Source organism: Caulobacter sp. BE264, from assembly GCF_031457805.1.
GTDB lineage: Bacteria > Pseudomonadota > Alphaproteobacteria > Caulobacterales > Caulobacteraceae > Caulobacter.
In genome coordinates, this window is the sequence record NZ_JAVDXI010000003.1 from 1 (window position 1) to 115343 (window position 115343).

Here is a 115343-nt window from a genome sequence, read left to right on the forward strand (position 1 = left end):
CTCCCGGCGGCCCCATCGTTTAGCGCCCGATGTCGGCGGAGGCGGCTATCTATCCAACCTCGTTTTCCCTGTCAAATCGTTTTTTTCAAAACTTTTCGAACTGGGCGGCGAAACCAGAAAATCCGGATCCGCCACAGCGGCCAGCTTCTAGAGAAGCTAACCAATCCAGTCAACCGATTATTTTGAAGAAACTTCAAAGTATCGAGTAACTAGACCTTACATCGCGCCGCTGAATTCTTGCGAAGTCTTGGCGGCGATGTTCGGAGCGGCGCTTCTAAAGAGGCGACATTCCGAAGTCAACCAACTCTTTTCGGCTTTTTCGACAACCCGGAAGACCCGGTATCGAAGAGACAAAAAGAGGATCCCGGGGCTGCCGAAGCCGCCCTTGCGGATCCATCACTGAGTCGATTGGAGCGCGGTTTCTAGCGAAGCGTCTGAACCGATGCAACTCCCTTTCGGGGGCCGCGTCGTCCGGTCGCGATGCCGTTCCGAGCGAGGCGGTGATCTAGTCGGCCAGCCGGCGGCTGGCAACCCCCTCGCGACAATATAACGACGCTCTTTTGACGGCGTCGTTAACAGAGGCTTTCGGAGCCCGACCGGGCGGGCTCCAGCCTTACGCCTTAGTGCTGGCTCTCCGGGAGACGCACGATCAAGCCGTCCAGCGCGTCGCTCACCTTGATCTGGCAGGACAGGCGGCTGTTGGGCTCGACGTTCTCGGCGAAGTCGAGCATCGACTCCTCCATGGCCGACTTGTCGCCGGTCTTATCGAGCCAGGCCTCGTCGACATAGACGTGGCACGTCGCGCAGGCGCAAGCGCCGCCGCAGTCGGCGTCGATGCCCGGCACGTTGTTCTTCACGGCGCCTTCCATGACGGTCAGGCCTGGCTTCACGTCGATGACTTGCTCGGCGCCGTCGTGCTGGATGTAGGTGATCTTGGCCATTTGTTTCCCGTTACCCCTGGAAGGCTCTCTCTATGGGGCGACCTTAGGCCGCCACCTCTTTCATGGACACCGACGGATCGGCGAGCTTGTTGGCGTCGACGGGCGTGCGCTTGGCGATCAGTTGCTTGCCCGCCATGAATTCCGGCGGCGCGTTCACCGCCTCTACAGCTTGGACCAGGTCGCCCTTCAGATGGAAGACGGCGAACTTCGCCGCCGCCACGTCGCCGCGCACGACCTGCCGGTCGGCGTCGAACGGCAACCCGGCGATCTGCAGCTTGAGATCATACTGGTCCGACCAGAACCACGGCGTCTCAGCGGGCGGCGCCGGACGGCCCAGAATCGCCGAAGCCGCCTGCTTGGCCTGTTCAAGGGCGTTCGGCACGCTCTCAAGACGGAACTGGCGGTCATAGAGCGGCAGCGGACGGTGGGTGACATCACCAATGGCGAAAATGGACGGATCCTCGGTGCGCGCCTCGAGGTCGACCACCACGCCATTGACGGTAGACAGGCCGGCGTCCTTGGCCAGCTCGTCGTTCGGGACCGCCCCCACGCCGACAAGAACGACGTCACACGCCACGACCCTGCCATCGGCGAAGCGCACGCCCGTCACGTGCCCGTCCTGGCCTTCAAAGGCGGCGACGCCCGCGTTGAGCTCGAACGCGACGCCATGCTTGCCGTGATAGTCCTGGAAGAAATGCGACAGCGTCTCACAGGCGACGCGGGCCAGGACGCGGCTCTCGCGCTCGATGACCATGGCGTGGCTGCCTAGGGCGCGGGCTGAAGCGGCGGCCTCGAGGCCGACATAACCACCGCCAACGACGGCGAGGCGCTTGTCCGGGCCCAAGGCGTTCTTCAGCAGCTCAGCATCCGCCGCCGTGCGCAGCGCCAGGACACCCGCGAGATCCGCCCCCGGGATCGGCAGCTCGCGGGCGCGGGCGCCCGTGGCCAAAACCAGGAAATCGTAGGGGATCACCTCGCCGGAGGCCAAGGTCAGGGTCTTGTCGGACCGGTTGATCCGCTCCGCCACGCCGCCAAGCCGCAGCATCACGTTGTTGTCCGCGTACCAGTCGGCGGGCTTCAGAGAGAGTGAGTCGGCGTCAGCCTCACCTTTCAGCCAAGCCTTCGACAGCGGCGGGCGCTGATAGGGCAGCAGCGGCTCGTCCCCGATCAGGACAATCCGACCCTCGTGACCATACTGACGCAGGAACGCGGCGACAGAGCCACCCGCATGACCCGCGCCGACGATGACGACGCATGCGTTCTGATTGACGTTAGCGCTCAATGACGCCCTCCCTTTCGTCAAAAATGACGCCGGCGTCACCTATTGGCAAGCGCCTTCGACAGAGGCGGATACGGAATGGGGCGGCTCGTCTCCGAAGCCGCCCCATTTTTGTCGTTCTGGAAGATGCGTTAGACGACCCGCTCGACCATCATCTTCTTGATTTCGGCGATCGCCTTGGCCGGGTTCAGCCCCTTGGGGCAGACCTGGGCGCAGTTCATGATCGTGTGGCAGCGATAGAGCTTGAAGGGATCCTCAAGCGCGTCGAGGCGGTCGCCGGTGGCCTCGTCGCGGCTGTCGATCAGCCAGCGATAGGCGTGCAGCAGGGCCGCCGGGCCCAGATACTTGTCGCCGTTCCACCAGTAGCTGGGGCACGAGGTCGAACAGCAGGCGCAGAGGATGCACTCATAGAGGCCGTCGAGCTTCTCGCGGTCCTCGGGGCTTTGCTTCCACTCGGTCTGCGGTTCGGGCGTGTCAGTATGCAGCCAGGGCTCGATCGAGGCGTACTGCGCGTAGAACAGCGTCAGGTCCGGAATCAGGTCCTTGACCACCGGCATGTGCGGCAGCGGACTGATCTGCACGGCCTTTCCGGGAACCTCGGCCCAGCCATGGGTGCAGGCCAGGGTGTTGCGGCCGCCGATGTTCATCGAGCACGAGCCGCAGACGCCTTCCCGGCACGACCGGCGGAAGGCCAGGGTCGGGTCGATGTTGTTCTTGATGTACAGCAGGGCGTCCAGGACCATCGGGCCGACGGCGTCGACATCGACGTCGTAGGTGTCCCAGCGCGGGTTGCCGCCCGACTCCGGATCGTAGCGGTAGATCTTGAAGGTCTTGACCTTCTTGGCGCCCGCAGGAGCCGGCCAGTGCTTGCCCGACTTGACCTGCGAGTTCTTGGGGAGTGCGAGTTCGACCATCGTACCCTCAGTAGACCCGTTGCTTCGGCGGGATGTAAGCGATGTCGTCCGACATGGTGTAGCTGTGGACCGGGCGGTAATCGATCTTCACCTTGCCAGTGTCGAGGTCGAGCCACGCCAGGGTGTGCTTCATCCATTCGGTGTCGTTGCGATCCGAGAAGTCTTCGCGCGCGTGGGCGCCGCGGCTCTCGGTGCGGTTGGCCGCGCCGTTCACCGTCACCACGGCCTGACCGATCAGGTTGTCGAACTCCAGGGTCTCCATCAGGTCGGTGTTCCACACCAGACCCCGATCGCTGACCTTGAGATCGGCCTTCTTGTCCCAGACGGCCTGCAGGCGCTTCACGCCGCTGTCCAGGCTCTCGCCCGTACGGAACACGGCGGCGTCTTCCTGCATCGCCTTCTGCATCTCAAGACGCAGTTCGGCGGTGCCGGTCGAGCCCGAGGCGTTGCGGAATCGGTCGAAACGCGCCAGGTGCGCGTCGGTCTGGGCGTCCTTCAGCTCGGGCTGCTTAGCGCCCGGCTTGAGGATCTCGGCGCAACGCAGGGCCGCGGCGCGCCCGAACACGACAAGGTCGATCAGCGAGTTGGAGCCCAGGCGGTTGGCGCCGTGCACCGACACGCAGGCGGCCTCGCCCACGGCCATCAGACCGGGGATCACCTGGTCGGGGTTGTCGCCCGACTTGGTGACGACTTCGCCGTGATAGTTCGTCGGGATGCCGCCCATGTTGTAGTGGACGGTCGGCAGCACCGGGATCGGCGCCTTGGTGACGTCGACGCCGGCGAAGACCTTGGCGGTTTCCGAGATGCCGGGCAGACGCTCGGCCAGGATCTTCGGATCGAGGTGGTCGAGGTGCAGGAAGATGTGGTCCTTGTTGGGACCCACGCCGCGACCTTCGCGGATCTCGATGGTCATCGCGCGGCTGACCATGTCACGCGGCGCCAGGTCCTTCACGGTCGGCGCATAGCGCTCCATGAAGCGCTCGCCTTCCGAGTTGGTCAGGTAGCCGCCTTCGCCGCGGGCGCCCTCGGTGATCAGGCAGCCCGCGCCGTAGATCCCCGTGGGGTGGAACTGCACGAACTCCATGTCCTGCAGCGGCAGGCCGGCGCGCAGGGCCATGGCGTTGCCATCGCCCGTGCAGGTATGCGCCGAGGTCGCCGAGAAGTAGGCGCGGCCGTAGCCGCCGGTGGCCAGGACCACCATCTGCGCCTGGAAGCGGTGCAGCGTGCCGTCGTCGAGCTTCCACGCGGTCACGCCGCGGCAGACGCCGTCATCCATGATCAGGTCGAGGGCGAAGTACTCGATGAAGAACTCGGTGTCGTGGGCCAGCGACTGGCCATACATCGTGTGCAGCATGGCGTGACCGGTCCGGTCGGCCGCCGCGCAGGTACGCTGGATCGGGCCTTCGCCGAAGTTCTTGGTCATGCCGCCGAAGGCGCGCTGATAGATCTTGCCGTCAGGCGTGCGCGAGAAGGGCACGCCCCAGTGCTCGAGTTCATAGACCGCAGCAGGCGCGTTGCGGGTGAGGTACTCGATGGCGTCCTGATCGCCCAGCCAGTCCGAACCCTTGACGGTGTCGAACATGTGCCAGCGCCAGTCGTCCTGGCCCATGTTGCCCAGCGAGGCCGAGATGCCGCCCTGCGCCGCAACGGTGTGGCTGCGGGTCGGGAACACCTTGGTGATGCAGGCGGTCTTGAGGCCGGCCTGGGCGGCGCCCAGCGCAGCGCGGAGGCCAGAGCCGCCGGCGCCGACGACGACGACGTCGAACTTGTGATCGATGAACTTGTAGGCCGACATCAATAGGCTCCGGTCACGGTCAGGGCGACCTTGAGGATCGAGAAGACCCCCAGGGCGCCGGCCAGCACGCAGACGAACAGGTTGCCGATCACCAGGGCGGTCTTGGTCGTGAAGCGCTCGATATAGTCTTCGATCACCACCTGCACCGCGCTCTGCAGATGCACGAGAGCGGCGATCAGCAGCAGGCTCAGAAGGACCGCGTTCAAGGGCTGGGCCATCCATTGCACGACGACGTCATGCGGCGCGCGCACCTGCTTGAGCGCTGAATAGACGCCCCAGATCGTCAGCGGCGCGAGCGCCAGACCCGAGACCCGCTCGGTGATGAAGTGGCTGACGCCGTGGCGCGAGGCGCCCATGCCGCGTGCGCGCGACAGCGGCGTGCGGAACTGCTGCGGCTGGAAGAGATCTTTCTTGCTCATGATCAGAACGCTCCGATGCCGCCGGCGATGACCCAGGTGACGATCGTCGCCACCACCGCGAAAGCAATCGCCATGGCGCCAGTCATGTCAGCTGTGCGCGGGGCGAAGCCCTTGCCGGCGTCCCAGAAGGTCTGGCGAAGCGTGTAGGCGACGTTGAAGAACACCGCGAAGGTCTCGCCCAGCAGCACCAGCTTGCCAATCGGCGAACCGAGCAGGCCGACGTAGCCAGCGTAGGCGTCAGGCCCGGCGGCCAGCGCGGCGGCCCAGCCCGCCAGGATCACGGCGCCGACCCAAAGGCCGATGACACAGCCGCGGTGGAGGATCGAGCAGGCCATCGTGATATGCCAACGCCACACCTGCAGGTGCGGCGACATCGGGCGCTCAGGCAGCCCCCGGCTCGTGTCGGTCATGAGAGGTCCAACCCCAGTAGCCTTTGTGCGTTGCGGGATGCTTTTAAGCGCGAGGACGGGGGTGTCAATTAAACGCCCCCCTATTGAGAAACGTTCGCAACGACATTGTCCGCAGAAAATGGAACCCCTTTCATCGCCCTGGCGTTAGGCTGGGTTGCTTCGGGGGAACAGCATGACCAACGCGATCGACTTCCACGCGATTTTCGATCGCATCCCCTCGCCCTACATGTTGCTGGACCGCGACCTTCGTTATGTCGCCGCCAACGCCGCCTATCTTCGGACGACCGCGCGTAGTTGGGCGGATCTTGAGGGGCGTAACCTCTTCGACGCCTTCCCGGCCGAAGGGGCCAGCCGTCGCGACCTGGAAGCGTCCATCGTACGCGCCCGCGACAGTGGCGAGGTCGATGAACTCCCCCTGATCCACTATGCGATTGAGCGCCCGGCGCATCTGGGCGGCGGGTTCGAGGATCGCATCTGGAGCGCGACCCACACGCCGATCCCCGACGAGACCGGCGCCACCCGGTTCATTCTCCAGCACACGCAGGACGTCACCGCGATCCAGAGGTTGAAGGACGCCGCCCTGGGCCAACGGTCGTCCGCGGCGCGGCTTGGCGAGGACGTGTTGCGGCGCGCCGAGACCGTTCAGGCCCAGGTCCGGCAGCTCCGGAATCTCTTCATGCAGGCCCCGAGCTTCATGGCCGTGCTGCGCGGCCCCCACCACGTCTTCGATCTCGCCAACAACGCCTATGCCCAGTTGATCGGGCACCGCGAGGTGATCGGCCTGCCGCTCGGAGCCGCTCTGCCGGAGGTCGTTGATCAAGGCTTCATCGAACTCCTCGATCGCGTCCTGGAGACGCGCGAGGCGTTCGTCGGGCGGCGCGTCAAGGTCGCCCTGCAGCGTGAGGTCGGCGCGCCGCTCGAAGAGCGCTATCTCGACTTCATCTATCAGCCAATTGTCGATCCGGAGGGAACCGCTTCCGGCGTCTTCGTCGAAGGCGTCGACATCACCGAGCAAGTGCAGGCCGATGAACGCCAGCGCCTGTTGCTCGACGAGTTGAACCACCGCGTAAAAAACACCCTGGCGACGGTCCAGGCCATCGCCCAGCAGACCCTGCGCGGCGCGAGCGATCCAGAGACCTTCGCGGCCGCCTTCGAATCACGGCTTCTGGCGTTGTCTCAAACGCACAACGCCCTGACCGATAGCCACTGGGCGGGCGCGGGATTACGCCAGATCCTGTTGCAGGAGCTCGGCCCCTATGGAGCCGAACGGGTCGTGATTAACGGCCCAGACGTGCATCTGCCAGCGCGCGTGGCCCTATCGCTCGGGATGGTCTTTCATGAGCTGGCCACCAATGCAGCCAAGTATGGAGCGCTGGCGCAGGCGGGGAAGCTCGTCCTGACATGGTCTGTCCAGAACGACGCGCTGCGGTTCGAATGGCGCGAAACCGGCGGCCCGCCCGTCGTCGCTCCAGAGCGGCGCGGGTTTGGATCGCGGCTTATTGAACGCAGCATCACCGGCGAACTGAGAGGCCGGGTCGAGGCCGACTACGCGCCGGACGGCCTGATCATGCGGTTCGAGACCCCGCTGATACGCGACCCGGTCTAAGCGCTTCGCCGAAGAAATCGGAAACGCCCTAGTCCCGCAGCACGCACAGAGCCAGATGCTGCAAGAGCATGATGGTCTTGGCGTCCTTGATCCGACCGTCGGCGATCATGGCCAAAGCCTGGTCGATCGGCAGTTCAAGCACCTCAATATCCTCGCCCTCGTCGGGATGGCCGCCGCCTGCGCCGATACGCATCGTCGCGTCATACTCCGCGATGAAGAAGTGCAGAATCTCGGTGACCGAGCCTGGGCTCATGAAGGCTTCAAAGACCTTGCGGACCGCGCCCAGGCGATAGCCGAGCTCTTCCTCAACCTCGGCGCGGATACGGACCTCAGGCTCGGCGTCGTCCAGCAGGCCGGCGGCGGCTTCGATCAGCAGGTCGTCATGACCGTTGACGAACGCCGGGTAGCGGAACTGCTTGACCAGCAGCACGGTGCGGTTGGCGAGATTGTAGGGCAGCAGGACCGCACCATTGCCGCGATCGTAGTGCTCGCGCGACTGGGTCTGCCACGTCCCGTCCCGGCGTTTCCAGTCGAAAGTGGTCGTGCGCAGAACGTACCAGTTATCGGAGAGGAGCATGGTTTCGCGGACTCGAATGCGATCCTTCACCGACATCAGCGTCTCCTAGTCCCGGACCCGGCCGACGTAGTCGGCGGATCGCATTTCCTGCAGGCGCGAGACGGTCCGCTCGAACTCGAACGCGCCGTCCCCCTCCGGATAGAGCTGCTCTGGCTCAGCATCGGCCAGGGCCACCAGCTTGACGTCGACTTCGTAGAGCGCGTCGACCAGGGTGTTGAACCGCCGGGCGGCGTCGCGACGCGCGGGGGTCAGGCAGGGCACGTCTTCCAGGAAGACCGTGTGAAAGCGCTCCGCAAGGGCCAGGTAATCCTGCGGCCCCAGGGCTTGCTGGCAGAGGCTCGCGAACGAAGACCGCACCAGACCGCCGGCCGCACGCGGCAAACGCATCTTCCGCCCGAGCACCTCTAGCGTCACGCCTGTCTCCGGCGCGCCATCCAACATGTCGCCCCAGAGGCGGTCGAACTCGGCCTGACTGGCCTTGTCGTTTGGCGCGAGCCAGGTGCGGGCCGCGCGCAGGCGATCCAGACGGAAGTCGACGGGCCCGCGAACCGCCACGATATCCATCGCCGACTTCAGCATGTCGATGAATGGCAGGAAGAGCTGGCGGTTCAGACCGTCCTTGTAGAGATCCTCCGGCGGCCGGTTGGAGGTCGCCACCAGGGTGACGCCCCGCGCGAACAGGGCCTCAAACAAACGCCCCAGAATCATGGCGTCTGCGATGTCGGTGACTTGCAGTTCGTCGAAGCACAACAGGCGCGCTTCGCCGGCGATCCGCTCGGCTGTGGGGGCGACGGGATCATCGCCCTTGGACTGGCCAAAGCGCGCCTTGCGGGCGGCGGTGTCGCCCTTGCGCCAGGCGTCGATGTCGGCGTGAACCTCGGCCATGAAGGCGTGGAAGTGGATCCGCCGCTTCCTGGCCACCGGCGCGCTGTCGAAGAACAGGTCCATGACCATGGACTTGCCGCGACCGACAGGGCCCCAGAGATAGACGCCGCGCTGGCTCTTGGGCTTGCGGCCAAAGAGCGAGAACCCCGGCTCGCCGGCGGCGTCGAGATCGGCTTCCAGGCGCGACAGGGCCTCGACCGCGGCGGCCTGTGCGACGTCGGGCCTGATCTCGCCCTGGGCCAGGCGCTCGCGATAGGCGGTGCGAAGGGATGTCGGCATCAAGGATTGCGGTTAGCGCGTTCGCCGCGCCTGGAGCAAGAGGGCGCTGACAGAACCGATCACCACGCCTAAGCTCAGCGCATGGTTCATGTTCCGGCCGCCGGGGCGGTCCAAGCGGGCCAAGCCGCCGATCCCCACATTATCGACACGCTGATCGCCGAACGCGCCCCACGCCTGACGGGCTCGCCGGCCTGGCCGCTGCTGAAGCCCGCCCTCTATCGCCTGCTCGACTATCGCAAGGCGCGGACCATGGCCGAAACGATCGAGACGATGGGCGGCCAGGCGGCGCTGGATCATGTTTCGGCGCTTCTCTCGCTGAAGGTCGCCGTTCGCGGCCTTGACCATATGCCGGCGAAGGGTCGCGTCGTGATCGTCGCCAACCATCCGACCGGCATAGGCGACGGCGTCGCCGTCTACGACGCGCTGAAAGCCCATCGTCCGGATATCGTCTTCTACGCCAATGCGGACGCGCACCGCGTTTGTCCCCGCTTCGACGATGTCCTGATCCCCGTGGAGTGGGTCGAAGAGAAGCGTAGCCGCGAGCGCATGCGCCTGACCTTGTCCATGACCCGCGAGGCGATGGAGGCCGAAAGGGCGCTGATGATCTTCCCCGCCGGGCGCCTGGCGGTGGTGGACGCGGAAGGCCGGCTGAGCGACCCACCATGGATGGCCTCGGCGGTCTCGATCGCCCGCAAGTATGGCGCGCCGATCACGCCGATCCATCTTGAGGGACCCTGGTCGACCCTTTTCCACCTGTTTGGCCGCCTGTCGCGTGAACTGCGGGACATCACCCTGTTCCACGAACTGCTGAACAAGACGGGACGTCGCTTTTCGCTGACCGTCGGCCCGCCCGTTGATCCGGAGTGCTTGCCGCGCGACGCCGAGGAAGCCACCGAGGTGCTGAAACGCTATGTGGAGCGCCAATTGCCGAACAAGCTGACGAGCGCCCTGACGTGAAGACCCTTTTCCTTGCCGACGAGGCCGCGACCCAGGCGCTGGGTCGGACGCTGGCCCTCGCCCTTCGCGCGGGAGACGCCCTCTGTCTGACCGGCCCGCTGGGCGCCGGCAAGTCGACCCTGGCCCGCGCCCTGATCCGCGCCCTGACGACGCCGGACGAGGAGGTGCCCAGCCCGACCTTCACGCTGGTTCAGTTCTATGAGGCGGCCAAGTTTCCACTGGCGCATTTCGATCTCTACCGGCTCTCGGACCCCGATGAGGCCTATGAGATCGGATTGGACGAGGCGCTCGATGGCGGCGTCGCCCTGATCGAATGGCCCCAGCGGTTGGAAGGCCGTTTGCCGAGGACTCGGCTCGATATAGACATCGCCCTCGACGGCGACGCGCGGCGCGCCGTCATCGTAGCGCACGGCGATTTCGAAGGACGTGATCTTGAGCTCTGAACGCGAGGCGGCCAAGGCCGCGTTCCTGTCGACCCACGGCTTCGGCGATGTGCGTCGCCAGTCGCTGGGCGGCGACGCCTCGACGCGCGCCTATGAGCGGCTGCATCGGGGCGAGCAGAGCTTCATCTTCATGGACCAGCCGCCCTCGGTCGAGACCGCGCCCTGTCCGCCCGACGCCTCGCCGTCCGAGCGCGCGGCGCTGGGCTACAACGCCCTGGCGCGCTTGGCGGCGGGCCGCGTCGACGCCTTCGTCGCCTGCGCGGGATGGCTGAACGCCCAGGGCCTGTCGGCCCCCAAGGTGCTCGCGGCCGATCCGGGGGCGGGCCTGGCCGTGCTGGAAGACTTGGGCGACGACCTCTACGCGCGCCTGATTGAAGGCGGTACCGACGAGGCGCCGCTCTACGAGGCCGCCATCGACGGCCTGCTCGCGATCCATGCGGCGCCGACGTCCGAGACGCTCAGCTATGACGGTTCGACCTGGCCGCTGCTGACCTATGATGATCTGGCCCTGAAGACCGCCCACGACATCTTCGTCGAGTGGCAGCCCAAGTTTCGCGACATCGCCTTCGACGAAGCGGCCCTGGCCGAGTGGGAAGCGATCTGGGCGCCGATCCGCGCCAAGGGCGAGGCCGGCGCGACGGTCTTCTGCCACCGCGACTATCACGCCGAGAACCTGATCTGGCTGCCGCAGCGCGACGGCGCAGCGCGGGTCGGCATGCTGGACTTCCAGGACGCGGTCCTGGCCCATCCGGCCTGGGACCTGTCGATGCTGCTGCACGACGCCCGCCGCACCGTCTCGCCCGAGCGCGAAGCCGCGTGCCTGGACCGCTATCTGGCGGCCCGCCCCGACCTGGACCGTACCGCCTTCCTGGCTGACTATCATGCGCTGGGGGCGCTCAACATCATCCGGATCCTGGGCATTTTCGCCCGCCTGGTGACCCGCGACGGCAAGCCCCGCTACGCCGATTTCATTCCGCGCCTTTGGGTCTATCTGGACGTCTGCTTCGCCGACCCCGCCCTGACGGAGCTGAAGGCGTGGTTTGATCGCTACGTGCCGGTGGAGACTCGCCGATGAGCGGTCCGAAAGTCGCCATGGTGTTGGCCGCAGGGCTCGGCACCCGCATGCGCCCCCTGACCAACGACCGGCCCAAGGCTCTGGTCGAGGTCGCCGGCAAGGCGCTGATCGATCATATGCTGGATCGCCTGGTCGCGGCGGGCGTCGAGACCGCCGTGGTCAACGTCCATTACTTCGCCGACCTCGTGGAGGCCCACCTGCGGGTCCGTGAAGCCAAGGGTCTCGCCCCCCGGATCGTCATCTCCGACGAGCGCGCCCAGGCGCTGGAGACCGGCGGCGGGATCAAGCACGCCCTGTCGTTGCTGGGCGAAGGGCCGGTGTTTGTCGCCAACATCGACTCGCTCTGGATCGAACACGCCGGCGCCGCCGTCGACGCCGTGGCCGCCGCCTGGGATCCAGACCGGATGGACGTGTGCCTGATGCTGGCCTCGACGACGGGTTCGCTCGGCTTTCACGATACGGGCGACGTGTTCCTCGGCGCCGACGGCGTCGTGCGCTTCAAGGACGCCGGCGAGACCGCGCCGCTCGTCTATGTGGGCGTGCACATCTGCAAGCCGGCGATCACCGCCGATGGTCCCGAAGGGCCGTTCTCGCTGCTGCCGCTGTGGAAACGCCTGGCGGCCGACGGCCGGGTCCACGGCGTCGCGCCCGAGGGCCTCTGGATGCATGTCGGCGATCCGCAAGCCAAGCTGGCCGCCGAAGCCCGGCTCGCCGAGGCATGAGCGGGTCCGCGCCGTTCTTCGAGCGAGAAGGGCCGCGCTGGTATTCGATCCCGGCGCACCGCCCGTTCGTCGACGACCTGGCGCGGGGCCTTCTGAACACGCTGGAGCCCCTGGGCCCCGAGGCCCTGCCGCGCGCCACCGTACTGACCCCGACTCGCCGGGGCGCGCGGGCTCTGGCGGACGCCTTCCTATCGGTCGGCGGCGGTCGGGCGCTGCTGCTGCCGCAGATCCGGCCGCTGGGCGATCTGGACGAGGGCGAGCCGCCGTTTGAGCCCGGGGAGCTGTCGCTGATTCTGCCGCCCGCGATCTCGTCACGGCGCCGACGGTTCGAACTGGCGAGGCTGGTGACCGATCACGGCGACAAGCTGTCGTTCAAGCCCGGACCCGTCCAGGCGCTGGAGCTGGCCAAGGCGCTCAGCGAGTTTCTCGACAGCTGCCAGATCGAGGAAGTGAACTTCGACGACAGGCTGGACGGGCTGGCCGAAGGCGATCTGGCGCAGCACTGGCAGGTCTCGGCCCGGTTCCTGCGGTCGGTGCTGCGGGCCTGGTCCGCACGCCTGAATGATCTTGGCCTGATCGATGTCTCCGAACGCCGGGTCCGGCTGCTGCGCGCTCTTGAGGCGCAGTGGCGCGACAACCCGCCGACCGAGGTGCTGGTCGCCGCTGGTTCGACCGGCACCGCGCCCGCGACCGCTGACTTGCTGCGCGTGGTCGCCGCCGCTCCCAAGGGAGCCGTGGTGTTGCCAGGTCTGGATGAGGATCTCGCGGACACCGCCTGGGCCAAGATCGAGCGCTCGCAGGGCGAGCAGCATCCGCAGGGGGCGATGAAGCGCCTGCTGGACCGCGCCGGGGTCTCTCGCGCCGAGGTCCGCGCCTGGGTTCCCGAGGTCGACAGCCGGGGCCGCTGGCGTCGCCGCATCGTCAACGAAGCGCTGCGCCCCGCCGAGGCCACCGCCGACTGGCTGAGCCAGATCGCCGCCCTGCGCGCCGAGGCGCCGGAGCTTGATCCCGTCGCCGAAGGACTGAAGGGGTTCTCGGTCATCGCCGCCCGGGCCGAGGAAGAAGCCGCCGGCGCCTGCGCCCTTCTGCTGCGCGAAGCGCTTGAGGATCCCGCCCGGACCGCCGCCCTGGTGACGCCGGACCAGACCCTGGCGCGCCGGGTCATGACTCGCCTGCAGCGGTGGGGCGTCATTCCCGACAGCTCGGCCGGCGCGCCTCTGGCCGCCGCCGGATCGGCGATTCTGGCCCTGCACTTGGCCCGACTCGTCGAGGAGCCACTCAACCCCGTCCGCCTGCTGGCCTTCGCCAAGCACCCGCTGGTGCTGGGCGAGGACGAAGCCCTGGCCGCCGTTCTGCTTGAGCGCAAGGGCCTGCGCGGCGCCGCGCCCAGCTCGGCCGAGGTCCTTCGCGCCCGCCTCCGCGACGCGCCGGAGGCCCTGGCCTTGGCCGACCGCGTGCTGGCCGCCGTGCGCCACGCCGCCTCGCCCTATGGCGGCGGCGCCCTCGCCACCCCGGCCCGCGCAGCCCAGGCCCTGGTCGAGGCGCTGGAGTCGCTGATCGCGCCCCATCGCCTTTGGGCCGGGAACGCCGGGGAGTGCCTGGGGACGCTGATGGCCTCCCTGATCCAGGACGGCGAGCCCTTGCCCGACGCCTCGCCCCAGGCCTTCGCCGATATTCTCGACCGCCTCGTCAACGAGGAGACCGTCCGGGTCGGCGGCGCGACCCATCCGCGCCTGCGCATCCTCGGCGCCATCGAGGCGCGCTTGGTGCGCGCCGACCGCCTGGTGCTGGCGGGGCTGGAGGAAGGCGTCTGGCCGCAGGGCGCGCCGATCGATCCGTTCCTGTCGCGGCCGATGCGCCAGCGCCTGGGCCTGCCGCCGCCCGAGCGCCGGATCGGCCTGACCGCCCACGACTTCGCCCAGGCCGCCAGCGCGCCGGACGTGGTTCTGGTCCATTGCGAGCGGCGTGGCGGCGCGCCCGCCGTCGAGTCGCGCTGGCTCTGGCGCCTGAAGACCCTGGCCGCCGGCGCGGGCCTGACGCTGCCGCGTCGCGATGATGTGACCGACTGGGTTCGCGCCCTGGACGCGCCGGGCCCCTACGCGCCCATAGGCCGCCCCGCGCCCAAGCCGCCCGTCGAGGACCGTCCGCGCAAGATGGCGGTGACACGCGTCGAAGCCCTGACCCGCGATCCCTATGCCGTCTGGGCGCGTGACATTCTGAAACTTTACCCGCTGGAGCGTCCCGACGAGCCGGTGGAGGCCCGGGCGCGCGGCACGGCCATCCATGCCGCCTTCGAAAAGTTCGCCGAGCTCTATCCCGACGCCGTCCCCGCTGAAGCGGCCTCGGCTTTCGAGAGACTCTATATCGACGCTCTGGTCAGCGCCGGCATGCCGCCCACGGCCCTGGCGCGCGAAAGGGCCCTGGCCCGCGAGGCCGCCGCATGGGTCGCCGATTGGGAACGCCAGCGCCGCACCAATGTCCGACGCATAATCGTCGAGGCCGAGGGCAAGCTGGACCTCGTCATCAACGGTCGTCCGTTCACCCTGACCGCCAAGGCCGACCGTATTGAGCCGACGCCGGACGGAACGGCTCATATTCTCGACTACAAGACCGGCGCGGCGCCGTCCCAGAAGCAGGTCGACACCGGCTTCTCGCCGCAGTTGACCCTGACGGCGGCGATCCTGATGAACGGCGGCTTCCCGGACCTCGGCAGTCCCGCGCCCGGCGACCTGACCTATGTCCGCGTCACGGGCCGACGCCCCGCCGGCGAGGAGCAGGTCCGCGCCCTCGCCGGTGACGAGGCCAGCGCTGCGGCGACCAAGGCGCTGGAGGGTCTGTCGGACCTGATCGCGCGCTACGATGACCCCGACGAGCCCTACCGCTCGCGGGTCGCGCCACAGTTCGTCAAGGAGCACCCCGGCGACTACGCCCATCTGGCCCGGGTGTTCGAATGGTCGACCAGCGGCGACGACGGAGAGGGCGAATGAGGCCGCTCGTCCAAATCCTCCCCCCAGCGGGGGAGGTGGTCGCGCAGCGGCCGGAGGGGGAAGTGCGATCGGCGGGGTCATTCCCCCCTCCGGTCCTTCGGACCGCCTCCCCCACGGGGGGAGGATTGTGATGCACGACCCCCAGCGTATCGCCGCCGACCCCACGATCTCGGCCTTCGTCACCGCCAATGCCGGTTCGGGCAAGACCAAGACCCTGATCGACCGCGTCGCGCGCCTTTTGCTGGCCGGGGTCGAGCCGCAGGCGATCCTGTGCGTGACCTACACCAAGGCCGCCGCCGCCGAGATGCAGCGGCGCCTGTTCGACCGGCTGGGCAAGTGGTCGGTGACCAGCGACGCTGATCTGCGCGCCGAACTGGTCAAGCTGGTCGGCGAGGCCGACGCGCACTACGACGCCAAGAGCCTGTCCGACGCCCGCGCCCTGTTCGCCAAGGCGCTTGAGACGCCGGGCGGCCTGAAGATCCAGACCATTCACGCGTTCTGCGAGAAGCTGTTGCGGCGCTTCCCGCTGGAGGCCGGGGTCTCGCCAGGCTTCACGGTGATGGACGATCAGGCTGGCGCCGCCATCGCCCGCGCCGCCCGCCGCGCCGTCGCCGCCTGGGTCGACGGCCACGACGACGCGTTCTCCGAGGCCTACGCCCGTTTTTCGGTGGCCCTCGATTTCCAGAACTTCGAGGCGATGTTCGCCGGTTTCGAGACCCGGCGCGGCCAGATCATGGCCTATGTCCAGCGCTGCGGCGGCCTGGCCGGAGCGATCGCCGACGCCTGGGCGCGTTGCGGCTTTGACGCCCCGACCTCGGCCGAGGACCTCGCCGTCAGGGCCATGGCCCGCCTCGACCTGCCGGCCTGGCGCGCCGCTGCGACGGTGCTGTTCGACGGCGGCGGCAAGCAGGACGCCAAGTCCGCCGAGGCCCTGGCCGCCGTCGCCCGCGATCCCGACGCCACCCTGGACCTGGCCCTGCGCGCCCTCTTCACCGAAGGCGGCGAGGGCACGCCCGCGACCTGGCCGGCCAAGACCTCGGGTCTCAAGAGCCGCGAGGACCTGCGCGAGGCCCTGCTGCTGGAGCAGGCCAAGCTGGAGGCCGCCCGCGAGCAGGTCCGCGCCGCCAGGGTGGCGGAGGACACGCAGAACGCCCTGCTGCTGGCCGGCCTCTATATCGAGCGCCACATGGCCGAGAAGGAGGCGCGCGGCGCGCTCGACTTCACCGACCTGATCGACAAGACGCGACTGCTGCTGACCGAGAAGGTCGAGGCCGCCTGGGTGCTCTACAAGCTGGACGGCGGCATCGACCACATCCTGCTGGACGAGGCCCAGGACACCGCCCCCGAGCAGTGGGAAATCCTACGCGCCCTGACCGCCGACTTCTTCGTCGGCGAGACGTCCGAGGGCTGGAGCGGCCGCCGCGCCGAACGGACCCTGTTCGTGGTCGGCGATGAGAAGCAGTCGATCTACTCGTTCCAGGGCGCCGACCCGACGCGTCTGCTGGAAGAGACCCAGGGCTATATTTCGCGGATCGAGGCGGTCGGCGCGGTCGGCAAGGGCGTGCCGCTGACGGTCTCGTATCGCTCGACCCACCAGGTCCTGAGCTTCGTCGACGCCCTGTTCTCCGATCCGGACACCCGCGAAGGGGTGCCGCCCCCCGTCGGCCAGGACCTGGTCCGGCACGAACTCTTCCGCCACGGCCACCCCGGCTGTGTCGACCTCTGGCCGCTGACCCGCGAACTGCCCGGCGAGGAGCGCGAGGCCTGGGAGAAGCCGCTCGACGAGGAGGGCGAACGCAGCGCCAATCGCCGTCTGGCCGAAACGATCGCCGCCGAGACAAAGGCGATCCTGGAACGCGGCGATGCGGTGTTCGACAAGGATCTGGGCCGGCATCGCGCCGCCCACGCCGGCGACATTCTGGTGCTCGTCCGCCGCCGCAAGGTCTTGTTCGAGGAGATCATCCGCGCCCTGAAGCGGCGCGGCGTGCCGGTGGCGGGGGCTGACCGCCTGGCGCTCTCGAGCCATATCGCCTTCGAAGACCTTCTGGCCTTGGGCCGGTTCATCCTGTTCCCCGAGGACGACCTGACCCTGGCGGCCCTGCTGAAGACCCCGTTCTGCGGGCTTGCCGACGATGACGTCTATGCGCTGGCCAAGGGTCGCCGGGCGACGCTTTGGGCCGAACTTGTTCGACGGTCGGAGGAGCGTCCCGAATGGACCGCCGCCCGCACGGTGCTCGACTGGGCGCTGACCGAAGGACGCCGCCGCCAGCCGTTCGAGTTCTACGCCGGCTGGCTGGGCCTGACGGACGCCGACGGCCGTTCGCACCGCGCCAAGGTCCTGACCCGGCTGGGCGCGGAAGCCGAAGAGGCGCTGGACGAGTTCCTGGCCCAGGTGATGGAGGCCGAGCAACGCGGCGTTCGCGACCTGGAGGCCCTGGTCGCCGACTTCGCGGCGCTGGACATCGTGGTCAAGCGCGAGATGGAAGGCGCGCGCCGTGAGGTGCGGGTGATGACCGCCCACGGCTCGAAGGGCCTGGAGGCGCCGATCGTCTTCCTGCCCGAGACGACGGTCAGACGCGGCGCCGGCGGCTCGCCGCTGCTGGTCACCGAGGACGGGGCCCTGCTGTGGTGCGCGTCCGGCAAGGGCGACTGCGCCGCCTCGGCCAAGGCCCGCAAGCTGCGCGAGGACAAGGAGGCGCAAGAGGCCCTGCGCCTGCTGTATGTGGCCCTGACCCGGGCCCGCGAACGGCTTATTCTGTGCGGCCGTATCGACGCCCGGACCAAGGATGACAAGGTCGGCGGCTGGTACGCGGCGGCGCGCGCCGCCTTCGCCCATCCCGATATCGCGCCGGGCGTCCGGACCATCGGCGACGGCGACACGGCGTTCCTGCGTTACGGCCCCGATCCGCTGAGCGCGCCGAGGCTTGACCTCGCCGCCGCCGCCGTCGCCGATACGCCGAGCTGGATCACGGCCCAGGCGACGCCCGAGCCTGCCGCCGCCCGCTACGCCGCGCCGTCGCGGCTGGAAGACTCCGCCCGGGTTCCCGCCCCCTCGCCCTTGGCTCGGATCGCTGGCCTTGGCCGCTATCGGCGCGGCGAGCTCATCCATAAGCTTCTCCAGTTGCTGCCCGACCTGCCGCCCGCTCAGCGCCCCGACGCGGCACGGCGCATCCTGGCGGCCGAGCGCGACCTGACCGACGCTCAGCGGGAAGAGATGGCCAGCGCGGCGTTCGGGGTGCTCGACGACGCGAAGTTCGCGGCGGTGTTCGGGCCCAATTCGCGCGCCGAAGTCGCCCTGGCCGGCACCAGCGTCTATCTGCCCCAGGGCCTGGCCGTCTCCGGACGGGTCGACCGGCTGGTGGTGGACGACGAGCGCGTGCTAGTGGTCGACTACAAGACCAACCGCCCCTCGCCCGACCGGATCGAGGACGCCGATACGGCCTATCTGGCCCAGATGGCGGTCTATGCGGCCGTGCTGCGCGAGGTGTTCCCAGGCCGCGCGGTCGAGGCGGCGCTGGTGTGGACGGACGGCCCCAAACTGATGCCCGTTCCAGAAAAGGTGATGGGCAAGGCGCTGGCGCGGCTGACCTAGCCCGTTGCCGGGGGTCTCGCGTGCTCCTACATCTTGATGCAAGTCTCCGGAACGATTCCGGATTTGACCCTTATCGCGTCCGCCGCGCCGGAAAACGGCGGCGCGACGCCAGACTGGAGCAGACCATGAGCACCGTTGCGGTGACCGACGCCACCTTCGAAGCCGACGTCCTGAAGTCGAGCAAGCCCGTCCTCGTCGATTTCTGGGCCGAATGGTGCGGTCCGTGCAAGCAGATCGCCCCGGCGCTGGAGCAGCTCTCCGAGGAACTGGCCGACGTGGTGACCATCGCCAAGGTCAATATCGAGGACAGCCCGACGACGCCGTCGCGCTACGGCGTTCGCGGCATCCCGACCATGATGCTGTTCCGCGATGGCCAGATGACCTCGATGAAGGTCGGTGCCATGCCCAAGCAGAAGATCCTGGAATGGCTGAACGAAGCCGGCGTCCAGCAACCGGCCTGATCGGCCCTGCCGCGCTGAATTGAAAACGCCCGCTCCGGTTCGCCGGGGCGGGCGTTTTGCGTTGTGAGATCCCGACCTTCGCGGCGAATGCCGGGGCCCGGATCGAACCCCGTGACACGTCACCTGCGGTACGGACGGTCGGCGCGAACCCGCTCAAGGCTCAGGACGAATCGGGACCCCGGCGTTCTCCGGGGAATTCGGATGAAGAAGGGACCTACTTTTTCCCCGTCGCGATGAACGGCGAGACGGGCGCCGGCGGCGGCTTCTTCTCGGCCTTCGGTTTGCGGATTTCCTTGTTCGACTTTTTCTGACCCTTGGCCATCGGTGGTTCCTGCCAGGACGGGCGCGCCCACCGAGAATGTCCGCCGGGCCGTGCCGCCCTATCGGCGTGGGACCCTCTTACGCCCTTAGGTCGGCCACGTTTCGGGACTCATCGCCAGCACCTCGCCGGCCAGGTAGAGCGATCCGCAGATCAGCACGTGCGGAACCGGCTCAAGCTGGAGCGCGCGATCAAGCGCCTCTTCCACCGAATCGCAGGCGCAAGCCCGCAGGCCGGCCAGCTCGGCGGCGGCGGCCGTGTCGGCGGCGCTGGCGGCGGCGTGGCCCTCGAAGGTCACGGTGAAGGCCTTGCTCGCCACGCCCCGGAAAGCGCCGAAGAAGCCGGCGGCGTCCTTGTTGGCCAGGAGGCCCGAGATCAGCGCCACGGGTCGACCGTCCCGGGCCGCCAGGTCGGCGACGGCGCGGGCGACGGCCAGGCCGGCGTGCGGATTATGGCCGCCGTCCAGCCAGAGATCCGCCCCCGCCGCCTTGGCGCGCTCGGCCAAAGGGCCGGCGGTCAGGCGCTGAAAACGGGCAGGCCAGACGGTCGATTCCAGGCCCCGAGCCATGGACGCCTCGTCGATTCGCGGGTCGTCCAGGGCCAGCAGGGCGGCGACGGCGAGACCGGCGTTGGCGAACTGATGTTCCCCCGGCAGCGAAGGCGCAGGCAGGTCCAGCAGACGGTCCTCCATCTGGACAAGCAGGCGGCTACGCTCACGCCAGGCGTCGAAGTCGCGGCCCATCAGGGTGAGTGACACCCCGGCGCGATCAGCGGCGGTCTCGATGACGGGCTCGGCCTCCTCGTGCTGGCGGGCCGAGACGGCGGGCGCGCCCGGCTTGATGATTCCCGCTTTTTCGCCGGCGATCTGGCCGATCGTGTCACCGAGGAATTCGCGGTGATCCAGATCGACCGGGGCGATCACGCTGACCTTGGGCGTCACGACATTGGTGGCGTCAAGGATCCCGCCAAGGCCCACCTCGACGATGCAGAGATCAGCCGGGACCTCGGCGAAGGCGAACAGGGCGGCGGCTGTGGTGATCTCGAAGAAGGTGATCGGCAGGCCGGCGTTGGCCTGCTCGACGCGGTCCAGCACCTCGGCCAGATGGTCGTCGGTGATCAGTTTCCCCGCCAGGCGGATGCGTTCGGAAAAGCGCACCAGATGCGGCGAGGTGAAGACGTGGACCTTCAGCCCCGCGGCCTCGGCCATGGCCCGCAGGAAGGCGACCGTCGAGCCCTTGCCGTTGGTGCCGGCCACGTGGATCACCGGCGGCAGGCGATCCTGCGGGTCGCCCAGCGCGGCGCAGAGACGCCGCATCCGGTCCAGCGACAGGTCGATCAGCTTGGGATGCAGCGCCTGAAGCCGCGCGAGGGCGGCGTCGTGAGCGCGGAGGTGATCGGTCACGCCGAAGCTTACGCCGCCCTGCGCTTGCGGCCCATCATCAGGGTGCCCAGCAGCGAGCCCAGGACCTCCGGCAGCTCCTTGCGGTGCGTGACGCGGTCGACCATGCCCTTTTCGACGAGGTACTCCGAGCGCTGGAAGCCCGGCGGCAGGGTCTCGCGGATGGTCTGCTCGATGACGCGCGGGCCGGCGAAGCCGATCAGGGCGCCCGGCTCAGCCAGGTGGATGTCGCCCAGCATGGCGTAGGAGGCGGTGACACCGCCGGTGGTGGGGTCGGTGAGGACCACGACGTACGGCAGGGCCGCGTCCTTCAGCTCGTTGATGGCCAGCGTCGTGCGGGCCATCTGCATCAGCGACAGCGCGCCTTCCTGCATGCGGGCGCCGCCGGCCGCCGTGAACGCGATCAGCGGGACCTGACGTTCCAGCGCGGCCTTGGCGGCGGCGATGAAGCCCTCACCTGCGGCCATGCCCAGCGAGCCGCCCATGAAGGCGAAGTCCTGCACCAGCACCACGGCGTCGACGCCGGCGATCTTGCCAAAGCCAATGGCCATGGCGTCCGGCTCGCCGGTCGCCTTGCGGGCGGCGGCCAGACGGTCCTTGTAGGGTTTGCCGTCCGAGAACTTCAGCGGGTCCTCGACGACCGGCGGGGTCGGCAGGGCCTCGTACTGGCCTTCGTCGAAGGTGAACTTGAAGCGGGCTTCCGGCCCGATCCGCATGTGGCGACCGGCCGGCGTGACCCACAGGGCCGCCTCCAGGTCGGAGCGGAAGATCATCTCGCCCGTATCGGGGCACTTGACCCAGAGGTTCTCGGGCGTCTCACGCTTGGCGAACGCGCCGCGCACGCCGGGGGCGATCCGCGACAGCCAACCGCCGCCTCGGCGGTCGCCCGCTTGTTTCTTGTCGCCCTTCTTCGGGTCCTGGGGTTCAGCCATAGCCATAGCCTTAAAGCCTCACTTCGTCCCGACTCGCGCCGAACGCACAGCCTTAGCCAGCTCCGACGCTTTTAGAAGAACCTTCTCGGTCACGTTTTCGTTCAACTGCGCTGCGGACTCGATTTCATCCACAAGCGCGGAGCCCACGACGGCCGCGTCGGCCACCTTGGCGACGGCGGCGGCCTGGTCCGGGGTACGGATGCCAAAGCCCACGGCGACCGGCAGGCCCGAGGCCTTGCGCAGGCGCTCGACGGCGGGAGCCACATCGGCGGCGTCCGCCGACTTCACGCCGGTCACGCCGGCGACCGAGACGTAATAGACGAAGCCCGAGGTCCGGCGCACCACCATCGGCAGGCGCGCGTCGTCGGTGGTCGGGGCCGCCAGGCGGATCAGGGCGATCCCTTCGGCTTCCAGGGCGTCCGACAGCGGGTCGGCCTCTTCGGGCGGGCAGTCGACGATGATCAGGCCGTCGACCCCGGCCTTGGCGGCCAGGCCAGCGAAGGTCTCGAAGCCCTTGTTCAGCACCGGGTTCAGATAGCCCATCAGGATGACCGGCGTGTCCTGATCGCCTTCGCGGAAGGCGGCCACGAGATCCAGCGTCCCCTGCAGGGTCATGCCCGACTTCAGGCCCCGCTGGGCGGCGCGCTGGATGGTCGGCCCTTCAGCCATGGGGTCCGAGAAGGGAAAGCCCAGCTCGATCAGGTCGGCGCCGGCGGCCGGCAGGCCCTTGAGCACCTCAAGGGTGGTGGCGGCGTCGGGATCTCCGGCCATGACATAAGTCACGAAGCCGGCGCGGCCTTCGGCCTTCAGCGCCGCAAAGCGGCGGTCGATACGGTCTTTGGTCACGCGAGGTCGGTCCTAGATCTTGCGCCCGAGGGCTTCGGCCACCGTGAAGATGTCCTTGTCGCCGCGACCGCAGAGATTCATCACCACGATCTTGCCCTTGCCCAGCTCCTGGGCGATCTCGCCGACCCGGGCCAGGGCGTGGGCCGGCTCCAGCGCCGGGATGATGCCTTCGAGGGTCGAGCACAGCTGGAAGGCCGCCAGGGCCTCCTCATCCGTGGTCGAGACATATTCGGCGCGGCCGATCTCGTGCAGGAACGAGTGCTCTGGGCCGATGCCCGGATAGTCGAGACCCGCCGAGATCGAGTGGGCGTCGATGATCTGGCCGTCGTCGTCCTGCAAGAGATAGGTGCGGTTGCCGTGCAGCACGCCCGGACGCCCGCCGGTCAGCGAGGCGGCGTGCTTGTCGGTCGACACGCCATGGCCGGCCGCCTCGACGCCGATCAGGCGCACGCCCTCGTCGCCCAGGAACGGGTGGAACAGGCCGATGGCGTTGGAGCCGCCGCCGATGCAGGCGACCACCGCGTCGGGCAGGCGGCCTTCCATCTCCAGGATCTGTTCGCGGGCTTCGGCGCCGATCACGCTCTGGAAGTCGCGGACCATCACCGGATAGGGGTGCGGGCCGGCGGCGGTGCCGATCAGGTAGTAGGTGTCATGCACGTTGGTCACCCAGTCGCGCATCGCCTCGTTCATGGCGTCCTTCAGGGTGCCCGTCCCGGAGCTCACCGGGCGGACTTCCGCGCCCAAGAGGTTCATGCGGAAGACGTTCGGCTTCTGACGCTCGACGTCGGTGGCGCCCATATAGACGACGCAGGGCAGGCCAAAGCGGGCGCAGACGGTGGCGGTGGCCACCCCGTGCTGGCCGGCGCCCGTCTCGGCGATGATCCGGGTCTTGCCCATGCGCATGGCCAGGAGGATCTGGCCCAGGGCGTTGTTGATCTTGTGCGAGCCGGTGTGGTTCAGCTCGTCGCGCTTGAAATAGATCTTGGCCCCGCCGAAGTGCTCGGTCAGGCGCTCGGCGAAATAGAGCGGGCTCGGCCGGCCGGCGTAGTGGGTGTTGTAGCTCTTCAGCTGCGCCTGGAATTCCGGGTCGGCCTTGGCGTCGGCATAGGCCTTGCCCAGGTCCAGGACCAGCGGCATCAGGGTCTCGGCGACATAGCGGCCGCCGAACCCGCCAAAGCGGCCCTCCGCATCGGGATAGGCCGAGTAGTCATTGGGTTTCGCAGGAGCGTTCACGAGGGCTTCCAAGCTGGGCTTTTCAGTCTTTGGCGCGTTTGACGGCGTCGAGAAACGCCGTGATCAGAGCCGGGTCCTTTAGGCCGGGACCACGCTCCACGCCAGAAGAAACGTCCACGAGCGGCGTTCCGGAGGTCTTGATGGCCTCGCCGACGTTCCAGGGATCGAGGCCGCCGGCCAGGAAATGCGGCCGCGAAAAGCGCCGTCCGGCCAGCAGGCCCCAATCGAAGCGGGCGCCCGTGCCGCCGGGCAGGGCCGAGCCTTCCACCGGCTTGGCGTCGAACATCAGGTGCTCGGTCACACCATCGAAAGCGGCCGCCTGGTCGACATCCGCCTGCGACGACACCGAGAACGCCTTGATCACCCCAACGCCGGCCCGGGCGGCGATCTCGCGAACCCGCGAGGGCGTCTCCTTGCCGTGGACCTGGATGAGGTCCGGCCGCATCGTGGCCATCAGGCGGTCGATCAGCGCATCGTCCGGATCGACCGTGACGGCCACGGTGCGCACGCCCCGGCCGCGAACCGGCTCGACCAGCCGCGCGGCGGCCTCGGGCGCGATGTTGCGCGGGCTCTTGTCGAAGAAGACGAACCCTAAGAACAGGGTGCCGCCGTCGAGGGCGGCCTTCACCGTCTCGGGCGTCGACAGTCCGCAGATCTTGGCCCCATGGGCGGAAATGCTCATCGCCGGGGAGTTACGGGCGGGGAAGCCGCCGCGCAACCCCAGCAGTGCTCATTGCAGCGTGAAGACCCCGTTCACCGCCCGCCATTCGCGAGGGCTGATCAGACGGTTATGCGCGATCCGCACCGAATGCAGCACCCCGTCCAGCTCCTTGGCCCAGAAGTCCAGGAACCCTTTCAGGGTCGGGAATTTCGGCGCCAGATCATACTCCTGCCAGACATAGAGCTGCAGCAGGGCGGGGTGATCGGGCAGGTGGTAGTGAATTTCGGCCGTGGTCAGGCCATAGCCCATCATCTGCAGCTCGAACGCCTTACTCGCCATCCAAGAGCCTCCGACAAACGTTCCGACGCAAGAAGATTTGGCCGACTTGGCGAGTCGCTCAAGAGGCGCGTTGTCGCGGCGGCGGGCGCGAACTGGGCGAGCGCTGCTCCCTGAAAATCTCCCTTCCCCTTGATGGGGAAGGGCGGGGGTGAAAAATCCTCCCCCCAGCGGGGGAGGTGTCCGCGCAGCGGACGGAGGGGGGGAAGTGCTGCTGAACCGGCCTCTTCCCCCTCCGTCGTCTCTTCGAGCCGACACCTCCCCCGCTGGGGGGAGGATTTTGGGAACATGCGTCCGCCGCTTCACGCGGCGTGACCGCTGAAGGTGCTGGGGAGGCGACGGAGCGGCCGGGCGAACCCGGAGACCGTGAGTGTGTTTTGCGTTTCGGCTCGACAGTCCGCTCCGCCAGGTTGTTCTTGCCCGTGAGGATGGGGGGCGTGAGCGTCTTTCAGCTCGGGACCCCAGGAGCCCCCGGACGGGCGCGGACCAACTGGAGCGGCTACATCCGTGTCCAGCCCGACGATCCACGATAGGCGGCTTGTACGATCACCGCCCTGTCGCTCCGCGCTCGGCTAACGCCCCGGCCTTCGTGTGGTCCCGGATCTATCCACGAACAGACCACCACCCGAACCGAGCGCGCGCCCACGCGGCCCCGCTCAACCTAGCCCCGCCGCCGTATTGGGCCGGATCCATACGCCCTCCCCCGCGACGGGGATGGCTATGATTATGGGCTGACATTTTTGGCCGGGGATAAGTTTGGACGCAAAAGTGAGAAGGCATTGATTTCATTGGGATCAGCTTCGCCAATTCCGAGCGTTCACGGCGCCCAATCCCCTCTCCCAGAGGGAGAGGGTGGCCGCGAAGCGGTCGGGAGAGGGGTTTCAAAGCCGCCGCCCTGCCGGCGCTCCGGCCGAGGCCTTACCCCCTCTCCCCGGCCCTCTCCCCATGGGAGAGGGGGCGCGTGGTGTTTCCTTCCCTGCAGGGACAGGACTCAATCCCTCACCCCTCGCCGTCGTCCACCGGCTGATCGTAGGCGGCCATCATGGCCATGTTCAGGATCTTGGACACCGAGGCCGACAGCGGCGCGATCTGCACCGACTTTGAAAGGCCCAGCAGCACCGGACCGATCACCGTGGCGCCGCCCAGCGACTGCACCAGCTTGGTCGAGATCGAGGCGGCGTGGATGGCCGGCATGATCAGGATATTGGCGCTGTCGGTCAGGCGCATGAACGGATAGTTGGCGCGCTTTTCCGGATCCAGGGCCAGCTCGGGCGGCATCTCGCCTTCGTATTCGAAGTCGACCTCCATCTCGTCCAGCATGGCGACGGCCTCGCGCACCTTCTCCGAGCGCAGCCCCATCGGATTGCCGAAGGTCGAGTAGCTCATGAACGCCACGCGCGGCTTGAAGCCCAGACGCTTGACGGCGCGCGCGGCCTCGCAGGCGATCTCGACCAGCTCCTCGGCCTCGGGCAGTTCGGTGACGTTGGTGTCGGCCACAAACAGGGTGTGCCCCTTGGCCAGCACCACCGACATGCCCATGATCCGGCCGCCCGGCGCCGGGTCGACGACGCGCAGCACCTCTTCCAGCGCCTGGTCGAAGCTGCGGGTGACGCCGGTGACCATGCCGTCGGCCTCGCCCAGGGTGACCATCGAGGCGGCGAAGCTGTTGCGGTCCTGGTTGATCAGGCGCTGGACGTCGCGCTTCAGATAGCCCTGGCGCTGCAGGCGGGCGTACAGGGCGTCGACGTAATCTGGATTACGTTCGGAAAGACGCGCGTTGATGATCTCAAGGCCTGCGGTGTCAGGGTCCAGGCCCACCAGGCGCATGTTCTCGTGCACCAGGTTTTCGCGGCCGCAGAGGATGGCCTTGCCGAAGCCGCCGCTCTGATAGGCGTAGGCGGCGCGGATGACGCTGGGGTCCTCGCCCTCGGCGAAGACGATCCGCTTGGGATTGGCCAGCACCGAGCCGGAGATCTTCTGCAGGAAGCCGGCGGTGGGATCCAGGCGCTGGGCGAGGCTCGCGCGATAGGCGTCCATGTCGGCGATCGGCTTGCGGGCCACGCCCGTGTCCATCGCCGCCTGGGCGACGAACGGCGGCACGTACCAGATCAGGCGCGGGTCGAAGGCCGAGGGAATGATATAGTCCGGCCCGAACTTCAGCTGGCGACCGTGATAGGCGGCGGCGACCTCGTCCGGCACGTCCTCGCGCGCCAGCATGGCCAGGGCCTGGGCGCAGGCGATCTTCATCTCGTGGTTCACACGGCGGGCCCGCACGTCCAGCGCGCCGCGGAAGATGTAGGGGAAGCCCAGGACGTTGTTGACCTGGTTGGGATAGTCGCTGCGGCCCGTGCCCATGATCGCGTCCTTGCGGACCCGCTTGACCTCTTCAGGCGTGATCTCCGGATCAGGATTGGCCATGGCGAAGATGACCGGGTTGGGGGCCATCGAGGCGATCATCTCGGGCGTGAAGGCGCCCTTGGCCGACAGGCCCAAGAGCACGTCGGCGCCGACCACGGCCTCGGCCAGCGTGCGCTTGTCGGTCTCGACCGCGTGGGCGCTCTTCCACTGGTTCATGCCCTCGGTGCGGCCGCGATAGAGCACGCCCTTGGAGTCGACGGCGATGCAGTTCTCGGCCCGCACACCCATGGCCTTGATCAGCTCCAGCGAGGCGATGCCGGCCGCGCCGGGGCCGTTCAGCACGACCTTCACGTCCTCGATCTTCTTGCCGGTGATGTGGCAGGCGTTGATCAGGCCGGCGGCGCAGATGATCGCTGTGCCGTGCTGGTCGTCATGGAACACCGGGATGTCGAGCAGTTCCTGCAGCTCGGTCTCGATGCGGAAGCACTCGGGGCTCTTGATGTCCTCCAGATTGATGCCGCCGAAGGTGACGCCGATGTTCTTGACCACCGTGATGATCTCGTCGGGGTCCTTGGTGGTCACCTCGATGTCGATCGAGTCGACGTCGCCGAAGCGCTTGAAGAGAACGCTCTTGCCTTCCATCACCGGCTTGGAGGCCAGGGCCCCCAGGTCCCCCAGGCCCAGGATCGCGGTGCCGTTCGAGATCACCGCCACCAGGTTGCCCTTGGAGGTGTACTCGTAGGCCATGTCCGGATCGGCGGCGATCGCATGGACGGGCACGGCGACGCCGGGCGAATAGGCCAGGCTCAGGTCACGCTGGGTGGCCATCGGCTTGGTCGGCACGATGGCGATCTTGCCGGGCGTCGGGTGACGATGGAAGGCCAGCGCCTCCGCGTCCGTGAAGGTCTTGCGTTCCGCGTCGCTCATCCGGCGTTCCCCATTCCTGCTGCGCAAGTCGATGAAGGGGCGCGCCGATCAATGCGGACACGCCCTTATATGTCCTCACCGTAACGAGGGGGGACGGACCTCACAACCGGGTGAGCGTGCGAAAATCCCAGCAAACGCTTGTTGGACTTGGCGTTGCGTCAAGCCCGGCGCCGCTGCGGAAGGCCGCGCGAGGTTGACCTGAAGGGGCGGAACGGGTGATTTGCCGACGGTCTGTTTTCTCCTGGAGTCCGCCTTGTCCCAGCCCGTGAAGATCGCGATCGCCGGCGCCAACGGCCGTATGGGCCGGGCGGTGGCCCAGGCCCTAGAGGGCCGGGCCGACGCCGTGGTGGCCGCGCGCTTCGAGCGTCCCGGTGTCGAGGGCGACGGCTTGGTCGCGCGCGAGGCCGCCCTGGCCGCCGCCGAGGCGGTGATCGACTTCACCCTGCCCGAGGCCTCGGTCGCCCTGGCCGAGGAGGCTGCGGCCAAGGGCGGACCGGCGCTGGTGATCGGCTCGACCGGGTTCTCGGACGAGCAACTGGCCCGCATCGACGCGGCCGCGCGTCAGATCGTCATCGTCCGCTCAGGCAACTATTCGCTGGGCGTCAACATGCTGATGGGCCTGGTGCGCCAGGCCGCCGCCGCCCTGCCGGCGCAGGACTGGGACATCGAGGTCTTCGAGGCCCATCACAAGCGCAAGATTGACGCGCCCTCGGGCACGGCGCTGATGCTGGGCGAGGCCGCCGCCGACGGGCGGGGCGTGGCCCTCTCCGAGGTCGCCGACCGGGGCCGCGACGGCGTCACCGGCCCGCGCAAGGAAGGCGACATCGGCTTTTCGGTCGTGCGCGGCGGCGGGATCATCGGCGAGCACAGCGTGATCTTCGCCGGCGAGAGCGAGAGCCTGACCCTGTCCCACTCGGCCATCGACCGAGGCCTTTTTGCGCGCGGGGCCATCGCCGCGGCCGTCTGGGTCAAGGGCCAGCCGCCGGGCCTCTACGACATGCAGGACGTGCTGGGCTTCAGGAAATAGGGATCCAAAGCTTGGCCGGGGGGCTTTGTTAGGACACCAGACGCCAGGACGTGATGGCACGACCCTCGACCGATCCGACTCCAGACAACGCGGCCAGACCCACGGCCAGCACGCGCGCGCGCCTGGTTGATCTGGGCCTGGAGGCGGTATCGCTGTCGATGATGGCGTGCATCGCCTCCGGACTCTTCGTCTGGTCGGGCCGGCGCGAGATCAGTCGCGAGCTGGCCGAGTCCTGGCTGAGCGAGCGTGGAATCGAGGCGGCCGTCCAGCTGGAGGACGTCGACGCCACCGGGTTCGTCGGCAAGGTGCGCCTGGGTCCGCGCAGCGCGCCGATCTTCGCCGCCGAGCGCCTGGAGGTCGCCTACGACCTGTCGACGCCCTGGAGCGGGGGGGCGTTCGGGATCCAGACCAAGGCCGTGCGCCTGGTGCGGCCGCGGATCGCCGCCACCCTGGACGACAAGGGCCTGCGGCTGGGCGCCTTGCAGCCGCTGATCGACGAGGCGCTGAAGGCCCCGCGCCGGCCCGAGGTTCCGGGACCTGCGGTGCTGATCGAAGGCGCGCGGCTGGACCTGACCACGCCCGGCGGTCGCGCGCGGATCACCGGCGACGCCAGCCTGGACGACGGCCAATTGCGGCGCCTGGACGCGCGCCTTGCGCCGCTGCGCTATGCGGTCAAGGACCTGGCGATCGACGCCAAGGGTGCGACGGTCAGCGCCCGCAAGCGCGGCGACCGGCTGACGATCGACATCACCCTGGCGCTGAACAGCCTGGAGGCCGAGGCGGCCGATTTGGCCGGAACCACCGCCCGGCTCAGCGCGGACCTGCCCTATCCGAATCTCGCCCGCACGACCGCGCGGGGCCCGCTGGCGGCCCAACTGGCTCTGCGCGCCGACGGCGCCCGGCTGAACGACAGCCAGGCCGAAGGGCTTGACGCCGACCTCTCCTGGAGCGGACGCCTGGACGGCGGGCCGCAGGACTTCGCCTTCATGGGCAAGGGCCGCGCGGCTCTGCGTGGCGAGCGGCTTTCAGCCCCGTCGCTACAGGCGCGGGACATCTCCCTGGCGCTGGACCTCGCTCGCGTCGTGGGCGGGCGTCGTGATGGCCGGTTCAACCTGTCCGGCGCGACCACCGCCGACCTCCGCGCCGGACAGGCGATCGCGGGCGGCGTTGCGGTGCGGAACCTGCGTGGCCAAGGCGCGTCGGAAAGCCTGGCCCTGGTGACGGACGCGGAAGGGACGCGTCTCGACGGACCCCTGAAGATCGAGACCAACGCCGATCGGCTGGCCATGGGCGCCCTGGCCCTCGCGTCAGCGCGTCTCGCCGCCAGGGGTCGGATCGGCCACAACGCTCAAGGCCTGACGCTCAGTCTTGCGGGCGGAGCCTCTGGCGCGAGCGGGATCGCCGGGCCCGACGCGGACCGGTTCGCGGCCCTGATCCCCAATCCCGCCTACAGCGCGCCGCTGAGCCGGGCGCTTCGCACGTTCGAGCTGGCCGCGCCTGGCCTTGGCCTGGAGATCGCCGACGGACGTACGCGCGTCGCCCTGTCGCGCGAGGCACGCCTGAGCGCCCCGAATGGCGTCGCCCTGACCGCCGCCGCGCCCGGGGGGCTGCTCTTGGACGCCGGGCCAAACGGCGCGCGCGGCGGCCTGCGGGCGACCCTCTCTGGCGGCGACCTGCCGACGGTGCGGTTGGCGGCGAGCGACTGGCGTGCGACCGGCGGCGTCGTGACGTCCCCGCTGTCCATCGCCACGGAGGGCTTCGACCTGCCCCCGATCCAGGGCGTGACCGGTCAGATCGACGGCCGGGCGCGGATCGCGGGCGGGCGCTTCACCCTGGCCACGCGTCAGTGCGCGCCGATCACGGCCAAGGGCTACGCTCTGGGTGAAAGCCCGGTGACCGACCTTAAGGCCCTTATTTGCCCAACCGCCGCGCCGCTGCTGGCCGCCGGACCGGACGGCTGGAGCGCGGCGCTGCGCTTCCAGGACGGCGAGGGCGAGCTGGCCAGCGCCCAGGCGCGCCTGCAGACGATCCAGGGCGAGGCGACGCTGGGCGGCTCGGGCGGCTTCGAGCGCGCCCAGGTGCAGGTCGACAGCGCCGCCGCCGCCGACGCCGCGCCAGAGCGCCGCTTCAATCCCATCCTCGCCAAGGGACGCCTGGGCCTGTCGAACGGCCTGTGGACGGGCGGCTTCCAGGCCACGACGCCCGTCGGCGCGCCGCTCGGCGAAATCCGCCTGCGTCACGTCGTGGCCACCGGCAAGGGACAGGCCGACATCGACGCCTCTCGGCTGGCTTTTGCGCCCGGCGGACTTCAGCCGTCGGAGCTGTCGCCGATGGCCGCCTTCGCGCGCGAGGCCAAGGGCGCCGCGAGCTTCACCGGCGTCTTCGCCTGGAATCCGGACGGCGCGACCAGCCGGGGACGCCTGGTCGCCGACAAGATCGACTTCACCAGCCCGATCGGCTTCGTCGCCACCCTGGACGGCGCGATCGACTTCACCAGCCTGGCGCCGCTGGCCAGCGCCCCGCGCCAGACGATGCAGGTCGTGAAGATCGATTCGCTGGTGCCGCTCACCGGCGTCGAGTCGGTGTTCCAGCTGGGCGCGGAGATGCTGCACATCTCCAAGGCGACGTTCGAGGCCGCCAAGGGCCGCGTGTCGATCGAGCCTATCGATGTGCCTTTGGCCGCGGACAAGACGATCAAAGGCGCCGTGGTGATCGAACATCTGGACCTTGGCGAACTGATCGCCGCCTCGTCCCTGGCCGATCGCATCAAGATCGACGCCGTGGTCGACGGCCGCCTGCCCTTCACCTTCGGGCCGGAAGGTCTTCGGTTCCAGGACGGAAAGGTCCGCGCCATCCAACCCGGAAGGCTGGAGATCGCCCGGACGGCGCTCTCGAACGTCGCCGCCAGTCCGGCCGACGCGCCGGGCGCGCCGCCGACCCAGGCCTCCGGCCAGATCAACGCCATCCAGGACTTCGCCTATCAGGCCATGGAGAACCTGGCGTTCGACCAGCTGGAGGCCGGGGTCAACAGCACCGACAACGGCCGTCTGGGCATCCTCTTCCATGTGAAGGGCCAGCACGCGCCGAAGGTGGCCGAAAAGGCCAAGGTCGGGATTCTCGACCTTCTGCGCGGCCGCGCGTTCGACAAGCGCATCGCCCTGCCGGCCAAGACGCCCGTGGACCTGACCCTCGACACGTCGCTGAACTTCGACGAGCTTCTGGACGCTTGGCGGCGTTCGTTCGCCGGCGAGGATCCCGACCCGCCCCGTTCAGGTCCGGTTCAACCGTGACCCGTCACCCTGCATCCGAACTGGAGACCAGACGCATGAGAAAGCGCGCCCTCTTGATGGCCCTGATCGCGACGGGAGCGCTCGGCGCGGCCGCGTGCACACCGACCGTCCGCGTGAAGGTCGACCCGATCAACATCTACGCCAAGCTGGACGCCGACGTGCGCGTGCGACTGGACAAGGAAGTCCAGTCGCTGATCCAGCAAAACCCCAACCTGTTCTAAGCAAGGAGGACCGACATGATCCGCAAGACGATGACGGTTCTGGCTCTGGGCCTGGCGATGACCGCCGCTGGCGCTGGCCTGGCCATGGCCCAATCGGCCGCCGCCAAGGCGACGGTCGACGCCGCCAAGACGGCGGGCACGGTCGGCGAACAGGCCGACGGCTATCTGGGCATCGTGTCCGGGGGCGACGGGGCTCTGCGCGCCGCCGTGGCCGAAATCAACACCGGCCGCGCCGCCGCCTACAAGGACATCGCCGCCAAGACCGGCGTGACCCCCGAGGCCGCCGGCCAGGCCACCGCCAAGCAGCTCTATGCTCGCCTCGCGCCCGGCCAGTACTGGAAGCCTCTCGACGGCGGCTGGATCAAGAAATAGTCCGCTGGCGTTCCGACCAAAAAGAAGGGCGGCCTCCGTGAGGAGACCGCCCTTTCGTTGTTACGCACCGTCTTGCGTTTACGGGGTCTGCCGCGCGGGCGAGGGCTGGGTGTCATAGCGCTGCGCTTCGGCCGGCGTCTGAACGCCGTTGTTGACCTCCACCGACGCCAGATCGTCAGCGCGGTAGCTCCAGGCGCCGAACAAGGCCAGCGCCGCCAGAACGGTAGAGACGATCAGGACCCAGAAGACATGCTTGCCCCAACGGCCCTGGCGCGCGCGGGTAGCGTTCAGGCGCGGCACCGGCTCACGAGGCGCGGTGTGATGGTGAATATCGGCTGGCATGACTGCGACCTCCTAGGGTGTCCACATTTGCATGGCGTCCGCGCGTTGGTGGTCGTGGAAGGCCTGCACCGTCCCAGCGGAGGCTCCCATCACGACGATCACAGCAACGGCCATGATCCGCGAACGGGTTCTTTTTTGACGCTGGCTTAGCGTCGAAACGAAAACTGTACCGCCATGCTCGGCCACATAATTGCGGATCACGACGTTGCTCCCCTGCCCGGCGGACCCAATGTCCGGCCCTGCAATTTCAACGTCTTGCGTCTGAGCCCGTTCCGTCGAAACGGCTGCGAACGCGCCGGCCAAAAAATTTAATCGCACCTGGGAACCACCCCCACGCGGAATCGTTTTATGATTGCGAAGGCGGCGACGCCCCCCCGACTTGAGATCAGCGAAAGCTGATCGGCCGCCTTCGCACCCCCCTTTGTTGATGCGAACTCAAGGCGGACCGGCTTGTCGGGCCGCCTTTCTTCGTCGCGTTCTGCGTAGCGATGCGTTCACTCTCTGGCGCTGCCGCCCGCGCCCGTCAGCCGGGCGCGAGCTCGAACAGCACGTCAGCGCGTCGACGCAGGGGCGCGGCGGCTCCAGACGCGGAAACCGAGCCTGCATCGCCGACCGCGCCCATATCGACCTGCACATCCTGGAAGCCAACGCGGGCCAGGGCCTGGGACACGGCTTCAGCCCGGCGACGAGACAGCGCAAGGTTGGCGGCCGGCGCGCCCAAGGCGTCAGCGAGGCCCACGACGCGGACCGAACGCACGACGCAGCCTTGCGCCTGCGTCCTGGCGTTCCTCAGAACCATGCGCGCCTCGCGGGTGAGGACGGCGCTGTCACGGTCGAAATAGATCGACGACTGGAAACTCATGCAAACCGGCGGGGCCGCCATCACCGGCTTTCGGAGCACACGGAACGGTCCATCCGACTGCGCGCATCCCGCCAACGCCAGGAGCATGCCGCTGAAGATCATGGTTCTTAGGGTCTTCATGCCAAATCCCCTTGGCGATCCCAGTATGAGAAAGGCGACCGGCCGGGCCGATCGCCTTCGCGCAGAACTTTCGCGTCACGCTCAGGAGCGGGGCGCGCCGTTCTCCCAGTAGTACCGGCCGCTACCGGCGTCGTAGTAGTAGTAACGGCCCGCGCGCTCATCGTAGTACTGTCGACGATTGACGTTGGTCGCGCCGCAGCCGCCATCCTCGCGGCAGCCCTTCACGGCGCCCGCAGTACCGCCGATCGCCGCGCCAACCGCCGCGCCGGTGCTGGCGCTGCCGCTACCCACATTGTTGCCGATCACCGCGCCGGCGATCGCGCCCAGCGCCGCGCCACCAGCGGCGTTCCGTTCCACGTTACCGGTCGAGGTGCACGCTGCGGCGAGCACACCCACGCCCATCAGGGCGATCATGGTCGTCTTCATCTTGGCTCTCCGTTTCGAGCTGTCCCAGGCCAGCTAACGGCCCCGCCGGATGAGGGTTCCACCCCGCAAGCGGAACCATGGGCGGATCGGGCCGTTGCGTCGCGGAAGTTTTCATGAGGGGGTGTGCGCATGAAGCGCATCGACGTCGTCGCCAACATCGCCTCGGGCTCGGTCGGGCCAGCGGCGCCGGAGATCGCCGAACGCCTGTTGGCCGAGCACGGCGTCAACGGCGCCGTTCACGCCCCTGAACCCGCTGATCTGGTCGACTGCCTCCGCGCCGTGATCGACGCCGCGCCGGATGCGGTTCTGGTGCTGGCGGGCGACGGAACCGCACGCGCCGCTGCGGAGATGGCGGGGGCCAACGGCCCCCTGATCGCGCCCTTGCCCGGCGGGACCATGAACATGCTGCCGCACGCGCTCTATGGCGAGCGTCCCTGGCAGGACGTGATGCGCGATTGCCTGGGCGAGGGTCAGGCGCGAGCGATCTCCGGCGGCGAGGTGGGCGGACGCCTGTTCTTCGTGGCGGCCATCCTCGGCAGCCCCGCCCTTTGGGCGACGGCGCGTGAAGCCGCTCGCGAGGGGCGAATCGACCTCGCCCTCGCCCGCGCCCGGCGCGCCTTTCGACGCGCCTTTTCCGGTCGCCTGCGCTATGCGCTCGACGGTCGTCCCAAGGGCAAGGCCGAGGCCCTGACCTTTCTGTGCCCGCTGGTGTCCAGCGCGCTCGACGCCGAGGAGCAGGCGCTGGAGGCCGCCGCCCTGGACCCCAAGGGTGCGGTTGAGGTGTTCCGCCTGGGTATGAACGCCGCGCTGGGCCAGTGGCGCGAAGATCCTTCGGTGTCGGTCGGTCGTTGTCGGTCGGGCCGCATCTGGGCCAACGGGCGAATCCCGGCCATTCTGGACGGCGAGCCTGCGCGCCTTGATCCGGAGACCTCGATCCGCTTCCGGCCCGAAGCCTTTCGCGCTCTGGTTCCGGCCAGCCAATGAAGCTGATCCAGCTTTCGGATATCCATTTTGGCGGCGAGAACGGCGAGGCGGTGACCGCCGCCGGCTCTTGGATTCGTGCGGCCGCTCCGGATCTCGTCGTGGTGGCGGGCGATATCACCCTGGACGGCAAGGCGAGCGAGTTCGATGCTGCGGCCGCGTGGCTGGGCGCCTTGCCTCGGCCGATGATCCTGACGCCGGGCAATCACGATACGCCGTTCGTTGGCCCCGGCGAGCTCTGGGAAAGGTTCACCCATCCCTGGCGACGCTTCTCCGACCGCTTCGGCCCGGAGGACGGGGCGCGCTGGCGCGGCGCCGGGGTGACCCTGTCGACGCTGAACACCGCCCGCGCCGCCCAGCTGCGCTGGAACTGGTCAAAGGGCGCCGTGGCAAACCATCAGATCCGACGGGTGGTGCGTGAGCTCCAAGCCGCCCCGGCCGGCGATCTGCGCGTTGTGGTCTGCCACCATCCGCTGATGGAGGTTCTGGGCGGACCCATGACGGCCCGCGTGCGCGGCGGTGTGGATGCGGCCAACCGGTTCGTCGGCGCTGGTGCGGATGTGATCCTCTCGGGACACATCCACCTGCCGTTCGTCACAGCGCTGCCGTTCGGGGATGGGCGAACCCACGCGATTGGCTCAGGCACTCTGTCCCATCGCGAGCGCGGCGCGGCGCCGGGATTCAACGTGATCGAAGTTGAGCCTGGCTGCGTGCGTGTGACCGCCATGGCCTATGCGGGCGGCGATTTCGAGGCTTGGCGGACTTGGGCGATCGATCGACGCGCGTGAAGGCTGCGGCGGCGCGAACACGCTCGCGCCGCCATCATCCGATCAGGTCGGCGCCGGATAGGCCCAACCCTGGGCGCCCGCCTTGGCGGCCGCGTACTGGCTGTCGGCCAGGGTCCAGTTGATCAGGTTGTCGAAGACCGCTTCCAGGAAGCCCTTCCGCAGGTTCTGGTAGTCCAGATAGTAGGCGTGCTCCCAGACGTCGGCGACGACCAGGGCCGTCAGACCTTCCGTGACCGGGCTCTCGGCGTCGTGAGTCGAGATCACCTTCAGGGCGCCCGAGGCGTCCGCGACCAGCCATACCCAGCCCGAGCCAAAGTGGCCGATGCCCTCGGCGACGAACTTTTCCTTCAGCGCGTCCAGGCCGCCAAAGGTGGCGTCGATGGCGGCGGCGAGCTCGGCGCCCGGCGCGGTCTTGGTCGGCGACAGGCCGTCCCAGAAGAAGGCGTGGTTCCAGGCCTGGGCGGCGTTGTTGAACACCTTGCCGGGGCCGGCGCTCTTGATCACCGCCTCCAGCGAGCCCTTGTCGTCGCCGTTGAGCAGGCCGTTCAGGGCGGTGACATAGGCGGCGTGGTGCTTGTCGTGATGGAAGCGCAGCGTGTTGGCCGAAATGGTCGGCTCCAACGCGTCATAGGCGTAGGGCAGGTCGGGAAGCGTGTACGGCATTTTCACTCCATGGGAAGGCGTTCCCATGAAGGGAGGAGCGGGAACGCGCGGGAAGGCATCTAGTGCGCGCAGGCGCGTAGCGTAAGCGGCTCCGCTGTCCCGAACGCTCAACTTTAGTTGAGAAATACCCTTTGAAGCCTGGGGTTTCGGTGGCCTGGAGGGTCAGCACCGCACCGCCGGGCAAGCCCGGGGCGCGGCGTTTGACGGTGTCTCAGCTCAGCGTTGCGGCGGCTTCGGATCGAGGAAGGCCTTGGCCACGGTCGCCGTCAGGCCGGGGTTCTTCAGGGCGAAGATCCCCGCAGCCAAGCCTAGGCCGATCGACATGATCGGCCGCTCGCGGACGATCTCGACGATCCTGCCGGTCATGTCGAAGCCGGCGGGCGGCGGGGCCTGGTGGCTGGCCGCGCGATGGCTCTCGACCTTGCGCGCGGCGATCATGCCCGCGATGGCGACGATCAGCGCTGCGACGGCGGCGACGATGGCCGCAGCGCCCGCCGGGGTCACCAGCGGAACCAGCAACGCATACAACGCGAAGGCCGCGGAGACGACGCTGACTGCGGCGGCGGCGGCGATCGCCGCAGCCGCCGCCAGCGTCATCAGGGTTTTTTCGAACATCAGCGGTTGTGACGGCTGCCGCCGGCGATCAGCAGGCCGATCAGAACGCCCACGCCCAGACCCGCCAGGGTGGCGGTGATCGGACGCTCACGGATGCGCTCGGCGGCGTAGGCTTGCGCCTCTTCCAGGGTCTGGCCGGCGGTGTCGGTGTAGGCGCGGCTCTGGGCGCGCAGGGTTTCAAACCCTTCCGACACGGACTTCTCGACCCGCTTGGCCGCCTCGGTCAGCGAGACGCGGGCCGCGTCGGCGGCGTGCGTGAAGCTGCGCTCGGCGTGCTCGACCGCCTCAAGAGTCGCGGTCTTGGCCTTGGCGGCTTCCTTGGCGGCGGGGGAACTGGCGGGCATGGGTCTTCTCTCCTGTTCGCGACGCGACCGACCGGGCGCTGATGACGCGCCCCGTCAACGCCGAGCTTGGCGCTAGGGTTCCAAGTTAGCGCAACGCCCCAAGCTTCACCACTGAGGAATCTCAAAGGCGCTCGCGCTAAACGCGAAGCGAGGCTAAGGTCGAATCATGGACGACGCCCCGACACCCAGCGACGATCGCCTGGAAGCCGAGCGCCTTGAGGCTGTGCGGGGTCTGGGCGTCATGGACGGCGCGGTCAACGGTCCGAAGCTATCGCGCTTGGTCCGGCTCGCGGCGCGGCTGTTCGACGCCCCCAAGGCCGCGATCGTGCTTGTGGACAAGGCGCGCATCTGGCGCGCGGCCTATGTCGGCTACGCCGGACCCGAAGGTCCCCGCCAGAACGACCTGGCCCACAAGGTGGTCACCGCCAACGCCCCTGTCGACCTGGGGGTCCCTATCCGCGATCCAGACGGGCGGCCGCTCGGCGCCCTGGTCGTGGAAGGTCCGGGCATGGGCGGCCCCGCTTCAGAAGATGATCTGCAGGCCCTGAGCGACCTCGCCGCCCTTGCGACCGAAGCCCTCTGCGGCCCCTGCGCCAAGCCGACGCTGGAGAGCGAACGCCTGGACCTGGCCATCGCCGCCGCCAGCCTGGGCGAGTTCGAGTGGTGTATCCCCACCAACACCTTCAGGATCAGCTCCCGCCTGGCCAAGCTGTCGGGCATTCCCGCAGGCGAGCTGGCCAGCCAGGACGGCGACGCCCTCTACCAGTACATCCATCCCGAGGATCGCCAGGCGGCGCGCGCCAGCGTCGATCGGCAACTGGCCGAGAGCGGCCGCTTCACCGTTGAGTACCGCCGCGCGCCGCACGAAGGCGCGGGCGAGACCTGGAACAGCGCCGCCGGCGTCATGCTGATGGGCCCCGACGGACAGCCCACGCGATTGATCGGCGTCGTCCAGGACATCACCCCTCGCAAACTGCAGGAAGAGCAGCGGGAGAGCCTGGTCGCGGAGCTGGATCACCGCATCAAGAACCTGCTGGCCGTGGTCCAGTCGGTGGCCGCCCAGTCGGCCCGCAAGTCCGCCTCGCTGGACGTGTTCCTGAAGACCTTCGCGGCGCGTCTCAAATCCATGAGCTCCGCGCATGACCTGCTCAGCGCTGCGCGGTGGCGGGGGGCGACCCTGGCGCGGATCGCCGCCGCCGAACTGGGGGGGCTGGCGCCCACCCAGACACGGTGGGATGGGCCGGAGCTGTTCCTGACGCCGCGCGCTGCGGCCGCCCTGTCGCTGGCGTTGCACGAACTGGCGGTGAACGCGGTGCGCTACGGCTCGCTGTCGACCGAGAGCGGCAAGGTCGAGGTGGTCTGGCGACGCGCGCCCGACGGCGGCTTTGCTCTGGAATGGCTGGAGACCGGCGGTCCGCCCGCCAACGCCCCCGCCACTAAGGGCTTCGGCGCCACCCTGATCGAGGACGTCGCCGGCCGCGAACTGGGCGGCTCGGCGAAGATCAACTATCGCCCGGGCGGCGTCACCGCGATGATCCAGGGCGCCGCCGAAGCTTTGGCCGACGCGCCGCCGATCGAGCCGGTCAGCGTCGCGCCTGAGCGCATCGTGGAGACCGTCGTCGCCGCCGACGAGACCGTTCGCCCCGGCGCGATCGCGGGCCTCAAGGTGCTGATCGTCGAAGACTCACTGCTTCTGGCCCTGGAGCTCGAGGCGGGGCTGGAGGACGCCGGCGTCGAGGTGATCGGGTGCGCGGCCGAGCTGGGCGAAGCGCTGGCGATGGTCGAACAGGACTTTGACGTGGCGGTGCTGGACGCCGATCTGAATGGTCAGTCCGTCGCCCCGGTGGCTGAGATCCTGCGCTCGATGGGCCGTCCGTTCGTCTTCGCCACCGGCTATGCGGACAAGGCCGCGCCGATGGGCTTCGACGCGCCGATCGTGCGCAAACCTTATAACGTGCACCAGATCGCCCGGGCCGTGGCGGGGGTCACCGGACGGGCGTAGCCACGTGTCCCCCGACCTAGGAAGGCCATCACCCCAGCACGCCCTTCTTGCGTAAGGCCTCAACCGCTTCGGCGCTCAGGCCGGCGACATCGGCCAGCACCGCGTCGGTATGTTCCCCCAGGGCCGGTCCCGGCCAGCGCACCCCACCGGGCGTTTCGGTCAACTTCGGGAAGGCGTTCTGCATCTTGATCTCGCCGAACACGGGATGCGGCACCGTCACGATCGACTCTCGCGCCACGTATTGAGGGTCCGTCAGCATGTCGGGCGCGCGGTAGATGCGGCCGGTGGCCAGGCCCGCGGCCTCGAGCTTCGGCAGCAGATCGTCGATCTCCTGATCCGCGGTCCAGGCGGCGATGCGGGCGTCGAGCTCGGCCTGATGGGCGCCGCGCGCGGCGTGGTCGCGGTAGCGCGGATCATCGGCGAGGTCCGGCCGCCCCATCAGCTCGCAAAGACGCCGGAACAGGGTGTCCTGGTTGGCGCCGATCAGAACAAGCTCGCCGCTCCTGGTCGGATAGACGTTGGACGGGGCGATCCCGGGCAGCACCGCGCCCGACCGCTCGCGGACATAGCCGGTCAGGTCATATTCGGTGACCAGGTTCTCCATCACCGTCAGCACGCTTTCATAGATGGCCGTGTCAACCACCTGTCCCCGGCCCGTTCGCTGGCGTGCGTGCAAGGCCATCATCACCCCCAGCGCCGTGTTCAGGCCCGACAGGCTGTCGCCGATCGAAATGCCGGCCCGCGCGGGCGGCCGGTCGGGCTCGCCGGTGATATGCCGCAGACCGCCCATCGCCTCGCCCACCAGGGCGTAGCCGGCGCGGCTGGAATAGGGACCGGTCTGGCCAAAGCCTGACACCCGCGCCATCACCAGCCCCGGATTGGTCTTGGCCAGGGCCTCATAGCCCATGCCCCACTTTTCCAGAGTGCCTGGCCGGAAGTTCTCGACCACCACATCAGCCTTGGCGATCAGGGCGCGGGCGATGTCCCGCCCTTCGTCCGTACGCAGATCGACGGTGACGGACTTTTTGTTACGACCGATCACCGGCCACCAGGGCGAAAGGCCTTTCGGTTTGGAGCGCCCCCATTGGCGCATCGGATCGCCAACCTTGGGGTCTTCCAGCTTGATGACCTCGGCGCCGAAATCGCCCAACACCTGACCGCAGAAGGGTCCGGCGATCAGCGACCCCATCTCGATCACCCGCAAGCCGGTCAACGGACCCTGGCCCATGCGAATTTCCCCCAAGCTTGAGGAACCGATCACGGCCCCGTGATGTTCTTTATGGCACGACGGCGAACCGCGGCGCCGGCCCCGATCTCTCATCGAAGAGACCCTCACTACATAATGAACCCCAGGGAAAGACAGCCATGACCCGTCATTTTCTCGTCGTCGGCGCCGCCGTCGCCGCGCTGAGTCTCGCCGCCTGCGGCCAAAAGGCCGATGAAACCAAGGGCGCTGCGACGCCGGCCGAACAGGCTGCGACGCCTGACGCCAACCCCGCCGCCACGGTGCCGACGCTGGCCGACGAAACCAAGGCCGGCGTGTTCGCCACCAAGATGGCCGACAACGACATGTTCGAGATCGAAGCCGCCAAGCTGGCCGCCTCGCGCTCGACCAATCCGTCGGTCAAGAAGTTCGCGATGATGATGGAGACCGCCCATAAGAAGACCAGCGATGGTCTGAAGTCGGCGATCTCGGCCTCGGGCGCCACCATCACCCTGCCGACCATGCTGTCGAAGGACATGCAGGACGAGCTGGACGATCTGTCGAAGGCTGATCCCAAGGACTTCGACAAGGAATACGCCGACGCCATGGTCGACGCGCATCAGTCGGCCCTGAACCTCCTGCAGCGCTACGCCCAGGACGGCGACACGCCGACGCTGAAGACCTTCGCCGCCGAAACCGCGCCGAAGGTTCAGGAGCACCTGAACATGGCCGAGGGCCTTAAGAAGGGCTTCGAAACCGGCGAGAACGTGGCCAAGGCCCGTCAATAGTCAGGGAATGGCGTAGGCGACCGTCGCCTTGGCGGCGGCCCGCTCGCGCCCTTCGGTCCACATCAGAACGTCGACCGTCGCGATGCGGCGGCCGAGCTTGAGCAGGGTGGCCTCGGCATAGAGGTCGCCCGGCTTGCAACCCCTGAGAAAATGGATGTTGAGCGAGGTGGTCACAGACAGCGCCACCTCGCCGATCCGCGCCAGGATCATGGCGTAGGCGGCGGTGTCCGCCAGACTCATCATCGTCGGGCCAGAGATCACGCCGCCCGGCCGCAGTTGCCGGGACGCATAGGGCAGCTTCAGCAGAGCCCGCCCCGCCTCGACCTCCAGAACCTGTGGCATCTGGGCCGGATCAACCTCCGGGAAGGCGCGATGCAGGAACGCGTTCAGCGCCCCCGCATCCATCCGGATCTCGCCCCCGTCGCTCACCCGCCGACCTTGACCGTATTGTCGTCGCCATTGCGGTCGATGACCGTGTTGTACGGGTCAATCCCCGCGAAGGTCGGCGCCTTGTCGACGGTGAAGGTGAAGCGGTTCTCGCCCGAGCGGATCGGCCGGCGCTGATAGAGCACGACGTTCTTGGCGGCGAAGCCCTTGTCGCCCGGCTTGGCGGTGAAGAGGCCGATCTCCATCGTCTCGTTCAGGGCGGCGCCCGTCTCCTTGCCCTTGCCGTCGGCGTACTTCTTCTGGGCGTCGACCACGACCGTAACGTCGAACTTGCCATCCGCCCGCTTCTTCACCGAAGCGGTCTTGGTCTTCAGGTCATACAGCGTGATCTTCTCGAACAGATCGGTGATCAGCGCCTGCTTGTCGGCGGGCGCCTCGGCCCGCAGCGCCGCCAGGAAGTCCAGCGTCGTCGGATACGGCGCGCCCTTGAAGGCGAAATCGGCGATCAGCTTGCGCAGGGCGCGGTTGACCGCCTCTTCGCCGATCTGGTCCTGCAGCCGGTACATGACCAGCGAACCCTTGCGATAATAGACGTAGGGCTGGTTCTCGACCTTGTAGAGCGGCTGCTCGTCGATCACGTCGCCGCCCCGCGCGCGCAGATAGCTGTCCAGTTCGAACTTCAGGAACTTGCGGATCTGGTCCTCGCCATAGGTGTGCTTCATCACCATCAGGGCCGAGTACTGGGCGAAGGTCTCGGTCAGCATGGCCGCGCCCTGCTGGTCGGCGCCGACCACCTGGTGGGCCCACCACTGGTGGCCGATCTCGTGCGCGCCGACATAGGTGACCATGTCGATCTTGGTCGGGTCGCGGTAATCGGAGATGAAGAACATCCCTTCCGACCACGGAATGGTGTTGGCGAACGACTGCGCGAACTGGGCGTAGTCCGGGAACTCCTGGTAGCGCAGCTGGCGGAACTGATAGGGGCTGAAGTTGGTCCCCATATAGTCCAGCGACCGTTTCATCGACGTCTTCATCCGGTCGATGTTCCAGGCGTGCTGGGGATCGTAATAGACCGCCAGCTGGACGCCCTTGTAGGTCTCCTCAGCCACCTTGTAGCGCGCCGACTGGATCGAGACGAACGGCATGATCGGCGCCTCGGTGACGAAGCGGGCGGTGCGGCGGCCGTTCTTGACCGTGTCGGACACCTTGTAGCCGGGCGCAATCGGCGTCTGGTCGGCGACGGTGGTCACCGTGATGTCGGAGCGGATGAAATCGGCGTCCTTGCGCAGCTGGTGGAACTGCCGGGTGGGGACATCGCCCAGCTTGGCCATGCGCTGCTCGGGCGGCAGGCCGTACTTGCGGCGCTTGGCGCGGTCGGCCAGCAGGCCGTCGCGCGACATGCCCAGGATCGGCGCGATCTCCAGGTTATTGACGAAGGTCCCATTGTCGACGACCCGCGTCTCGGCGCCGCTGTTGGGGAAGCCGCGCTGGGCGCGCAGGGTGATGAAGCTCATCTTGCGCTGCTCGCCGGGCGCCATGGGCGTGTCGAAGGCGAAGATGCGGTAGTTGAACTTCTCGAAGGTCTTCTTGGGTCGCGCGCCCTCGATCGACAGGCCCTTGACCTGTAGGTCGCGATCGAAGCGGACGTGGATTTCCTTCAGCGCCGCGCCCGTCTTGTTCTCGAGGACATACGAGCCCTTGGTCTCCAGGCTCGGCGCATGAGGCTGGATGTCGACCTGCAGAGTCTGGGCGATGATCTTGGGCTGAGGAACGTTTTCGAACGGCAGCAGGGTCTTTTCGTAGTCAGCCTGCCACTTCTCGCCGTCGATATTGGTGCGGTACTCGTTCCAGACGTTGGTGTTGACGTAGATGAACCCGCCCAGGGCCGCGAAGGCGACCAGCGACACGCCCATCAGCGCCCCGCCCCCCCCGTTCAGGCGCAGCGGCAGTCGGCGAAGACGCGGCAGCAGGCGGCTTTCCGTCCCACGCCGCCACAGGCCATAGGCCAGCACCAGCAACACCAGCGCGAAGGCCGTCCAATAGGCCCGCAGCCACCAGGCGCCGATCCAGAACTTGCCCAGGCCGTTCATGTCGGAGAAGGGCGTGTCGGTGGTGGCGCCGTAGTTGTAGAGCTTGTGCTCGAAACCGAGGTTCGTGAACGTGATGGTGCTGACGATGTAGATCACCATCAGCGCCCAGCCGATGAACTTGTGCGGGCTGATCGTCTGCAGGAACACGGCCAGCACGGCGAGCAGGATGAAATCCAGCGCCTGCGGCAGCACATACCAGAGAAGGTACTTCTCAAGCTCGAAGTTGAAATAGCTGTGGAACACCTGGCTGAGCACGGCGGCGAGCACGCTGATCAGCAGGGTTGAGATCAGCACAAGGCTGATCGCCAGGGTCTTTGGGACGACGAACGCCCAGTCGGGAACCGGGGTGGCGTCGATGATCTCGTGAGTCTTGCGCTCCCGCTCGCGCCAGACCAGTTCGCCCGAATAGTAGATGGCGATGATGATTGGGATCAGGCCGAACGAACCCAGCAGCGGAAAGAGCAGGATCCGAGTCACCGGATAGACGACCCCGCCATAACGGCCGGCCTCGGTGGCGAACCACAGCGAGCCCATGGCGTTGGCCAGACCCAGGAACAGCAGCACGAAATAGGCTGGACTCTTGAACACCTGGCCCATGTCGAGGCGCGTGCGGACGATCAGCTGGGCCCAGGCCGTCCGGCGGTCGAACACCGGGGTCGGCAACGGGCCGGAGGCGACGGGCGCGCTTTCGGCCGCTGCGACCTTGGCCTTCTTGGCTCCCTTGCGCTGACCTGACAGCTCCGCCGACTGGAAGCGGAACAGGCTGTAGGCGAGCGCCAGGAAGCCGGCCGCCAGAGCCAGAACGAACACGCGGTTGAACAGCAGCGCGCCGGCCAGCGGCGGCGTCAGAGTGTTGCGCTCGCTGGCGGTCCAGTACTTGGTCGCCAGGCCAAAGGCGGCGGTGCCCAGCGGCTCCCACAGCGCCGCGCCCTTCTCGTATTCAGGTCGATCCAGCGCGATGCCGGCGACGATATACAGAACCAGGAAGGCGATGACGCCGACATAGGTCCACATCATCGAGCGGGTGACGGTGGCCAGGGCGAAGAAGATCGCCGAGGTCAGAAGGATCGCCGGCAAGGCCAGCGCAAAATAGGAAAAGAGGTAGGCGTTCAGATCGTTGGGGCCCAGCCGCTCGGGGTCGACCCAGGGCATGAACGAGCCCACGAAAATGGCCAGCGGCACGACCAGGAACGAGATCGCCGCCGCCAGGAACGCGCCGGTGAAGCGGCCATACAGATAGTCGAACTTGCGGATCCGCGTGGACCGCAGGATCGGCCCAAAGCCCGTCTCGTCGTCGCGCACGACCACATTGGCCACGAAGGCCGTGGTCACGAACATGTAGAAGATCGCCAGGATCAGGTGCGTCTGGGCGATCGCATAGGGGGCGTTCTTGTGGATATTGCCGCCGCCGCCGATCCGGATCTGATCGATCGTCGCCGCGCCGAACGTCATCAGGAAGAAGATGACCGCCACCACCCAGAACACGGGCGACTTCAGCTGGTAGCGGAGCTCAAAGCCCGCGATCTTGCCAAACATCGGCTCGTCCTCCTTACGCTGCTTGGCGCGAGCGGGTGGACGACAGGGTGGAGAAGTAGACGTCCTCCAGCCCGCCCTCGACGGGGGTGAAGCCCGCGCCCGGATCGGTGTCGGACTCGATGTGGATCACGGTGCGACCGGCCAGCAGGCGCGTGGAGATGACCTTGTACTGCGCCTTGGCGGCCTCCAGCTCGGCCTTGTCGATGATCTTCTTCCAGATGCGGCCCTTCAGCTGGGCCACCAGGTCGGCCGGGGCGCCTTCGCGCACGATGCGACCGTTGCAGATGATCGCCATGGCCGGGCAGAGGTCGGAGACGTCCTCGACGATGTGGGTCGACAGGATCACGACCACGTTCTCGCCGATCTCGGCCAGGAGGTTGAGGAAGCGGTTGCGCTCCTCGGGGTCGAGGCCCGCCGTCGGCTCATCGACGATGATCAGGCGCGGATCGCCGATCAGGGCCTGGGCGATGCCGAAGCGCTGGCGCATGCCACCCGAGAAGCCGGCGATCGCCTTCTTGCGCACGTCCCACAGGTTGACCTGGTTGAGCAGGTTCTCGACGGTTTCCTTGCGTTCCTTGCCGCCGGCGATCCCCTTAAGCACGGCCATGTGGTCGAGCATGTCGTAGGCGGACACGCGCGGATAGACGCCGAAATCCTGCGGCAGGTAGCCCAGCGTCTTGCGCAGCTCTTCGGGGTGCTTGAGCACGTCGATGTCGCCGAAGCGGATGTGGCCCGCGGTCGGCGCCTGCAGGGTGGCGATGGTGCGCATCAAGGTCGACTTGCCGGCGCCGTTGGGCCCCAGCAGGCCGTACATGCCGCGGGGGATCGTCAGGCTGACCTCGTCCAGGGCGCGGGTGCCGTTGCCGTAGACGTGGGTCAGATTCTCGATGATCAGCATGGTCTTCCTAATGCCCCCGATGGAAGCCGGACCGCCGCCGACCAACACGGCGCGGCGGAGCCAGACTCCAAAGTTTCCAATTTGGCGTCCGTCGGCCCGGGTGTCGCCACCCGCCCGACGGGCCTAAGCCCTAGTCCCCGGCGGTGAGATGACTCGACGGCGAGCGCGGCGGCAAGTGAAAGAACGTTTAGACCGGCTGTTCAACCATCTCTTTGCGGAACGGCGGCCATTTTGAGTCCAGACTTTCACGGTTGCGCGACCGGGGTTTTGGCACGCTGCTTTTGGGTCTACAGGAAGCGCCATGACGACCTACGCTTTTCCCCCGCACGCCATCCCGACGGTCCCTGTGGAGGGATCGGACGCTGTGTTTCCGGTGCGTCGCATCCTCTGCGTCGGCCGCAACTACGCCGCCCACCGCCGCGAGATGGGCGGCGACGACCGCGATCCGCCGTTCTTCTTCGCCAAACCCGCCGATGCGGTCGCGCCGCTGGCTGCGGAGATCGCCTATCCGTCAGCGACCAACGACCTGCATCACGAAATCGAGCTGGTGGTGGCCCTGAAGGCCGGCGGCGCGAACCTGTCGATCGAACAGGCCCTGGCCTGCGTCTTCGGCTACGCCGTCGGCGTCGACCTGACCCGCCGCGACCTGCAAGCTGCGGCCAAGGCCAAGGGCCAGCCCTGGGAGGCGGCCAAGGGCTTCGACCAGAGCGCGCCGATCAGCGCCATCCGCGTGATGGAGGCTCCTGCGGCCGAGGCTGCAGTGACGCTGTCAGTCAACGGCCAAGCCCGCCAGCACGGCCTGGTCGGCGATATGATCTGGAACATCGGCGAGGTGATCGCCAAGGCCAGCGAGCTCTGGACCCTCGCCGCCGGCGACCTGATCTTCACCGGCACCCCCGAAGGCGTCGCCGCCATCGTGCGCGGCGACAAGATCGTGGGCGAGATCGAGGGCGTCGGCCGCCTGGAGTTCACCCTGGCCTGACCCCGCCAGTACGATCCCGCCGTCTTTGAAGAGAGGCTTCGATGAAGCTCGTCCTGCACAGCGCCAAGCGCGCCAGCGCGCCCTATCGGGTGCGGATCGGCCTGAACCTGAAGGGCCTGGCGTTCGAACTCCGCCCCGTGGATCTGGTGGCCAACGCCCATCAGGATGACGCCTATCGCGCCCTGAACGCTCAAGCCCTGGTGCCAACGCTCGAGGTGGACGGCCGCCCCCTGACCCAGAGTCTCGCCATCCTCGAATGGCTGGACGAGACCTTTCCAGACCACCCCTTGCTGCCGACGAGCGCCTTCGACCGCGCGACGGTGCGGGCGATGGCCGAGATCATCGCCTGCGATATCCACCCGCTGAACAATCTCCGCATCCTCCGTCAGCTGACCGCGCTTGAGATCGACGAACCGGCCCGCAACGCCTGGGTGGCCCGCTGGATCCGGGACGGCTTCGCGGCGTTAGAGCCGATGATCGCCCAGCATGGCCGAGGCTACGCCTTCGGTGACGCGCCTGGGTTGGTCGACTGCCTTCTGGTGCCGCAAGTGTTCAACGCCAATCGCTTCAACGTCGACCTGTCACCGTTCCCGGCCATCGAAGCCGCCGCCGCCCACGCTCGGGCGCATCCGGCCATCGCCGCCGCCCACCCTGATCACCACCCGGAGCGCTAGATGCTTGAGGACCTGAAAGCCAACAACGCCGCCTGGTCGAAGAGCAAGACTGCGGTCGATCCCGAGTTCTTCAAGCGCCTCGCCAATCAGCAGAGCCCCGAATATCTGTGGATCGGCTGCAGCGACAGCCGCGTGCCGGCCAATGAGATCGTCGGCCTGGATCCGGGCGAGCTGTTCGTGCACCGCAACGTCGCCAACCTCGCCCCGCCCCAGGACGCCAACTATCTGAGCGTCCTGCAATTCGCGGTCGACGTCCTGAAGGTCAAGCACATCATGGTCGTGGGCCACTACGGCTGCGGCGGCGTGGCGGCGGCTATCGACGGCAAGCGCCGGGGCCTTGTCGACCACTGGCTGCACCCGATCCGCGAGGTCCACGCCGAGCATCGCCACGAACTGGAAGCCATCCCCGAGGAGCGCGCCCGGCTCGATCGCCTGACCGAGCTGAACGTCACGCGCCAGGTCCGCAACGTCGCCTCGGACGTCTTCGTGCAGGACGCCTGGGCGCGCGGCCAGTCCCTGGCCGTGCACGGCTGGGTCTATTCGCTGGCTGACGGCCTCGTAAACGACCTCAATGTCGGGATCGCCGGGCTGGAAGACTATCAGCGGGCCGTCGGCCAGCCCGGCTAGAGCGTGAGGCCGAAAGTGGGAACCGGTTTCGGCTATTCTCACGCTCTAAGTATCTGATTTAGAGCCTTTTTAACGCCTGAAATCGATTCCGATTTCAGGCTAAAGGCTCTGGGGTCTATCCCCCGCGAATTCTCACGCGGGCGGCGGCCTTGCGCCCCTCCGCGTCCACCACGGTGAGCCTGTAGAAGCCCGGCGCGGCAGGCTTCCAGATCGCGCGGCCGCTGACAGGGTCCAGGTCCAGCGGCGCGCCCTCCACGTACCAGGTCAGCCCCTCGCCCTCGGCGGCGAGGACGAGGCCTCGCGCCTTGGAGCCTAGAGCCTCGACCTGCACCGCCGCTCCGTCAGGCGGGAAGATCAGGCGCGGGCCTTCATCGGCGGCGCGCAACTTCTGCAACGCCAACGGCGCGGACTTGGGCGCGATGGGCCGGGGCGCGGAGCTCTGGGCGCCGATCGCATCGGCCACGTCGAACAACAGCGGCAACGCCGCGTCGCGTCCGGTGAGCCCGCCACGCGCGCCGCCATCGGCGCGGCCGGTCCAGACCAGGATCGCATAGCCCCCGACCACCCCGGCCGCCACCGCGTCACGGAACCCGTAAGACGTGCCGGTCTTGAACGCCATCGACGGCCCGCCCCGGGTCAGGGCCGAGGGCGCGCGGCCCTTCGGCGACGGGGCCTCGCGCAGGATGTCCAGCACCTGCCGGGCCGCCTCGGGCCGGACGAGCCGGGTTCCACCAGCCTTCTCGCGAGCCTTGGCGTCCGCCTGCGTCCAGGCCAGGGGCTTGGCGATCCCGTTGTCGCCCAGCGCGGCGTACAGCATGACGAGGTCACGCCAGGTTATGCCCTCGCCGCCCAAGGCCAGGGCCAGGCCCGCCTCCTTCAGCTGCGCCTTGGGCCGCGCCAGATGCGCGCCGGCCGCCTCGATCCGACCTGCAAAGGCCTCAGGCCCCAGCTTCTCCAAGGTGGCGACGGCCGGGACGTTGAGGGAATGGGTGAGCGCCTCGCGCACCGTGACCTTGTCGTGGAACACCCGGTCGAAGTTCTCGGGCTGATAGTCGGCGAAGCGCGTGGCGCTGTCGGTCAGCTGGGTGTCGGCGGCCACGAGGCCATCGTCCATGGCCATCGCGTAGATGAACGGCTTCAGCGCCGAGCCTGGCGACCGCAAAGCGCGGGTCATGTCGACCCAGCCGCCCGCCCGGTCCCTGCCCGCCGAGCCCACCGAAGCCCGCACCGCCCGATTACGGATCTCGACCACGATGATCGCGGCGGTGGCGTCCGGCCCCTGGGCGGCGGCGACGGCCGCGGCCATCGGCTCCAGGCGCGACTGCAGGTCGGCGTCCAGGGTCGAGACCACGCTGGCCTGGCCCTTGGGCGCAGCCCGCGCCAGCTCGCCGGCCGCATGCCAGGCCAGGGTCGGGAAGGCGGCCCGACGCGGCAGGGGCTCGTTCTCGGCTTCGTAGGCGGCGGCCTCGCTGATAGTTCCGCCCCGCACCATCTTGTCCAGCACCACACGCCGCGCCGCCTTGGCCGCTTCAGGCCGACGGTCCGGGCGGCGGGCTTCGGGCGACTGCGGCAGGGCGATCAGCAGGGCCTGCTCGCCATCGGTCAGGCTGGACGGCTCATGGCCGAAATAGCTGAGGCTGGCGGCCCGCGCGCCCTCCAGATTGCCGCCATAGGGCGCGAGCGTCAGGTAGAGGGCCAGGATCTCGCGCTTGGACAGGCGCGACTCCAGCTGCACGGCGCGGACCATCTCGATCAGCTTGGCGCCCAGGGTGCGAGGACGCGGCTCCAAGAGGCGCGCGGTCTGCATGGTCAGGGTCGAGGCGCCGGAGGTCACCCGGCCATGCACCACCGCCGAGCCCACGGCCCGGATCAGCGACAGCGGATCCACGCCCAGGTGGAGATAGAAGCGGGCGTCCTCGACCTTGATCAGGCGCTTCTGGAACGTCGCGTCGGTGCGCTCCAGATCGGCGCGGATCCGCCAGCGGCCATCCTCGACCGGCAGGGCCCGCAGCCAGGCGCCACGATGGTCCAGCACCACCGCCGAGGACTGTTTGGCCCGGGTCATGTCGGGTGGGAAGGCGGCGCTGAGCGTGAACAACACGACCTCGGCGGCGAGGACGGCGATCAGAACCTTGGTCAGCCGGGGGACGCCATCGCTCGTCTTCCCCCTCCGGGGGAGGAGGATGCGCAGCATCCGGAGGGGGCGATCCAGGGAAACCCCGCCGGAAACGTCCAGACCCCTCACTGACTCGCCCCCTCCGGGCCCGCGGCCCTCCTCCCCCAGAGGGGGAAGAAGGCCGATAGGCCGTCACGCATCATTGCCCCGGCGCGATGGTCGCGCGCGCGGCGTCCGAGCGGGCCACGACCGCCGGGCGGTACATGTCCTTGGCCACCGCGCCGGGCAGGAAGAACGAGCCCGGCGTCACCGCCCGCGCCACATAGGACAGGGCGAAGGGCTTGTTCCCCTCCAGGTCCAGGGCCGCGATGAAGCGGTCGTCGCGGCTCTCCTGCACGTCGGCGGCGGTCAGCTCGCCCAGGAACTTGAAGGGACCGTTCTGGGCGTCGTCGGCGCCCAGGGTGGTCTCGATCTCGAAGCCGGCCGGCAGGGCGTCGTCGACGACCAGGGCCACCGAGCGTTCCTGCAGCGAGCGGCCCGAGACCAGCACGATGATCCGGTCGCCCTGGCGGATGCTCGCCGGGTCGATCGCCGCGCCGCCCATCGACAGTAGGCGCTTGCCTACCGAAAGGCCGCTGGCGGTGGCCGGCGGGGCGGCGACCGGCGTGCCGCGCACGCTGACCGTCCGCCACAGCACGCCCTTGCCGGTGTTGACGAAGCGGGCGTCGGTGAGCTTACCCACCGCCCAGCGGGGCGCCCCCCCGGCGGGCGGCAGCGGATTGGCCCCGGTCGCCTGGATCGAGATCGGACCCGAGGCCTTGATCAGGGCGTTGGCCGCGTGCAGCAGCGCCGCCTGCTCCTGGGTGTTGAGGGCGTCGGGATCCTTGACCGAGTTCTCGAGGCGCCCCTGCATCTGGCGCGCCACGTCCATCATGCCGGACTCGGCGGCCAAGGCGGTCAGCACGGCGGTGTCGCGCAGGGTCGACTGGTACCAGTCCAGCTCGTCGCGATAGCCCAGAGACTTCACCGCCTGGCGCATGGCCGAGCGGGCGCGGGCGTTGTCGCCCATGCGGGCCAGACCCGCGGCGACATAGGCCTTGGCGATCGGCTGGTCCTCGTCCTTCATCTGCACGTCGTGCCACCAGCGCAGGCGGGCCAGATCCCCCTTGCCGGCCTTGGCCATCACATACAGGGCGTAGGCGCTGGCGCGGCGGCGCATCCGTTCGGTGGCCTTCTTGGAGGCGTCCTCGTTGCTGGCCCACCAGCCCGGATACTCCATGCGGTAGGCGACCGAGGCCCAGCCGTCGGGGCGGCTGACCTGGCGCATGGCGCTGACGGCCTTGTCGATGGCCGCGTCCGGCACCGCCACGCCTTGAGCCTTCGCCTCCAGCAGGAAGTCGACGACATAGGCGCCCAGCCACGGATCAGCCTCGCCGTCGCCCACGCGCCAGAGACCGAAGGCCCCGTCCAGGGTCTGACGGTCCAGCAGCTTGCCCACCGCCCCCGCGAGCGCGGCCGGCGTGCGCTTGAGCTTGGGGTCATTGGAGAAGGTCTGGGCGTAAAGTAGCGGGTAGGCCGTCGAGACCAGCTGCTCGGTGCAGCCGTAAGGATAGCGCTGCAGCGCCACGGCGATCGCCGACGGGTCAAAGCCCCGGATCGGCGAATAGCTGACCTGCATCGTCACATCGCCCGCCGCCAGGCCCGCCAGCAGCGGGTAAGAGGGCGTGAAGGCCTCGCCCGGCTTCTGCGGCTCGGTAGTGGTGCGCACGATGTCGCCCCAGCCCAGACGGGTCTGGATCGGGTAGTCCTTCTGGGTCGCAAAGCCCGGGCCCGCGACCTTGAAGCCGATCTTGCCCACGCCCGTGACATCCGGCGCCAGGAACGGGATCTTCTCGGCGACGCGCTGACCCAGCACCAGCTGGAACACCTTCTTGAAGGCGACCTTCAGCCCGCCCACCGAGAAGGCCTCGGCGGTGTAGGCGCCCGGCCTGCCCTCGACATTGTGCAGCTCCAGCGTGGCGTAGGCCTGGTCGCCCGGCGCCAGGAAGCGCGGCAGGTTGAGGTCCGCCACCACCGGCTGGCGCACGGTCAGCGGCTTGGAGGCCGAGCCGACGGCGGCGTCGGTCCAGGCCACGGCCTGGATGCGCAGTTCGCCGTTGAAGTCGGCGGCCGGCAGTTTGACCACCGCCTTGCCGTCGAAGCCGGTCTCCACGACGCCCGACCACAGGGCCACGGTCTTGATCGGGGTGGTCGTCAGGCCCTCGCCGCCGATCTCGTCGCCGCCGAAATTGACATTGGCCGGCGCGCCCATGTTCGGGTCGAGCAGACGCCCGTAGTCGTCACGGTAGTTGAGGGTCAGGGCCCGCTTGCCGAAGTACCACTTTACCGGATCCGGGCTTTCCTGGTGGGTCAGGCGCAGGATGCCCTCGTCGACCGCCGCGATGGTGATGCGCGCCTTCTGGCCTAGGCCCATGCCCGACACCTTCACCGGGATCTCGACCGGCGCCTTGGAGTCGATCTTGGTCGGCGTCCCCAGGTCCACGGTCAGCTTGCGGCCCTTGGGGTCGATCGGGACATAGACGAGACCCAGCGCCCGACGCGGCTTGGGCGAAGCCACCGGATCGCGCGGCTGGATCACGCTGACCATCACATAGGCTCCGCCGCCCCAGGCGGCCGAGGTCTTCAGGCGCACGGTCGTCCCGTTCTCCCCGACGCTGACGGTCTTCAGGTCAATCAGGCGATCGGTGGCGACCGCGATCTGGGCCTCACCCGCATAGGGCGGCTTCAGGGTGATCTCGACCGTGTCGCCCTGCGCGTAGGCCTTGGTCCCGGCGGTGACGCGGACGACATCCGGCGCCTCGCCCTCGCGGGCCGGCGCGCCCCAGCCCGCCGAGAAGCGGGTGACGCTGCGCGCGCCGTCGGCGCCCTCGACCTCGAGGCGATAGTCGCCCCAGCCCAGGCGGCGGGTGATTTTGGCCGGCTGGCCCGCGCCGATATTGACCTGCGCCTTGGCCACGATGGCGTCGCGGCTGCTGCGCCGCCATTGCCAGCGGCCGTTCTGCTGGAACCAGTCATAGTCCCAGCGCTCAGCCACCAGGGTGTAGGTCGCGGTGGCGCCGATGCGCTGGCCGGCGGCGTTGACCGCAATCAGGTCCAGGCTGACAGGCGGATCGCCCTGGCCCGCCTCGCCCTGCTCGACCTTGACGCCGTAATAGACGGCCTTGGGTCGGATTTTCAGGTCCAGCCCCTCGCGGACCGGGCGACCGCCCGGTTCGAAGACGGACGCAGTGACCGAGGCCACCAGCGGCTGGGCGGTGTCGCCGACATCCCCGGTTCCCACAGACAGGATCGCGCGGCCTTCGCCGTCGGTCACCGTCGCGCCGAGGTCGAGATACTTCTCCTCGAACGGCTTGCCCTGGTCGCCCCATTCAAAGCCCTTGAAGGCCGGGAACGGATCGGTGTCGGCGCGCAGGCGCGCCTCGCCCTGGGTCTGCAGGCCCGCGCCTGGCGCGCCATAGAGGAAGCGAGCCGAAACGTCGACCTTGCGCGTGTCGCCCAGGGCCAGCGGCACGGACTCCTGGCCCGTCGCGGTGACGGCCAGGCGCTGCGGCGCGAAGTCTTCGACCGAGAAGCTCAGCGAGCCCGTCGCCTCCTCGATCCCTTCGATACGCAGCTCGGCCATCCAGCGCCCGCGCGGCGCCGAGCGCGGCAGGGCGATGTCGGCCAGGGCCACGCCGGCATTGGCCTGGCTGAACGGATAGCGGCGGAACTCGACGCCCGAGGGCCGCTTGACGATGATCTCGCCCTTGCGGTCGTTGACGGCCTTGGCCATCCGGTCACGGATCATCGCGGTTAGATGGACCGTCTCGCCCGGACGATAGATGCCCCGGTCGGCGTAGAGGTAGCCGTCGATATCGGCGGCCACGCTGCGACCATCGACCCCGCCCTCGGTGCGACCGCCCACGCCCTGCTTGGACAGGTCCACGGGCGAGCGGTCCAGATCCAGCACCGCCAGATCGCCTTGCGCGCCATAGGCCATGACCATCTTGGCCCGCTCGGCGCCCTGGCCCTTCAGCAGTGGGCGCAGGAACCGCACGCGGCCGTCGGCGTCGCTCTGGGCCTCGGCCAGCGACTCGCCGTCGGCGGCCACCAGGGTCACGCGCACGCCGGACATCGTCTTGGCGCTCTTCAGCGAGCGGACCACGACGTCCAGGCTCTCGGAGCCGTCATAGGCCAGCATGGCCATGTCGGTGAACACGATCCAGCGCCGGGCCTGGGCCGGATTGTTGTCGCCGTCCTCGGGATCGCGGCCGCCCGAGGCGTCGCGCGCCTTGATGACGAAGGCGCCGGCCTTCATGTCCTTCAGCACCGCGCCCAGCGGGAAGACGGTGGTCGCCTTCTGGCCGGTCGCGCCGCCGGTGACCTGCACCGTCCCTTTCCAGACCTGGCGGCCGTCGTCGCCGACGGAATCCTCTCCGTAGTCGCCGGCCCAGTCGCCTTCTCCCGTGGGTTCCGGCGCGCTGATCGATTTGCGAACGAGGTTGCGGTCCGGCACGCGCCAGACCTCGATCGCCAGGGTCTGGACGTTGATCGTCTCGATGGCGACGCCGTCGGACTCCTCGCGCGGCAGGATCACGCCGTCGCCGGCGAAGCCGACATAGGGTGGCTTTTCACCAAACGTGAAGTCGACGTCGGCATTGGCGCCCAGGGTCTCGCCGCCCTTGGCGGGCAGGCCCTTGAGCAGGGTGATGCGATGGTCGGTGAAGCCGATCCCGCCCAGGCACAGCTCGTCGCCCTTCACCCGGACCGAGGGCTGGCGGCCGATGTCGGGCGACACCAGCACGAAGTCGGCATAGGCCTTGGACGGATCCAGATCCCGGCTCATGCGGATGCAGGCCAGCGGATCGGGACCGCTGCTGTCGACGCGCGTCTGCCAGACGGCGAAGCCTTCGGGCTTGGGAACGCCGCGACGCGGCGCGTTGGCCGAGCGCGGCTTGCCGAACAGCGACCAGGCCTCGCCCTTGACCGACTCCGCGCCGGCCGGCTTGCCGCCGCCGAAGAAATGTCCGCCCTTGCCGACCGCGAAGCCGCCGCCGAAGCCGACCACCAGCGCCCCGGCCAGGGCCAGGGCGACAGGGCCTTTCAGGGAGTCGGGCCAACGCTGGGAGATCGCTTCGCGCGCACCGTTCCAGCGAGCCTGTAGCGCCGCGCGGAAGTCGCGGCCACCTTCCGGCGGCGTCTCGTCCGTCGACATCGTCATTCCCCTTCGGCTTAGCCCCTCGGGGACTTGAGCCTAAGCGGCGACGGGGGTCAACGGCGCCAGGATGACGATGTTACGCGTCGAAGGCCACGAGGCCACTGGCCAGATCGTAGCAGGCTGAGACCACCTTCAAGCGCCCCTCCCCCAGCTTCTCGGCCAACACGCCGTCGGCCACCTTCAGCCGGCCGGCGACGTCGCGGACGTTCTGGCGGATGGCGGCGTCTTGCAGATCAGCCGGATGCTTGGCCTCGGCCGCCGTGACGGCCGGCAGGATCGGCAGAACCATCTCGTGCAGCGCGCCGTGCAGGTGGGCCGACTTGGTGGCGACATCGACGGCCGCGCCGACCGCGCCGCACTTGGTGTGGCCCAGAACCACGATCAGCGGCGCGCCAAGATGCTCGACGGCGTAGATGATCGATCCCAGGCCTTCGCGGCTGACGGTGGAGCCGGCGACGCGGACCACGAACAGCTCGCCGAGATTGCAGTTGAAGACCAGTTCGGGCGGCACGCGGCTGTCGGAGCAGCCGACGATGATCGCGAACGGTTTCTGGCCCTTCGATAGCTCGTTGATCCGCGTCAGGCTGGGCAGCATCAGGTTGGCCCCGCCGCGCGCGAAGATGCCGTTGCCGTGCTTGAGGCGGCCCAGGGCTTCGTCAGGCGAAACTTCCTGCGGCGGCGCATGGGTTTCCGGCGCGTGGGCCGGATCGGCCTCCAGCGGCTTGACGCTGGCCATCGCCTTGTCGAGCGCGGCCTTGTCCCCGGCCTGATGCTTGAGGGCGCTGGCGGTGCGCCGGCCCTTCTTGGTCAGCACGCTCGGCGCATGTCCGTCGCCCTCGGCGAAGGCCAGAGCCGGCGCGGCCATGCCAGCCAGCGCCCCCAGGAGCAGCCGTCTCGAAACCATCTCGTCCCCCGACGCGGTTAGAAGTCCGCGGGACGATAGGCGACGACGGCTCAAGACAAGGTTAACCGATCGCTACAGCGGCAATTCGACACGTTTGACCACGGTCCGCATCGCGATGCTGGAGCTGACCCGCACCACGCCGGGGATCCGCGTCAGTTCCTGAGCGTGGACGCGCTCCAGGTCATCCACGTCGCGGACGACCAGCCGCAGCAGATAGTCCGAGCCGCCGGTCATCAGATAGCACTCGGCCACTTCGCGGACGCTGGCGATGGCCTTCTCGAACGCGCTGAGCGCGCTCTCGGCCTGGGACGACAGGGTCACCGTCACAAACACGCTGAGCGGCAGGCCCACGGCGCGCTCATCGATCACGGCCGCGTAGCGGCTGATGACGCCCTGCTCCTCGAGAGCCCGCACGCGACGCAGGCAGGCCGACTCCGACAGACTGACCGCCTCGCCCAGCTCGACATAGCTGGCGCGCCCCCGCCTTTGCAGGGCGGTGAGGAGTTTCCGGTCGAAACCATCCAGTTCTACGGCGGCTTTCTTCATGTATGGACCATAGCACGCAGGATTCCTGCATCAAGATGTCCGCAGGGATCGAAATTACCAAGAAAGTTGCGAAGAAAGAGGCGCATGATCGCAGCCAAGGCGCTTTTGGAGGAAGCATCATGCGCGTTGGCGTCCCTTCCGAGATCAAACCGGGCGAACACCGGGTCGGACTTACCCCCACGGCCGTCCGTGAATATGTCGGCCACGGCCATACCGTCATCGTCCAGTCGGGCGCGGGCCTCGGCGCCGGCTATGCCGACGACGTCTACGTCAAGGCTGGCGCGAGCATCGTCGCCGACGCCGCTGCAGTCTTCGCCGGCGCGGACATGATCGTGAAGGTCAAGGAGCCGCAGAAGGTCGAGTGGGAAAAGCTAGAGCCGCGCCATATCCTCTTCACCTACCTGCACCTGGCTCCCGATCCGGCCCAGACCGAGGGCCTGCTCAAGAGCGGCTGCGCGGCGATCGCCTATGAAACCGTGACCGACGCCAAGGGCGGCCTGCCGCTGCTGGCCCCGATGTCGGAAGTCGCCGGCCGTATCGCCGTCTTCTCGGCGGCCGAAACCCTGCTCAAGCACAATGGCGGCATGGGCCTGCTGCTGAGCGGCGTGCCCGGCGTGCCACCGGCGCGCGTGGCCGTGTTGGGCGGCGGCGTGGTCGGCAGCAACGCCGCGCGCATGGCCGCAGGGCTCGGCGCCGAGGTGGTGGTGCTCGAGCGCTCGATCCCGCGCATGCGCGAACTGGACGACCTCTATCAGGGCCGTATCCTGACCCGCTACTCGACCTTCGGGGCCGTGGAAGAAGAGATCCTCAAGGCCGACGTGGTCATCGGCGCGGTGCTGACCGCCGGCGCGGCCGCGCCCAAGCTGGTGCGCCGTGAGCACCTCAAGCAGATGAAGCCGGGCTCGGTGCTGGTCGACGTCTCGATCGACCAGGGCGGCTGCTTCGAAACCAGCAAGCCGACCACCCACGCCGAACCGACCTACACCGTCGACGGCGTCGTCCACTACTGCGTGGCCAATATGCCGGGCGCGGCGCCGCGCACGTCGTCGGAAGCCCTCGGCAACGCGACCCTGCCGTTCGGTCTGGCTTTGGCCGACAAGGGCCTGGACGCGCTGAAGACCAACGTCCACCTGGCCCGCGGCCTGAACGTGCTGAAGGGCGAACTGACCCATCCGGCCGTGGCCGAGGCGCTCGGCAAGACCTCGGTCGATCCCTACGGCGCCTGGAAGTAAGGGCGTCCGCTCACCGGACAGAAGAAGGGCGCCGCGCGGGTCTCGCACGGCGCCCTTTTTAGTTTTTGGGAGAGGAACTGACGCGTACTGAAATCAGGCGGCGAAGCGGGCGATGTCCTGACGGTTTTCGACCAGGTCGAGAACGTCGCCCATGCGGAAATCCGGATCGCTGGGATAAAGCGCGTCGTAGACCGAGCGCGCGAAGGCGAGGTCGGCGGCCGTCTTGACCCGCCAGTCCAGCCGCGAGCAGTCGCGCGCGGCGCGCAGGTGGGCCTGGCTCCAGCGCTCCGGCTGGGACCGAATGGCGGCGGTGGGTGAAATGCGCGCGGTCGGATCGCGTTCTTCGGCGGCGGCCTGACGCAGGGCGCGCGCCTTGATGACCTCGACCTCAAGCCCTGCCGGATAGGTGCGGTGGACGCGGTTGGAGGTGTAGTCCGCGCCGCTGGCCAGGGCCATGCGCACCGCGTCGTCGACCACGCCCGGATCCATGAACGGCGCGTCGCCCTTCAGGCGAACCACATGGCTGACAGCGCTGATCGCGTCGGCGCAGCGCGCGATGCGGGCCAGGATGTCGGCGCCGGCGCCCCGATGCACGGTGTAGCCGCGCGAGACCAGGAAACCCGCCAAGGCGTCGTCGGCCGTATCCTGGCTGGTGGCGACAATGATCTTCGAAAGGCAACGCGCGCTCCGGAGACGCTCGAGTTGCCGGACGATCATCGGCTCGCCCTGCAGCGTGGCCATCGACTTGCCGGGCAGGCGGGACGAGCCCATGCGGGCTTGCAGGACGGCGAGGATCATGACGCGTCTCCGTGGCTTGAAACCACCCTAGGCGATAAGAATAAAACCTCGATGAATCAGAAACTTACGCAAGATTAACAGGCACGCTTAACGCGTGCTGAACAACGCGTCGACAAGGCGCGCGCCGTCCTATTGGCCTATTGTCGGAGATGATTCCGGACGGGTGTTAGGCGACCCAACGTCGCGGGTCGAGCGCCACCGGATCGTCGATGGCCATGTCGTCCCAGTCGAGATCCGGCGGCGGGCTCGAAGCGGCGGCCACCACCGCCGAGAGCTCGGCGGCCGAGTTGACGCCGACCAGCACGGCCGAGCCTTCCGGACGCGACAAGGCAAAGCCAAGCGCGGCCTGCAACGGGTCCGAGCGACCCTCGGCGATCATCCGGCGCACGCGCGACAGGCGGCCCGACGCGCCCTTGAGCTGGGCGGGCACACGATCGGGCGGCAGGAACAGCAGGCCGTTCAGGAAAATCGAGCGCAGATGGACCTCGACGCCCATGCCGGCGATGCGCTGCAGCGAGCCATCGGCCAGCAGGCGCTGATCGAGCAGCGACGCCGGGGCTTGCAGGATGTCTGGCTTGAAGCGCTTGGCCACGCCGACCGGATCGTCGGACGCATGGGCCGAGACGCCGATCTTGGCGAACAGCCCCTGGTCCTTCAGGCGCTGCAGGCGTTCCCACAGGGCCGCGCCATGCGGGCCGAAGAGCTCGGCGGGCGAGTGGACCACGATGGCTTCGGCGCGTTCGACGCCGATTCGACGCAGGGCGGCGCGCGCTTCGGCCTCGACATAATCCGGGCCGCGATCGGCGCGGGCGGTCGAGATCGTCACGCGGAAGGGAACGGGGCGTGGAATGAGGTCGCCCAGCACGGTTTCGGCGCGCGCGAACAGGCCCGAAGCGTCCAGCACCGACAGCTTGGCCCGCGCGGCGATATTCAGGATGTCGCGAGCTTCGGCTTCAGGCGAGCGACCGCGCGGCGCGGACGAACTCCCGCCGTCGAGGCCGAATTGAGCGGCCGCCAGACCCAGTTTTGAGACCGAAATGGACATCGCCATCCGTGCGCGAAACTCACCAACAGATGGGGAGGCTACGCGCCAAGGTTTGAACATCCGGTTTCTGGAACCTTGACGAGGGGTTAAAGTCGCGCCGATGAGCTTCGATGTAAAAGACCCCGCCTGGCCGATGTACGGCCTGGTCGATGACGCCCGCCCGGCCTTGGCCCAGGCGCTGTCGAGAGGCCCCGCAACCCTGGCGACCATCGTCGCCCTGGGCGGCGGCGGTCCCCGTCCTGTGGGCGCGCAGATGGTGTTCGGCGACGGACTCATCTCGGGTTTCCTGTCCGGCGGCTGCATCGAGGCTGATGTTGAGCTTCATGCCCGCGCCTGCCTGGAAGACGGCGTTGCGCGGCGGCTGGTCTATGGCGAGGGCAGTCCCTGGCCAGACATCCGTCTTCTGTGCGGCGCCCGCATCGAAATCCTGGTCGAGCGAATCGCTCCCGATGACCTGGCGGCCCGAACGCTGCTGGACCTCGCCGCCGCGCGCCTGCCCGCCTTCTGGGTCAGCGACGGCGCGCGCCGAATCTGCGCCGAGGAGCCGCAAGTCCCGTGGCCTGGCGCATTCGAGCGCGCCTACGATCCCGTTCCCCGCCTGGTGGTAATCGGCGGCGATCCGACCGCGCTGGCCATCGCCGGCCTCGCGGCGCAGTCGGGCCATGAGACCTTCCTGCTGCGCCCCAAGGGCCCGGCCGCGCCGCCGCCTCTGCCGGGGGTCGCCTATCGCCGTGAACCGCTGGAAGAGGCGCTGACAGCCATAGGACTGGACGCCTGGACGGCGGTCGCGGTGTGCGGCCACGACCCGGAGCACGATCACACAGCCCTCATGACGGCCCTGCCCTCCCCCGCGCCCTATGTCGGTCTGCTGGGCGCGCGGAGACGCCTGCCCGAGCGCCTCGCGCGGCTGAAGGCGGCGGGGCTGAGCGAGCGGGACCTGGCCAAGTTGCGCGCCCCGATCGGCCTAGACCTGGGCGGCAAGGCCCCGTTCGAGGTGGCCGTCGCGGTGATCGGCGAGGTGATGGCCGCCCGCCACGGCCAGCCGGCGCTGGCGCGGCGGTCGGTGGAGGCTTGAGGAACCGCCCCCTTCCTTCGACAAGCTCAGGATGAGGGCTAATGATCGGTCGGGGCGTTGAGAAGCCTCACCCTGAGCCTGTCGAAGGGCGAGGCTTCGGTCCCACGACTATTGCGGAACGGTCTCCGCCGCGAACGCCGCCAGGTCCTCGATCAGGGCGTTGGCCGCCATGCTCACGAGTTCGCCGCCCTTCTCGGGCGTCGCCTGAGCGGGATCGGAGCCCATGCGACCGTCGGCGTAGCGGGCGCGGAAGTCCAGCGCTTCGCGGATCGGACCGGTCGGCGCGATCTGGGGCGAATAGGACGCGGTCTTGATCGTCTCTGGGTAGGCCCACTGGGTCACCGCGATCTCGGACGGGGTGGCGTGGCTGCCGTGCCCCGTCGGGAATTGCCGGTTGGCCAGGGCGTTGACGCCGGCCAAGTCCCACCAGTTCTTCAGCTTCAGGGCGAACGGCGCGCGCTGCTGGCGGAAACTGTAGTCGGCGTAGATTTCCGAGAAGGCGGCCTCGATCGAGGCGACATTGCCGCCGTGGCCGTTCAGGAAATAGATCCGCGTAAAGCCATGCGCCGACAGCGACCGCACCCAGTCGCCGATCGCCGCGATAAACGTCGACGGGCGCAGGAAGATGGTGCCCGGAAAGGCCAGGTGATGCTGGGCCATGCCGATGTTGAAGGTCGGGGCGACCAGCACCTTGTCGTCAGCGCGCTTGCTGGCCTCGTGGGCGATGATCTCCGGACACAGCCAGTCGGTGCCCAGCAGGCCCGTCGGTCCGTGCTGCTCGTTGGAGCCGATCGGCACCACCACCGTCTGGCTGGTCTTCAGGCGCGTTTCGATCTCGGGCCAGGTGGATAGGGCGAGCAGCATGAAAAACTCCGGACAAGGGCGACGCCTTAGCTTTACGCCGCCTGCACAAGGTCGTCATCTTGCCCAGATCAGAAAGCCGATTGGTCTTCTTGCGCCGAGGAAGGCGCATCGCCTATGCCAGCGGCCAACAAGATAAGGGAGTGCGGTGGTGAGCGACGGACAGGTTTTCCCGGTTCCTGAGGAGCTGGCGCAAGACGCCCATATCGACGCCACCGCCTATGAGGCGGCGCTGGCCTGCGTCGAGGCCGATCCGGAAGGCTACTGGCGCGACCTCGCCGCCCGCCTCGACTGGATCAAGGCGCCCACCAAGATCAAGGACGTCTCCTACGCCAAGGAGGACTTCCGTATCCGCTGGTACGAGGACGGCGTTCTCAACGTCTCGGCCAACTGCATCGACCGCCACCTGCCGGCCAAGACAGATGACGTGGCCCTGGTGTTCGAGGGCGACGAGCCTGGAACCTCCAGCACGCTGACCTATGGCCAGCTGCACGAGGAGGTTTGCCGCATGGCCAACGTCCTCAAGGCGCAGGGCGTCACCAAGGGCGACCGCGTCACCATCTATCTGCCGATGGTTCCCCTGGCGGCCGTCGCCATGCTGGCCTGCGCCCGTATCGGCGCGGTGCACTCGGTCGTGTTCGGCGGCTTCTCGCCCGAGAGCATCGCCGGCCGGATCCAGGACTGCGCCTCGCACTTCGTGATCACCGCCGACGAGGGCCGCCGCGGCGGCCGTCGCGTGCCGCTGAAGGCCAATATCGACGAGGCGCTGAAGCACTGTCCGTGGGTGGGCAAGGTGCTGATGATCCGCTGGACCGGCGCGGACGTGCCCCTGAAGTCGGGCCGCGACATCGTCTGGCAGGACGTGCGCGACACCGTCTCGGCCGACTGCCCGCCTGAGCCGATGAACGCCGAGGACCCGCTGTTCATCCTCTACACCTCGGGCTCGACGGGTAAGCCCAAGGGCGTGCTGCACACCACCGGCGGCTATCTGGCCTGGGCCTCTTGGACCTTCTGGGCGGTGTTCGACTACAAGCCGGGCGAGGTCTTCTGGTGCACGGCCGACGTGGGCTGGGTCACGGGTCACAGCTACGTCGTCTACGGCCCGCTGGCCAATGGCGGGACCAGCCTGATCTTCGAAGGCGTGCCGAACTATCCGACCCCCAGCCGCTTCTGGGAGGTGATCGACAAGCACAAGGTCGAGATCTTCTACACCGCTCCCACGGCCCTGCGCGCCCTGATGCGCGAGGGCGACGACCATGTCACCAAGAACGACCTGTCGTCCCTGCGTATCCTTGGCAGCGTCGGCGAGCCGATCAATCCTGAGGCCTGGCTCTGGTACCACCGCGTGGTCGGCAAGGGGAAACTGCCGATCGTCGACACCTGGTGGCAGACCGAGACCGGCGGCATGCTGATCACGCCGCTGCCCGGCGCCACCGCCCTGAAGCCGGGCTCGGCCTCCAAACCCTTGCCGGGCGTCAAGCCGCAGCTGGTGGACGCCGAGGGTCAGGTCCTGGACGGCGCCACCGAAGGCAACCTTGTGATCACCGACAGCTGGCCGGGCCAGATGCGGACCGTCTATGGCGATCACCAGCGATTCTTCGAGACCTATTTCTCGACCTATCCCGGCAAGTACTTCACCGGCGACGGCTGCCGCCGCGACGCGGACGGCTACTACTGGATCACCGGCCGGGTCGACGACGTGATCAACGTCTCGGGCCACCGCCTGGGCACGGCCGAGATCGAGAGCGCCCTCGTGGCCCACGAGACCGTCGCCGAGGCGGCCGTTGTTGGCTATCCGCACGACATCAAGGGCCAGGGCGTCTACGCCTATGTGACGCTCAAGGCGGGGATCGAGGCCACGGACGCGCTGCGCAAGGACCTGATCCTGTGGGTCCGGCACGAGATCGGTCCGTTCGCCGCGCCCGACGTCCTGCAATGGGCCCCGGGCCTGCCCAAAACCCGGTCGGGCAAGATCATGCGCCGCATCCTGCGCAAGATCGCCGAGAACGAGCTGGGCAGCCTCGGCGACACCTCGACTCTGGCCGATCCGTCGGTCGTCGACGATCTGGTCAAGAACCGCGCGGGGGCCTGACGAAAGTCACATCGGCGCGTTAGCTTCGGCGCATGCGCCGTTTCGCTCCGCTCGCCTTGTTGCTGCTCACGATCGCCGCGCCCGCGCGCGGGGCCTCCGAATGGGCCGTCAAGAACGACGGCGTTCAGGTCGAGGCGCACGCCGACGACCGGGGGCGAGGCGCGGTCCGGGCCAGCATCGAGATCGCTGCGCCGCCGTCGGTGGTGTACCGCGTCATCCTGGACTGCGATCGCGCCGCGCGGATGAGCCCCGGGGTCAAGCGCTGCAAGGTGATCGCCCGCGAGCCCGACGGATCGGAGATCCGCGAACACACGGTCAAGTGGGGCTTCTTTCTACCGGCGATGCAGTCACGGGCGCGTCTGGCGCTCCGGCCTGACCGGGAAATCCGCTTCACCTGCATCGACGGCGACATTCGCGCCTGTGACGGTTTCTGGCGTCTGGAGCCTCTGGATGGCGGCGCGCGCACGCGGGTCACTTACGACCTGTGGGCCACGGCCCCCTTCGCCGTGCCCGCGGGCCTTGTCTCCGGCCTGATGCGCCGGACGGTCCCCCAATCCTTGGCGGCGCTCCGGCGGGAGTGCGAGGGCGGATGACCGACACTGACGCGCCCCCTGACGCCCTGATGCTGTTCGACGGCGTCTGCCATCTGTGTGACGGCGTGGTCAGGACGGTGATGCGGCTCGATCGTCACGGCGTCATTCGCTTCACGCCGATACAGTCGCCCTTCGGCCGGCGGCTGGCGACACGTCATGGCCTGGACCCCGATGCGCCGGAAAGCTTCCTGTTCCTGGATCGCGGCCGACCGCTGCGCAAGACAGCCGCCTTGGCCGCGCTGCTGCGCCGCCTTCCCGCTCCGTGGCGCTGGTTCGCCTCAGTCGAGCGCCTGCCGCGCGGCGTGACCGATCGGGCGTATGACTTTGTCGCCGCCCACCGCTACCGGATCTTCGGCAAGGACGACCAGTGCCAGATCCCGACGCCAGAGCTCCGTGGGCGCTTCCTGCTGGACTAGAGCATTTCACGACCTGACTGCGTCAGGCAGTGAGCTCTAATATTTTGTTTTTACGCATTTTTCTTCACGCGAACCGGAACCACTTCGCTCGAAAAATGCTCTAGAACAGGGCCGCGACGCTCTCGGCGCTGTAGGGCTTTTGCAGGACGGGAATCTCCCGGAAACGGTCCGGGAACGCGGCGCTGTCGCCGAAGCCCGTGCCGAACGCGAAAGGCGCCCCCGCCGCCAGCAGGGCGTCAGCGACCGGGAAACTGGTCTCCGCGCCGAGATTGACGTCCAGGATCGCGAACGGCGGCGGACCGTCGGCCAGGGCCTCGAGCGCCTGGGCGACGCTGGAGACCACGTTGATGTCCTTGACGCCCAGCCGGGCCAGCATGTCCTCAAGGTCCAGGGCGATGATCATGTTGTCTTCGAGCACCAGCATACGCTCAGGCGCGCGGACAGGTGCGTCGGACCGGCGTGGCTGGCTGACCACCGCCGCCATGCCCTCGCTGGTCACATAGCGTCCCGGGATGCGGATCCGCGCCCGGAAGCCTTCCGGACGGTAGTCGAGCGCGACCTCGCCGCTGAGGTCGTGAGGGATCGAATGTTCGATGATGGTCGAGCCAAAGCCGCGTCGCGTGGGCGGCTTGACCCGCGGGCCATCGTGCTCGCGCCAGTCAATGATCAGATCGCCCTTCGCATCCCGCGTCCAGTCGATGGTGACCGAGCCGCGCTGGTCGCACAGCGCGCCGTACTTGGCGGAATTGGTCATCAGCTCGTGGATGACCAGCGACAGGATGGAGAACGCCTCGGGCGCCAGGGCGGTCGGCGCGCCCGTGAGACGAACGCGCTGGGCCTTCGACGACAAATACGCTTCGGCCTCGGCGATGATCAGGTCGCTCAGCGCCCCTGGCCCCCACTGGTGGCGCGTGATCTGGTCGTGAGCGCGAGCCAACGCCTGAACGCGACCGCCCACGACCTCCGCGAACTCCTCGACGCTGCCGACGCCGGCTTGACTCTGGCTGATCAGCCCGCGGATCAGCCCTAGGATATTGCGGACCCGATGGTTCAGTTCAGCGATCAGGAGCTCCTGGCGCTGATTGGCGCGCTGGCGTTCGGCGTCGGCCAGATCGGTCAGACGGAAGACGATTTCAAGCAGGCTGGCCCGCATGCTCTCGGCCAGCGAGCGCTCGACCGTCGTCCAGGGGCGGCTCTGGCCCCGCACGGTCTCCTCCCACGCCTCGAAGCTCTTGCGAGGCGTCAACCGATCGCCCAGCGGCCCGACGGTGGCCAGCTTTTCCGGCTTGCCACCCCAGACCAGGGTCTTGGCCTCCTCCTTGCGGAAGAAGATCAGGTAGTCCCGCGGGGCCCGGGACAACGGCACAGCCATCATCCCCGCCGCCTTCTCCGACCAGTCGGCCGCCGCCGGCAGGAGCGCGCTGATGTCGTGGGTGGCGAAGACGGCGTGGGTGTCCTTTTCGCGGAGCAGGCGGATCAGGGTGTGCACGTCGCTGGCGCTGGGCGTGGCGTCGCGCAAGGTCAGCCGTCCGTCCAGCCACAGCGCCATGCCATCGCAGTGCACCAGTCGGCACAGGTCATCCAGGAATGGGATCAGGCTGTCGGCGCCGGGTTGGGCGCCGACGACAGCGGTCATCATGCGGTCGTGCAGGGCGCGCGCCTCGGCCATCCGCCGCGTCTCGGCCTCACGCTCACGGCTCTCCAGCGTCAGCGAGAACAGCTGCCCGAACAGCTCCGCCGCCGTGCGGCGTTCGTAGCTGACATGCTTGGGCGCGTAGTGGTGACAGGCGAACAGGCCCCACAGCTTGCCGTCCCGCAGGATTGAGATCGACAGCGAGGCGGCCACCCCCATGTTGCGCAGATACTCGATATGGATCGGCGAGACCGCGCGCAGCATGCTCATCGACAGGTCCACCGGCTCGCCGGTCGCGCTGACGGGCGGGAGGATCGGCGAGACCTCCGCGTCGATGTCGACGATGATCCGCAGCCAGTTGCGTTCGTAGAGCGCGCGCGCCTGCGCCGGAATGTCCGAGGCCGGATAGCGCTGCCCCAGGAACGAGCCGATGCCGGGCCGCACCGACTCGGCGATCACCTCGCCCGCGCCGTCATGGGCGAAGCGATAGACCATCACACGGTCGAACTCGGTCAGCGCCCGCACCTGCCGGGCGGCCTCGTGGCAGAATTCCTCGAAGGTCGGGCGGGCGCTGATGCGCGTCGTCATCGAGCGCACGGCGGAAGCCGCCTCGATCAGGATTTCCGGATGGCTGGGCTCGGCCTCGATGACCAGGAGGCGACCGGAATAATGCAGCGCCAGATCGAAGTCCTCGCCGCCGTCGACCAGAGGCTGGCCGAACATACGCTCGACCGCATCGGCGCCGCGCATGATCTGCAGCCGGCCTCGGATATTGTGGATGGCGTGACCGCTCATGACCTGGGTCAGCGGCCTGCCCAGAAGGTCTTCGGCCGACACGCCCAGATAACGCAGCGTCGAGGTTGACGCATGCGCCACCACCCAGTCGGAATTCACCGCCAGCAGGAACCCGAAAGGCTGAACCGACCCGAGAATGTGGATCGGCTCGCGGTCGCAGTTGGTGAGATTGACGTCAAACCCGGACATGGGCGCAGCCTCGGGCATTCGGGCCTCCAGTCGGCGGGGCGAGGCTCTCGAACGCGTCCGAGAAACATCGAAACCCATATCGCGCACCGGCTTCGACGGCGTCTGTCCGCAAGTCGACTTTGGAGAGACCTTCAAGCCACATCAGGAAGGCGCGCCAGAGGTTCTGCTCGGCGCCATGCGTGAGATAGGCGACCGGCGCCCCGACATCGGCCTCGCGCACCTGTCGCGACAGCACCCGGCCGCCCAGGCGCGAGCCCTCCAACACATAGAGGACGCCCACGCCAAAATCGCGGGAGGGGATCACCGCCTCGGGGCCGTTCGATCCGGTCAGGCCAAGGTCACGCAGATCGCATGCCAGGGCCCGACGTCGGGCGTGCAGACGCCACGACGGCAGCCATTCGTCAACGCCCGCGCGTTCCAGCGCCAGTTCGAGGGGCGCCACGGCTTGGGCGGACGCGATCAAGAAGGCGCCATAGCCGGCCCGCGTTTCCAGGTGCGCTCGCGTGACGACCGCGTCCAGCGCGGCGTGCTCCCGAAGCGTCGCGACCTTCAGGCGGTCGCGTAGCAGATAGTCCGACAAGTTTCCCCCCGTGGCCCGTCAGCCCAAGGGGTCATGGGGACGAGTGGACCTACTCTAACTCAGACGTCGCCGCTTGGTTCCGCCCACATGAATTCTCGGTAAGGTTTCCCGGCCCGAACGCGGTGCTAGGGTCGTTTCGAACTGTTCAGGAGACTTTCGCGAATGATCCGCACCGCCAAGCTGGCCCTCGTAGCCGCGGCTCTGTCCACCACGGCGCTGTCGCCGCTCGCTCTGGCCGCGCCGGCCCAGGCGCAGCCCGCCGCGACCGCCTCGATCGCTGTTCCGCCGATCGCCTATCAGCAGCGCGTCCTGGCCAACGGCATGAAGGTGTTCACCTCGCGCGACACCACCACGCCCAACGTCTCGGTGCAGGTGTGGTACGGCGTCGGCTCCAAGGACGACCCGCAAGGCCGCTCGGGTTTCGCGCACCTGTTCGAGCACCTGATGTTCAAGGCTACGCGCAACATGCCCAACGAGACGGTGGACCGTCTCACCGAGGACGTGGGCGGTTTCAACAACGCCTCCACCTGGGACGACTTCACCAACTACTACGAAGTGGTGCCGGCCAATCACCTGGAGCGGCTGATCTGGGCCGAGGCCGATCGCCTGAAATCGCTGGTGATCGACGAGGCGGTGTTCGCCTCCGAGCGCGACGTCGTGAAGGAAGAGCTGCGCCAGCGCGTCCTGGCCGACCCCTATGGCCGCTTCTTCGCCCTGTCGATCCCGCAGCAGTCGTTCGCCGTCCACCCCTATCAGCGTCCGGGCATCGGTTCGATCGAGGAACTGGACGCCGCGACCGTCGACGACGTGCGCGCCTTCCACCGCACCTATTATCGCCCGGACAACGCCGCCCTGATCATCGTGGGCAATTTCGACCAGGCCAAGCTGGACGCGATGATCGACAAGTACTTCGGGTCGCTGACCACGCCCCAAGGCGCGATCCCGAAGGTCACGGCGGTCGAGCCGGCCCGCACCGGGCCCAAGACCGTGAACACCTATGGTCCCAACGTGCCGTTGCCGGCCCTGGCCATCACTTGGCTGGCCCCGGCGGCGGCCGATGCGGACGCCCCGGCCCTGGCGGTGCTGGACGCCATCCTGACCGCCGGCAAGTCGTCGCGCCTCTATGACAGCCTGGTCTATGACCAGAAGATCGCCCAGTCGGTGTTCTCGTCGGCCCCGAACAACGCCCAGCCGGGCCTCTTCTACGTCGGCGCCATCATGGCCGGCGGCAAGACCGTAGCCCAGGGCGAGGCCGCCCTGCGCGCCCAGGTCGCCCGCGTCCGCGACGGTCTGGTGACCCCGGCCGAACTGGCCGAGGCCAAGGCCGGCCTGCTGGCCGACGCCGTGCGTCGTCGCGAGGAGATCGACGGCCGCGGCTTCGCCATCGGCTACGCTCTGCAGACCGAGGGCGACGCCGCCGCCGCCAACACCAGCCTGGCCAAGCTGCAGGCGGTGACCGCCGCCGACATCCAGCGCGTGGCCCGCAAGTATCTGGCCGACGATCGCCGCACGGTGATCAACTATCTGCCCGAAAAGGATCGCCCGGCCGGCGAAAAGGACGCCACGCCGCCAATCCCGAAGGTGGCCTCGGTCAAGTACGACGGCCCGATCACCACCCTGGCGCCGGAGGCCGAGCGCGAGAAGCCGCCGGCGGTCGCCGCTCCGGTTCCGGCGGTGATGCCGACGCCATCGGAGAAGACCCTGGCCAACGGCCTGCGGGTCATCGTCGCCAAGTCCAGCGAGCTCCCACTGATCACCTCGACCCTGACCGTCAAGGGCGGCGCCAGTTCCGATCCCGCCGGTCTGGCCGGCACGTCCAGCCTGACCTCCGAGCTGCTGACCGAAGGCACCGCCAGCCGCTCGGCGACGCAGGTCGCGCGCGAGACTGAAGCGCTCGGCGCCAATCTGTCGGCTGGATCGGGCTGGGAAGCCGCGTCGCTGACCCTCAGCGTCACGGCCAACAACGCCGAGCCCGCCATGGCGATCATGGCCGACGTCGCCCAGAATCCCGCCTTCAAGGCCGAGGAGCTGGATCGTGTCCGCGCCGAGACCCTGGACGGCCTTTCGGTCGCCTTCCAGCGTCCGGGCAGCCTCGCCAGCTTCGCCACCAGCCCCGTGCTCTACGCCGGCTCGGCCTACGGCCATGTCGCGGGCGGCACGCCCGGCTCGCTGCCGAAGATCAAGCGCGAGGACCTGGCCAAGACCCACGCCGCCTACTGGCGGCCGGACAACGCGGTGCTGGTCGTCACCGGCAACCTGTCGCCCGAGGCCGGCTTCGCCTTGGCGGAAAAGGCGTTCGGCGGCTGGAAGAAGCCCGCCACACCACCGCCGGTCCCGCCGGCGGCGCCCACCGGCTACAAGCCGCGCAATGTGGTCATCGACCTGCCCGGCACGGGCCAGGCCGCCGTGGTTCTGGCCAAGCCCGCCATCACCCGCGCCGACCCCAGCTACTATCAGGGCGTCGTGGCCAACACTGTGCTGGGCGTGGGCTTCTCCTCGCGCCTGAACCAGGAAATCCGCATCAAGCGCGGCCTGTCCTACGGCGCCGGCTCCAGCCTGACGCCGCAGGGCCAGTTCGGCGGCTTCTCGGCGCGCGTGCAGACCAAGAACCCCTCGGCCGGCGAGGTGATCAGCCTCACCCGCGCCGAGCTCAGCCGTCTGGCCAACGAACCGGCCTCGGTCGGTGAGCTGGCCGCCCGCAAGTCGGTGCTGGTGGGCGGCTTTGGTCGTGACCTCGGCACCTCGGAAGGCCTGGCCGGCATCCTGGGCAACCTCGCCGTCTACGGCGTGCCGCTGACCGAGATCCAGAGCTACGCGTCCAAGGTCGAGGCCGTGACACCCGAGCAGGTCCAGGCCTTCGCCAAAGCCAAGCTCGACCCGGCCCAGATGAGCGTGATCGTCGCCGGCGACGCAAAGGCCATGGGCGAGACCCTGGCTAAGGCCGCGCCGAACGCTACGGTGATCCCGGCCGCCAAGCTGGACCTGGATGCGCCCGGCCTGACCCAGTAGGTCGTCGCGTTTCGGAAACGAAAAAGGCCGGCCGCTGGCGACAGCGGCCGGCCTTTCCATGTTCGGCTGTCGCCTGGATCAGCCCTTCTTGGCCAGAAGGTCGCGGATCTCGGTGAGCAGCGTTTCTTCGGCAGTAGGCCCGGCCGGCGCGGCTGGCGCGGGCTCGGCGGCGTCCTGGCGGCGGATTTCGTTGACCAGCTTGACCAACAGGAACACCACCATGGCGACGATGAAGAACTGGATCACGGTGTTGATGAAGGCGCCGTACTGGATCGCCACCTTCTCGATCGCCTCGGTCGCCGGATCCTCGGGGCGCAGCACCCATTCCAGCTTCGAGAAATCCAACCCGCCGGTCAGCAGGCCGATCGGCGGCATGATCACCTGATCGACCAGGCTCTTGACGATGCCGTTGAACGCCGCGCCGATGATCACGCCGACGGCCAGATCGATGACATTGCCCCGCGCGATGAACTCGCGGAATTCCTTGACCATGCTCATGAAAGAGCCCCCTCCACACTTATCAGCGTGGGGGAAGCTGCGGGTGTTCGTGACCTTGGGTCAAGCCCGGTTCACAATTGTTGCTATTCGTCGCCGTCCGCGTTTAGCCGGGCGCGCAGCTCCTTGCCGCTCTTGAAGAACGGCACATGCTTTGCGCGAACGTCCACGGCTTCGCCGGTGCGCGGATTGCGGCCCGTGCGGGCGGGGCGCGAACGAACTGAAAGCGCCCCAAAGCCCCGTAGCTCGACCCGACCACCATCTTCCAAGGCGCCGATCATTCGTTCGAGGATCACGCCGACGACGCGCTCGACGTCCTTCTGCGTCAGGTGCGGATTTTCATTCGCGAGCCTGGCGATGAGTTCAGACTTGATCATCGAAATCCCCGGAACGCCCCTAGGAGGAGAAGGGCGCGAGCGGACCTTTGCCCAACGACGGCTGAGTCTTCAAGGGGTTGCATGAAATTCTCGAACGCGGTTCGGTTAATATGACGGTGCGATGACGACCATCGCTCAGACTTTCACGCAAAAGAAAACGGCGGCTGGATCACTCCAGCCGCCGCCAACTTCAACGTCTATGGAAGACGAAGCTTAGTCCTTGCTGGCCCGCTCGCGCAGGGCCGCGCCCAGGATGTCGCCCAGCGAAGCGCCGGAGTCCGACGAGCCGAACTGCTCGATGGCTTCCTTCTCTTCGGCCATTTCCAGCGACTTGATCGACAGCGAGACGCGGCGCGCGGCCTTGTCAACGTTGGTGATCTGGGCGTCGACGCGGTCACCCACGGCGAAGCGCTCCGGACGCTGCTCCTGACGATCGCGCGACAGGTCCGACTTGCGGATGAAGGCGGTCATCGGGGCGTCGTCTTCACCGAAGCGGACTTCGATGCCGCCCGAGGTGACTTCCGTGACGGTGACGGTCACGGTCTGGTTCTTGCGGTAGGTGTCGCCCGACATCGGGTCGCCAGCCAGTTGCTTGATGCCCAGCGAGATGCGCTCCTTCTCGACGTCGACGTCGAGAACCTTCGCCTTGACCATGTCGCCCTTCTTGTAGCGCGCCATGGCTTCTTCGCCCGGGACGCTCCAGTCGATGTCCGACAGGTGCACCATGCCGTCGATGTCGTTGTCGAGGCCGACGAACAGACCGAACTCGGTCGCGTTCTTGACTTCGCCTTCGACGGTCGAGCCGACCGGGTGGGCTTCCAGGAAGGCTTCCCACGGGTTGGCCAGGGCTTGCTTCAGGCCCAGCGAGACGCGGCGCTTGGACGGATCGACGTCCAGGACCACGACGTCGACTTCCTGCGAGGTCGAGACGATCTTGCCGGGGTGGACGTTCTTCTTGGTCCACGACATTTCCGACACGTGCACCAGGCCTTCAACGCCGGCTTCCAGCTCCACGAAGGCGCCGTAGTCGGTGATGTTGGTGATGCGGCCGGTGAACTTGGCGCCGACCGGGTACTTGGCTTCAACGCCGTCCCACGGATCCGACTGCAGCTGCTTCATGCCGAGCGAGATGCGCTGGGTGTCCGGGTTGATCTTGACGATCTGGACCTTCACGGTGTCGCCCACGGCGAGCACTTGGCTCGGGTGGTTGACGCGCTTCCAGCTCATGTCGGTGACGTGCAGCAGGCCGTCGATGCCGCCGAGGTCAACGAACGCACCGTAGTCGGTGATGTTCTTGACGACGCCTTCGCGGATTTCACCCTCTTGCAGCTGCGACACCAGCTCGGTGCGCTGCTCGGCGCGGGCTTCTTCCAGGATGGCGCGACGCGAGACGACGATGTTGCCGCGCGGACGGTCCATCTTCAGGATGGCGAAGGGCTGTTCCTTGCCCATCAGCGGACCGACGTCGCGGACCGGACGGATGTCCACTTGGCTGCCCGGCAGGAAGGCCGAGGCGCCGCCCAGGTCGACGGTGAAGCCGCCCTTCACGCGGCCGACGATCGCGCCCATGACGGGCTCGTTGCGGGCGTAGACGCCTTCCAGACGGGTCCAGGCTTCTTCGCGCTTGGCCTTCTCGCGGCTGATGACCGCTTCGCCCATGGCGTTTTCGAGGCGTTCCAGGAAGACTTCGACGGTGTCGCCGGCCTTCACGGTGGCCTTGCCGTTTTCGTCGACGCCGAATTCCTTCAGCTGGACGCGGCCTTCGGTCTTCAGACCGACGTCGATGATGGCGAAGTCCTTTTCGATCCCGACGACCTTGCCCTTGACGACGGTGCCTTCGGCGAAGTCACGGCCGCCCATGGAGTCGTTGAGGAGCGCTTCGAAATCGTCGCGCGTCGGGTTGAAGCTCATATCGTCAGCCATGCTGATCTTTGGTCTCTAGGTTGGGGGAAGCCCTGGGATGAGCCCCGTCGGAAAAACGGTTCTCGGGATTCCGGATGAAGTGGGTTTGAAAGCGGGCCCGCGATGTTCTTGATCGCGGCGAGGCCGGCGGTGGATTTGCCCTCCGGCTAGAGCCGGTGACGGGCGCGCGCGTCCTCGACGATACGGCGGGCCGCATCGAAGGCCTGCTCTATAGTCATTTCCGACGTGTCGAGCAAGACGGCGTCGGGCGCCTGCGTCATCGGCGCGTCCTTGCGCCCGCCGTCACGGGCGTCGCGCTTGTGGATGTCGGCCAGGATGTCCTCGAACGCGACGTCTTCGCCTTGCCCCACCAGCTGCTTCCAACGGCGCTCGGCGCGCACCTCAGGGCGGGCGGTGACATAGAGCTTGGCCGGAGCGTGGGGCGCGATCACCGTGCCGATGTCACGGCCGTCGATGACCGAGCCCGGCTCGCGCGCCGCAAACGCCTGCTGCAGGTCCAGCAGGGCCGCGCGGACGCCCGGATGCACCGCGCAACGGCTGGCGGCCTCGCCGGCGGCGCGGGTGCGCACCTCGGCCCGGTCCAGAGCCGACAGGTCGAGCGCGCGGGCCACGGCCTCGGCGGCGATCGGATCGTCCAGGTCACCCGCGCCATCCAGGATCGCGACGCCGACCGCGCGATAGAGCAGGCCGGTGTCCAGCAGCGGATAGTCGTAGAGCGCCGCCAGACGCCCTGCGATCGTGCCCTTGCCCGAGGCGGCCGGACCGTCGACGGCGATGATGAAAGCCATGGTGAGCTCCGTGCGTCGTCCTCGCCCTTCGACGAGCTCAGGGTGAGGACGATAGGACAGGCCTTCCAGTAGAAACCGCACCCTGAGCCTGTCGAAGGGCGAGGTTTCGGCTCCCTAGGCTTCCGCCAGCGTCGCGCCGAGGCCACGCATCAGGTCGGCGAAGCCCGGGAAGCTGGTGGCGATCATGCCCGGCTCGTCCACCGCCACCTCGTTCTGGGCGGCCATGCCCAGGATCAGGTGGCTCATGGCGATGCGGTGATCACCGTGCGTAATGACGGTCGCTCCGCCCTTCGGCGGCTGGCCGGTCCCGGTGACGATGAAGCCTTCCGGCTCCTCGACGACCTGGACGCCACACGCCTTCAGGCCATTGGCGGTCAGGCTGATGCGGTCGCTTTCCTTGACGCGCATCTCGCCGACGCCGCGCATCACCGTCTCGCCCTCGGCGAAGGCGGCGGCGATGGCCAGGATCGGATACTCGTCGATCATCGACGGCGCGCGCTCGGGCGGGACGACCACGCCCTTGAGCTTGGAATAGCGGGCGGTGATGTCGCCGACGTCTTCGCCGCTGGCGACTCGGACGTTCGAGATGACGAGATCCGCGCCCATCTCCTGCAGCGTCGTGAACAGGCCCGTGCGCAATTCGTTGAGCATCACGCCCTCGACCGTCACTTCCGAGCCGGGAACGATCAGGGCCGCCACCAGCGGGAACGCGGCCGACGAGGGGTCCCCCGGCACGGCCACGTGGGTCCCGGTCAGTTTCTGCCCCTCAGGCAGGCGCACATGGCGGAAGGTCTTGTCGCCGGCCTTGCGGTCCTCAACGATCACCTCGGCCCCGAAGGCGCGCAGCATGCGTTCGGTGTGGTCGCGGGTGGCTTCAGGCTCGATCACCTCCACGCCGCCCTCGGCGTGCAGGCCCGCCAGCAGCACGGCCGACTTCACCTGGGCCGAGGCCATGGGCAGGGTGTAGTTGAGGCCCCGCAGGTTGCCGCCCTTCAGGGTCAGAGGCAGGCGCCCCCTGTCGCGACCCAGCCACGTGGCGCCCATGCGGGCCAGAGGATCCAGCACCCGGCCCATCGGTCGACCCCGCAGCGACTGATCGCCGGTGAAGGTGGCGCACATCGGAAAGCCCGCCGCCGCGCCCATGATCAGGCGCACGCCAGTGCCGGCGTTGCCGCAATCGATGACGTCGGACGGCTCTTCGAAGCCGCCCTTGCCTTCGATGCGCCAGCGCCCGACGCCCTCGCGCTCAATGCGCGCGCCGAAGGCTTGCATAGCCCGCGCCGTGGCGAGAACGTCGTCGCCCTCCAGCAGACCCTCGACCGTCGTCGTCCCGGTCGCGAGCGCGCCCAGGATCATCGAACGGTGCGAAATGGACTTGTCTCCCGGAGCGCGCACGATCCCTCGCAGAGCGCCTCCGGGGGCGCTCTTCAATCCAGCCAGCGACATGCCGAAACCGGCTCCTTAGTACTTGGTGGTTTTCGCGAAGGGGTTTGCTTTTGACAGCGGGCTCGCGCCATGGCAAGTGACCGGCCGCTTTTCCCATCCGGATCAAAGGGTCGCCAACTTGGCCAATCCCGACCTGGGCGCAAAACAAATCTGCCCCAACTGCCAGTCGAAGTTCTACGACCTCAACCGTCGTCCCGCTGTCTGCCCCAAATGCGGCGAACAGTTTGACCCCGAAGAGGCCCTGAAGTCGCGCCGCGTCCGCGCCCGCGCCGTCACGCCGGACTATGACGCCGACGACGAGAAGGAAGCGGTCGCGCCGAAGGAGGTCGACGGCTACGAGGACGAAGTCGACGACACCCCCGAAATCGATGAGGCCGCTGAGGCCGACGTCGTCGAAACCGACGATGAAGACGTCGATCCGGGCGCGCCGACCCCGGCCGGCGGCGACGACCTTGGCGTCGATTTCGCCGAAGACGAAGACCTCGCCGACGAAGACGGCGACGATGTTCCCTTCCTCGAAGACGAGGATGACGAGGACATTCTCGACGAGGAGATCGAAGGTCTCCCGGGCGAGGGCGTCGACGACTGATCCTGAGACAGCCGGTTTCGAGACCGTCGAAACCGGCTGTCCACAGGCGTTTCGGGAGCCCCGAGATTTTTCTCGAAAAAAGTTCGAGAAGAGGCTTGATCCCAGAAAATTCCCGGACTAGTTTCCGCGCCTCTTCGGGGAGCGACACCAGTCGAAACGCCGAAGAGACCAAGGATTTCCGAGAGTTACCTCCAGGTTCTCTCAGAAAAATTTGGGGCTATAGCTCAGCTGGTAGAGCGCTTGAATGGCATTCAAGAGGTCAGCGGTTCGACTCCGCTTAGCTCCACCATCAAGGCCCGGACGGAAACGTCCGGGCCTTGTCCATTTTGGGCTTCTGTTTCCCTCCTCCTCTTGAACCGGCCGCGCCCGCGCGCCATGTCTGGCGTCGTATCGTGGCGACCGGCGCCGATCCTCGGGCTTGTCTCTGCGAACGAAGTCGCTTCAGCGAGGACTTCGCGATGACCCGGACGATTTTGTTCGACAGCCCCTTCCTGCTGGGCTTCGAACATACCCGAGACCTGATCGAGCGCGCCGCAAAGGCCGCTTCGGAAAGCTACCCGCCCTACAATGTCGAGCAGGCCGAGCATGGCGGCGTTCGCATCACGCTGGCCGTCGCGGGCTTTTCGCCCGAGCAGCTGCACGTGACCGTCGAGGGCGGCCAACTGGTCGTCGCCGGCAAGCGCGAGACCGCAGATGGCCGCGCCGAGGCTGAGCGAGCCTTCCTGCATCGCGGGATCGCGGCGCGCGGCTTTGTGCGCACCTTCGTGCTCGCCGAGGGCATGGAGGTTACAGCCGCCACGCTGGAGCACGGCCTGCTGCACATCGACCTGGCCCGCCCGTCGCCCGAGCGTCTGGTGAAGAAGATCCCGATCCGCAGCGCGGGCTGAACGCCGCGCGGAACCCGCCTTGAGCCCTCGCGGTCTGAACCGCGCGCAGCACGGCGCGTTCCCTAAACCAAGGAGGTGGTCCTATGACGCCCAACACGCAACAGAGACGACCGTTCACGCACGAAGCCTTCGCGGCTCTTGGCGCGCCAGACCTCGTCTATGTCAGGCCGATCAAGGCCGCCGAGATCCTGGCCGACGCCCCGGAGGGCGTCGACGGCTTCGATCTTTCACCGGACCAGACCCTGTATGCCGTATGCCGGGCCGACGGCGCGCGCTTGGCGGTGATGATCGACCGCGACACAGCGATCGCCGCCGCCCTCGCGCACGAGCTGGCGCCGGTGTCAGTGCACTAAGACTGGAAGGTCGTCAGGCGGCCGTGCTGGCCGGTTCGTCCGTCAGCAAGACATGGATCGCGTCCGCCGAGCGGGCCTGACGAACGGCGGCCCGGGTCTCGGGTTGACGCATCATCCGCGCCACCCGGGCCAGAGCCCGCAAATGCTGAGCGTTGGCGTCTCTGGGCGCGAACAGCGCGACAAGCAGGTCCACGGGCTTGTCATCAAGCGCGTCGAACGCCACGGGCGTGTCCAGGCGCACAACGACCGCGCGGACGCGGTCCAGGCCGTCCAAACGGGCGTGCGGGATCGCGACGCCCTCGCCAACCCCGGTGGAGCCCGCCGCTTCGCGCTCGACAAGACCCTCAAGGGCAGCCTCGGGATCCACGCCAAGAATGCGGCCGGCCAAATCCGCGACCATCGAAAGCGCCTGGCGCTTGCCGGGCGCGCTAGCGCGTAGCGCCACCGCTCCGGGCTCAAGAAGGTCGCCGATGGTCATGGACTTCCAACGCTCGCTAGTTTCCGACCGCCCTGGCGCCGTCGACGGAAATCCACCGACGGCGCCAGACCATGACACGGTCTGGTTAGCTCGCGGTTGACCCGTGTCCGTTCGACTTCGTGCGTTCGGGGTCGATCCAGCCGATATTCCCGTCTGGACGCCGATACACCACAGAGATGCCCCCGTGGGCGGCGTTCCTAAACACGATTGCTGGGTATGCGGTCAAGTCCAGTTCCATGACAGCCATGGAAACGGTCATTGTCTTCATCGCGGCTTGGGTTTCCGCAATGACCATCGCCGCGGGCGCGCCCGTCGGGTGGTCGGCTTCAACGTCCCAATCGTCATCCGCATCATCGCCTTCCGGCGCGCGCAGAACGAACATCGCGGCGTTTTCGACCTGCTTGGCCGTCGCCGCCGCAGAGTGGCTCTTCAGCCGCCTCTTATAGCGCCTGATCCGCGTATCGATCTTGGCCAGGGCCGCGTCAAAGGCCGCATGCGCGTCACCTCCCGATCCGTGGCTGATGAGCTGCTGACCTGAAGCCAGCTTGACCGAGCAATCGACACGGAAGGCGTAGCCGTCCTTGCTGACCACGACCTCGGCGGCTCCGCCGCGATCGAAGTATTTGCCGATGCTTTGAGCGATTTCGTCGGAGACTCGCGCTCGCAGAGCCTCACCAACGTCGACATGCTTGCCGGAGACTTGGACTTGCATATCGATACAACGCGCCTGTCGCCGACGGGTGTCAAGCGGCGCTTTCGTGGCTTTTGGGCGCCCTTAAAAGAGTCCCGAAAACACCCCCAGAAGCTTGCGGGCCCCCAGCACGACGACATGGGCGCTGACGAACAGAAGCGCCCCACTGCCCACGGCCATCAGATAGCCCAGCAGGGCTAGGATTCCGTCGCGCTGGAGCAGGGCCAGGGCCAGCACCGCCACTGTTGCGCCGGGCGCCAGATTGCCCAGAGGGATGGGCAGCACCAGCACCAGAGCCAGCAGGGTGCAGATCACCCCGATCGCTCTTTCGCCCAGAGGTGCGAACAAAGGCCGCAGCCTGGGGCGGGTGATCAGCTCCATGTTGCGAACGATCGGTCCCAACCTTCGGAACAGGCCGCGCAGATCGTCGCGCTTCAGCGGCTTGTCAGCCAGGCCGCGCGGCAGCCAGGGCGTATCGGCGCCCATGGCGATCTGCGGCGCCAGGAGCAGGATCGGCAAGGACAGGACGGTCGACGACCCCGGCGGTAGGGGCAGGGTGTTCAGCAGACCAAACACCAGCAGCATCGCGCCAAAGGCGCGGCTGTCGAACGCGGCCAGCATTTGCCCGACGGTCAGGGTGGGGCTGGCGTCTTCGCCAAAGCCCTCGATAACGTCGGCCAGACTCTTTTCGCTCATCAAATCCTCTCGGCCCGCTCGGGAACGCGCGGGCGACGAAAAGGAGGCGGCTTCAGACCGCTTCCTTCATCAGCCGGCGACGTTCCACCGACGAGGGGATCCGCATGGCCTCGCGATACTTGGCCACGGTCCGGCGGGCGATGTCGACCCCGGCCGCCTTGAGAATTTCCACGATGCGGTCGTCAGAGTGGACGTCGGCCTCGCATTTCTCGGCGTCAACCAGGCCCTTGATCTTGTGACGCACGCTGGCGGCCGAGTGGGCCTCGCCGCCCTCCGAGGACTGGATGGCCGAGGTGAAGAAGAATTTCAGCTCGAACACCCCGCGCGGCGTGGCGATGTACTTGTTCGAGGTGACGCGACTGACCGTGCTCTCGTGCATGCCGATGGCGTCGGCGACCGTCTTCAGGTTCAGAGGGCGCAGATGCTCCACGCCGAAGGCCAGGAAGCCGTCCTGCTGGCGGACGATCTCGCTGGCGACCTTCAGGATGGTCTTGGCGCGCTGATCCAGGCTCTTCACCAGCCAGTTGGCCGAGGCCATGCAGTCGGCGACAAAGGTCTTTTCCTGGTCGCTGCGCGCGCCTTTCGAGACCCGGGCGTGATAGCGCTGGTCGACCAGCACGCGCGGCAGGGTGTCGGTGTTCAGCTCCACGTGCCACATCCCGCCCAGCCCCTCGCGGACCATGACGTCCGGCACCAGGGTCTCGGCGGGCTCGCTGTGATAGGCCGCGCCCGGTCGGGGATTCAGGGCGCGGATCTCGCCGATCATCTCGCGCAGATCTTCGTCGTCGACGCCGCAGATCCGCCGCAGGGCGGCCAGGTCGCGTTTGGCCAGCAGCTCCAGGTGATCGAGCATCGCGGCCATCGCCGGATCGTAGCGATTGAGATCCTTCAGCTGCAGCGCCAGGCACTCGCGCACGTCTCGCGCAAAGACGCCGACAGGCTCGAAGCCCTGCAGCACCGTCAGCGTCTCTTCGACGATTTCGAGGGCGCAGCCCAGGCGACCGGCCAGTTCAGCGACGTCGAGGCGCAGGTAGCCGCCCTCATCGACGGCGTCGATCAGGATCTCGGCGATGGCGTTGCGGGCCGGAGACAGCGCGGCCTGGACCAGCTGCGTCCGGAGGTGCGCAGCGAGAGTCGGCGTGTCGGTGAGCGCCCGCTCGTAGCCTTCGTCGCTCTCAAAAGAACCGCCGCCGCCCGCGCGCGACCAGTCGATTTGGCCGCCGGCGTGCTCGGCCTCCGCCCCGTCGCCCGTAGCGCGCTCGCCTGGGGAAACGTCGTCGGAGGGCGTGTCCAGCTCGCGCCCGGCCGTCGTATCGGCCACAGCGTCGACCTGGGTCAGGCTGGCGTCCCGCTCGGCCGCAACCTCGGCGGCCGGCTCATGATCGCCCTCGTCACGCTGCAGGAGCGGATTGCGCTCCAGCTCGGCCTCGACGAAGGCGTCGAGCTCGATGTTCGACAGCTGCAGCAGCTTGATGGCCTGCTGCAGTTGCGGGGTGATGACGAGGCCCTGGCCCTGCCTGAGCTCTAGTCGATGGCTGAGCGCCAATGCGCCCTCCTGACGTACGAAAAACTTTCGAACGCCATTGAAGAGCGGTTCTGGTTAACGGGTCGCGAACGCCTGCAATAATCGGGCCGGTGCGACCGAGTGTCCCGGAAAAAGGCTTAAGCCTTGCAAAACAAGGCCTTAGTCGCCCAGACGCGGCTCGGTGAAGCTCTCGCCCAGATAAACGCGCTTCACTTCCGGGTTTTCGACGATCTCGCGCGGCGAACCCTCGAACAGCACCTCGCCCGCATGGATGATCGAGGCGCGATCGATGATGTCGAGCGTCTCACGGACGTTGTGGTCGGTGATCAGGATGCCGATGCCGCGCCCCTTCAGATAGCCAATCACCTCGCGGATGTCGGCGATCGCCAGGGGATCGATGCCGGCGAAGGGTTCGTCCAGCAGCATGAAAGACGGCTCGGACGCCAAGGCGCGGGCGATTTCCACCCGACGACGCTCGCCGCCCGACAGGGCGACGGCGGGCGACTTACGGATGTGGGTGATCCGCAGTTCCTCGAGAATACTGGTGACCTGCTCGCGCGCCTTGCGCGGATCGCGCTCGCGCATCTCGACCACGGCCATGACGTTCTGCTCGACGGTCATGCCCCGGAAGATCGAGGCTTCCTGCGGCAGATAGCCCACGCCCAGGCGGGCGCGCTGGAACATCGGCTGGGACGTAATGTTCTCACCGTCCAGATAAATCGCGCCGTAGTCGGCGGCGATCAGGCCCGTGACCATGTAGAAACAGGTCGTCTTGCCCGCGCCGTTGGGGCCGAGGAGGCCCGCCACCTCGCCGCGCTTCAGGCGCAGGGACACGTTCTTGACGACCGGACGATCGCCGAACGACTTGCCCACGGAATCGACGAACAAGCCGTCCATGTCGTTGGAGGTCAGGGTCATTCGGAATCCTAGCGCGGCTCGGCCGGGGCCGGCGCGTCGGACGCCTGGGCGTCGTCCTGGTAGAACACCGCGCGCACGCGGCGCTTGGCGCTTTGGCCCGAAGCGGTCGACTCAAGCTTGGCGTCGTTGGTCTTGGTGTTCACGGTCAGGCGGTCACCCCGGGCGACATCCTTGCCCTTCACCAGAATGACGTCCCCGGTAAGGACCGCCGTGTTGTTGTTGAAGGTGTACACGGCGCGGTCGCCGCGGGCGTTCTGCTGGTCGCTGACGAGATAGACGCCGCCTTCGGCCTCCATGCGTTGCGCCGCGCCGCAGCCGGTCGCGCCGCCCGCAGGCTTGGCGCTGAGGATGGTCACCTTCTGAGCGCGCAACCGCGACCGGTTCTGCAGAATCTCGACATTGCCGATGAAGATCGTCGTGCAGGTGCTGTTGAAGGTCTGCTGTTCATCAGCGGACACGTCGATAGGCGCGCTGGACGCGCTCTGCCGCGCTTGCACCGCACCTGCGGCCCCAACACCAGACAGGATCAACGCGGTCGCCGCCGCAGCCGTCCATCGCTTCATCAGAACCATGTCCTCATCCGTCGCGGCTCGCCTTCGGGGCGAACCTGCGCATTGTCTTCTTTACTGCCGTTCGAACCGCGCGCGAACCCCGCCTCGGAAGACGATGCGATCGCCCTTGTCATATACGGAGTAGGCGCGCGATTGCACCTGTCCGCTGGGCCCTTCGCCGCTCATTGTGCTCTCACCGCTCACATCGCCGGTGCGCGTGTCGACGAACGACTCTTCGGACGCGAAGCGGTACCCCGCGCCGTCGTCCAGGCGGACATCGTCTTTCAGGTTGAGCCCGAAGGTGTCTTGTCGATAGACGCCGTGCTTGGCGGTCATGCGCGTGGGCGTGGGCGAGCCCAGGTCCAAGGTCAGGGCTGGCTCTTCCAGGATGATCCGGCGCGGATCCGCGTCGTCGCGAATCGCCGAGCGGGCCGTAATCATGAAACTGCGGCCGTCAGTCGACTGCCCATAGAAGCGCGGCGTGATCAGGCGAATTTCGGTGCGCGCCTCGGCCGGCGCCCGGGAGGCGGCCATGTAGGTGCGCCAGCCGACCTGCGCGATCACCACGAGCAGCAGCACCCCGACCGCTGCGGGCAGGACGATGCGAGCAGCCATGACCCGGCGCGAGCGACGGCGCCAGCGCCCAAGGTCGGCGCTCATCGATCGTCCGGTCATGACCGCGGCGGGCTGCATGAGGTCCTTCAGCTGTGCGCGAAGATGTCCATCTCCTCCCAGCCCGCCAGGTCCAGCGAGGCGCGGTGGGGGAGATAGTCGAAGGCGTGCTGGGCCAGCGCCATGCGGCCCTCGCGCTCCAGCATCGCGTTCAGCTTCAGCCTAAGGCCGTGCAGGTGCAGCACGTCCGAGGCCGCATACGCCACCTGGTCGGCGCTCAGCGACGGCGCACCCCAGTCCGACGACTGCTGGACCTTGGAAAGCTCGACGCCCAGCAGCTCGCGCGTCACGTCCTTCAGGCCGTGGCGGTCCGTGTAGGTGCGGGCCAGCTTGCTGGCGATCTTGGTGCAGTAGACGGGAGCGGTCACCACCCCCAGATGGAGTTCGAACATGGCGATATCAAAGCGCCCGAAGTGAAAAAGCTTCAGGACCTTCGGGTTCGTCAGCAGCGCCTTGAGGTTCGGGCAGTCGTAATCGGGGCGGCTGAGCCGCACGACGTGGGCGTCGCCGTCGCCGGCCGACAGCTGGACCACGCAAAGCGGATCGCGCCGCAGGCGCAGACCCATGGTCTCCGAATCGATCGCGACAATCTCGGCGCCTGCGAAGACGCCGTCGGGCAGATCGCCCTCATGAACGAAATTAGCCAACTCTCAGACGTCTCCGGCGAAGTCTCGGCGCATCGACGCGCCGAAACACGCGCTCGATGTAAGCGCGCGACACTTATACTCACGATGAACGGATTAGCTATCCGCCGAACCATCGGCGCCACCCCTGTGCTTCAATGTCGAAGCCAGACAAGGGTGGTGCCCAGGAGAGGACTCGAACCTCCACGACCTTTCGGTCACTGGCACCTGAAGCCAGCGCGTCTACCAATTCCGCCACCTGGGCCCGCTGTCGCAACCGGTTAGGTCGCCGCGAGGCCGGGACGTTTAGGGAAAGCCTCCGGCCGCGTCAACAGCGAAAAAACGACAAATCGTGATTTCGTTGCGAACCGGGCCGTGGTCGTCTAATTCCCGGCTCATCGCATGCACGAGGAATGATGATGCAAGGTCTGGTCACGGTGTTCGGCGGCTCCGGTTTCGTGGGCGGTCAAGTCGTGCGGGCGCTCGCCAAGGCGGGCCATCGCGTGCGGGTGGCCGTGCGCCAGCCCAACCTCGCCTACAAGATGCGCATGCTGGGCGACGTCGGTCAGATCGAGGTGGTCCAGGCCAATGTCCGCAACCCGAGCTCGGTGGCTCGCGCGCTGGACGGCGCCGAGGGCTGCGTGAACCTGGTCGGCGTCCTGTTCGAGAGCGGCCGCCAGAAGTTCCTGTCGGTCCACGCCATGGGCGCGCGCAACGTCGCCGAGGCCGCCGCAAAGGCCGGCGTCAAGCATCTTGTCCATGTCAGCGCCATCGGCGCCGACGTGAACAGCCCAGCCAAGTACGCCCGCTCCAAAGGCGAGGGCGAAGCCGCTGTGCGCGAGGCCTTCCCGAGCGCCACCATCGTTCGGCCCTCGATCGTGTTTGGTCCCGAGGACGACTTCTTCAACCGCTTCGCCCAGATGGCGGCCCTGGCGCCCGCCTTGCCGCTGGTCGGCGGCGAGACCCGTTTCCAGCCGGTCTTCGTCGGCGACGTCGCCGCGGTGGTCGCCAAAGCCGTCGCCAGCCCCGCTGCGGCGGGCGTGACCTATGAGCTGGGCGGTCCGAGCGTCTACACGATGCGGGAGATCCTCGAGCTCATCCTCCTGGAGACCGGTCGCAACCGACCGCTGATCCCCGTGCCCTGGCCGGTGGCGTCGATGATCGGCTCGTTGGGCGACCTCGTCGCAGGCGTCGTCCCGCCGCCGCTGACCAGCGATCAGGTCCAGATGCTGAAGAGCGACAACGTCGCCGAGCAGGGCCTGCCGGGCCTGGTCGAGGCTGGCGTGGTTCCGACCGCCGTCGAGGCGATCGTCCCGAGCTACCTCTATCGCTACCGCAAGGGCGGCCAGTACGCCGAAACGCCGGCGGGCGCCTTCTAGGAGCCTAGCGGCTCATCAAAACAAAGGGCCCTGGCGCGCGACGCGTCAGGGCCCTTTTTCGTTTCAGGACGCCGCCCGCTCAGCGCGGGACGTACAGAAGCGCCAGGCCGACGACGCCGACCGCGATCCGCCAGTAGGCGAAGGGCGCAAAGCCGTGGCGGGTGATGAAGTCCAGCACCGTCTTGACCACGAACACCCCCGAGACCAGGGCGGCGACGAAGCCGATCCCGATCAGGCCCAGGTCATTGGTGCTGAGCTTGTCGATGTTCTTGTAGAGGTCATAGGCGAAGGCGCCGGCCATGGTCGGCATGGCCAGGAAGAAGCTGAACTCCGCCGCCGAGCGCTTGTCGCACTTGAGCAGCAGGGCGCCGGCGATGGTGGCGCCGGAACGCGAAACGCCCGGCACCAGCGCCAGACACTGGAACAGCCCGATGATGAAGGCCGTCTTCAGCGGATAGTCCGCCACGTCGGTGTAGCGAGGCTCAAGCTTCATGCGGTCGAGCGCCAGCAGGATGAAGCCGCCGACAATCAAAGTCGAGCAGACCAAGGCCGGCGTCTCGTAGAGCACGGTCTTGATGAAGTCGTGCGCCGCCACGCCGACAAAGACGGCGGGCAGGAAGGCCAGCAGGATCCCGATGACGAACCGGCGCGAGCCTGGATCGGTCGGCAACGTCGTCAGCAGGCCCCACAGCCGGCCGAAATAGACGCCGGTGATCGCCAGGATCGCGCCCAGCTGGATCAGGACCTGGAAGGTGTTTCCCGGACTGTGGAAGCCCAGGAAATGCCCGACCAGAAGGAGATGGCCCGTCGAAGACACCGGAATGAACTCGGTCAGACCTTCGATCAGGCCGAGAATGAGAGCGATGAGCCAATCCGGCATGAGGGTCCCCCGAATGATCGACTGTGCGTGCGCCAAACATCGTAAAAACGACGTTAATCCACAAATTGGACTATTATAGCCGCAGCTTGCGACAGATTCTCAATGCCCAGACCAAGATGAGGGATATTTCGGTCTCTAAATTTGACCAACACATTCTTCTTGCGCGAAAGAGTCCTTAAGAGCCCCGCCAGAGCAATTTTTCTCCCGAATGTGGGATGAGGGAAGTCGCATGGCCAAGCGCATGCTGAAATTCACGACGGTGGCCCGCAAGACGCCAGAAAAGCGCGCGGCTGCTGAGCGTTCGGGCGACTTCCACGAGATCTACGCGGACTTCATCGACGCCAAGGCCACCGAGCAGGCTTCACGCTGCTCGCAGTGCGGCGTGCCGTTCTGCCAGACGCACTGCCCGCTGCATAACAACATCCCGGACTGGCTGCGGATGACCGCCGAGGGCCGCCTGGAAGAGGCCTACGCCCTGTCGCAGGCGACCAACTCCATGCCGGAGGTCTGCGGTCGAATTTGCCCCCAGGACCGCCTGTGCGAAGGCAACTGCGTGATCGAGCAGTCGGGCCACGGCACCGTGACCATCGGCTCGGTTGAGCGCTACCTGACCGACAAGGCCTGGGAGATGGGCTGGGTCAAGCCGCTGGTCGCCGGCCCGGCGCGCGGTCAGTCGGTGGGCGTCATTGGCGCGGGGCCCGCAGGCCTTGCCGCCGCCGAGAAGCTGCGCGAGGCCGGGTATGACGTCACCGTCTATGATCGCCACGATCGCGCCGGCGGCCTGCTGATCTACGGCATCCCAGGCTTCAAGCTGGAGAAGGACGTCGTCGAGCGCCGCACCCAGCGCCTGGTCGACGGCGGCGTCGTGTTCAAGCTGGGCTTCGAGGTTGGCAAGGACGCCACGTTCGAAGAGCTGCGCGCCCAGCATGATGCGGTGCTGATCGCCGTCGGCGTCTACGCTGCGCGCGACCTGACCGTTCCAGGCGGCGGCAGCAAGGGCGTGGTCCCCGCCCTCGATTACCTGATCACCTCGAACCGCCTGTCGCTGGGCGACAGCGTTCCGGCCTTCGACTCCGGCGAACTGAACGCCGAGGGCAAGGACGTGGTCGTGGTCGGCGGCGGCGACACCGCCATGGACTGCGTGCGGACCGCCGTCCGTCAGGGCGCCAAGTCGGTGACCTGCCTCTATCGTCGCGACAAGGCCAACATGCCCGGCTCGATGCGCGAAGTGGCCAACGCCGAGGAAGAGGGCGTGACCTTCGAATGGCTGGCCGCGCCGCGCGCCCTGTCGGGCGAGGCCGAGGCTGTCACGGGCGTGCGCGCCATCCGCATGCGCCTGGGCGCGCCGGACGCCTCGGGCCGCCAGAGCCCCGAGGAGATCCCCGGCGGCGATTTCGACCGCCCGGCTCAGTTGGTCGTGAAGGCGCTCGGCTTCGAGCCGGAAAACCTGCCCGAGCTGTGGTCAGCGCCGGACCTGAAGGTGACCCGCTGGGGCACGGTGAAGGCTGACGTGCGCAACCAGATGACCAATCTCGACGGCGTGTTCGCCGCCGGCGACATCGTGCGCGGCGCCTCGCTGGTGGTCTGGGCGATCAAGGACGGCCGCGACGCCGCCGACGCCATCCACCGCTACCTGCTGGCCAAGGCGTCCTCTACCCTGATCGCCGCCGAATAGCCCTGCGACCAAGTTCCTCGTCCTTCGACAAGCTCAGGATGAGGAACTTGGACTGAGCTTCAGTAGTCCTCATCCTGAGCTTGTCGAAGGACGAGGACGGACCAAGAACCTTCTTCGGAGGCCACCATGGCCCAGAACATCGACCTCTATCTGAAGAACCGCCAGGCGCTGATTGACGGCCACGCCTATGACCCTTCGACCGAGCGCGACGCTTGCGGCGTGGGTCTGGTCTGCGCCATCGACGGCCAGCCGCGCCGCGAAGTTGTCGAACTGGCGATCAAGGCCCTGAAGGCCCTGTGGCACCGCGGCGCCGTCGACGCCGACGGCAAGACCGGCGACGGCGCCGGCGTGCTGGTCAGCGTCCCGCAAGACTTCTTCGTCGACCAGGTGCGCCGCACCGGTCACGCCCTGCGCCAGGGGCCGATCGCGGTCGGCCAGGTCTTTTTGCCGCGCACGGACCTGGGCGCCCAGGAGACCTGCCGTACGATCGTCGAGGCCGAGGCCCTGCGCTTTGGCTTCTACATCTATGGCTGGCGCCAGGTGCCGGTCGACACCTCGGTGATCGGCGAGAAGGCCAACGCCACCCGTCCCGAGATCGAGCAGATCATGCTGGCGGGCCCCGCCGGCCTCGAAGGCGAGGCGCTTGAGCGCGCGCTGTTCCTGTGCCGCAAGCGCATCGAAAAGCGCGTCCACGCCCAGAACATCAGTGACTTCTACATCTGCTCGCTGTCTGCCAAGTCACTGATCTACAAGGGTATGTTCCTCGCCGAGGCGATCGACGAGTTCTATCCCGACCTGAAGGACGAACGCTTCACGGCCGCGGTCGCGATCTTCCACCAGCGCTATTCGACCAACACCTTCCCGCAGTGGCGTCTGGCCCAGCCCTTCCGGATGCTCGCCCACAACGGCGAGATCAACACGATCAAGGGCAACATCAACTGGATGAAGTCCCACGAGATCAAGATGGCCGCCCAGGCCTTCGGTGAGTTCGGGGACGACGTGAAGCCGGTGATCCAGCCGGGCGGTTCGGACAGCGCCAACCTCGACAACACCTTCGAGGTGCTGGTGCGCGCCGGCCGCGACGCGCCGATGGCCAAGGCCCTGCTGGTGCCCGAAGCCGCCAATCCGAAGATGAAGGACGCCCACAAGGCGCTCTACTCCTACTGCAACGCGGTCATGGAGCCCTGGGACGGCCCGGCCGCCCTGTGCGCCACCGACGGTCGCTGGGTTGTGGCCGGCAAGGACCGTTCGGGCCTGCGGCCGCTGCGCGTGGCCTATACCGACGACGGCCTGGTCATCATGGGCTCGGAAGCCGGCATGTGCGGCGTCGAGGAAGCTCGCATCACCCGCAAGCTGGCGATCTCGCCGGGCCGGATGATCGCGATCGATCTCGCCGAAGGCCGTCTCTACGGCGAAGAAGAGATCATCGACGAACTGGCCACCCGCCACCCCTACACCGAGTGGCTGGGCAACATGGTCGACCTTGAAAAGGAGATCGGCCCCGGCCCCGAGCCGCGCAAGTTCGGCCGCGAGGAGCTGACCCGTCGCCAGGCGGCCGCCGGCTACAGTCTGGAAGACCTGGAGATGATCCTCGCCCCCATGGTCGAGGAGGGCAAGGAAGCCGTCGGCTCGATGGGCGACGACACGCCGCTGGCGGTGCTTTCGGAAAAGTATCGCCCGCTGTCGCACTACTTCCGCCAGAACTTCAGCCAGGTGACCAACCCGCCGATCGACCCCCTGCGGGAGACCGGCGTGATGAGCCTGAAGACCCGCTTCAAGAACCTCGGCAACATCCTGGCCCAGGACGCGGCTCAGGCGGATGTCTATGTCCTGGAAAGCCCCGTGCTGACCACCGGCATGTACGAGCGCATCCACGGGCTGCTGGGCGAAAAGAACGTCGCGGTCATCGACTGCACCATGCCGCTGCCCGCCGAGGAAGCTCGCGCCGGTGACGCCTTGCGCGCCAATCTCGACCGGATCCGCGCCGAGGCTGAGGACGCCGTGCTGCGCGGCTGCGGCGCCATCGTCCTGACCGACGAGGCCAGCGACGCCGAGCGCGTGGCCCTGCCGATGATCCTGGCCACCGGCGGCGTGCACGCCCACCTGGTGGCCAAGGGCCTGCGGTCCTACGTCTCGATCATCGTCCGTTCGGCCGAGTGCCTGGACACGCACTATTTCGCCGTGCTGGTCGGCGTCGGCGCCACGGCGGTCAACGCCTATCTGGCGCAGGAGAGCTTCCAGGACCGCCTGGAGCGCGGCCTCGTCGGCGACAAGTCGCTGCGCGACGTCTGTATCAACTTCAAGACCGCCATCGAGGGCGGGCTGCTGAAGATCATCTCCAAGATGGGCATCAGCGTCATCTCGTCGTACCGCGGCGGCTACAACTTCGAGGCGGTCGGCCTGTCGCGCGCCATGGCGGCCGAGTTCTTTCCCGGCATGCCGTCGCGCATCTCCGGTATCGGCCTGGCCGGCATCGAGAGCAAGACCGTCGAACTGCACCGCAAGGCCTGGGGCGCCGCGGCGGTCACCCTGCCGGTCGGCGGTCTCTACAAGGCGCGCCGCTCGGGCGAGGCTCACGCCTTCGAGGCGCGCCTGATGCATACCCTGCAGACGGCCTGCGACACCGGCGACTATGAGCTCTATCGCCGCTGGTCCAACGGCCTGCGCACGCAAAAGCCAATCCAGCTGCGCGACCTCCTGGACTGGCGCTCGGACCGCAACCCGATCGCCACCGACGACGTCGAGAGCGTCAACGAGATCCGCAAGCGCTTTGTCACGCCGGGCATGAGTCTTGGCGCCCTGAGCCCTGAGGCTCACGGCGCCCTGAACATCGCCATGAACCGCATCGGCGCCCGGTCGGTCTCAGGCGAAGGCGGCGAGGACAGCGCGCGCTACAAGCCGCTGCCCAACGGCGACAACCCCAACAGCGCCATCAAGCAGGTGGCCTCGGGGCGCTTTGGCGTCACCGCCGAATACCTGAACCAGTGCGTCGAGCTGGAGATCAAGGTCGCCCAAGGCGCCAAGCCCGGCGAGGGCGGCCAGCTGCCCGGCTTCAAGGTCACGGAAATGATCGCCCGCCTGCGCCATTCGACGCCCGGCGTGATGCTGATCAGCCCGCCACCGCACCACGACATCTACTCGATCGAGGATCTGGCGCAGCTCATCTACGACCTGAAACAGATCAACCCGATCGCCCGGGTGACGGTGAAGCTGGTGGCCGCCACCGGCATCGGCGCGATCGCGGCCGGTGTGGCCAAGGCGAAAGCGGATGTGATCCTGGTCGCCGGCGGAGTCGGCGGCACCGGCGCCTCGCCCCAGACCTCGGTGAAGTACGCCGGCGGTCCGTGGGAGATGGGCCTGTCGGAAGCCAACCAGGTGCTGACCCTGAACAACCTGCGCCACTCGGTGGTCCTGCGGGCCGACGGCGGCATGCGCACGGGCCGCGACATCGTCATCGCCGCCATGATGGGCGCCGAGGAGTTCGGCATCGGCACCGCCTCGCTGGTGGCGATGGGCTGCATCATGGTGCGCCAGTGCCACTCCAACACCTGCCCCGTCGGCGTCTGCACCCAGGACGAGGCCTTGCGCGCCAAGTTCACCGGCACGCCGGACAAGGTCATTAACCTCTTCACGTTCATCGCCGAAGAGGTGCGCGAGATCCTGGCGGGCCTGGGCTTCAAGAGCCTGCAGGAAATCGTCGGCCGCACCGACCTGCTGGCGCAGGTTTCGCGCGGCGGCGAACACCTGGACGACCTTGACCTGAACCCGCTGCTGGTCCGCGCCGATCCCGGCGCGAACAAGCCCTACTGCACGGTCGAGGGCCGCAACGCGGTGCCGGACACGCTGGACGCCCAGATCGTCCGCGACGCCGCCCCGCTTCTGGAGCGCGGCGAGAAGATGCAGCTGACCTATACGGTCCGCAGCACCGCCCGCACCATCGGCACGCGCACGTCCAGCCACATCGTCCGCAAGTTCGGCATGAAGGGCCTGCCGTCCGGCCACCTGACGGTCCAGCTGAAGGGTTCGGCCGGCCAGAGCCTCGGCGCCTTCGCGGTCCAGGGCCTGCGCATCGAACTGACTGGCGAGGCCAACGACTATGTCGGCAAGGGCCTGTCGGGCGCGACGATCGTGATCAAGCCGGCCCGTGGCCTCGCCGCCCCGGAGACCAACACCCTGATCGGCAACACCGTACTGTTCGGGGCCACCTCGGGCCGCCTGTTCGCGGCGGGCCAGGCCGGCGAGCGCTTCGCCGTCCGCAACTCGGGCGCCGTGACGGTGGTCGAAGGCTGCGGCGCCAACGGCTGCGAATACATGACTGGCGGCCAGGTCGTGATCCTCGGCCCGACCGGGAACAACTTCGGCGCGGGCATGACGGGCGGCATGGCCTTCGTGCTCGACCAGCACGATCGCTTCCAGGACAACATCAACCCGGACAGCATCGTGGTGCAGCGCCTGGCCTCGCCCTACTGGGAAGGCGTGCTGCGCTCGTTGATCGCCGAGCACGCCCGTGAGACCGACTCGGTGTTCGCCGCGACCCTGCTGCGCGACTGGGACCGCGTCCGCGACCAGTTCTGGCAGGTCTGCCCGAAGGAGATGGTCAACCGTCTGCCGCAGCCACTGGCGGCCGAAGAGGCGGTTCACGAACGCGCCTGACATCCCCCAGGTTTTGGACTGGAGTTCGCCGCCAGGGCCGCGGCCTTGGCGGCGATTTCGTTCAGGCGGCGACCTTGGCCGAGCGCACCTTGAAACTGGCCCGCGCCCGCGCCACCGGAACCCCGTCGGCGCGCACCGTCGCCTCGGCGAAGCAGATCGAGCGGCCCAGCTTGATGAAGTCGGTGTCGAACTCCAGCCACTGACCCAGACGCGCCGAACCCAGATAGTCGAGCGTCAGGGACACCGTGACCAGTCCGTCCACCGGCGCGCCGGTGCGCGTCAGGTTGATCCCCAGCGACAGTCCCATCGCATTGTCGGCCATGGCCGCCAGGAACCCGCCGTGGGGCATGTGTCGCGAATTGCAGTGCGGCTCGCGCACCCAGGTCGCCAGGACCAGCCGATCCTCAGCGGGGCGCGCGTAGAGCGGCTCCCACGGATCCGTGACCGGACTTTTGCGCGCGTGCGGGCCGAAACCCGCCGGCAGCACCGCGTCGCTCATGCTCGCCCCTCTAGATTTCAAACAACTGTTTTAATCTAACAGCAGATGCAGGCTTGCGCGAGGGGTCATCAACCTGCGCTATGTCGTCCCATGGCCCGCGCGCGCGATCGACAGAAGCTGGAAGCCGACAAGGTCGTCGAGACACTCGACAACCTTTACGCCCGCGTGTCCGAACGCTTTCCCGCCTCAGGGCTGGCGACGGTCTGCGGGCGACTCACCGACACCGCCCGCCAGACCGCCGCGCGCGCTCGGCGGATCGGCCGCCCCTATCTGCTCCTCCGGGCCCTGGTGGTGCTGATCATCGTCGGCGGCGTCGCCCTGGAGTTCGCCCTGGCCTGGCGACTCGACTGGAGCGCGGTCCTGCGCGCCCGGGAGGGATTCGACCTCGCCCAGGGCCTTGAGGCGGCCATCAATCTGGCCCTACTGTCCGGCGCGGCGGCCTGGTTCCTCGGCTCGCTGGAGCGCCGCTGGAAGCAGCAGCGGGTTCAGGTGGCGCTGCATGAACTTCGTTCGTTCTGCCATGTCATCGACATGCACCAGCTGACCAAGGACCCGTCGGTGATCCTGGGTCCCCGCACCCGCCATTCGCCGCCCCGCGAGATGAGCAATTTCCAGCTGTCGCGCTATCTGGACTACTGCGCCGAGATGCTGGCCCTGACCGCCAAGCTGGCGGCGCTCTACGCCGGCGAGACCGACGACCCGGTGATCATCGCCGCCGTCAACGACATCGAAACCCTGGCCTCGGACCTGGGCCGCAAGATCTGGCAGAAGATCATGATCCTGGGCCAGTTGAACGAAGCCGTCGCCGCGCAGGCCTGATCGCGCGGAGGTTCGACCTTGATCCCGCACGATTTGGCCGGTCTGATCATTTGCCGACGATCGCAAGGACTTTGCTACGCGTTCCATGTCCATGCGCGCCTTCGCCCACCTGCTCGACCGACTGTCCCTGACCAGCTCGCGCAACGCCAAGCTGGTCCTGATCCAGGATCATCTGCGCCAGACGCCCGATCCCGACCGGGGCTATGCGCTCGCGGCCCTGACGGGCGCGCTGTCCTTCAACGCCGCCAAGCCCGCCTTCATCCGCAAGGCGGTCGAGACGCGGATGGACCCTCAGCTGTTCGCCTGGTCGTACGACTTCGTCGGCGACCTGGCGGAAACCGTCTCGCTGGTCTGGCCTGATCGGCCAGGACCGAACCGCCCTCCAGAACTCTCGGAGGTCATCGACGCCCTGCATTCGGCCTCCCGCGCAGAGGTGCAACGACTGATCGAGGGCTGGCTGGACGCCCTGGATGCGGACGGACGCTGGGCGCTGCTGAAGCTGATGACGGGCGGCCTGCGGGTTGGGGTCTCGTCGCGCCTGGCCAAACAGGCCTGCGCCAACCTCGGCGGCGTCGACATCGGCGAGATCGAGGAGATCTGGCACGCGATGGCGCCGCCCTACGGCGATCTCTTCGCGTGGCTGGAAGGGCGCTCCGAGCGCCCCTCGCCCGACGCGCCGGGACGCTTCCGGCCCGTCATGCTGGCCCAGCCGATCGACGAGGGCGCCGACTTCCCCAAGCTGGACCCCGCCCACTATGTCGCCGAGTGGAAATGGGACGGAATCCGGGTCCAGGCCGTGTCCGAGCGCGGCGAACGGCGGCTCTACACCCGAACCGGCGACGATATCTCGGCCACGTTTCCGGATGTCGTGGCGGCGCTGGACTTCGAAGGCGCGATCGATGGCGAACTGCTGGTGCTGCGCGACGGCGCTCTGGCCTCGTTCGGCGATCTCCAACAGCGGCTGAACCGCAAGACCGTCGACGCCAAGCAGCTCGCGAACTTCCCCGCCGGAATCCGGGCCTATGATCTGCTGATGGACGGCGAGACCGACCTTCGCGCCCTGCCCTTCACCGAGCGCCGCGCGCGGTTGGAAGCTTTCGTTGTCCGCTTGGCGAGCCCGCGGATCGACCTGTCGCCGCTGCAGCCCTTCGAGACCTGGGAAGAGCTCGCCGCCTTGCGCCGCGACCCGCCCGAGGGCGATGCGCGCCTGTCGGAAGGCCTGATGCTAAAGCGCCGCGACAGCGTCTACGAACCCGGCCGCCCAAAGGGTCCCTGGTTCAAGTGGAAGCGCGATCCGCACCTGATCGACGCGGTGCTGATGTACGCCCAGCGCGGGCACGGCAAACGGTCGAGCTTCTACTCGGACTACACTTTCGGCGTCTGGCGCGAGGACGATGAGGGGCGGCGCGCCCTCACGCCGGTCGGCAAGGCCTATTTCGGCTTCACCGACGAGGAGCTGAAGCAGATCGACAAGTTCGTCCGTGACAACACCATCGAACGGTTCGGTCCCGTGCGGTCGGTGCGGGCCGACCTGGATATCGGCCTCGTTTTCGAGGTCGCCTTTGAGGGCCTGCAACGCTCCAGCCGGCACAAGTCCGGGGTGGCCATGCGGTTTCCCCGCATCAACCGCATCCGCTGGGACAAGCCCGCCCGCGAGGCGGATGAGCTGTCCACGCTGGAAGCGATGCTGGACTGATCAGCCGCCGAAGCTGCGGATCGCGTCGATGATCGTCTGCTGGTCCTCGGCGCCCAGATAGGGATGCATCGGCAGGGCGAGCACCGTCTCGGCCTTCGCCTCGGTGACGGGGAGCCCGCCGGCGCCCCGCGGGAACTGGGCGTAGGGCGCCTGCACGTGCATCGGAACCGGATAATAGACCGCCGTCGGAATGCCGTGCGCGCGCAGATGCGCCGCCAGACCATCGCGGTTCGCGTGCTCGATCACGTACTGCGCCCAGACCGAGACGCCGCCGTCGATGACGCTCGGGGTCGAGAGCACCGCGCCCTTCAGGCCCTCGGCGTAGCGGTCCGCCACGACCTGTCGCAGCGCGATCTCCTCGGCGAAGATCGCCAGCTTTTCGATCAGGATCGCCGCCTGGATCGTATCGAGGCGCGAGTTCATGCCGATGCGCGTGTTCAGGTACTTCGGATCGTGGTCGAAGGTCTTGCCCGCCAGGTCCGGACCGACCGCCTTGCCGTGGACGCGATAGCTGTCCATCAGGTCCCAAAGCACCGGGTCGTTGGTCAGCACCGCGCCGCCGTCACCGTAGCAGCCGAGCGGCTTGGCCGGGAAGAAGCTGGTGGTCGCCACATCGGCCCAGTGCAGCGGATGCCGGCCGTTCAGCGTGCAGCCGAAGCCCTGGGCGCTGTCGGCGATCAGCTTCAGGCCCTCGCGGTCGCAGATCGCCTTGATCGCCGGATAGTCGGCCGGCTGGCCGAACAGGTCGACGGCGATGACCACCCTGGGCGTCAGCTTGCCTTCGGCCTTCACGCCGGCGATGGCGGCTTCCAGCTTGGCGGGATCGAGGTTGTAGGTGTCGGGCAGCACGTCGACGAACACCGGCGTCGCGCCGACCCACGGCACGACTTCCGGCGTCGCGGCGAAGGTGAAGGACGGGCAGAACACCGCATCGCCCGGACCGATGTTCCAGGCCATCAGCGGCAGGGCGATCGCGTCAGTGCCGTTGGCGCAGGACAGGGCCAGCTTGGCCTGGCCGAACGCCGCCAGCTGGGCCTCGAACTCGCGCACCTGTGGGCCCATGACATAGGCCCCGCTGTCCAGCACCTTGGCGATGGCCGTGTCGATCTTGTCGCGGATCCGGCGCTGCTGCGCGCCGAGGTCGATGAAGGGCATGCTCATGGGCGGCGCTCTTAGTCAGGCTTCGTGACGATTTCGAGCCAATTGATGTAACCGACTGTTTCCCGCCGGCGGCAAGCGGAACCGTAGGAAGCTGCGCCGCGTTGACCTCGACGCGCGGGGGCGCCTATCGAGACATCCATGAAGACCAAGCCCAGCATCATCCCGGCGGACGCCGCTCTGCCGTCGCTCGCCAACGTCAGAGCCGACGAGACCATGCTCGGCCACTTCCTTGACTGGCTGGGCAAGCTGGCGGTGAACCTCGTGGTCGCCGCCCTGATCCTGGCGGTCACCTTCTGGGCCGCCAGCTGGGCCGCGCGGTTCATGCGCCGCACGCTGACCCGGGTGCATCGCAGCAACCCGGATCCGACCCTGGAGAGCTTCGCCGCGTCGCTCGCGCGCTATGCGATCGTCGCCGTGGGACTTGTCGCCGTCCTCCAGCAACTGGGCGTGCAGACGACCTCGATCATCGCGGTGCTGGGCGCGGCCTCGCTGGCCATTGGTCTGGCGCTGCAGGGCGCTCTCTCGAACGTCGCGGCCGGCGTCATGATTTTGCTTTTCCGCCCCTACCGGGTCGGCGACGTCATCGAGACCGCGACGCGCCAAGGCACGGTCAAGTCGCTGGACCTGCTGTTCACCGAGATCGCCACGCCCGACAACGTCAAGGTGATGATCCCCAACAGCAAGGTGTTTGGGGATGTCATCCTGAACTACTCGACCCACCGCAACCGCCGGGTCGACGTACTGTTCAAGGTCCCGCTGAAGACCGATCTGGTGGTCGTGCTCAAGCGTTTGCGCGAGCGGGCGGAGAACGACGCCCGCATCCGCCAGGATCCCGCCCCGATGATCGAGGTCACCGATCTGTCCGAAGCCTACGCCCAGGCGGCGATACGCGTCTGGACCGCGGCGCCTGACTTTGGCCCGGTCAAGACCGACCTGATGTTGTCCGCCCATCTCCTGGCCGACGATCCCGCACGGACCGACCTTCCGCCGCCTCGCCCTTCGAAGGCGATTGACCCCTCGCCCACCATGCCGGGCGAAGGCGAGCACCATCACCTGCTGGCCCTGATCAAGCCGCGTCGCAAGCGCAAGGCCAGCGCCGCGTCGAAGGCGCCGACGGAGACGGAGGACTAGGCGTCAGGCGGTTCCCGAAGTCCCGCGCTGCCTGAGCCATTCGGTGGCGAACTTGTCGCTGAGCGTGACGTCCTCGAAGACCACACGGCGCAAGTGACCCAGAAGCTCGGGAGCGTCGTGCACGATCACGAACGGAAAGCCGTTGGCCGAGAGGAATCCCTGAAGAAACCGCGAAAAGCGGTCCGCCTCTTCGGGCCCGGTCAGGCGGACTTCGGTCTCTGCCTTCGTCGAAGCCAGGTGGGGAACCATGCGCGTGGCCCTCTGTGAACGGACCAACCCTAACGCGCGAGATCGCATCTGCGAACCGACTTCGCTCTTGCGAAATAAACTTTGATCAGATGTTCGCCTCCCAAGCGAACTGCGCTCGGGAGGCGCAAGGTGCTTACAGGATCGACTGGCCCGTCGAAGCCCAGTCCTTCAGGAACTGCTCGAGACCCTTGTCGGTCAGCGGGTGCTTGTAGAGATCGCTGAACACCGCCGGCGGGATGGTGACCACGTCGGCGCCGACGATCGCGGCTTCCTTGACGTGGGCGGCGTTACGCACCGAGGCGGCCAGGATTTCGGTCTCGTAGCCATAGTTGTCGTAGATCGCGCGGATATCGCGGATCAGGTCCATGCCGTCGAAGCCATAGTCGTCCAGACGGCCGATGAACGGCGAGATGTAGGTCGCGCCGGCCTTGGCGGCCAGCAGGGCTTGGGTCGGCGAGAAGCACAGGGTGACGTTGGTCTTGATCTCTTCGTCGGCGAAGGCGGCGCAGGCGATCAGGCCGTCACGGGTCAGCGGGATCTTGACCACGACATTGGGGGCGATCTTGGCCAGCTTCTGGCCTTCGGCGATCATCGCGTCGGCCGTGGTGGCGGCCACTTCGGCGCTGATCGGGCCTGGGACGATGTCGCAGATCTCGGCGATCACCTCGAGCATCGGCCGGCCCGACTTGGCGATCAGGGTCGGGTTGGTGGTCACGCCGTCGATCAGGCCGGTCGAGGCCAGATCCGCGATGACCTTGGTGTCGGTGCTGTCGAGGAAGATCTGCATGGGTCTCTTGCGCTGTATTTTATGGAGAAGTTAGGCGCCGGTTTATCGCGAGCGCGCCGCATGCGCCAGCGATTAGCCGGCGAGGTCCGCCGCGACCAACCGGTCAGCGGTGCGCTCAACCGCCGGCCGCCAGGGTTCGGGTGAAAAATCAAACACAGCCCGCAGCTTGGCGGTATCAAGCGGCGAGCGCGGCGGCCGGGGCGCGGGTTCGGCGAACGCCGCCTGGGTGGTGGGCTCCAGCCTGGCCTTGGCCAGCGGATCGCGGTCAATCGCGGCCTTGGCGAAGTCGAAGCGGCTGGTCTCGCCCGCATTGGCGAAATGAAACAGGCCAAACCCTGGATCGTCCACCGCCGCCGTCGCCCAGCGCGGCGCGGTGGCGATAAGGAAATCGGCCAGCGCCTCGCCGTCGGTCGGCGTGCCGAATTGGTCTGCGACCACCTTCAAGATCTCCCGCTCGCGCGCGAGCTTGAGCATAAAGCTCACATAGTTGCGGCCGTAGCGCGAGAAGACCCAAGAGATCCGTACGACGACGGCGCGGGGGTGAACCAACACCGCCTGCTCGCCGGCCAGCTTGGAACGGCCATAGACGTTGATCGGCTCGGCGCGATCGGTCTCAATGTAGGCGCGGTCGGTTTGGCCGTCGAACACGGCGTCGGTCGACAGGTGCACAAACGGCAGCCCTCGCTGGGCGCAGGCCTCAGCCATCGCCGCCGGCGCGTGGGCGTTGACCGCGAACGCCGCCTCCGGCGCGGCCTCGGCCGGATCGACATGGGTGAAGGCGGCGGTGTTGACGACGAGATCACAATCCGCGGCCTTGATTACGGCCCGGATGCGCTCAGAATCGGCGAGGTCGCAGTCCGCTCGCGACAGGGCGATGATCTCCGCCCGCCCGCGCGCCGCCGCCTGCATGGCGCTGGCGACCTGGCCGGTTCGGCCAAACTGCAGGATCTTCATTTCAGGGCCAGAACCCTCTCGCCCAGCACAGCGCTGACGAACTCGCGAAGGTCGCCACCTTCGAAGAGATATCCGGGCATCCCCGCGCGGCGGCCGGCTTCGACATCGATGTCCCGGTCGCCGATAATCACCGCCTCCTCCGCGCGCAGGCCCCATTCGGCCAGGCCCCGCAGGATCATGCCGGGGTTGGGCTTGCGGTCGGGATGGTCGGCCACGCGATAGGCTTCGACAGCCGCCGTTTCATGGAACGGGCAATAATAAAAGGCGTCGATCCGGCCGCCGACCTGCGCCAGTTGCGCCTGCATGGCGGCATGGAAGCGATCCAGCGCCGCCTCGTCGAAATAGCCGCGACCAATCCCAGATTGATTGGTCACCACCAGCACCCTCAGCCCCGCCCGCGTCATCGCGCCCACCGCGTCGCGCGCGCCCTCGATCCAGTCCAGCCTGGCCGGGTCATGCACATAGCCATGATCGACGTTGAGCACGCCGTCGCGATCCAGGAACACGGCCTTCAGCGGCGGGAGAGCGGACGGACTGGTCATGGCCCGAGCACTAACCCGGTCCTGGCGGAATCGCCAAGCCGCCGTCTTGGCCTCGCCACGCAACCTCGCCTAGAAGGATGTCGCCGCTGGAGCTTCCGATGACCAACGCCTTCGCCGACGCCGCCCGCCTGCGGGATCGCCTGAAGACCTGGGCGGTCGAGGCCGCCTACCCGATCTGGTGGGAGGTCGGCGCCGACCACGTGAAGGGCGGCTTCTTCGAGAAGATCGATCTCGACGGCCAAGCGGTCGAGGGGCCTCGTCGGGGACGGGTTTTGCCGCGCCAGATCTACGCCTACGCCATCGCCGGCGCGCTTGGCTGGAGCGGTCCCTGGCGATCGGCCGTCGAACATGGCCTGGCGTTCTTCCTCTCGGCCTACCGCCGATCAGACGGCCAGTTCCGGACCTTGGTCGGACCTAACGGCGAGAGCCTGGACGACACCGCCGATCTCTATGACCAAGCCTTCGCGATCTTCGCTCTGGCCGCCGTCGCCGCGGCGCTTCCCGATCGCGCAGACGAAGCGCGGAACCTGGCCGTCATCGTCCGCGACCGCCTGATGTCTGAGCGCAAGCACCCGGTCGCGGGCTTCCACCAGTCCAACCCGCCGACCGCGCCGCTGCAGTCCAACCCCCATATGCATCTGTTCGAGGCCATGCTTTCGTGGAACGCGATCGATCCCGATCCGACCTGGCGCGCCCTGGCCGACGAGATCGCCGAACTGGCCTTGGCCAAGTTTGTCCACGCCGAAACGGGCATGGTCCGCGAGTTCTTCGACCTCGACTGGAACCCCGCACCGGGCGTCGAGGGGCGGATCTGCGAGCCCGGGCATCAGTTCGAATGGGGCTGGCTGCTGTTGCGCTGGGGCAAGCTTTCCGGTCGCGCCGATGCGACGGCCGCCGCGCTCAAGATGATCGACGACGCCGAAAGGCTGGGGACCGATTTCGCCAGAGGCGTCGCGATCAACGCCTTGCTGGACGACTATTCGGTCCACGACGACGGCGCGCGTCTTTGGCCCCAGACCGAGCGGATCAAGGCTGCTGTACTGGCGGCCGAGATCACCGGCGAAGCCAAATACTGGGAGATGGCCGTGTCCGCCGCCGTCGGTTTGCTGACCTATCTGCGCACGCCGGTCGCTGGCCTGTGGCGCGACAAGTATCTGGCCGACGAGAGCTTCGTCGAAGAGCCGGCGCCGGCGAGCTCCTTCTACCATATCGCCTTGGCGATCCTGGAGATGGACCGGGTGGTCAGCGGGGCTTCGTGACCAGCAGGGTCGCAGCGCCGATCGCCCGGACCAGGGCTGCGGCTTCCAGACGAATGATCGCCCCCGCTGAATAGACGTCGCCGTCCATCTCAAGAACGCCCTCGAGCAATTGTACGGTGGACACGGGCAGAGCCAGGGCTTCCCCCGCCGGGGCGCGACGCAGTTCAACGTCGAACCCGTCCGTCGAGACCAGGGTTTCGGTTCCGTTCGGCGAGGCGCTCTTGCGTGAGGCGATCGACCGCCCCTTGGCCTTCAGGCCATCCACGAGCGTCTTTACGGCTTGGCTGTCCTTGCGATGGCAGACCAGCACCGCGTCGGGCTCAGCCACGACCACGATGTCATTGACCCCGATCACGCCGACATAGGGCCCCGTCGAGCGCACCAGCACATTGGACGATCCGTGCAGGTCGACATCGCCCGCCTGAGCGTTGCCGTCGCCGTCACGGGTCGAGGCCTCCCAGATCGCGTCCCAGGCCCCGAGGTCCGACCAGGCGAACGCGGCGGGGGCGACGGCGGCCTTCTGGGTGCGCTCCATCACGGCGTAGTCGAGTGAAATCTTCTTGGCCTGGGCGAAGGCGTCACGATCCAGGCGGCCGATGCCGGCCTCCAGCTCCAGTCCGGCCACGCACGCCTTGGCGGCGGCCGCGACGGTCGGCTCGAAGGCTTCAAATTCGCCCAACAGGGTGGCCGCCTGGAAGGCGAAGTTACCGCTGTTCCAGAGATAGCCTTCCAGCAGATAGCGCTCGGCGGTGGCCTGGTCGGGCTTTTCGACGAAGGCCGCGACCTCGCGAACCGATCCATCCAACAACGGCGCGCCGGGGCGGATGTAACCGAAGCCCGTCGCGGGAACGGTCGGTTGCACGCCGAAGGTGACGATATAGCCGTGCTCGGCGGCCTTGGCGGCGGCGAGGGCGGCCTGCTGGAAGATTTCCGGCTGAGCGATATGGTGATCGGCGGCCAGCATCAGGACAACGCCGGTCGGATCTTGGGCCTCGACATAGGCGGCGGCCGCCGCCACGGCCGGAGCGCTGTCACGCGCCTCGGGTTCGACCAAGATGGTGGTCCAGGCGTCGATCTCGGCGGTCTGTTCGGCGACGAATTCCACCATTGCCTCGCCGGTGACCACGATCACCTCGGCGACACCGGGGATGTCCTTCACCCGCAGGATGGTCTCCTGGAACGACGATCGGTCCCCGACCAGCTTCAGAAACTGCTTGGGCTGATCGCTGCGCGACGCAGGCCAGAGGCGGGTGCCCGAGCCCCCACAAAGGATCACCGGATAGATCGCGGCCAAGTCTTGTCCCCACACGACTGAAGTCTTCGTCCCCTTATGGGGTGCTGTTGCGACGACGGCTTAAAGCCAAACTCGGCGGCAACGAAGAATTTTCATCACGCTGGAACGCCTTCACGCAGTTCCGCCAGCCAGACCTCGGCCGTCGCATCCGACGGCATCCGCCAGTCACCCCGAGGCGATAGCGCCCCGCCCGACGAGATCTTGGGTCCGTTGGGCACCGCCGAGCGCTTGAACTGATTGGCGAAGAACCGCTTCAGGAAGAGCTCCAGCCAGCGCTTGATCTCCGGCAGGTCATAGCTTCGCCGCGCCGCGTCGGGCAGCCCGACGGGCCAGCCGCCCCTGTCGGCGTCACGCCAGGCGCTCCAAGCCAGGAAGGCGATCTTGGACGGCGCCATGCCGTAGCGGGTCATGTAGTAGAGATTGAAGTCCTGCAGGGCGTAGGGACCGACGAAGCTCTCGGTCGCCTGAACCTCTTCCCCCGGAACCAGCTCGGGCGAAATCTCAGTCGCGAGGATATCCTCAAGCAAGGCTGTGGTCGCAGCATCGACGTCACCCGAATGGGCCACGAAGCGGATCAGGTGCTGGATCAGCGTCTTGGCCGCGCCGCAGTTGGGATTGTAGTGGCTCATATGGTCGCCAACGCCATAGGTGCACCAGCCAAGCGCCAGTTCCGAGAGGTCGCCTGTGCCGACGACCAAGGCCGCGTTGTGGTTGGCCAGTCGGAACAGGTAGTCGGTGCGCAGACCCGCCTGCACGTTCTCGAACGTCACGTCATAGACGGGTTCGCCACGACCGAACGGGTGATCCAGGTCCTTCAGCATCTGGGTCGCGGCGGGCCGGATATCCAGTTCAGCGGCGGTGACGCCCATCGCCTGCATCAAGGCCCAGGCGTTGGATTTCGTCCGCTCGGAGGTCGCAAAGCCCGGCAGGGTGTAGGCCAGGATATGCGTTCGCGGCAGGTCTAGCTGATCCATGGCCTTGGCGGCGACTAACAGCGCCTGGGTCGAGTCGAGGCCGCCCGAAATCCCGATCACCAGTTTCTTCAGCCCCGCGGCCTCGATCCGGCGCGCCAGGCCCTGAACCTGGATGTTGAAGGCCTCGTAGCAGTTCTCGCGCAGCTTGGCGGGATCGGATGGGGTGAATGGAAACCGCTCGATCGGCCGCGCCAGCGTCAAGTCGCCTTCTGGGGCGGCGAAGCCGAACGGGATAATCCGGAACGGGGTCGAGGGCGGCGTCAGGGCCATGGCGTCGCCAAAGCTGCCGACGCGCATCCGCTCCTGCCGGATACGCTGGACGTCCACATCGGCGAAAGTCCAGGCTGGGCCCGTCGAGAAGCGCGGGGTCTCGGCCAGCAAGGCTCCCATCTCGTGAATGTCGACATGGCCGTCCCAGGCCAGATCCGTCGAGCTCTCGCCAGCCCCGGCCGCCGAATAGACATAGGCCGCGATCATCCGCGAGGACTGGCTGGCGCACAGCAGCCGCCGCGTCTCGGACTTGCCGATGGTGATATTGCTGGCCGACAGGTTCAGCAGGATCTCGGCGCCGGCCAGCGCCTGAGCGGTGCTGGGCGGGGTCGGCGTCCAGACGTCCTCGCAGATCTCGACGCCCACCGTGAACGGCGCGACGCCTTCAGCGTGAAACAGGATGTCGGTCCCGAAGGGAACCGACCGCCCCGCCAGGACCAGCGTCTTGGCGACGACGCCAGCGCCGGGCGTGAACCAGCGGCGCTCGTAGAACTCGCGATAGTTGGGCAGGAAGCTCTTGGGGACCACGCCTAGCACCTTGCCGCCCTGGATGGCGATCGCAGTGTTGTAGAGGCGGCCGCCGTCGCGCAGCGGGCCGCCGACCACGATCATCGGCGCCAAGCCGGCGCTGGCCTCGGCCAACGTTGCGATCGCGGCCTCGACGGCGTCCAGCAACGCCTCCTGCTGCAGGAGATCGTCGATCGTGTATCCGGTCAGCCCCAGTTCAGGGAAAACGACCACGGCGACGCCCGCCGCATCGGCCTCGCGCACCAGGGCCAGGATACTTTGAGCGTTGGCGGCCGGATCCGCCAGTCTCACCTTGGGGACGGCGGTCGCAACCCGAACGAAGCCGTGGCGATAGGGCGAGAAGAACGACGGACTACCCAAGGGATCGGCCTTTCCGGGTTATGCTTAAACTGAGCATAAGTCTGCGACCTGCTATAACGCTCCCGGACGATGTTGCATAGCGCCCACGGCCGGCGTCCAGCGCCCCTTTCCAGACGGCGCGCGGGTTGACCCTCAAGGGTTCCCATGCGAGTGCGCCCCTCGCGCAGCCCTGCAAAACATACAAGACGGAAGCCACCATGCCCGTTTCGCCCATCAAGATGGCCGACGCGATCCGCGTCCTTTCCATGGACGCCGTGCACAAGGCCAAGTCGGGCCACCAAGGCATGCCGATGGGCATGGCCGATGTGGCGACGGTTTTGTGGGGCAAGTTCCTGAAATTCGACGCCTCCAAACCCGACTGGGCCGATCGCGACCGCTTCGTGCTGTCGGCCGGTCACGGCTCGATGCTTCTCTACTCTCTGCTGCATCTGACCGGCTTCAAGGCCGTGACGATGAAAGAGATCGAGAACTTCCGCCAGTGGGGCTCGCTGACCCCCGGCCACCCCGAAGTGCACCACACGCCCGGCGTCGAGACCACGACCGGTCCGCTGGGCCAGGGCCTGGCCACCGCCGTCGGCATGGCCATGGCCGAGGCGCATCTGGCCGCGCGCTACGGCTCTGATCTCGTCGATCACCGCACCTGGGTGATCGCCGGCGACGGCTGCCTGATGGAAGGCGTCAGCCACGAGGCCATCAGCATCGCCGGCCGCCTGCGCCTGAAGAAGCTGACGGTGCTGTTCGACGACAACAACACCACCATCGACGGCGAGGCCACCATCGCCGAGACCGGCGACCAGGTCGCCCGCTTCAAGGCCGCTGGCTGGGCCGTGAAGGTTGTCGACGGCCACGACCACGGCAAGATCGCCGCCGCCCTGCGCTGGGCCACCAAGCAGGATCGCCCGACCATGATCGCGTGCAAGACGCTGATCTCGAAGGGCGCGGGCCCGAAGGAAGGCGACCCCCACAGCCACGGCTACACCCTGTTCGACAACGAGATCGCCGCCTCGCGCGTGGCCATGGGCTGGGACGCCGCGCCGTTCACCGTGCCGGACGACATCGCCAAGGCCTGGAAGAGCGTCGGCCGTCGCGGCGCCAAGGTCCGCAAGGCCTGGGAGGCCAAGCTGGCCGCCTCGGCCAAGGGCGCTGACTTCACCCGGGCCATGAAGGGCGAGCTGCCCGCCAACGCCTTCGAGGCGCTGGACGCCCACATCGCCAAGGCTCTGGAGACCAAGCCGGTCAACGCCACCCGCGTGCACTCCGGCTCGGCGCTGGATCACCTGATCCCGGCGATCCCGGAGATGATCGGCGGCTCGGCCGACCTGACCGGCTCCAACAACACTCTGGTCAAGGGCATGGGCGCGTTCGACGCTCCTGGCTACGAGGGCCGCTACGTCCACTACGGCGTGCGCGAGTTCGGCATGGCCGCCGCCATGAACGGCATGGCGCTGCATGGCGGGATCATCCCCTATTCGGGCACCTTCCTGGCCTTCGCCGACTACAGCCGCGCGGCCATCCGCCTGGGCGCCCTGATGGAAGCCCGCGTCATCCACGTGATGACCCATGACTCGATCGGCCTGGGCGAGGATGGTCCGACCCACCAGCCGGTCGAGCACGTGGCCAGCTTGCGCGCCATTCCGAACCTTCTGGTCTTCCGCCCGGCCGACGCGGTGGAAGCCGCCGAATGCTGGAAGGCGGCGCTGCAGCACAAGCGCACGCCCTCGGTGATGACCCTGTCGCGCCAGAAGACCCCGCACGTGCGCACCCAGGGCGGCGACCTGTCGGCAAAGGGCGCCTACGAGCTCCTCCCCGCCGAGGGCGGCGAAGCTCAGGTGACGATCTTCGCCTCAGGCACCGAGGTCGGCGTCGCCGTCGCCGCGCGCGATATCCTGCAGGCCAAGGGCAAGCCGACTCGCGTCGTGTCCACGCCCTGCTGGGAGCTGTTCGACCAGCAGGACGCCGCCTACCAGGCCGCCGTCATCGGCAAGACCCCGGTCCGCGTCGCTGTCGAAGCCGGCATCCGGATGGGCTGGGAGCGCTTCATCGGCGAGACCGGCAAGTTCGTTGGCATGAAGAGCTTCGGCGCCTCGGCGCCGTTCGAGCGGCTCTACAAGGAATTCGGCATCACCGCCGAAGCCGTGGCCGAAGCCGCCGGCGCTTGAGGCTCCGCACGGGGCGGGGTCTAGAACTCCACCCCCAAGCGGACGATGAAGACTAGGGCGTCCCTCAAGGTGCGGTCAGCCCCGGGGTTCCGCACATACTGCAGGTCCGGCTGGATGGTCGCCGGCCCGATCCGGTCAAAATAGGTGATCTCGATCGCGCTCTCGGCGCGCTCAAGCGGCTGCCCAGCATCCCGGGCATTGTCTCGGTGCTTGCTGGACAGGAACGCCTGATTGAGGCCAAGCGAGAATGCGCTGTCAGGCCGCGCCGCGAAAACCCGCTCGACAAGCACCCCCGCCTGCCATCCGGCCTTGAAGGCCGTCGTGTCGCCATCGGAGACGCCGAGACGCGCGAAGGCTGCGATCTTGCGAACCGAGTCCTCCTGGCCCTTCAGCGTGCGTTCCAGGAGCACGTAGGCTCCCTTCGCCGTAGCCCGCCCTGGATCGCCCGAGGGGCTCAAGGTCCTCAGGTCGTCCTGCTGGTCGCTGTAACGCCAAGTTCCGACGGCGACCTTGCCACGTCCCTGCCAGCCCGCCTCGGCGATCGCCAGGACCCCATGCTCGAACGAGGTGCTCACGCCGCCAGGATCGCCCAGCACGCCCGCATTGGCGTTCAGGACAGCAGCCTGAGCGTAAAGGTGCTCGTTAGGCGTCCAGCGGAAACGCACAGCCAGGGCGGTGGAGGGGAAGATCGACGGCCCGTTCGGCCCTGTCGCGGCCAGTTCGGTGCCGATGCCGAAGGCCGGGGCCAGAAGCAAGCCGGCGCTTTCGTTGGCGTAAAACTCGCTGTTGAGATCGTAGAGGCCAGCGCGGACCGAGCCCTGGTCGCCGAATCCCTGCTCCACCCAGGCCTCGAACAGACGCAGGCGGTGGCGAGAGACCTCGATATTGTCCACGCCCTGCAGGCTGCCGACGTCGTCGTTCGGCGTTGCGCCGCTGTTGTTCAGCAACTGGAAATGGGCGGTCGCGCCCTTCCAGCCGATGGCCCGGTCCAGATCGACGTCGGCAAAGACCTGCAGATTGTCCAGAACGCGGCCGCGCTTGGCGAGCCCGCCGCTGAGCGTCGCTGCGACATCAGCCTTTTAGGCGAGGCTGAGCTGAATCGCCGGATCGCCTTCAGCCGCGGCCGCGCTGGTCGCCAGGACGGCGCTGGCTAAACAGAAGCAAGTCGCCAGTTCGCTCAAGCCGCGTTTCGTCTTGGCTTGGCGCATTCACGCCCCCCCGGCGATTGATCGAACCCGACCGATCTTGCGGGCGAGTCGGCGCCGTCCGGTAAACCTGGGCTGTGGCGCGTCGTCGCAGGGTTAGCGCGACGATAGGCAAGAAAATGCGAGACCGACCCCGCACCGGGGCCTGATAGGACATTCAAACTAATCTTGGGAGGTCCTTGGTGGAGCCGAGGGGTTTCGAAGGGCCTTCTCACCGCGTCGCTGGCTATTGCAAAAAGCCCAGATCTAGAAAGGAGTTACGGCCTGCGATGTCTCTCGGCGTCGCAGGCCGTCGCCCAAAACCGCTGCTCGTTTTTAGGGTAATTTTGAGGGTGAGACGGCTCAGCACAACAGCGGATGTTCTGCTAAGGTTCTCCTATGGCTCGTCTCATCAATCGCCTCACCGATCGCACTGTCCGCGCTTTGAAGGAGCCCGGCCTCTACCCGGATGGCGCGGGCCTGTACCTTGAGGTGACCAAGGGCGGCTCGAAGCAGTGGGCCTATATCTTCCAGTGGCGCAAGAAGCGGACGCAGATGGGCCTTGGCGGCTTGCTGGCGGTCAGTCTTGCCCAGGCGCGCGAAGCGGCTGCTGACGCGCGTAAGCTGGTCCAGCAGGGCTTTAACCCGATCGAAGCGCGCAAGGCCGAAGCCATGGCGGTCAAGACCTTCGGCGATATGGCTGACGCGGTTCTGGAGACGAAGAGGCCGAGCTGGAAGAACGAGAAGCACCGTGAGCAGTGGGAGACCTCGCTGAAGGTCCACGCCGCGCCGATCCGGCCGAAGGCTCTGGCCGACATCACGACGGACGACGTGCTCGACATCCTGAAGCCGATCTGGACCAGGATCCCCGAGACGGCGGCGCGGACCCGAGGGCGGATTGAGATCGTCTTGGACGCAGCCAAGGCCAAGGGACTGCGCGCTGGCGAGAACCCGGCACGATGGAAAGGGCACCTGGAGCATCTGCTTCCAAAGCGGAAGAAGCTCTATCGCGGTCACCATGCAGCCTTGGGCCTGGCCGAGCTGGGGGCGTTCATGGTCGCGCTGAGAGAGCGCCAGGCTATGGCCGCCCGCGCACTCGAGTTCACGATCCTGACGGCGGCGCGCACCGGGGAGGTGCTGGGCGCGACCTGGGCGGAGTTCGATCTCTACCGCGCGGTGTGGACGGTGCCGGCCGAGCGCATGAAGCTGCGCGTGGAACACCGCGTGCCGCTGAGTACGCCTGCCCTGGCGCTGCTGACCGAACTGGCAAGGGCCAGCAACGCAAAGCCCAACGAGCTGGTGTTCCCCAGCCCGATCACCGGGGACAAGATGTCAAATATGGCCATGCTGATGCTGCTGCGCCGGATGACACGGCCAGAGCTTACCGTGCATGGCTTCCGATCGACTTTCCGGGATTGGGCGGGGGAGCTGACGAATTTCCCTCGCGAGGTGGCGGAGGCCGCGTTGGCCCACACTGTCGGCACCGACGTGGAGAAGGCCTATCGGCGCGGGGACGCCCTGCTGAAACGGCGCAAGATGATGGAAGCCTGGGCGACGTTCTGTGGTCGCACGGGGGTTTTGGTCGAGTTTCGACGAGCCTAGCTGGCTTCACTCGTCATCAAGATCGATCACTTGATGCAGCTCGGTGACGCGATAGGCGATCATCTTGCCGCTCCGGATCTCGGCGCTCACGTCGACCACGAAGCCTTTCTTGAAGACGTTGTCCTCCGCTTCTGTGATCTCGTGCTTGATCTGCTGCTCAGCGAGTTCTGAGGCGTAGATCAACGGCAAGCTCTTTGGCGACAGGGTCTCGATCTTGACCAGCTCACCAGATCGCTTGCCGATCGCCTGGCTGCGGACATCTGATCGCGTGAAGACCATCAGGACGCGGGCGTGATTGGCGCCGCTCTTGTGGTCCACCAGCACCTTCTGCTCTTCGACCCGTTCGCGGATTTCCCTTGCCTGGGAGGTATCGAACTTGAACGCAGCCTTGGCCTTGTAGGCCCCGTTCTCGATCTCGAACGCGGCGATCTCAAGGGTGGACTCAGGCGTCGCCGCTACGGCCGCCACCTGATCATAGAAATCTTTCAACTCGCCCTTACCCGCGCCCTCTACTCGACCGCCGGGCTTCAAGAGCGCGGAGAGCCGTCCGCCATAATGCTCGACGAATTCAGCGACCGTATTGGCGCCGTCGAGAACCTTGACGATGGTATCGGCTCCCCCGGCAGTGGCGAGGAACGGGATCAGATCCGCGATGATCGATCCGGCGCGTACCTCCTTCACGAAGAGAGTTGCCTCGCCGGGTCGATCGGGGCGCTCCGTTTTGATGAAGCGCTCGTACTCCGCCGCTACGGAAGTAAAGGTCGACACGAAATCGGTCAGCTCGATTGGCTCTTTCACGTCGAGCCGCAAGCGGATGAATGGTTGACCGTGCTCCATGGCGGCACCGTAGGAGCGCAATTTCGAGTTGTCACTAGACATGGCCACGCTCCAGGCCGGGCATTCTGGAGGGTGCCTACGTCAACTTTGGACGCGGTTGAGCGCTCGCTTCTTCCAGGCGATGGAGGAGCCCCTCAAGCACCTCCCGACGGATCAACGTGCGCGAGCCAACCTTCAACGTCGTCAACTCCCCGCGTTCGATCAGTCGATAGAGAGTGGCCTTGCTGAGGCCGGTGGCTTCGGCTGCCTCGTCCATGCGGTACGACAGCTTATCGGACGCCGCGATCATCGCAGGGCTCCTTTGGGAGGTCGGGGAGTTCCGCCACGTACATCCAGTGCGTCGCGGGAAACTGCAGGTGGGTCGGCGCGCCGGGCGTCATCGCGATCTTCAGCGCGCCCGGAGCCCAGAACATGCGGCGGCCATCGGCGGTAGCGACGAGGATCGGCTCATCGCGGTCTGGCCAATCGGCGATCGGCTTCCAGACGCTGGGCGTGCCGCGTCCCTCGGCGGCGAGCCGCACGACCACCCAGGCTTCGGCGAGCTTGAAGGGCGGGCGCGGGAGTTCGCGATGCGGGTTGAGGGCGAGCAGATCCTCGCAGTCCTCAAGCCAACGCCAGACGTGGCCCAAAGCCTCGGACAGGGACAAGGACATCAAGCCGGACTTAGAAGTCACCGTCGACCTCCTCGTCCTCGTCCCCTCCGTTGACGGCAGAGCCGTCGGGCGCATCGTCGACAACCTCCTTGGCGCCCGCCTTGGTCCAGCTGTGGTTCGGCGCGGCGTAGGTGAGGTCGTGACGCTCCAAGTAGGCTTCCAGGGCGTCGCGGGCGATGCCCAAGGCGGTCTCAGGGTCCATGTCGTCGAACCCAAGTGCGATGTAGTCCGCCATCGCCTTCTCGAAGTCGGCGCGCCTGAGAACATTCTCGGTCGGCTCTTCCGGCGGGGTGTTGAAGCCGGCGGCCGCGTTGACGGCCATCACCATCACCCACATGCGGGCGGTGGAGCGCTCGTTACCCGACCGGCCGGTCACCACGTCGGCGCCATTGGCGTCGATCACAGTGCCATCCGTGCGAACCCGCCACGGGAGGGGAGCCTCGGCGATCTCCAAGGTCGCGCTGATACGTCGGTCAATGTTGGCGAACCCGGTTCGCTTGGAAAGGTCGACCTCCAGTTCGCGGGCGAGCGTGTAGGCCTGCCTGCCGGCGCGTCGCGCCTTGGTCTTGGCCTCGGCATCCGCCTCGGCTTTGGCCGCTTTGTCGGCCTCCCCCTGGGCACGCTGAGCGACGATCGCGGCGCCCTCTGCGCTGAGCTCAAAGGGACCGTTCAGCCACGGCGTCGCGTATCCATCGGCGTCACCAGGGTCGTAGGCGTTGGCGGCGGCTGCAGCGTCATGCAGCTCAGTGCGGATAGCCCGAGCAACGACGCGGAGATGACCGGCGGTCCCGACTTCCGGCGGCGCATGGTCGGCGTACGCCTTGTCCAGCCAGTTCCGAGCCTGGAAGTAGACCGTGACCTTCCAGCGACCATCCTGATAGCCGGGGCCGCTGACATAAACCCAGCCGCGCTCCTGCAGGGCCGCAAGAGCCTCCCCGAACGGGCCGTCCGAATGTTCGGCGGCGATTTCCGTCGAGTAATAGCTCGATTGGCTGTTGGCGTTCGCGCAAGCGACGAGAAGCTCGGCCACGATCATGCGCTCAACGAGCGTCAGGTCCTCGGGCTTGGGCTCGGGCGGCGCCTTCGGCTTCTGGAGCTTCTTCTTGGCTTCCCGGACGGTCAGGTGGTCCTCGTCGTCCTCAGGCAGGGACATGCGGGCCTGATCGGCGGCGGAGAGCTGCAGCAGCTGGAGCCGCAGCTGGACGTTCCGGCGCGAGCAGTCCGCCTCGTCGGCGACCTGATCCGTCGACCAGCCTTCAGTCTCGATCAGGCTCTGGAAGAACCGAGCCTCCTCGATCGGCGTCATGTTCCGCCGCTTGCGGTTCTCGGCGAAGGCGCGCAGCCGGTGGCCCAGGTCATCGGTCTCGATGATCAGGGCGTTGAGCGGCTTGTCCTCTGGCCAGTCGCCATCGGCGATGGCGGCGCCGATCGCGCGCCAGCGGCACTCGCCGGCCACGATGCGGTAGAGCGGCAGCGGCTTGCCGGCCGGGCCGATGACGTTGAACTGGCCGTCGAGCTGGTCATCCAGGCGGACAACCAGGTTCTGCAAAAGTCCCTTCTGCAGGATGTCCTGGCGCAGCTCGTCGATGTGGAGGTGGAAGGCCTCGCTATCGAGATCCTTGCGAGGGTTCAGCGGGTCGGGGATCAGCTGCGCATGGCAGAGCCCCACGATGCCGTCGGCTGGCGCGGCGGCCAGGCCCTCGGCGATGTCGGCTGCGCGGATCACCGCCTGGGCGCCGATGGCGAGCGACAGGCCGTCGGCGTCCTTGCTCAGTACGCCCCCCTCGACCAATCGGCCGATGGTCTTATGCAGGTTGGACTTGTCCTTGCCCGTCAGGCGGGCGAGATCCGCGGTGGAAGTCGAACCGCCATGGGCGACAATCGCCCGCAGCACGTCAGCGTTCTGAAACGCCAGCTGGATATCCATGGTCAGCCCCAATGGATGTAGGCGGCCACAGCCGCGATGATGGAGAGGAAGACGACGGCGGCCACGAAGGCCTTGCCGTCGTCGGAGAGGATGCTGGGGCGGGGCCTACGCATCGCATTGGGCCTT

101 protein-coding genes and 2 tRNA genes are annotated in these 115343 nt (G+C 67.6%); 39 read left to right on the forward strand and 64 right to left on the reverse strand.

The features are described 5' to 3' along the window. Positions 1-620 precede the first annotated feature (620 nt). The 6 genes from J2X45_RS08205 to sdhC all read right to left on the reverse strand — a co-directional run bounded on the left by J2X45_RS08205 (position 621) and on the right by sdhC (position 5758). Complete coding sequence (locus tag J2X45_RS08205; RefSeq protein WP_096053187.1) at positions 621-941, reverse strand: 2Fe-2S iron-sulfur cluster-binding protein; 321 nt, start codon at positions 939-941, stop codon at positions 621-623. 43 nt (positions 942-984) lie between these two features. After that, entirely contained in the window at positions 985-2223 is a 1239-nt protein-coding gene (locus tag J2X45_RS08210) for an FAD-dependent oxidoreductase (protein WP_310213628.1), read from the reverse strand. A gap of 128 nt (positions 2224-2351) precedes the next feature. Further along, positions 2352-3134, reverse strand: coding sequence for a succinate dehydrogenase iron-sulfur subunit (locus tag J2X45_RS08215; RefSeq protein ID WP_310213631.1), 783 nt, complete (start codon positions 3132-3134; stop codon positions 2352-2354). Between the two features lie 7 nt (positions 3135-3141). Further along, positions 3142-4929: a succinate dehydrogenase flavoprotein subunit gene (gene sdhA, locus J2X45_RS08220; RefSeq protein WP_268065760.1), complete on the reverse strand. Its 1788-nt coding sequence runs from the start codon at positions 4927-4929 to the stop codon at positions 3142-3144. Beyond that, positions 4929-5384, reverse strand: coding sequence for a succinate dehydrogenase, hydrophobic membrane anchor protein (gene sdhD / locus J2X45_RS08225; RefSeq protein ID WP_310214387.1), 456 nt, complete (start codon positions 5382-5384; stop codon positions 4929-4931). Before sdhD ends, sdhA begins: the two co-directional genes overlap by 1 nt. Beyond that, the gene (gene sdhC, locus J2X45_RS08230; protein ID WP_310213635.1) at positions 5351-5758 is read right to left on the reverse strand and encodes a succinate dehydrogenase, cytochrome b556 subunit; all 408 of its coding nucleotides are present in this window, start codon (positions 5756-5758) and stop codon (positions 5351-5353) included. Before sdhC ends, sdhD begins: the two co-directional genes overlap by 34 nt. 172 nt (positions 5759-5930) lie before the next feature. Here sdhC and J2X45_RS08235 point away from each other — a divergent pair, with 172 nt between their 5' ends. Next, positions 5931-7364: an HWE histidine kinase domain-containing protein gene (locus tag J2X45_RS08235; protein WP_310213637.1), complete on the forward strand. Its 1434-nt coding sequence runs from the start codon at positions 5931-5933 to the stop codon at positions 7362-7364. Positions 7365-7392: 28 nt separating this feature from the next. Here J2X45_RS08235 and J2X45_RS08240 read toward each other — a convergent pair whose 3' ends face one another. Both J2X45_RS08240 and zapE read right to left on the reverse strand, forming a co-directional pair. After that, the gene (locus J2X45_RS08240) at positions 7393-7977 is read right to left on the reverse strand and encodes an NUDIX domain-containing protein (protein WP_310213639.1); all 585 of its coding nucleotides are present in this window, start codon (positions 7975-7977) and stop codon (positions 7393-7395) included. A 9-nt stretch (positions 7978-7986) separates the two neighbouring features. Next, entirely contained in the window at positions 7987-9105 is a 1119-nt protein-coding gene (zapE, locus tag J2X45_RS08245; protein ID WP_310213640.1) for a cell division protein ZapE, read from the reverse strand. Positions 9106-9186: 81 nt separating this feature from the next. Between zapE and J2X45_RS08250 the strand changes: the two genes are divergently transcribed. From J2X45_RS08250 to trxA, 7 genes are all read left to right on the forward strand, one after another. Continuing rightward, positions 9187-10062, forward strand: coding sequence for a GNAT family N-acetyltransferase (locus tag J2X45_RS08250; protein ID WP_310213642.1), 876 nt, complete (start codon positions 9187-9189; stop codon positions 10060-10062). Then, on the forward strand, positions 10059-10505 hold the full coding sequence (gene tsaE / locus J2X45_RS08255; RefSeq protein WP_310213645.1) for a tRNA (adenosine(37)-N6)-threonylcarbamoyltransferase complex ATPase subunit type 1 TsaE: 447 nt from the start codon (positions 10059-10061) through the stop codon (positions 10503-10505). Before J2X45_RS08250 ends, tsaE begins: the two co-directional genes overlap by 4 nt. After that, a complete protein-coding gene (amgK, locus tag J2X45_RS08260; protein ID WP_310213647.1) occupies positions 10489-11580 on the forward strand; it encodes an N-acetylmuramate/N-acetylglucosamine kinase AmgK in 1092 nt (363 codons plus the stop codon). Before tsaE ends, amgK begins: the two co-directional genes overlap by 17 nt. Next, the gene (murU, locus tag J2X45_RS08265; protein WP_310213650.1) at positions 11577-12302 is read left to right on the forward strand and encodes an N-acetylmuramate alpha-1-phosphate uridylyltransferase MurU; all 726 of its coding nucleotides are present in this window, start codon (positions 11577-11579) and stop codon (positions 12300-12302) included. The genes amgK and murU overlap by 4 nt, the downstream gene beginning before the upstream one ends. Further along, positions 12299-15289, forward strand: a complete 2991-nt coding sequence (gene addB, locus J2X45_RS08270; RefSeq protein WP_310213653.1) for a double-strand break repair protein AddB — start codon at positions 12299-12301, stop codon at positions 15287-15289. The genes murU and addB overlap by 4 nt, the downstream gene beginning before the upstream one ends. A 130-nt stretch (positions 15290-15419) precedes the next feature. Beyond that, positions 15420-18881 carry a double-strand break repair helicase AddA gene (gene addA, locus J2X45_RS08275; RefSeq protein WP_310213654.1) on the forward strand — a complete coding sequence of 1154 codons (3462 nt, stop codon included), beginning with the start codon at positions 15420-15422 and terminating at the stop codon, positions 18879-18881. A gap of 125 nt (positions 18882-19006) precedes the next feature. Next, on the forward strand, positions 19007-19342 hold the full coding sequence (gene trxA / locus J2X45_RS08280; RefSeq protein ID WP_096053174.1) for a thioredoxin: 336 nt from the start codon (positions 19007-19009) through the stop codon (positions 19340-19342). Positions 19343-19556: 214 nt separating this feature from the next. On the opposite strand, the gene J2X45_RS08285 is transcribed toward trxA, so the two are convergent. The 8 genes from J2X45_RS08285 to J2X45_RS08325 all read right to left on the reverse strand — a co-directional run bounded on the left by J2X45_RS08285 (position 19557) and on the right by J2X45_RS08325 (position 28353). Further along, entirely contained in the window at positions 19557-19664 is a 108-nt protein-coding gene (locus J2X45_RS08285) for a hypothetical protein (protein ID WP_310213655.1), read from the reverse strand. A gap of 85 nt (positions 19665-19749) precedes the next feature. Next, the gene (locus J2X45_RS08290) at positions 19750-21063 is read right to left on the reverse strand and encodes a folylpolyglutamate synthase/dihydrofolate synthase family protein (RefSeq protein ID WP_310213657.1); all 1314 of its coding nucleotides are present in this window, start codon (positions 21061-21063) and stop codon (positions 19750-19752) included. Between the two features lie 8 nt (positions 21064-21071). Further along, positions 21072-21998 carry an acetyl-CoA carboxylase carboxyltransferase subunit beta gene (locus tag J2X45_RS08295; protein WP_310213660.1) on the reverse strand — a complete coding sequence of 309 codons (927 nt, stop codon included), beginning with the start codon at positions 21996-21998 and terminating at the stop codon, positions 21072-21074. A 12-nt stretch (positions 21999-22010) separates the two neighbouring features. Beyond that, a complete protein-coding gene (gene trpA / locus J2X45_RS08300) occupies positions 22011-22838 on the reverse strand; it encodes a tryptophan synthase subunit alpha (RefSeq protein WP_310213662.1) in 828 nt (275 codons plus the stop codon). Between the two features lie 12 nt (positions 22839-22850). Beyond that, complete coding sequence (trpB, locus tag J2X45_RS08305; RefSeq protein ID WP_310213666.1) at positions 22851-24071, reverse strand: tryptophan synthase subunit beta; 1221 nt, start codon at positions 24069-24071, stop codon at positions 22851-22853. A gap of 22 nt (positions 24072-24093) precedes the next feature. Continuing rightward, complete coding sequence (locus J2X45_RS08310; protein WP_310213667.1) at positions 24094-24753, reverse strand: phosphoribosylanthranilate isomerase; 660 nt, start codon at positions 24751-24753, stop codon at positions 24094-24096. Between the two features lie 48 nt (positions 24754-24801). Beyond that, positions 24802-25071: an usg protein gene (locus J2X45_RS08315; RefSeq protein WP_310213670.1), complete on the reverse strand. Its 270-nt coding sequence runs from the start codon at positions 25069-25071 to the stop codon at positions 24802-24804. Between the two features lie 996 nt (positions 25072-26067). Beyond that, positions 26068-28353, reverse strand: a complete 2286-nt coding sequence (locus J2X45_RS08325; RefSeq protein ID WP_310213673.1) for an NADP-dependent malic enzyme — start codon at positions 28351-28353, stop codon at positions 26068-26070. A gap of 253 nt (positions 28354-28606) precedes the next feature. On the opposite strand from J2X45_RS08325, the gene dapB reads away from it, so the two are divergent. From dapB to J2X45_RS08345, 4 genes are read left to right on the forward strand one after another with little or no spacing between them, the layout of a single operon-like run. Then, a complete protein-coding gene (gene dapB / locus J2X45_RS08330) occupies positions 28607-29380 on the forward strand; it encodes a 4-hydroxy-tetrahydrodipicolinate reductase (protein ID WP_310213676.1) in 774 nt (257 codons plus the stop codon). A gap of 50 nt (positions 29381-29430) precedes the next feature. Then, positions 29431-32670, forward strand: coding sequence for a YdbH domain-containing protein (locus J2X45_RS08335; protein ID WP_310213679.1), 3240 nt, complete (start codon positions 29431-29433; stop codon positions 32668-32670). Positions 32671-32705: 35 nt separating this feature from the next. Then, positions 32706-32891, forward strand: coding sequence for a YnbE family lipoprotein (locus J2X45_RS08340; RefSeq protein ID WP_024265977.1), 186 nt, complete (start codon positions 32706-32708; stop codon positions 32889-32891). A gap of 15 nt (positions 32892-32906) precedes the next feature. Beyond that, entirely contained in the window at positions 32907-33263 is a 357-nt protein-coding gene (locus J2X45_RS08345) for a DUF1318 domain-containing protein (RefSeq protein ID WP_310213686.1), read from the forward strand. A gap of 78 nt (positions 33264-33341) precedes the next feature. Here J2X45_RS08345 and J2X45_RS08350 read toward each other — a convergent pair whose 3' ends face one another. From J2X45_RS08350 to J2X45_RS08365, 4 genes are all read right to left on the reverse strand, one after another. Beyond that, positions 33342-33605: a hypothetical protein gene (locus tag J2X45_RS08350; RefSeq protein ID WP_310213689.1), complete on the reverse strand. Its 264-nt coding sequence runs from the start codon at positions 33603-33605 to the stop codon at positions 33342-33344. A gap of 12 nt (positions 33606-33617) precedes the next feature. Beyond that, positions 33618-33806: a hypothetical protein gene (locus J2X45_RS08355; RefSeq protein ID WP_310213692.1), complete on the reverse strand. Its 189-nt coding sequence runs from the start codon at positions 33804-33806 to the stop codon at positions 33618-33620. Between the two features lie 322 nt (positions 33807-34128). After that, a complete protein-coding gene (locus J2X45_RS08360; protein ID WP_310213696.1) occupies positions 34129-34587 on the reverse strand; it encodes an OmpA family protein in 459 nt (152 codons plus the stop codon). Positions 34588-34668: 81 nt separating this feature from the next. Next, the gene (locus tag J2X45_RS08365; RefSeq protein ID WP_310213699.1) at positions 34669-35013 is read right to left on the reverse strand and encodes a YMGG-like glycine zipper-containing protein; all 345 of its coding nucleotides are present in this window, start codon (positions 35011-35013) and stop codon (positions 34669-34671) included. A gap of 129 nt (positions 35014-35142) precedes the next feature. On the opposite strand from J2X45_RS08365, the gene J2X45_RS08370 reads away from it, so the two are divergent. Together J2X45_RS08370 and J2X45_RS08375 are read left to right on the forward strand one after the other, a co-directional pair. Further along, positions 35143-35997, forward strand: a complete 855-nt coding sequence (locus tag J2X45_RS08370) for a diacylglycerol kinase family protein (protein WP_310213702.1) — start codon at positions 35143-35145, stop codon at positions 35995-35997. Continuing rightward, on the forward strand, positions 35994-36782 hold the full coding sequence (locus J2X45_RS08375) for a metallophosphoesterase (protein WP_310213706.1): 789 nt from the start codon (positions 35994-35996) through the stop codon (positions 36780-36782). The genes J2X45_RS08370 and J2X45_RS08375 overlap by 4 nt, the downstream gene beginning before the upstream one ends. A gap of 42 nt (positions 36783-36824) precedes the next feature. Here the strand turns inward: J2X45_RS08375 and J2X45_RS08380 are convergent, their stop codons facing one another. The 3 genes from J2X45_RS08380 to J2X45_RS08390 form a co-directional block, all read right to left on the reverse strand. Then, positions 36825-37445, reverse strand: a complete 621-nt coding sequence (locus J2X45_RS08380) for a superoxide dismutase (protein ID WP_310213708.1) — start codon at positions 37443-37445, stop codon at positions 36825-36827. 216 nt (positions 37446-37661) lie between these two features. Further along, the gene (locus tag J2X45_RS08385) at positions 37662-38063 is read right to left on the reverse strand and encodes a hypothetical protein (RefSeq protein WP_310214389.1); all 402 of its coding nucleotides are present in this window, start codon (positions 38061-38063) and stop codon (positions 37662-37664) included. Beyond that, positions 38060-38404, reverse strand: coding sequence for a hypothetical protein (locus J2X45_RS08390; protein ID WP_310213711.1), 345 nt, complete (start codon positions 38402-38404; stop codon positions 38060-38062). The genes J2X45_RS08385 and J2X45_RS08390 overlap by 4 nt, the downstream gene beginning before the upstream one ends. Before the next feature lie 166 nt (positions 38405-38570). Between J2X45_RS08390 and J2X45_RS08395 the strand changes: the two genes are divergently transcribed. Further along, positions 38571-40406, forward strand: a complete 1836-nt coding sequence (locus J2X45_RS08395; protein ID WP_310213714.1) for an HWE histidine kinase domain-containing protein — start codon at positions 38571-38573, stop codon at positions 40404-40406. 28 nt (positions 40407-40434) lie between these two features. Here the strand turns inward: J2X45_RS08395 and J2X45_RS08400 are convergent, their stop codons facing one another. Beyond that, complete coding sequence (locus J2X45_RS08400) at positions 40435-41634, reverse strand: CaiB/BaiF CoA-transferase family protein (protein ID WP_310213716.1); 1200 nt, start codon at positions 41632-41634, stop codon at positions 40435-40437. Positions 41635-41771: 137 nt separating this feature from the next. On the opposite strand from J2X45_RS08400, the gene J2X45_RS08405 reads away from it, so the two are divergent. Beyond that, a complete protein-coding gene (locus J2X45_RS08405; protein WP_310213718.1) occupies positions 41772-42398 on the forward strand; it encodes a DUF4142 domain-containing protein in 627 nt (208 codons plus the stop codon). Here J2X45_RS08405 and J2X45_RS08410 read toward each other — a convergent pair whose 3' ends face one another. Genes J2X45_RS08410 through J2X45_RS08420 form a run of 3 tightly spaced genes read right to left on the reverse strand, consistent with a single transcriptional unit; the run spans position 42399 to position 47309 of the window. Further along, positions 42399-42827 carry a PaaI family thioesterase gene (locus tag J2X45_RS08410; RefSeq protein WP_310213719.1) on the reverse strand — a complete coding sequence of 143 codons (429 nt, stop codon included), beginning with the start codon at positions 42825-42827 and terminating at the stop codon, positions 42399-42401. It lies immediately after the preceding gene. Further along, positions 42824-46411 carry a M1 family aminopeptidase gene (locus J2X45_RS08415; protein WP_310213720.1) on the reverse strand — a complete coding sequence of 1196 codons (3588 nt, stop codon included), beginning with the start codon at positions 46409-46411 and terminating at the stop codon, positions 42824-42826. The genes J2X45_RS08410 and J2X45_RS08415 overlap by 4 nt, the downstream gene beginning before the upstream one ends. Before the next feature lie 13 nt (positions 46412-46424). Then, positions 46425-47309 carry an ABC transporter ATP-binding protein gene (locus J2X45_RS08420; RefSeq protein ID WP_310213721.1) on the reverse strand — a complete coding sequence of 295 codons (885 nt, stop codon included), beginning with the start codon at positions 47307-47309 and terminating at the stop codon, positions 46425-46427. Between the two features lie 301 nt (positions 47310-47610). Here J2X45_RS08420 and J2X45_RS08425 point away from each other — a divergent pair, with 301 nt between their 5' ends. From J2X45_RS08425 to J2X45_RS08435, 3 genes are read left to right on the forward strand one after another with little or no spacing between them, the layout of a single operon-like run. Continuing rightward, entirely contained in the window at positions 47611-48291 is a 681-nt protein-coding gene (locus J2X45_RS08425; RefSeq protein WP_310213722.1) for a fumarylacetoacetate hydrolase family protein, read from the forward strand. A 41-nt stretch (positions 48292-48332) separates the two neighbouring features. Next, positions 48333-48965, forward strand: coding sequence for a maleylacetoacetate isomerase (gene maiA / locus J2X45_RS08430; RefSeq protein WP_310213723.1), 633 nt, complete (start codon positions 48333-48335; stop codon positions 48963-48965). After that, on the forward strand, positions 48966-49592 hold the full coding sequence (locus J2X45_RS08435) for a carbonic anhydrase (RefSeq protein WP_310213724.1): 627 nt from the start codon (positions 48966-48968) through the stop codon (positions 49590-49592). A gap of 115 nt (positions 49593-49707) precedes the next feature. Here the strand turns inward: J2X45_RS08435 and pbpC are convergent, their stop codons facing one another. From pbpC to J2X45_RS08455, 4 genes are all read right to left on the reverse strand, one after another. Further along, complete coding sequence (gene pbpC / locus J2X45_RS08440; RefSeq protein WP_310213725.1) at positions 49708-51786, reverse strand: penicillin-binding protein 1C; 2079 nt, start codon at positions 51784-51786, stop codon at positions 49708-49710. 121 nt (positions 51787-51907) lie between these two features. Next, entirely contained in the window at positions 51908-56968 is a 5061-nt protein-coding gene (locus tag J2X45_RS08445; protein ID WP_310213726.1) for an alpha-2-macroglobulin, read from the reverse strand. 73 nt (positions 56969-57041) lie between these two features. Next, a complete protein-coding gene (locus J2X45_RS08450) occupies positions 57042-57869 on the reverse strand; it encodes a carbonic anhydrase (protein WP_310213727.1) in 828 nt (275 codons plus the stop codon). Positions 57870-57941: 72 nt separating this feature from the next. Further along, a complete protein-coding gene (locus tag J2X45_RS08455) occupies positions 57942-58415 on the reverse strand; it encodes an Lrp/AsnC family transcriptional regulator (protein WP_310213728.1) in 474 nt (157 codons plus the stop codon). A gap of 119 nt (positions 58416-58534) precedes the next feature. Here J2X45_RS08455 and ald point away from each other — a divergent pair, with 119 nt between their 5' ends. Further along, positions 58535-59647, forward strand: coding sequence for an alanine dehydrogenase (ald, locus tag J2X45_RS08460; protein ID WP_310213729.1), 1113 nt, complete (start codon positions 58535-58537; stop codon positions 59645-59647). Positions 59648-59740: 93 nt separating this feature from the next. Here ald and J2X45_RS08465 read toward each other — a convergent pair whose 3' ends face one another. Together J2X45_RS08465 and J2X45_RS08470 are read right to left on the reverse strand one after the other, a co-directional pair. After that, on the reverse strand, positions 59741-60445 hold the full coding sequence (locus J2X45_RS08465) for a cytidylyltransferase domain-containing protein (protein ID WP_310213730.1): 705 nt from the start codon (positions 60443-60445) through the stop codon (positions 59741-59743). A 166-nt stretch (positions 60446-60611) separates the two neighbouring features. Continuing rightward, a complete protein-coding gene (locus tag J2X45_RS08470) occupies positions 60612-61490 on the reverse strand; it encodes a bifunctional regulator KidO (RefSeq protein ID WP_310214392.1) in 879 nt (292 codons plus the stop codon). A gap of 100 nt (positions 61491-61590) precedes the next feature. On the opposite strand from J2X45_RS08470, the gene J2X45_RS08475 reads away from it, so the two are divergent. Further along, positions 61591-62565 carry an XdhC family protein gene (locus J2X45_RS08475; protein WP_310213732.1) on the forward strand — a complete coding sequence of 325 codons (975 nt, stop codon included), beginning with the start codon at positions 61591-61593 and terminating at the stop codon, positions 62563-62565. Between the two features lie 108 nt (positions 62566-62673). On the opposite strand, the gene J2X45_RS08480 is transcribed toward J2X45_RS08475, so the two are convergent. Next, positions 62674-63429: a creatininase family protein gene (locus J2X45_RS08480; RefSeq protein WP_310213734.1), complete on the reverse strand. Its 756-nt coding sequence runs from the start codon at positions 63427-63429 to the stop codon at positions 62674-62676. A gap of 145 nt (positions 63430-63574) precedes the next feature. Here J2X45_RS08480 and acs point away from each other — a divergent pair, with 145 nt between their 5' ends. From acs to J2X45_RS08495, 3 genes are read left to right on the forward strand one after another with little or no spacing between them, the layout of a single operon-like run. Further along, positions 63575-65518 (forward strand): acetate--CoA ligase, encoded by a 1944-nt coding sequence (gene acs, locus J2X45_RS08485; protein WP_310213735.1) that lies wholly within the window; start codon positions 63575-63577, stop codon positions 65516-65518. Positions 65519-65550: 32 nt separating this feature from the next. Beyond that, positions 65551-66111, forward strand: coding sequence for an SRPBCC family protein (locus tag J2X45_RS08490; RefSeq protein ID WP_310213737.1), 561 nt, complete (start codon positions 65551-65553; stop codon positions 66109-66111). Continuing rightward, positions 66096-66527: a DCC1-like thiol-disulfide oxidoreductase family protein gene (locus J2X45_RS08495; protein WP_310213739.1), complete on the forward strand. Its 432-nt coding sequence runs from the start codon at positions 66096-66098 to the stop codon at positions 66525-66527. Before J2X45_RS08490 ends, J2X45_RS08495 begins: the two co-directional genes overlap by 16 nt. A 100-nt stretch (positions 66528-66627) precedes the next feature. Here J2X45_RS08495 and J2X45_RS08500 read toward each other — a convergent pair whose 3' ends face one another. Both J2X45_RS08500 and J2X45_RS08505 read right to left on the reverse strand, forming a co-directional pair. Next, complete coding sequence (locus J2X45_RS08500; RefSeq protein WP_310213740.1) at positions 66628-69162, reverse strand: HWE histidine kinase domain-containing protein; 2535 nt, start codon at positions 69160-69162, stop codon at positions 66628-66630. Beyond that, complete coding sequence (locus J2X45_RS08505) at positions 69131-69724, reverse strand: biliverdin-producing heme oxygenase (RefSeq protein WP_310213742.1); 594 nt, start codon at positions 69722-69724, stop codon at positions 69131-69133. The genes J2X45_RS08500 and J2X45_RS08505 overlap by 32 nt, the downstream gene beginning before the upstream one ends. Before the next feature lie 162 nt (positions 69725-69886). On the opposite strand from J2X45_RS08505, the gene J2X45_RS08510 reads away from it, so the two are divergent. After that, on the forward strand, positions 69887-72733 hold the full coding sequence (locus J2X45_RS08510; RefSeq protein WP_310213743.1) for a pitrilysin family protein: 2847 nt from the start codon (positions 69887-69889) through the stop codon (positions 72731-72733). A gap of 78 nt (positions 72734-72811) precedes the next feature. Here the strand turns inward: J2X45_RS08510 and mscL are convergent, their stop codons facing one another. The 5 genes from mscL to aroA form a co-directional block, all read right to left on the reverse strand. Further along, entirely contained in the window at positions 72812-73231 is a 420-nt protein-coding gene (gene mscL, locus J2X45_RS08515; RefSeq protein ID WP_310213744.1) for a large-conductance mechanosensitive channel protein MscL, read from the reverse strand. Positions 73232-73314: 83 nt separating this feature from the next. After that, positions 73315-73605 carry an integration host factor subunit beta gene (locus J2X45_RS08520; protein WP_010921415.1) on the reverse strand — a complete coding sequence of 97 codons (291 nt, stop codon included), beginning with the start codon at positions 73603-73605 and terminating at the stop codon, positions 73315-73317. Between the two features lie 213 nt (positions 73606-73818). Further along, entirely contained in the window at positions 73819-75528 is a 1710-nt protein-coding gene (gene rpsA / locus J2X45_RS08525) for a 30S ribosomal protein S1 (protein WP_015923317.1), read from the reverse strand. 146 nt (positions 75529-75674) lie between these two features. Next, on the reverse strand, positions 75675-76316 hold the full coding sequence (cmk, locus tag J2X45_RS08530; RefSeq protein ID WP_310213752.1) for a (d)CMP kinase: 642 nt from the start codon (positions 76314-76316) through the stop codon (positions 75675-75677). A gap of 114 nt (positions 76317-76430) precedes the next feature. Continuing rightward, positions 76431-77762 carry a 3-phosphoshikimate 1-carboxyvinyltransferase gene (gene aroA / locus J2X45_RS08535; RefSeq protein WP_310213753.1) on the reverse strand — a complete coding sequence of 444 codons (1332 nt, stop codon included), beginning with the start codon at positions 77760-77762 and terminating at the stop codon, positions 76431-76433. A 118-nt stretch (positions 77763-77880) separates the two neighbouring features. On the opposite strand from aroA, the gene J2X45_RS08540 reads away from it, so the two are divergent. The 4 genes from J2X45_RS08540 (at position 77881) to J2X45_RS08555 (ending at position 79591) form a co-directional block, all read left to right on the forward strand. Beyond that, a complete protein-coding gene (locus J2X45_RS08540; RefSeq protein ID WP_310213754.1) occupies positions 77881-78351 on the forward strand; it encodes a TIGR02300 family protein in 471 nt (156 codons plus the stop codon). Between the two features lie 213 nt (positions 78352-78564). Beyond that, positions 78565-78640: transfer RNA gene (locus J2X45_RS08545), tRNA-Ala, on the forward strand. A 169-nt stretch (positions 78641-78809) separates the two neighbouring features. Further along, the gene (locus J2X45_RS08550) at positions 78810-79238 is read left to right on the forward strand and encodes an Hsp20 family protein (protein WP_310213755.1); all 429 of its coding nucleotides are present in this window, start codon (positions 78810-78812) and stop codon (positions 79236-79238) included. Between the two features lie 83 nt (positions 79239-79321). Further along, positions 79322-79591: a DUF1150 family protein gene (locus tag J2X45_RS08555; protein WP_310213756.1), complete on the forward strand. Its 270-nt coding sequence runs from the start codon at positions 79322-79324 to the stop codon at positions 79589-79591. Between the two features lie 13 nt (positions 79592-79604). Here the strand turns inward: J2X45_RS08555 and ptsN are convergent, their stop codons facing one another. From ptsN to J2X45_RS08600, 9 genes are all read right to left on the reverse strand, one after another. Next, positions 79605-80069 (reverse strand): PTS IIA-like nitrogen regulatory protein PtsN, encoded by a 465-nt coding sequence (gene ptsN, locus J2X45_RS08560; protein ID WP_310213757.1) that lies wholly within the window; start codon positions 80067-80069, stop codon positions 79605-79607. 85 nt (positions 80070-80154) lie between these two features. After that, positions 80155-80781, reverse strand: coding sequence for a ribosome hibernation-promoting factor, HPF/YfiA family (gene hpf, locus J2X45_RS08565; protein WP_310213758.1), 627 nt, complete (start codon positions 80779-80781; stop codon positions 80155-80157). Between the two features lie 63 nt (positions 80782-80844). Further along, positions 80845-81459 (reverse strand): exopolysaccharide biosynthesis protein, encoded by a 615-nt coding sequence (locus tag J2X45_RS08570; protein ID WP_310213759.1) that lies wholly within the window; start codon positions 81457-81459, stop codon positions 80845-80847. 49 nt (positions 81460-81508) lie between these two features. Then, positions 81509-83002, reverse strand: coding sequence for an RNA polymerase factor sigma-54 (gene rpoN, locus J2X45_RS08575; RefSeq protein ID WP_310213760.1), 1494 nt, complete (start codon positions 83000-83002; stop codon positions 81509-81511). A gap of 138 nt (positions 83003-83140) precedes the next feature. Further along, positions 83141-83899 (reverse strand): LPS export ABC transporter ATP-binding protein, encoded by a 759-nt coding sequence (gene lptB, locus J2X45_RS08580; protein WP_310213761.1) that lies wholly within the window; start codon positions 83897-83899, stop codon positions 83141-83143. Positions 83900-83907: 8 nt separating this feature from the next. Then, positions 83908-84462, reverse strand: coding sequence for an LptA/OstA family protein (locus tag J2X45_RS08585; protein WP_310213762.1), 555 nt, complete (start codon positions 84460-84462; stop codon positions 83908-83910). Between the two features lie 60 nt (positions 84463-84522). Further along, positions 84523-85185: an LPS export ABC transporter periplasmic protein LptC gene (lptC, locus tag J2X45_RS08590; protein ID WP_310214394.1), complete on the reverse strand. Its 663-nt coding sequence runs from the start codon at positions 85183-85185 to the stop codon at positions 84523-84525. Then, on the reverse strand, positions 85152-85769 hold the full coding sequence (locus J2X45_RS08595; RefSeq protein WP_310213763.1) for a ribonuclease D: 618 nt from the start codon (positions 85767-85769) through the stop codon (positions 85152-85154). Before J2X45_RS08595 ends, lptC begins: the two co-directional genes overlap by 34 nt. Positions 85770-85923: 154 nt before the next feature. Continuing rightward, positions 85924-86010, reverse strand: a tRNA-Leu gene (locus J2X45_RS08600). 154 nt (positions 86011-86164) lie between these two features. Here J2X45_RS08600 and J2X45_RS08605 point away from each other — a divergent pair. Further along, complete coding sequence (locus J2X45_RS08605; RefSeq protein ID WP_310213765.1) at positions 86165-87124, forward strand: complex I NDUFA9 subunit family protein; 960 nt, start codon at positions 86165-86167, stop codon at positions 87122-87124. A 79-nt stretch (positions 87125-87203) separates the two neighbouring features. Here J2X45_RS08605 and J2X45_RS08610 read toward each other — a convergent pair whose 3' ends face one another. Then, a complete protein-coding gene (locus J2X45_RS08610; RefSeq protein ID WP_310213766.1) occupies positions 87204-88004 on the reverse strand; it encodes an undecaprenyl-diphosphate phosphatase in 801 nt (266 codons plus the stop codon). Positions 88005-88233: 229 nt separating this feature from the next. On the opposite strand from J2X45_RS08610, the gene J2X45_RS08615 reads away from it, so the two are divergent. Continuing rightward, positions 88234-89679 carry an NAD(P)-dependent oxidoreductase gene (locus J2X45_RS08615; RefSeq protein WP_310213767.1) on the forward strand — a complete coding sequence of 482 codons (1446 nt, stop codon included), beginning with the start codon at positions 88234-88236 and terminating at the stop codon, positions 89677-89679. 126 nt (positions 89680-89805) lie between these two features. After that, a complete protein-coding gene (gene gltB / locus J2X45_RS08620; protein WP_310213769.1) occupies positions 89806-94332 on the forward strand; it encodes a glutamate synthase large subunit in 4527 nt (1508 codons plus the stop codon). A gap of 61 nt (positions 94333-94393) precedes the next feature. Here the strand turns inward: gltB and J2X45_RS08625 are convergent, their stop codons facing one another. After that, the gene (locus tag J2X45_RS08625; RefSeq protein WP_310213770.1) at positions 94394-94831 is read right to left on the reverse strand and encodes a PaaI family thioesterase; all 438 of its coding nucleotides are present in this window, start codon (positions 94829-94831) and stop codon (positions 94394-94396) included. Between the two features lie 90 nt (positions 94832-94921). Between J2X45_RS08625 and J2X45_RS08630 the strand changes: the two genes are divergently transcribed. Continuing rightward, positions 94922-95650 (forward strand): hypothetical protein, encoded by a 729-nt coding sequence (locus J2X45_RS08630; RefSeq protein WP_310213771.1) that lies wholly within the window; start codon positions 94922-94924, stop codon positions 95648-95650. Between the two features lie 85 nt (positions 95651-95735). Next, the gene (locus J2X45_RS08635; RefSeq protein ID WP_310213773.1) at positions 95736-97346 is read left to right on the forward strand and encodes a cisplatin damage response ATP-dependent DNA ligase; all 1611 of its coding nucleotides are present in this window, start codon (positions 95736-95738) and stop codon (positions 97344-97346) included. On the opposite strand, the gene J2X45_RS08640 is transcribed toward J2X45_RS08635, so the two are convergent. After that, positions 97347-98507, reverse strand: coding sequence for a DegT/DnrJ/EryC1/StrS aminotransferase family protein (locus J2X45_RS08640; RefSeq protein ID WP_310213774.1), 1161 nt, complete (start codon positions 98505-98507; stop codon positions 97347-97349). A gap of 138 nt (positions 98508-98645) precedes the next feature. On the opposite strand from J2X45_RS08640, the gene J2X45_RS08645 reads away from it, so the two are divergent. Further along, positions 98646-99638, forward strand: a complete 993-nt coding sequence (locus J2X45_RS08645) for a mechanosensitive ion channel family protein (protein WP_310213775.1) — start codon at positions 98646-98648, stop codon at positions 99636-99638. Positions 99639-99641: 3 nt separating this feature from the next. Here the strand turns inward: J2X45_RS08645 and J2X45_RS08650 are convergent, their stop codons facing one another. The 4 genes from J2X45_RS08650 to J2X45_RS08665 form a co-directional block, all read right to left on the reverse strand. Next, on the reverse strand, positions 99642-99887 hold the full coding sequence (locus tag J2X45_RS08650) for a hypothetical protein (RefSeq protein ID WP_310213776.1): 246 nt from the start codon (positions 99885-99887) through the stop codon (positions 99642-99644). A 133-nt stretch (positions 99888-100020) separates the two neighbouring features. Further along, complete coding sequence (gene fsa, locus J2X45_RS08655; RefSeq protein ID WP_010921441.1) at positions 100021-100674, reverse strand: fructose-6-phosphate aldolase; 654 nt, start codon at positions 100672-100674, stop codon at positions 100021-100023. Positions 100675-100746: 72 nt separating this feature from the next. Then, entirely contained in the window at positions 100747-101628 is an 882-nt protein-coding gene (gene rfbD / locus J2X45_RS08660) for a dTDP-4-dehydrorhamnose reductase (RefSeq protein ID WP_310213778.1), read from the reverse strand. Then, positions 101625-102170 (reverse strand): HAD family hydrolase, encoded by a 546-nt coding sequence (locus J2X45_RS08665; protein ID WP_310213779.1) that lies wholly within the window; start codon positions 102168-102170, stop codon positions 101625-101627. Before J2X45_RS08665 ends, rfbD begins: the two co-directional genes overlap by 4 nt. 98 nt (positions 102171-102268) lie before the next feature. Here J2X45_RS08665 and J2X45_RS08670 point away from each other — a divergent pair, with 98 nt between their 5' ends. Next, on the forward strand, positions 102269-103429 hold the full coding sequence (locus J2X45_RS08670; RefSeq protein WP_310213781.1) for an AGE family epimerase/isomerase: 1161 nt from the start codon (positions 102269-102271) through the stop codon (positions 103427-103429). Here J2X45_RS08670 and J2X45_RS08675 read toward each other — a convergent pair. Continuing rightward, a complete protein-coding gene (locus J2X45_RS08675) occupies positions 103413-104723 on the reverse strand; it encodes a mannose-1-phosphate guanylyltransferase/mannose-6-phosphate isomerase (protein ID WP_310213782.1) in 1311 nt (436 codons plus the stop codon). The two genes, J2X45_RS08670 and J2X45_RS08675, sit on opposite strands and share 17 nt — an antisense overlap. A 95-nt stretch (positions 104724-104818) precedes the next feature. Continuing rightward, positions 104819-106855, reverse strand: a complete 2037-nt coding sequence (locus J2X45_RS08680) for an NAD(+) synthase (protein ID WP_310213783.1) — start codon at positions 106853-106855, stop codon at positions 104819-104821. Positions 106856-107052: 197 nt separating this feature from the next. On the opposite strand from J2X45_RS08680, the gene tkt reads away from it, so the two are divergent. After that, positions 107053-109014: a transketolase gene (gene tkt / locus J2X45_RS08685; RefSeq protein WP_310213784.1), complete on the forward strand. Its 1962-nt coding sequence runs from the start codon at positions 107053-107055 to the stop codon at positions 109012-109014. A 20-nt stretch (positions 109015-109034) separates the two neighbouring features. Here the strand turns inward: tkt and J2X45_RS08690 are convergent, their stop codons facing one another. Continuing rightward, positions 109035-110039 carry a carbohydrate porin gene (locus tag J2X45_RS08690; protein ID WP_310214396.1) on the reverse strand — a complete coding sequence of 335 codons (1005 nt, stop codon included), beginning with the start codon at positions 110037-110039 and terminating at the stop codon, positions 109035-109037. Between J2X45_RS08690 and J2X45_RS08695 the strand changes: the two genes are divergently transcribed. Together J2X45_RS08695 and J2X45_RS08700 are read left to right on the forward strand one after the other, a co-directional pair. Next, complete coding sequence (locus J2X45_RS08695) at positions 109968-110168, forward strand: hypothetical protein (protein WP_310213786.1); 201 nt, start codon at positions 109968-109970, stop codon at positions 110166-110168. The genes J2X45_RS08690 and J2X45_RS08695 overlap by 72 nt on opposite strands. A gap of 429 nt (positions 110169-110597) precedes the next feature. Continuing rightward, positions 110598-111800 (forward strand): phage integrase central domain-containing protein, encoded by a 1203-nt coding sequence (locus J2X45_RS08700; protein WP_310213787.1) that lies wholly within the window; start codon positions 110598-110600, stop codon positions 111798-111800. Between the two features lie 6 nt (positions 111801-111806). Here the strand turns inward: J2X45_RS08700 and J2X45_RS08705 are convergent, their stop codons facing one another. Genes J2X45_RS08705 through J2X45_RS08720 form a run of 4 tightly spaced genes read right to left on the reverse strand, consistent with a single transcriptional unit; the run spans position 111807 to position 115217 of the window. Next, positions 111807-112679 carry a hypothetical protein gene (locus tag J2X45_RS08705; RefSeq protein ID WP_310213789.1) on the reverse strand — a complete coding sequence of 291 codons (873 nt, stop codon included), beginning with the start codon at positions 112677-112679 and terminating at the stop codon, positions 111807-111809. Positions 112680-112713: 34 nt separating this feature from the next. After that, complete coding sequence (locus tag J2X45_RS08710; protein ID WP_310213791.1) at positions 112714-112926, reverse strand: helix-turn-helix domain-containing protein; 213 nt, start codon at positions 112924-112926, stop codon at positions 112714-112716. Beyond that, entirely contained in the window at positions 112907-113311 is a 405-nt protein-coding gene (locus J2X45_RS08715) for a hypothetical protein (protein WP_310213793.1), read from the reverse strand. The genes J2X45_RS08710 and J2X45_RS08715 overlap by 20 nt, the downstream gene beginning before the upstream one ends. After that, positions 113301-115217, reverse strand: coding sequence for a MarR family transcriptional regulator (locus J2X45_RS08720; protein ID WP_310213795.1), 1917 nt, complete (start codon positions 115215-115217; stop codon positions 113301-113303). Before J2X45_RS08720 ends, J2X45_RS08715 begins: the two co-directional genes overlap by 11 nt. Positions 115218-115343 lie beyond the last annotated feature (126 nt).

Bases quoted from the DNA above. Each gene is read 5' to 3' on its own strand.
- J2X45_RS08205 (WP_096053187.1), bottom strand. From the start codon at position 941: ATGGCCAAGATCACCTACATCCAGCACGACGGCGCCGAGCAAGTCATC.
- J2X45_RS08215 (WP_310213631.1), bottom strand. From the start codon at position 3,134: ATGGTCGAACTCGCACTCCCCAAGAACTCGCAGGTCAAGTCGGGCAAG.
- sdhA (WP_268065760.1), bottom strand. From the start codon at position 4,929: ATGTCGGCCTACAAGTTCATCGATCACAAGTTCGACGTCGTCGTCGTC.
- sdhC (WP_310213635.1), bottom strand. From the start codon at position 5,758: ATGACCGACACGAGCCGGGGGCTGCCTGAGCGCCCGATGTCGCCGCAC.
- J2X45_RS08235 (WP_310213637.1), top strand. From the start codon at position 5,931: ATGACCAACGCGATCGACTTCCACGCGATTTTCGATCGCATCCCCTCG.
- J2X45_RS08240 (WP_310213639.1), bottom strand. From the start codon at position 7,977: ATGTCGGTGAAGGATCGCATTCGAGTCCGCGAAACCATGCTCCTCTCC.
- zapE (WP_310213640.1), bottom strand. From the start codon at position 9,105: ATGCCGACATCCCTTCGCACCGCCTATCGCGAGCGCCTGGCCCAGGGC.
- J2X45_RS08250 (WP_310213642.1), top strand. From the start codon at position 9,187: ATGGTTCATGTTCCGGCCGCCGGGGCGGTCCAAGCGGGCCAAGCCGCC.
- murU (WP_310213650.1), top strand. From the start codon at position 11,577: ATGAGCGGTCCGAAAGTCGCCATGGTGTTGGCCGCAGGGCTCGGCACC.
- addB (WP_310213653.1), top strand. From the start codon at position 12,299: ATGAGCGGGTCCGCGCCGTTCTTCGAGCGAGAAGGGCCGCGCTGGTAT.
- addA (WP_310213654.1), top strand. From the start codon at position 15,420: ATGCACGACCCCCAGCGTATCGCCGCCGACCCCACGATCTCGGCCTTC.
- trxA (WP_096053174.1), top strand. From the start codon at position 19,007: ATGAGCACCGTTGCGGTGACCGACGCCACCTTCGAAGCCGACGTCCTG.
- J2X45_RS08285 (WP_310213655.1), bottom strand. From the start codon at position 19,664: ATGGCCAAGGGTCAGAAAAAGTCGAACAAGGAAATCCGCAAACCGAAG.
- J2X45_RS08295 (WP_310213660.1), bottom strand. From the start codon at position 21,998: ATGGCTATGGCTGAACCCCAGGACCCGAAGAAGGGCGACAAGAAACAA.
- J2X45_RS08310 (WP_310213667.1), bottom strand. From the start codon at position 24,753: ATGAGCATTTCCGCCCATGGGGCCAAGATCTGCGGACTGTCGACGCCC.
- J2X45_RS08315 (WP_310213670.1), bottom strand. From the start codon at position 25,071: ATGGCGAGTAAGGCGTTCGAGCTGCAGATGATGGGCTATGGCCTGACC.
- J2X45_RS08325 (WP_310213673.1), bottom strand. From the start codon at position 28,353: ATGAGCGACGCGGAACGCAAGACCTTCACGGACGCGGAGGCGCTGGCC.
- J2X45_RS08340 (WP_024265977.1), top strand. From the start codon at position 32,706: ATGAGAAAGCGCGCCCTCTTGATGGCCCTGATCGCGACGGGAGCGCTC.
- J2X45_RS08345 (WP_310213686.1), top strand. From the start codon at position 32,907: ATGATCCGCAAGACGATGACGGTTCTGGCTCTGGGCCTGGCGATGACC.
- J2X45_RS08350 (WP_310213689.1), bottom strand. From the start codon at position 33,605: ATGCCAGCCGATATTCACCATCACACCGCGCCTCGTGAGCCGGTGCCG.
- J2X45_RS08360 (WP_310213696.1), bottom strand. From the start codon at position 34,587: ATGAAGACCCTAAGAACCATGATCTTCAGCGGCATGCTCCTGGCGTTG.
- J2X45_RS08365 (WP_310213699.1), bottom strand. From the start codon at position 35,013: ATGAAGACGACCATGATCGCCCTGATGGGCGTGGGTGTGCTCGCCGCA.
- J2X45_RS08370 (WP_310213702.1), top strand. From the start codon at position 35,143: ATGAAGCGCATCGACGTCGTCGCCAACATCGCCTCGGGCTCGGTCGGG.
- J2X45_RS08375 (WP_310213706.1), top strand. From the start codon at position 35,994: ATGAAGCTGATCCAGCTTTCGGATATCCATTTTGGCGGCGAGAACGGC.
- J2X45_RS08380 (WP_310213708.1), bottom strand. From the start codon at position 37,445: ATGCCGTACACGCTTCCCGACCTGCCCTACGCCTATGACGCGTTGGAG.
- J2X45_RS08390 (WP_310213711.1), bottom strand. From the start codon at position 38,404: ATGCCCGCCAGTTCCCCCGCCGCCAAGGAAGCCGCCAAGGCCAAGACC.
- J2X45_RS08395 (WP_310213714.1), top strand. From the start codon at position 38,571: ATGGACGACGCCCCGACACCCAGCGACGATCGCCTGGAAGCCGAGCGC.
- J2X45_RS08400 (WP_310213716.1), bottom strand. From the start codon at position 41,634: ATGGGCCAGGGTCCGTTGACCGGCTTGCGGGTGATCGAGATGGGGTCG.
- J2X45_RS08405 (WP_310213718.1), top strand. From the start codon at position 41,772: ATGACCCGTCATTTTCTCGTCGTCGGCGCCGCCGTCGCCGCGCTGAGT.
- J2X45_RS08415 (WP_310213720.1), bottom strand. From the start codon at position 46,411: ATGTTTGGCAAGATCGCGGGCTTTGAGCTCCGCTACCAGCTGAAGTCG.
- J2X45_RS08420 (WP_310213721.1), bottom strand. From the start codon at position 47,309: ATGCTGATCATCGAGAATCTGACCCACGTCTACGGCAACGGCACCCGC.
- J2X45_RS08425 (WP_310213722.1), top strand. From the start codon at position 47,611: ATGACGACCTACGCTTTTCCCCCGCACGCCATCCCGACGGTCCCTGTG.
- maiA (WP_310213723.1), top strand. From the start codon at position 48,333: ATGAAGCTCGTCCTGCACAGCGCCAAGCGCGCCAGCGCGCCCTATCGG.
- J2X45_RS08435 (WP_310213724.1), top strand. From the start codon at position 48,966: ATGCTTGAGGACCTGAAAGCCAACAACGCCGCCTGGTCGAAGAGCAAG.
- pbpC (WP_310213725.1), bottom strand. From the start codon at position 51,786: ATGCTGCGCATCCTCCTCCCCCGGAGGGGGAAGACGAGCGATGGCGTC.
- J2X45_RS08445 (WP_310213726.1), bottom strand. From the start codon at position 56,968: ATGACGATGTCGACGGACGAGACGCCGCCGGAAGGTGGCCGCGACTTC.
- J2X45_RS08450 (WP_310213727.1), bottom strand. From the start codon at position 57,869: ATGGTTTCGAGACGGCTGCTCCTGGGGGCGCTGGCTGGCATGGCCGCG.
- J2X45_RS08455 (WP_310213728.1), bottom strand. From the start codon at position 58,415: ATGAAGAAAGCCGCCGTAGAACTGGATGGTTTCGACCGGAAACTCCTC.
- ald (WP_310213729.1), top strand. From the start codon at position 58,535: ATGCGCGTTGGCGTCCCTTCCGAGATCAAACCGGGCGAACACCGGGTC.
- J2X45_RS08465 (WP_310213730.1), bottom strand. From the start codon at position 60,445: ATGATCCTCGCCGTCCTGCAAGCCCGCATGGGCTCGTCCCGCCTGCCC.
- J2X45_RS08470 (WP_310214392.1), bottom strand. From the start codon at position 61,490: ATGTCCATTTCGGTCTCAAAACTGGGTCTGGCGGCCGCTCAATTCGGC.
- J2X45_RS08475 (WP_310213732.1), top strand. From the start codon at position 61,591: ATGAGCTTCGATGTAAAAGACCCCGCCTGGCCGATGTACGGCCTGGTC.
- J2X45_RS08480 (WP_310213734.1), bottom strand. From the start codon at position 63,429: ATGCTGCTCGCCCTATCCACCTGGCCCGAGATCGAAACGCGCCTGAAG.
- J2X45_RS08490 (WP_310213737.1), top strand. From the start codon at position 65,551: ATGCGCCGTTTCGCTCCGCTCGCCTTGTTGCTGCTCACGATCGCCGCG.
- J2X45_RS08500 (WP_310213740.1), bottom strand. From the start codon at position 69,162: ATGCCCGAGGCTGCGCCCATGTCCGGGTTTGACGTCAATCTCACCAAC.
- J2X45_RS08510 (WP_310213743.1), top strand. From the start codon at position 69,887: ATGATCCGCACCGCCAAGCTGGCCCTCGTAGCCGCGGCTCTGTCCACC.
- mscL (WP_310213744.1), bottom strand. From the start codon at position 73,231: ATGAGCATGGTCAAGGAATTCCGCGAGTTCATCGCGCGGGGCAATGTC.
- J2X45_RS08520 (WP_010921415.1), bottom strand. From the start codon at position 73,605: ATGATCAAGTCTGAACTCATCGCCAGGCTCGCGAATGAAAATCCGCAC.
- rpsA (WP_015923317.1), bottom strand. From the start codon at position 75,528: ATGGCTGACGATATGAGCTTCAACCCGACGCGCGACGATTTCGAAGCG.
- cmk (WP_310213752.1), bottom strand. From the start codon at position 76,316: ATGGCTTTCATCATCGCCGTCGACGGTCCGGCCGCCTCGGGCAAGGGC.
- aroA (WP_310213753.1), bottom strand. From the start codon at position 77,762: ATGTCGCTGGCTGGATTGAAGAGCGCCCCCGGAGGCGCTCTGCGAGGG.
- J2X45_RS08550 (WP_310213755.1), top strand. From the start codon at position 78,810: ATGACCCGGACGATTTTGTTCGACAGCCCCTTCCTGCTGGGCTTCGAA.
- J2X45_RS08555 (WP_310213756.1), top strand. From the start codon at position 79,322: ATGACGCCCAACACGCAACAGAGACGACCGTTCACGCACGAAGCCTTC.
- ptsN (WP_310213757.1), bottom strand. From the start codon at position 80,069: ATGACCATCGGCGACCTTCTTGAGCCCGGAGCGGTGGCGCTACGCGCT.
- hpf (WP_310213758.1), bottom strand. From the start codon at position 80,781: ATGCAAGTCCAAGTCTCCGGCAAGCATGTCGACGTTGGTGAGGCTCTG.
- lptB (WP_310213761.1), bottom strand. From the start codon at position 83,899: ATGACCCTGACCTCCAACGACATGGACGGCTTGTTCGTCGATTCCGTG.
- J2X45_RS08585 (WP_310213762.1), bottom strand. From the start codon at position 84,462: ATGAAGCGATGGACGGCTGCGGCGGCGACCGCGTTGATCCTGTCTGGT.
- J2X45_RS08605 (WP_310213765.1), top strand. From the start codon at position 86,165: ATGCAAGGTCTGGTCACGGTGTTCGGCGGCTCCGGTTTCGTGGGCGGT.
- J2X45_RS08610 (WP_310213766.1), bottom strand. From the start codon at position 88,004: ATGCCGGATTGGCTCATCGCTCTCATTCTCGGCCTGATCGAAGGTCTG.
- J2X45_RS08615 (WP_310213767.1), top strand. From the start codon at position 88,234: ATGGCCAAGCGCATGCTGAAATTCACGACGGTGGCCCGCAAGACGCCA.
- gltB (WP_310213769.1), top strand. From the start codon at position 89,806: ATGGCCCAGAACATCGACCTCTATCTGAAGAACCGCCAGGCGCTGATT.
- J2X45_RS08625 (WP_310213770.1), bottom strand. From the start codon at position 94,831: ATGAGCGACGCGGTGCTGCCGGCGGGTTTCGGCCCGCACGCGCGCAAA.
- J2X45_RS08630 (WP_310213771.1), top strand. From the start codon at position 94,922: ATGGCCCGCGCGCGCGATCGACAGAAGCTGGAAGCCGACAAGGTCGTC.
- J2X45_RS08635 (WP_310213773.1), top strand. From the start codon at position 95,736: ATGTCCATGCGCGCCTTCGCCCACCTGCTCGACCGACTGTCCCTGACC.
- J2X45_RS08640 (WP_310213774.1), bottom strand. From the start codon at position 98,507: ATGAGCATGCCCTTCATCGACCTCGGCGCGCAGCAGCGCCGGATCCGC.
- J2X45_RS08645 (WP_310213775.1), top strand. From the start codon at position 98,646: ATGAAGACCAAGCCCAGCATCATCCCGGCGGACGCCGCTCTGCCGTCG.
- J2X45_RS08650 (WP_310213776.1), bottom strand. From the start codon at position 99,887: ATGGTTCCCCACCTGGCTTCGACGAAGGCAGAGACCGAAGTCCGCCTG.
- fsa (WP_010921441.1), bottom strand. From the start codon at position 100,674: ATGCAGATCTTCCTCGACAGCACCGACACCAAGGTCATCGCGGATCTG.
- rfbD (WP_310213778.1), bottom strand. From the start codon at position 101,628: ATGAAGATCCTGCAGTTTGGCCGAACCGGCCAGGTCGCCAGCGCCATG.
- J2X45_RS08665 (WP_310213779.1), bottom strand. From the start codon at position 102,170: ATGACCAGTCCGTCCGCTCTCCCGCCGCTGAAGGCCGTGTTCCTGGAT.
- J2X45_RS08670 (WP_310213781.1), top strand. From the start codon at position 102,269: ATGACCAACGCCTTCGCCGACGCCGCCCGCCTGCGGGATCGCCTGAAG.
- tkt (WP_310213784.1), top strand. From the start codon at position 107,053: ATGCCCGTTTCGCCCATCAAGATGGCCGACGCGATCCGCGTCCTTTCC.
- J2X45_RS08695 (WP_310213786.1), top strand. From the start codon at position 109,968: ATGGGCGGTCGCGCCCTTCCAGCCGATGGCCCGGTCCAGATCGACGTC.
- J2X45_RS08700 (WP_310213787.1), top strand. From the start codon at position 110,598: ATGGCTCGTCTCATCAATCGCCTCACCGATCGCACTGTCCGCGCTTTG.
- J2X45_RS08705 (WP_310213789.1), bottom strand. From the start codon at position 112,679: ATGTCTAGTGACAACTCGAAATTGCGCTCCTACGGTGCCGCCATGGAG.
- J2X45_RS08710 (WP_310213791.1), bottom strand. From the start codon at position 112,926: ATGATCGCGGCGTCCGATAAGCTGTCGTACCGCATGGACGAGGCAGCC.
- J2X45_RS08720 (WP_310213795.1), bottom strand. From the start codon at position 115,217: ATGGATATCCAGCTGGCGTTTCAGAACGCTGACGTGCTGCGGGCGATT.